Source organism: Nocardiopsis sp. CNS-639, from assembly GCF_000381685.1.
Lineage (GTDB): Bacteria > Actinomycetota > Actinomycetes > Streptosporangiales > Streptosporangiaceae > Nocardiopsis > Nocardiopsis dassonvillei.
In genome coordinates this window covers 441518-556860 of the sequence record NZ_KB906855.1, presented here as the reverse complement: position 1 = coordinate 556860, position 115343 = coordinate 441518, and the positions used below count along the sequence as shown (strand labels likewise).

Sequence of the window (115343 nt, the reverse complement as noted above, 5' to 3'; positions counted from 1 at the left end):
CCCTGTGGATCTGCGAGAGCGTGCCCATCCCGATCGGCGGCCTGATCGGGGTCGCCGCGATCGTCCTGCTGGGCGTGGCGCCCCCCGACGAGGTCCTGGCGCCCTTCGGGTCCACGACCGTGTTCACCTTCATCGGCGTGTTCGTCCTCGCGCAGGCCATGCTCAAACACGGGGTGGCGCGGCGCCTGGCCTTCTTCGTACTCGCCCTGCCCGGCGTGGGCTCCTCGACCACCCGGATCATCCTGGCCTTCGGCACCATCACCTGCGTGGTCTCCAGCTTCATCTCCAACACCGCCACGGTGGCCATGCTCATGCCCACGGCGCTGGGCATCCTGGCGGTCATCGCCCGCCTGATGCAGGACCGCGGGGCGGTGCGCCCCGGCTTCGACCCCAGACGGCTGCGGGTGGGCGCCGCCCTGATGCTGATGCTCGCCTACGGGGCGAGCGTGGGCGGCCTGCTCACCCCGGTCGGGGCCCCGCCCAACCTCATCGGCCGCGCCCTCATCGAGGAGGCCACCGGCGAGCGCATCCCGTTCACGCAGTGGGTGCTGACGGCCCTGCCCCTGGTCGCGGGCATGTTCGCCGTGCTGGCCGTGGTGCTGCTGCTGATCAACCGCCCCGAGATCCGCCGCATCGAGGGCGTGACCGAGTACATCCGCGAGCAGCGCGCCGCCCAGGGGCCGATGGGCCGGGCCGAGAGGAACACGGTCCTCGCCTTCGGCACCACCGTCGTCCTGTGGCTCACCCCGGCCCTCGTCGGACTGTTCACCGGCACCGACGCCGCCCTGTACGCGCTGGTCGACGACCGCCTCAACGACGGCATCGTCGCGGTCCTGGGCGCCTGCCTGCTCTTCGTGCTGCCCGTCGACTGGAAGCGGCGCGAGATGACCCTGAGCTGGAGCGACGCCGCTCGGATCGACTGGGGCACCATCCTGCTCTTCGGCACCGGCATCATCTTCGGCGCCCTGCTCTCCTCCACCGGGCTCGCGACCACGATCGGCCGGGCGGCCTCCTCGGGGCTGGGGATCACCAGCGCCCTGGCCATCACCGCGTTCGGCGTGGTCCTGGCGGTCGTCATCTCCGAGACCACCAGCAACACCTCCTCGGCGGCCGTGGTCGTGCCGATCGTCATCCCCCTGGCGGTGGCGGCGGGGGTCGATCCGTTCGTGCCCGCCCTCGCGGCGACGTTCGCGGCCTCCTTCGGGTTCATGCTGCCCGTCTCCACGCCGCAGAACGCCATCGTCTACGGCTCGGGCTGCGTGCCGATCACCCGGATGATCCGCTCCGGGATCTGCTTCGACGTCGTCGGCGCCGCCCTGATCATCGTGCTCGTCCCGGTCATGGTCGCGCTCACCGGCATCGGGGCCTGACCCGCCCCCGCGCGGCGGCGGGCCGCCCGGGCCGGTGTTCCGGGCGGCCCGCCGCTCCGCGTGGGCCCGCGGGTCACGGCGGGGCCTCCTCGTCGCGGAGTCACGGCCGCCCGAGCGTGCTCTCCCGGGGCACCAGGGCGAACCCCGGGCGCACGCGGCGCGACCCGGCCGTGCCCTCCGCGCCGCCCTCCAGCCGGGCCAGCAGCGCGTCCACCGCGGCCCGCGCGATGGCCTGCTTGTGCGGCGCGATGGTGGTCAGGGCCGCCGTGCAGTAGCGGCCCTCCTCTATGTCGTCGAAGCCCACGACCGCGACGTCCTCGGGCACCCGCAGGCCGCGTTCGGTGAGCGTGCGCATGGCGCCGATCGCGATGAGGTCGTTGTAGCAGAAGACGGCGTCGGGCGCGGTCCCCGAGTCCAGGAGGCGGGCCATCGCCTGGGCGCCGTCCCGGCGCGTGTAGCCGTCGGTGCCGGCCACCAGGGCGTCGTCCGCCGCCGCCCCCGCCGCGGTGACGGTCTCGCGCCATCCGCGCAGGCGCAGGTGGGCGGGCTGGCGCGAGCGGCCGTGGCGGGCGCCGATGAAGGCGATGCGGCGGCGGCCCAGGTCGAGCAGGTGCCGGGTGGCGGTGCGGGCGGCGGCCACGTTGTCGATGGCGATGTGGTCGTAGGGCGCCTCGTACTCGCGCTCGCCCAGCAGGACCAGGGGGGCGTCGTGCCCGCGCGCGAGCAGGTCCTCGTTCTCCAGCTCGATCGGGCTCAGGATCAGCCCGTCGATCAGCCGGGCGCGGAAGCCCTGCGCGAACAGCACCTCCTGGTCCCTGCGGCCGTAGGTGTGGTCGAGGAGGACGATGAGGTCGAGTCCGGCGGCGTAGTTGATCACGGCGTCGGCGAGTTCGGCGAAGTAGGGGTTGCCCAGCTCGGGCAGGGCCAGCGCGATGATGCCGGTGCGGCCCTTGCGCAGGTGGCGCGCGGTCAGGTTGGGCCGGTAGCCGAGTTCGTCGATGACCTGCTGCACGCGCTGGCGGGTGGCGGGTGTGACGTGGCGGTAGCCGTTGACCACGTTGGACACCGTCTTGACCGAGACGCCCGCGTGTTCCGCGACGTCCTTCAGGCTGATGGCCACAGCGCCTCCTCCGCACATGGTGCACACGTGCACGACCGTGCGCGTCCCCGCCGCCCCGGCGGCGTTCCCGCGCCGCCCGCCGGCCTCCCGCCGCCGCCGTCCCGACGACCGTCCGCCTGCACGCGCGTCCGTGCGTTCTCCGGCGATTTTTCTATCGTTATACAGCACGTGACGGCCCTCCGTGCGACGCTTCCGCCCGGGAACTCTCCCGATCGAGCGCTCCGGAGCCGCTCCGGTCAGGGTTCTTTCGGTCGGGTTTCCGTGTCCGGGCAGGCCGGTATGACCGGGGTCTCATCGTGTGGAGGCCGGTTTTCTCACGTTGTAAAAGACGCGACGGCGCCGCGCACGGCACCTCCGCCCCGGACCACGGGACGCGGCGGGCACGGGGAGGCCCCGGGCAGCGGCCGCGGTCCAGTACCGCGTCCGCGGCCGTCCAGCGGGACGTCCAGCGGTGCGTCGAGTCCGCCCTCCCATCCTCACGGTGACGGCCGCATCCGTGCGGAATCCGCTGGAAGGGAGCTTCGGATGGGGAACTCGGAATGGGCCCGCGCGCCGATCGGGATGGACGCGGGGCGGTGGACCACCTGGGGCGGGTGCCGCCGGGTGCTGGCCGTGGCGTGCACGGTCGCCGACGCGCAGCGTTTGATGGACCCGGTGGCGACCGTGGCCTCCGACCCGCGCGTACAGGTGGTCTTCACGGTCGCGCCCGACCAGGTGTTCGGGGCCGGGCTCGCCACCTGGCTGGCGCGGGCCGGGGTCGTGGTGGTGCCCTGGCAGCAGGCGGTCAACACCCGCTTCGACCTCGCTCTGGCGGCCAGCACCAGCCGCGTCCTGGACCGGATCCACGCGCCCGTGGTGCTGTTCTCGCACGGCGTCGGCTTCAACAAGCTCACCCCCGCCCACCTGGGCGGACAGGGCTTGCTCGCCCGCGCCACCTACGGCCTGGGACGCGAGGGCCTGGTCCGGGACGGCCGCCTGGTCGCGGAGCGGATCGCGCTCGCCCACGACGACGAGGCCCTGCGCCTGGCCTCCGCGTGCCCCGAGGCGGTCGGCGGCGCCCGCGTCGTGGGGGACGCCGCCGCGGACCGGATCCTGGCCTCGTTGGAGCGGCGCCCGTGGTGCCGGTCCCAGCTCGGTCTGGGTCCCGACGACGTGTGGGTGGTGGCGGCCTCCACCTGGGGGCCCTCGTCGCTGCTGGGGTCCCGGCGAACCCTGCTCGGACGCCTGGTCGTGGACGCGGTGTCCGCGTCCTGCCGGGTCGGTCTGCTCGTGCACCCGAACGTGTGGGCCGCCCACGGCGACTGGCAGGTGCACCAGTGGCTGGGCCCGCTCATCGCCCAGGGGCTGGAGGTGGTGCCGGTCGACGCCGAATGGGCCAGTGCCCTGGCCGCCGCCGACGCGGTGGTGGGGGACCACGGTTCCACGACCGTCTACGCCACCCTGACCGGACGGCCCGTGCTGGTGGCCGACGACGGGCGGGCGGACGTGGACACGGCCTCGCCCATGGGGCAGGTTCTGCGCACCCTTCCGGCCGTGCGCGGGGACGCCCCGCTCGTGGGCCGGGCCCTGCGCTCCGTGGAGGCCGCCGAGCGGGAGGCGCTGCGCGCCGTGGCCGCGCGGATCACCTCCCACCCCGGCCGCTTCGCCCAGCGCACGCGCGCGGTGCTCTACGAGGTCCTGGGGTTGGACGAACCCGACATCCTGCCCGCCGCGCGCCCGCTGCGTCCGCTGGGCTGGGACATGCGCGGGTGGGCGGCGTGACCCCGGAGGCCTCCCCGGTACGGGCCCGGCACACGGCGGCCGCCGATCCCGGGGAGCACGCGTTCACCGCCGTCCCGTCCCGGGGGCGCCTTCCCGTGGGAACGAGGACTTGCGCTCCGCGCCGGGAACACGTCCTCGTGGTGCCGGGCGCCCCCGACCCGCTCCGGGGGCACCTCCCCGCCGGGCTGGACGCCCCTCTCGTCGCCGACCCGTGCCACCCGGCCGAGCGGCCGGACATCGCCGACGTCCTCCTGTGCCGCTGCGGGCGCGCGTCCCCCTCGCCGCGGGAGACGGGGCTCGCGCTGCTGCGCGCCCACCCGGGCTGCCTGGTGGCCGCTGTGCACGGCCCCGACGGCCGCGGCGTCCTGGCCACCCCCTGGAGGCTCGTCCTCGTCACACCGGTCGCCCCCGCCGGAGGCGCCGCTCGCGGCGCGGACCGGTGGGGGACGGTCGCGGCCGCGGCCCTCGTGTACGCGTGGCTGGTCAGCGGTCGCGACCTGGCAGCGCTCCCCGACACCGTGCTCAGGTCCGCACGGAACCCGTCCGTCCCCCCAGCACCCGACACCGGCGGAGACGGCGCCCCCGCCCCGGAACCCGCCCCCGTCCCGGGAGGGCCGCCCGTCCACGAGGTGTGCGTGCGCGCCGAACCCCGGTGACGGGGTCATCCCAACGCCTCCAGGCGTTCCTCCACATGCAGTCTGGCCGGGTCCGTCGGCAGCAGCAGCTCCACCGCCCGCTCGTAGGCCTCGCGGGCCCGGCCCGGCTCCCCGCGGCGTTCGGCGAGTCCTCCGATCGCCTCCAGGGCCTTGCCCTGGCCGGAGGCCGAGCCGCGCTCGCGCATCACCTCCAGTGCCCGGTCCAGTTCCGCCGAGGCGGACGCGAACTCCTCCATGGCGGCGAGGACGGTGCCCAGGACGATCCTGGTCCGGGCCTGGTTGTAGGCGTCCCCGTCCAGGAGGGGGAGGGCGCGCTCCAGGGCCAGGCGGGCCGGGCCGAGGTCCCCGAGGGCGTGGCGGGCCCGGCCGAGCATGAACAGGCTGATGGCCAGGTTGTGGGTGACCCCGGTCCGCTCGTCCGTCGCCACCGCCAGGGCGAGGTGGTCGGCGGCCTGCCCGGGGAGGTGGTTCTGGAAGGCCACGATGCCCCGGCGCTGCTGGGTCTGGGCCAGGCGTTCCAGGTCCTGGTGACGCCGCCAGACCCGTTCGGCGGCGTCCAGGTCGGCCATCGCCTCCTCGACGCCGGCGAGGTGGCTGTGCACCAGCGCGCGGTTGTTCAGCAGCCGCGCGACCGTCGTCTCCTCCAGGTCGGCCGAGGGCTCCCCGAGCACGGGCGCGGCGGCACGCAGCCACAACCGCGCCTGACCGTGGTGCAGGAACAGCGACCACAGGCCGTCCAGCAGGCGCGGCACGTGCTCGTGCGCTCCCAGCCGCGGCGCCAGTTCGGCCAGGGCGGCGAGGTTGTCGCGCTCCCGGTTGAGCCAGGCCGTGGCCTGCGCGGCGTCGGTGAAGGGTGAGCCCGGCACCGCCCGGTTGCCCGCGTAGGGCCGCAGCACGGCGTCGGCCGACACCGCCAGGTCGGCGAACCCGGACACCAGCCGCGTCAGCGACCGGTGGCGGGCGCCGGAGTCCTCCTCGGCCTCGGCCTTCTCCGCGGCGTGCAGGCGCAGCAGGTCGTGGAAGGAGAAGCGTTCGGCGCTGTGCTCGGTCAGCAGGTGGTGGCGGGTGAGGGCGGCCAGCCCCGCCTCGCACTCGGCCGCCGGGCGGCCGGTGAGGTGGGCGGCCAGCTCACCGGTGACGTCGGGGCCCGGGTGCCAGGCCAGACGCCGGTAGAGCAGGGCGGGAAAGACCGGGAGGGAGGCGTAGGACAGGTCGAAGGCGTTGCGCACGGACACGTCCATACCCATTTCCCTGCTCGCGGTGTCCAGGTGGTCGAGCCGACGGGGGGCGGAGCGCAGGCGCCGCTCGGTGTCCCGCCAGGTCCGGCTGCGGGTGCCGTGGTCGACGGCGACCGTGCACACGGCCACCGGCAGCGCCGAACACAGGGTGACGACGCCGTGCATGGCCTTCCGGTCGGCCTCTCCGGCGGGGGACCGGCCGCTGAGTTCGGAGAGCAGGGCCACCCCCTCGGCCCCCGTCATCGGATGCAGGTCCACGAACTGCCCGCCGTCCAGGCGCAGCCCGGCCAACCGCAGACGCGTGGTGACCACCACCGTGCCGCGGTCGCCCCCGGGCAGCAGGGCGCGGACCTGGGCGGCGGAGAGGGCGTCGTCCAACAGCAGCGACACGGGCGCGTGCGCGGTGGCCGACCTCCACCAGGCCGCGCGTGTGGCGAGGTCCGCCGGTGCCGTCCCGATCTGCACGCCCACGGCGCGGAGCAGCACGTCCAGCACGTCGTGGGGGTCGGCGGGCTGTCCGGGGGAGAAGCCGTGCAGGTCCACGAACAGCTGCCCGCCGCCGCCCAGTTCCGGGTGCGCGCGCAGGAACTCCGCCGCCAGCGCGGACTTGCCCACCCCCGCCGAGCCCGTGATCACCACCAGTGCGTGGCGGCCCCGGGCGTGGGCGCGAGACACGGCCGCCTCCAGCGCCCGCATCGGGTGGGGCCGGTCCACGAAGACGGCGGGCGCGGCGGGGAGTTGGCGGGGGACGCGGTCGGCCGCGGATGCCAGGTGCAGGTTCACGTCCCCGCGGAGCGAGCCGACCTGGACGGCGGTTCCGCTGATGTCGCCGCGCACGGTGTTGGTCCGGGCGCTTGGGTCGTTGGTCGGGGAGGTGTGACCGGGGGAGTCCACGTGGTCTCCTAAAACACCTGTGGCAAATGGTGTGCAAGAGGTACAAGGTACAGGCCGAGTTCAGGTATTTCTTTTTGGCGCTGATTTATTTTCCCTGGCAAGTGGCTCTCCGAAACCGTCGTGTGCTCGGATCCTGATTGTAGCCGTGCATTTGCACGTGCGCATGCCCGGTACCTCGAAGGATGCGGGTGTGTGGTCAGCGGAAACGCGGTCCAGAAAAAGGAAAAGGGCCCAACGCCAACAGCGTCAGGCCCTACCACTCAAGCTGGCCTAAAGGTCAGCCAAGCACCACCATTGGGGTAAGCGGGGCCTCCCAAATGTAAGCCCAGGTGTGCGGAGCCACGGCAAGGAGGGAACTCAGGAGGAGTACGCTTATTACCTTCATCGCCATCTTTCGCGTCGGGTCCCTGCGTCGCGCTCGAAGCAGTGTCAGGGGTCGGTCGTGGCGCGATGAAAAGAGGGACGCCCCAGCTGCTACTGGGGCGTCCCGTCTTTTACCGCAAAGAGCACATGTCAGTCACATGACTCCAGGCTGGTGTCAGCCTGGCTAAGTGTACCGATTGCACTCTGGGATTTGGGCCAGGTAGAAGCCTGTTTTTATCGCTTCGGTAAGGTGTCCAGCAGTGACCGCACGACCTGTGCCTCGGGTGAACCGAGTTCGGTGAAGATCGCCTCGGACCGGATCAGGCTCGTGCGTCCTTCGCGCACTTCGCCGTGCGAGCTCAGGTGCTGGCCCAGGGCACGTAGAGCCTCCGCTCGTTCCTTGCGCAGACCGTGTTGCTCGGCCGTTGAGGCCGCCTTCCGCAGGTACGTGCCCACGAGACCGCTGTCTCCGTCCGTTGCTTCGATGCGGGCCAGTCCCAACAGGCTGTCAACGGCCGCCAGAGGACTGAGGAACTCGCCCATGGCCAGGCCGCGGCGGAAGTAGGATCGGGCCTGAGCCAGCTGTCCCGTGGCGGTCTGGGCGGTCCCCATGGTCGTCAGGACCGTGCCCGTCGTCCACGGGTCGCGGAAGGTCTCGAGGATTTCCAGGGCTTTCCGGAGGCACGGCACGGCTTGCTCCGGTCGCCCTCTCTGGAGGGACAGTTCGCCCATGTTCGTCAGCGCGAACGCCTCCTTGCGCCTGTCACCGCGTTGGCGAGCCGTGGTCAGGACCATCTCGCACAGCGCCCAGGCCTGGCGGTGGTACCCCAGTTGCTGAAAGGCACCCGCCAGGTTGATCCGCACCTCCATGAGCAACTGCGGGTCCCGCGAGCGTTCCAGTACCGCGGCGGCGTCGCTGAGGTCGGCGATCGCCTCGTGGGAAGCGCTTACCGAAAGGTGGCACAGCCCGCGCACACGCAGGCAGAACACTATGCCGGGGCGGTGTCCGCGCGCCTCGAACGTCTCCAGGGCCCGTTCGACGAGGGCCCGACCTCCGGCGTAGTCGTTGCCCACAAAGGAGATCATCGCCCGCTGGGCCACGGCCCACGCCTGTCCCAGGACGTCCCCCGCCTCGGACCACCGCTCATGGGCCGAACGGCTGTGTTCTCCGGCGCGGTCCACCTCTCCCACGCGCAGAAGGGCGCGGGCCAGGTCGAAGTGGGCCCTGGCCCGCTCACGGTCCTCCCCCTGCTCGCTCGCCCACTCCACCATGGCGGTGTGCAGGGTGACCGCCTCGGACCAGGGACCGTGCGCGTCCATGTGGTCGCACACCACCCGCGCCAGTCGCAGGGCGGTGCGGCCCGCGCCGTGCCGGTCCGCCTCCGACAGCATGGTGAGCACGGTCGCCAGCTCGCGCCGGAACCACGCCATGGCCCTCTCCTCCGGCCATCGCTCCCCGATGGGAAGCGGCTCGTGGTCGTCGCGCCCGGGACGATGCGGGTGCAGGGCCCGGTCGGCCAGGCTCGTCAGCGACAGGTAGGCCGCGTGCATCCTCTGTTTCGCCGCATGGGCCCGCTCCGGGGACAGACCGTCGCGCGCGCGGTGGCGGGCGTGAACCTGGAGCAGGGCGTGCATCTCGAAGCGGTCGGGTTCGGGCTCGTTCAGCAGGTGGGCGCTCACCAGGTCCATGAGGGCCTGCCGTGAGGCGTGCTCGTCGGGGCCGACCAGCGCCGCCGCCACCCGCCCGTCCATACCGCGGGTGGGGTGCAGGCCGAGCAGGAGGAAGGCGTCACGGGCCCTCGGGTCCATGGCGTCCACGGACACGTCGAAGATGCGTGAGAGGTCCCGACCCCCCACCCGGAAGGCGCTCAGTCCCGGGAAGGACGGTGAGGGCAGCCGGTGCAGCAGGTCGCGCGGCGACCACGACGGATGGAACTGGGCCAGGTTCGCCACCAGCCCTACGGCTATCGGCAGCCTGTCGCACCGGTCGATGATCTCGGCGAGGGTGTCGGCCTCCTCCTCGCCCCACGGCCGGTCGAGGGCGGCGGTGAACATCTCGGCGCACTCCTCGTCGGAGGGGAGTCCGAGCGGCAGGTGGTCGGCGCCCTCCACCTCCGGGAGGAAGAAGCGGCTGGTGATCACGACCGCGCACCGGGTCCCGCTGGGGAGCAGCGGAAGGACCTGTTCGGCGCTTGCGGCGTCCTCCAGGAGGAGCAGCAGGCGCATCGACCGCGTGTGCTCGCGCCACAGAGCGACGCGTTCGGCCAGGCTCAGCACGGTTGGCGGCACCGGCACGCGCAGCAGGCGCATGAGTTCGGTGAGGGCCTCCTCCGCGCTCAGCGGAGCGGCCCGCTCGTCGTGCCCGCGCAGGTCCACCGACAGCCGCGCGTCGGGGTAGAGGTCCTTGACGCGGTGGGCCACGTGCAGGCTCAACTGGCTCTTGCCCACCCCCGCCATCCCGCAGACGACCCACAGGTGCGCGAAACCGGACTCCGTCTCCCGCAGCCGCGAGCAGAGCAGGCGCGTCTGCGCGGTGCGTCCCCGGAAGTGCCGGGGCTCGCGCGCCAGGTTGTCCACGATCGTGCGCGGCCTCCCGGCCGCGGGCGGCGGGGCCTGCGACCCGCCGACCCCGTCCGTCCCACCGTCCCCGTCCGTCCCACCGTTCCCGACCGGACCGGCGGTGGCCCGCAGCAGCAGTTCGAACCGCCGCCGCAGCGCCGGGGAGGGGTCCACGCCCAGCTCCTCCGACAGCCGCTCCCGCAACCGCTGGTAGGCCGCGAGGGCGTCGGCCGTCCGGCCCAGGGCGTGCAGCCCGTGCAGGAGGTGGCCGTGCAGGGACTCGTTGACGGGGTAGGTGACCAGGGCCGAACCCAGGGCCTCCACCGCCTCCGCGTGGTCGCCCTCGGCGATGGCCAGCGAGGCCCACACCGCCAGTGCGTCCTGGTGGGAGCGTTCCATGGACACGCGCAGCTGTTCGACCCAGCGTCCGCCCACACCGGGCAGCGCGGGCCCCTTCCACAGCGCCAGCGCCTCCTCCAGGGCCGCGCGCGCCTCGGCGGAGCGGCCCGCCTGGTGCAGGGCGCGGGCGCGTGAGCGCAGGCTCCGGAAGCGCTCCCAGTCCAGAGCCTGGGCGGGGAGGCGCAGCAGGTAGCCCTCGGCGGTGTGGGTCAGGATGCCGCGGTCCAGCCCGGCCGCCTCGATCTTGCCCCGCAGGCGTGTGACGTAGGTGTGCAGTGTGCTGCGGTAGCCCTCGGGGGGAGAGCCGTTCCAGAGCCGGTCGGCCAGCTCCCGAAGGGGTAGCCGTCCCGGGCCCGTCAGTGCCAGGGCGGCGAGGAGCGCGCGTTCCTTGCCCGTGGTCGGGGTGACGCGGCGTCCGTCGCTGCTCAGATGGATGGAGCCCAGAACACAGAGTCTCACCGGCGGATCCTTGGGAAGTGCCCCCGTTTATTGCTCTCGCCTATATGTGTGCCCTGCTGGGATTGTTGAAACTTCTTTTGGTCCCTTTGTAATGGTGCTCGATATTCTGCACGTGCATTTTCTGGTGAAAGTACTTCGCGGCAATATCGAATGTTGTCGGAGGTGGCCTGTGTGGTTTATGTGTGCCCGGATGGCGGTGGGTGTTCCTGTCCCTTCCTCCGGAAGACATGCTGGTGAGGGGGCTGGCGTGCGTCGTGGAATTGCTTCGCGAAGCTCGTTTTCGGGGGCCCGCGTGTGTGGCGGAACCGCGAGCGGGAGGATGGTCGGGCGTGTGCCTCCGTTGCGCGCTTCGCTGAACCACCGCCCGCCCGTGCGGCTCCCCGGCCCCATCCTTCCCGTGCGGCGCGTCGGTGTCGCGCCACTGTTTCCGGGAGTGCCGATTCGACGGCCGGACGCGTTCCGCGCCTTCCCCGCGCTCTCCCTTCCACGGGTGCCGTTCTCCGTTCGGCGCACGGGACGCCGGAGCGGTGGGCGGACCACGGCCGTGTCCCGCCCGCGCGGGGGCCGGTGTGGCCGTCCCCACCCCGGCTGGAGCGGGGGGCGTACCGGGACGGGTCCGGCGGCGGCTACGGTGCTGTTGGGCACAGGACGAGCGCCGCGCCGCTCCGTGTGGCCCTTTTCTTTGTCGGTAGCTTCTTGCGGCCCCGCTCCGGGGCATCCTCCGGGAGGAACTGGTGAACAGCGGCAACCCCCCTGCACGGGACATGCGCCTGATCGTGACCGGAGGAGGAACAGGCGGGCACACCTATCCGGCCCTCACCGCCGTCCGCGCGCTGCGTGACCGGCTGGCGGCGGCCGGGGTCGCCCTGAGCGTGCTGTGGGTGGGCACGGCGGACAGCCTGGAGTCCCGGGTCGCCGCCGCCAACGGCATCCCCTTCGAGTCGGTCGCGACCGGCAAGATCCGGCGCTCGAAGAACCCCCTCAAACTCGCCTCCCGGGCCAACATCAAGGACATGAGCAACGTCCCCCGGGGCGTCGCGCAGGCCCGCGCGCTGGTCTCGGACTTCGCCCCCGACGTGGTGCTGGCCACCGGCGGCTACGTGGCCGTGCCCGTGGGCCTGGCCGCGAAGATGTGCCGCCGTCCCCTCGTGGTGCACGAGCAGACGGTCCGGCTGGGCCTGGCCAACAAGGTCCTCGCCCGCGTCGCGGCCCGCGTGGCGGTGTCCTCCCCGTCCACGACCGAGCTGCTCCCCGACTCCGCGCGCGACAGCGCGGTCATCACCGGCAACCCGGTGCGCCCCGAGGTGCTGACCGGGCAGGCCGACCGGGCGCCCAAGGCGCTCGGGTTCACCGGCTACGACTCCTCGCTGCCCACCGTCTACGTCACGGGCGGGGCGCAGGGCGCCGTGCAGATCAACGGCATGATCCGCGACATCCTGCCCTGGCTGCTCGCGCGCGCCAACGTCGTGCACCAGTGCGGACCGGCGAACCTGGAGGAGGCGCGCCGCAGCGCGGCCCAGCTTCCGCCCGGCCTCGCCGAGCGTTACCACCTGACGGACTTCGTCGGCCCCGAACTCCCCGACGTGCTGGCGCTGGCCGACGTGGTGGTCTCCCGCAGCGGCGCGGGGACGATCGCGGAGCTGACCGCGCTGGGCAAGGCCGCCGTGTTCGTTCCGCTGGCCTCGTCGGCGGGGGACGAGCAGCGCCACAACGCCCGCCACCTCCAGGAGTCGGGCGCGGCGGTGGCCCTGCTGGACCAGGTCAACGCCCAGGGGCTCCAGGCGGCGGTGGAACCGCTGCTGGCCGACCCGCGGCGGCGCGCGCAGATCGCGGAGCGGGCCCGCGAGCACGGGCGTCCCGACGCCGCCGACCGGTTGGTGGACGTCCTGCTGGCCGCGGCCCGGGGTTAGCGGGCGCGGTGAACCGCTGCGTTCAGATCCAGCCGTGTTCGGCGGCGATGTGCGCGGCCTCGTGCCGGTTGGCGGCGTCGAGCTTGGCGACGGCGGCCGCGAGGTAGTTGCGCACCGTCCCCCGCGAGAGCGAGACGCGCCGGGCGATCTCCTCCACGGGCGCTCCGTCGCGGGCCAGGGCCAGCACGTCGGCCTCGCGCGGGCTGAGCGGGGAGTCGCCCGCGCTGATCGCCTCGGCCGCGAGTTCGGGATCGACGTAGCGGCCTCCGGCCGCGACCTTGCGCACGACCTCGGCGAAGGTGCGCGAGGACACGGTCTTGGGCAGGAAGCCGCTCACGCCCGCCGCGAGCGCCGACTTCAGGTAGCCGGGGCGGCCGTGGGAGGTGACGATGACGCACCGGCATCCGGGCAGCTCGGTGGCGAGTCTGCGGGCGATCTCGATGCCGTCGGGGCCGGGCAGTTGCAGGTCGAGCAGGGCCACGTCCGGGCGGAGTTTGAGGGCCATGGCCAGCGCCTCGTCGCCGGAGGCCGCCTGGGCGACGACCTCGAAGTCCTCCTCCAGGTCGAGCAGTCCGGCGATGGCGTCGCGGATGAGGTGTTCGTCGTCGGCGACGAGGATGCGTGTCATCTGGGGACGTCCTTCGGAAGCGGGAGCACGGCGTCGAGCAGGAACCAGTCTCCGTCACGGCGCGCCGTGACGTGCCCGCCGAGCGCGTGCAGGCGCTCGGACATCGCGCGCAGCCCGGTGCCCTCGCCGTCCCGCGCGGACCGTGGGGGACCGGCTCCGTCGTTGGCGACGGTCAGGTGCACCTCCCCGTCCTCGTTCGCGGTCGCGAGGGTGACCTGGGTGGCCGAGGCGTGGCGCAGCAGGTTGGTGACGCCCTCGCGCACGACCCACGCCAGGGGCTCCGCGCACCGCTCGGGGACGGGATCCCCGGTCACCGTGCAGCGGATACCGGCGGACCTGAGCAGAGAACGGGCGCCTGAGACCTCGTCCTCCCAGGTCGTGCGCAGCTCGCCGCGCACGACGCGGCGGACCTCGGTGCCCGCCTCCTCGGCCAGTCCGCGGATCGCGGAGATCTCCGTCGCGGCCCGTTCGCCGTGGCCGCGCTGGACGAGTTCGGAGGCCAGTGAGCTCTTGACCGCGATGGCGGCCAGGGTGCGGCCGAACACGTCGTGCAGGTCGCGGGAGATGCGCAGGCGTTCGTTGGCCAGGGCGAGCGCGGCGCGGTCCTCGTGGGCCGCCTGGAGTTCGAGCAGCACCCGCAGCATCCACGCGCTGGACCAGCACAACCACAGGACGGCGCTGATCATCAGCGCCCCGACCAGCAGGACCACGACGTCCCCGACTCCCACGAGCGCGGTGTTCAGCACCAGCGCCGCCGCGTGGAGCAGCAGCGCCCGGCGGGCGTGGAGGGCCGGTGCGAGGCTCGCGGCCGCCGAGGCGATCGCCGCCGCGACCGTCATGTCCATCGCGGGAAGGGGAAGCATCAGGGACACGGCGACGAACGCCGCCAGGGCCAGCGCCCACCCGACGACGGCGGTGACGGGGAACCCCCGCGCGTGCCCGACGACGGTGTCGATGCTCCACTTGGTGACGAGGACGTTCCCGCCGACCAGGAGCAGGCACAGCACGGCCGCCGCGACCAGCGCGGTCGGGGGCGCTCCGGTGAGCCGGTCGGCCTCCACCGCGCTCCGGAGGAGGGTTCCGACCGGAGTCGCGACGGCCAGGTAGGCGGACCAGCGCACGTAGGTCTCGAACCTGCGCGCGCCGACCAGCGGCGGATTGCTCATGGACGTGATTCTCCCGTCACACCCGCGCCGGTCGCGGGTCGGAGGGGGTCAGGGCCGGTCCCGTCCCGCGCGTGCGCCACCACACCACCGCCGCGACGGCCGCGACGCCGACGCAGAGCACGGCCACGGCGGCGGACCCGGTGCCCGCCGAACGGTCGAGCGCCGGGTTCGGATCGGCGTGCAGGACCGTGAGGACCAGGGCGGCGAGTGTGTTGTGCAGGGCGTGGACCGCGACCGCGATCTCGATGCCGCCGGTGCGCCAGGTGACGACGGCCAGGCTGACGGAGAGCGTGAGGCACCAGAGGTTGAACCACGGATCGGTCGAGAGGTGGACGGCGGTGAACGCCAGAGCGGAGACGAGGACGCCGAGGAACAGCGCCGTACGCGGGCCGCGCCCCCAGCTTCCGGCGACGCGGAACACGAGCCCGCGGAAACCGTACTCCTCACCCGCCGCCTGGAGGGGCGTCAACAGGAGGTTGACGGCGAGGACCGTGAGGAGTGTGGCGGTGGACCAGTGGACCTCGCGCAGGGGCATGACGGCGGGGCCGATGAACGAGAGGAACAGCCAGAGGGGGCCGATGAACAGGAGCGCCCGGCCGAGCAGGTCGAAGCGGAAGCTCGACAGCACCGAGTGCAGCGAAGGGCCGCGCACCCCGTAGAGCCACCGTTGGAGCAGCATGCTCCACGGGATGAGCAGGGCGATCGACACCAGGTTCGCGGCGAGGAAGAGCGGTGTGTAGTCGGTGCCGCCGAAGGTCGGGTTGGTGTTGCCCATCAGGCTGTCGGCGAAGGCGGCGGCCACGGCCAGAACGATGTTGGAGGCGAACAGCCCGGCCACCAGGAGCGCGATCGCGAGGACTCCCCGGCCGATCCGGCGCCTGTCCCCGGCGAGTACCCGGTGGTACTCCACGCCCGGCGGGACGGGACGCGGGCCGCGGCGGCGCGGGTGCGGCGCGGCCGGGCCGGAGGGCGTGCGCGCGGGCGCCTGCGCCCCGCCCGCGCCCGGGGGCGCGGAGAAGGGGACCTCCGTCTGAGGGAGGGGAGCCCGGGAGGAGGAGCTGTCGTTGCTGTGCATGGTTCGACGCTAGTACGGAGTGTGATCGCCGCAGGGTGCAGCGGAGCACGAGTTCCCTCTGCGTTCCGCACGGGCCGGGCATGACAGATGTCATGTGCTGACGGGGCCCGCCCGGTCCGGGCGCGCACCGGTCGCATGTCGGCGGGGGCGTCTAGCATCGGCCCCATGACCACTCTGTCCCAGCTGCGCAAGGCCGCGCTCGCCCTCCCGGAGGTCGAGGAGGGCACCCGCTCCGGCATGGTCGCGTTCTCGGTGCGCGGCAGGGCCTTCGCCTCGGTGACCGGGGACGGCCGGGTGCTGCTCCGCCTTCCGGACACCGAGACCGAGGCCGCGGTGGCCGCGCACCCGACCGGGGAGCGGTGGGTGCGGGCGGGCACGCCCGTCGGCTTCGGCGTGCCCCTGTCCGACGTGAACGGCCAGGACCTCAACGCCCTGGTCCGGCGGGCCTGGCTGTCCCGTGCGCCCCAGCGGCTGGCGGCGTCGGCCGAGGCCGCCGCGTCCGCGGTCCCGGGTGAGGTGGGGGACCTGCCCAGGGCCATCGGCGCACCGGCGACCCGGGCGCTCGCGGGGGCCGGACTGACCACCCTGGAACAGGTCGCCGCGCTCACCGAGGCCGAGCTGGGCGCGCTGCACGGGGTCGGGCCCAAGGCGGTGCGGATCCTGCGCGAGGCCCTGACCGAACGCGGGCTGTCCCCGCGCTGAGCGGGCCGGATGCCGGTCGGCGCCGGACGGGAGGGCGCGGGCCCCGGCACGGCCGGTGTTCCGGCGGGCCGGGGCGGGCGGTCCGCGTTCCCGTACGAGCCGGGTGCGGTGAGGCGTTCGCGGGTCCTGGCCGACCCTGGCCCCGCGGGACCGGGGGCGGCGGGTGCCGGTCGGCGCGCCCTCTGACGTGGTGGGGCGCTTCGGCGGGCCGGACCGCCTACGGATCAGGCCGCTCCGCCGGACCGGTCCGGCAGCCCGGCGGCGCGTCGCAGGCGCGCGAACTCCCCGATGAGCGGCCCCAGCTGCCAGTGCGCGTTGCGACCGCTGGGGTTGGGCAGCAGCCACACCCGGGCGCCGCCGATCTCCGCGTCCTGGGGACCCACCGCCGCGCGGCGCTCGGCGAAGGCCTCCCGGTAGGCCGTCACGCCCAGGACGGCCAGCCACCGGGGCCGCCACCGCAGGACCTTCTCCCGCAGTCTGCGCCCGCCCTCCACGTACTCCTCCCGGTCCAGCTCGTCCGCCTGGGCCGTGGCCCGCTCGACGACGTTGGTGATGCCCAGGCCCAGGGACAGCAGTTCGTCCTCCTCATCCGGCCTGAGCTGGCGCGGGGTGAAGCCGGACCCGTGCAGGGAGGGCCAGAAGCGCGTACCCGGCTTGGCGAAGTGGTGCCCGACCGCGCCCGAGGTCAGGCCGGGGTTGATCCCGCAGAAGAGCACGCTCAGGTCCTCGGCGATCACGTCCGGGACCAGCCTGTTCCGGGCCGCCTCCAACTCCGCCTTGCTCGGGCCGGGCCTGCGCGGTGCGGAGCGTGCGCGCGCACGCGCGGCCCCGGCCTTCGCTCCGCCCTTCGCCGCGCCCTCGGCTCGTCCACTCGCGGAATCCATGTGCCACCCTTCCGTGTGCGCTGTAGGTGACGCGGGCGACCGCGTCGCTGTCGCGGTCACCTGCCCGGGACCACTGTGCCCCAAGCACCGGAAGGGGTGAGCGCCCTCCCCGGGAACGGCGCTAGGCCTCCACCGCGGGCAGCAGGCGCAGCACCAGCGGGGCCGAACGCGGCTCGGGCAGTTCGGCGCCGTCGAGGACGACCAGACCGGCCCCAGGAGGCACGGGAGCCTTCGACCCCTCCCCGGGAGGGACCCGGCGGAACCGGAACTCGGGTTCGCCGACCTCCTCGCGCATCGCCGCCTCGTCCTCGGGTCCGGGCTGCCGCGCGGTCGAGCGGCTGGTCCGCCCCACCGCCTCCGGGGGGCCCGGGGCGGCGCCACCCCCTTGCGGCCTGGGCGGTGGCGTCCCGGGCACCAGCCACAGCGTCTCGCCGGGCGTGCACAGCCCGGCGAGCAGGCCGGGCAGGGTGTCTTCGGGGCCGGTGAGCCGCAGCGACGCGCTGCGGCCCTCGACCAGCCGTCCCAGGGCGGTGGCCTGCCCGTCCGAGAGCGCGACCGCCTCCAGCAGTTCCGCGGCCTCCTCCACCGGTGTCGCCGCCGAGGTGCCGCGCCGCAGCGGCCACCGGGGGAAGACCGGCCGGGGCCAGACGTAGGGCAGACCGCCGGGCGTGCCGGGGAACAGCGGTGCGTAGTGCGCCGGGTCCTTGTACACCAGGGCCGAGCGGTGCGACAGGTGCAGCGCGTCGTTGCCCAGCCACGGCGGGAGCATGTCGCGCTCCCACAGTTCCTCCTCCTCGGGGACGCGGTCCCCGGTGAAGGCCAGCAACGAGGGCAGCACCGAGTCGGCGTACCCGCGGCGGCGCCACTCGCGGCACACCGCCACCCCGTAACCCACCAGCGCGGGCACGAAGCCGCGCCACATCGCCACGGCGGGGTGGCGTTTCCACCCGTACTCGGGCCACACCAGGGCCCGCAGCACCTGCATGGTCTCCACCCGCTGCTTGCCCAGTCTGCGGTCGTCCAGCGCCCGCGCGCACTCGGCGAACCCTGGGTGGGGCAGGAAGGTCTGCATCGTCCCCCCGTCCGGCCCGCGGCGTTCTCGCCGGTCAGGCCTCTCGTGCGGTCCGCTACCCGTCCGCCGCCGGTGCTACCCCTGTCGCCGGTTCACCCCTCCTCGGTCAGTGCCCCTGCACCCTGCGTCCACCGGTCCGACCGGCGTCGGTGTCGCCTTCCCACCGGTCCGGTCGTGCCCGCCGGTCCGGCCGCACCCGTGCGGTGTCGCCCGTCCACCGCGCCGTTCCGGCCCCTCATCCCCGTGCGGTGTCGCCCGTCCACCGGTCCGGTCGCGCCCGTGCGGTGCCACCCCTCCACCGCCGCGCTCCGGCCGCCCCACCACTCCATGCGGTGCCCGACCGGCGTTCTCACCCACCTCTCACCTTCACCCCTGACCACGCGCCTACCAGGGGTTGCCGTTCCGGCTCTCAGGAACCTCTCAGGAAGTTCTCCGCCTCTTCGCAGGGGCGTCGGGTTGTGTCCTTCCCGTCGTCACCACCACCAGGACAGGAGGCACCGTGGTAGCACTACGCCACCCCGGTCCCGCCGGGAACGCCGGGCACGCCGCGAAGGCCGCACCGGCCGGTACTCCGACCGGGCCCGCCACCGGGGACCGGCTGAGGGCGCCGAGCAGGCTCCACGCCTTCAACCGCTACGAACTCAAGTACCTCGTCCCCGCCGACCAGGCCCGGGACGTACGCGCCGAACTCACCGCGCGCATGCGGGCCGACCGCAACGCCGGGCCCGACGGCTACGGCGTGTGGAGCCTGTACTACGACACCGACCGGCTGCGCTTCTACCACGAGAAGATCGAGGGCCTGAGGTTCCGCCGCAAGCTGCGCGTGCGTCGCTACGGCGAGGTCGGTCCGGCCGCCGAGGACACCCCCGTCTCCGTCGAGATCAAGCAGCGCGTCAACCGCGTCACCCAGAAGCGCCGCGTCCTGCTGCCCTACCACCTGGCCCGCGACCTGTGCGACCGGCGCGTGCGCGTGGAGCACCCCGGCGCCGACCAGGCCTTCGTGGACGAGGTCCTCGACCTCGTGCACCGCCTGGACCTGCGCCCGACCGCGATGACCGGGTACCGGCGCGAACCCTACGTCGGCACCGGCTCCGACCTGGGACTGCGGGTGACGCTGGACCACCGGGTGCGCGGGCGCGACCGCGACTTCGACCTGCGCGCCGAGGCCGAGAGCCGCTACATCATCAGCCCGCACCTGGCGGTCATGGAGGTCAAGGCCAACGAGCGCGCCCCCTACTGGGTCACCGACATGGCCGCCCGCTTCGGCCTCCAGGTGCAGCGCGTCTCCAAGTACTGCCAGAGCGTGGAGGCCCACGGCCTGGCCCCGCGCTCGGTCTTCCACCTGCCCGAGGAGGACGTCGTGGCGGAGGCGCGTCCGCTCGGTTCCGTGGTCGAAGAGCCTCCACCCGTCCCCGTGGCCGGGGGCGCGTCCTCCGGCCCCCGTTCCTGAACCCCGGTTCCCACCCGCTTCGTAAAGGCACACCCGCACCATGAACCTCGATTTCGGCGTCACCGACCTGTCCGGCACGTTCAGCGTCATGGACGTGGTCCTGTCCCTGACCCTGGCGTTCGTCACCAGCCTCGTGGTGGCCTGGACCTACCGCGCCACCCACCGCAACATCAGCTACTCGCAGAGCTACGTCCACACGCTGATCGTCCTGGGCATGCTCATCGCCCTGATCATGCTGGTGGTGGGCTCCAACATCGCCCGCGCCTTCGCCCTGGTCGGCGCGCTGTCGGTGGTGCGCTTCCGCAACGCCGTCAAGGAGACCCGCGACGTCGGGTTCATCTTCCTGGTGATGGGCGTGGGCATGGCCTGCGGCACGCGCTTCTACACGCTGGCGGTCATCGCCACCGTGGTCATCTGCGCGGTCGTGCTGCTCATGCACCGCTTCAACTGGTTCGCGCTCAACGTGCAGCGCCAGGTGGTCAAGGTCCAGGTCCCCGCGGACGGCGACGACTACGGACCCGTGATCGACGACGTGCTCATCCGCTTCACCGACGAGTACGAACTGATCAGCACCGAGACCGTGCGCGGCGGCTCCCTCCTGGAGACGGCCTACACCGCACGGCTGAAGAAGGGCGTCAAGCCCGGCGACGTCGTCCAGCGCCTGCGGGAGGTCAACGCGGGGCAGAAGGCGACCGTCCTGACCGGCTACGACCAGACGGACCTGTGACATGCGCGGACTCGATGATGAGGAGGGCGGCGGCGACACCGCCGCCGGGCGGCGCCAGCGCGGGCCCGCGCGTCTGCGGCACCGCCTTCCGGTGCGCCTGCGACAGCACTGGAGGAGCACCGCCGTCGTGTGCGCCGCGCTGCTCGCCCTGGTCCTGGTCTTCGGAGAGGCGCGGGTGCGCCCCTACGTCACCTCCGAGTTGGTCTCGCAGGACGCCGTCACCCAGGACATCGAGGGCGAGGGCGACCTGTTCGACGGCGGAGAGCACACGATCGAGGTGAGCTTCGACCAGACCGAGTACGCCGACATGATGAGCACCTTCCGCGAGGAGGGCGAGAAGGAGTACATCCGGGCCGACGCCACCATCGACGGCACCACCGTCGAGGACGTCGGACTCCGCCTCAAGGGCAACTCGACCCTGATGAGCCTGCGCGGCGACTCCGGGGCAGGGGCGGCGCCCGGCCAAGGGGGTCGGCAGCGGGAGGGGACCGGTACGGACACCGGCGCCGAGGGCGCCGGCGGTGCCGCTGACGGGACGACCGGCGCGGCGGCCGACACCGGGGGCGAACAGGGAACCGGTCCGGGCGGCGGGGGAGCGGCCGGGCCGGGCTCGGTCACCCTGTCCGAGGACGAGCCGGAGAACCTCCCCTGGCTGATCAGCTTCGAGGAGTTCGTCTCCGGCCGGGCCTACCAGGGGCACACCGAGATCGCCCTGCGCCCGGCGACGGCGACCTCCGACACCGCGCTCAACGAGGCCCTGGCCCTGGAGCTGACGGCGGCGGCCGGGCAGACCAGGCAGGACTACACGTTCACCTCGTTCGCGGTCAACGGCGGCGAGGAGGTGCCGCGCCTGCTGCTGGACGCGCCCGACGCCGCCTGGGCCGACGGGTACGGGGACGGCGTGCTCTACAAGGGCCGCGCCGGAGGCTCCTTCGACTACCTGGGCGGGGACGCCACCGACTACGAGGAGGCCTTCGACCAGGTCAACGGCGAGGGCGCCCACGACCTCCAGCCGGTGATGGACCTGCTGCGGTTCGTGGCCGAGTCCGACGACGAGGAGTTCGCCCGCGAGCTGGACGAGCACCTGGACACCGAGTCCTTCGCCCGCTACCTCGCGCTCCAGAGCCTGATGTCCAACAGCGACGGCATGGACGGCCCGGGCAACAACTACTACCTGTGGTACGACACCGCCCAGGAGCGGTTCACCGTCCTGTCCTGGGATCTGAACCTGTCCTTCGGCGGTATGGGCGGCATGGTCGGCGGTGGGGGAGCGATGCCGGAGGGGGCGCAGCTCCCCGGCGGGGGCACACCCCCCGAGGGGACGGAACCGCCGGAGGGCATGGAGGCGCCCGGGGGGATGCCCGCGCCAGGAGAAGGGGAGGCGGTCGGGGGCGGCATGTCCATGGGCGGCAGCGGGGCGCTCAAGGAGCGCTTCCTCGCCGACGAGGGCTTCCACCGCCTCTACGAGGAGGTCTACGCCGACCTCTACCAGGACCTCGTCGGGAGCGGCACCGCCACCGAACTCCTGGAGTCGGCCGTCTCCCGGGCCGGGGCCGCTGGCGACGCGGGGGCCGACGCCGCGGGCGAGCAGCTCGCCGAGCGGATCGCCGCCGTCTCCCCGGCAATCGAGTGAGGCGGGCCCCGCGGGCCTCCCGCGCGCGAAGCCCGCGGGTCCCTCCGCGCCAGCCGAGATTGAAGACGGCCCGTGCCTACGATCCAGGCGTCATGCGGCGCACCATGGAAGTCATGCAAGGTCTGCGTGATGAAGCTCTGGGCTTTGGCCACCGCTCGTGCTCATAGCCGGAATGACCACGTCCGAGCCGGCCACCGGCACCTCTTACACACGCCCCGGTGCTTGCTGTGCTGTGTCCAGTACGGGAACCGCGTTTCCCGGGGCGTCCAGCCACGCCTGCTGACCGTGTGGTGTGACCGTCACACCGAACCGTGTGTGCGAGGGCTTGCCCGCATCCACCCACCATCGGTGGGACGACTCCAGTTCCGTGAACAGCCTTCGTGGTCCGTGCTGGCGCACGGCATACCCGGCACTCTCAGGTTCGACGCGCCATGACGCCCACGACCGCGAACCCGGGTCCATCAGGCAGACCGTGTACCGCTCAGAGGCGGGATCGTCGTGGTCGTAGACCAGAGTCGACGTCATTCCCGGAACACGCAGGCCTATCGCGAAGCTGGCGTCGAAGTCACCCACGGGCTCATAGGGGTGCAACCGCGTACTCGCTTCACTGACGTCGTGTTCGGCCCGTACCCGGTCCTCGACGGAGCCGTGCGGGGGGCGTTGGGCCCGCGTCCACATGAACGCGGCATCGCCGTCGAAGCGGCCCACCGCCACCCCGCGGTCGACCTTGAGCCGCAGCAGTGCCCCGCTGTGGAAGGCCGCGCCGAACGGAACAACCACAATCCCGCCTGGTCGGGTCTGTTCCACCCAGGCATAGGGGACGGTGCCGACGGCCGCGGTCGCCACAACCCGATCGAACGGGGCCCGCGGCGGGTACCCCTTCTCTCCGAAGGCACCCGCCTGCTCGTGTCAGCCATGAACGCTCAGATCCACAACTATGCCGCGTCCGGCGAAGAACTCCCCGAAGGTCTTCGCTGCCAGGGCCGCGGACCGGGAGGCGGGAGTGTGGCCCGAGGGGTTGCGCAGGTGCACCAGGCCCTCGCGGTGGCCCACGACCAGCACCAGGTGCCCACCCCTGCCGGGTGCGGCCAGGCGCGGTCGCCGGATCTCCTTGTGGACCGAGGCGATGACCATACGCCCCCGGTCGAGTTCGTCGAGCACGTCCGCCACCCCCATGCCGGTGCGCACCCGCGCCTCCAGCCCGTGGGTTCGGCGTACGTGGTCGACGAAGGGAGCGTAGACCAGCCCGTGAATGCTGCCGTCGGCGCGTTCGACGTAGCCGCCCGCGGCGCGCACTTGGCGCACCAGGTGCATCAGCGGCGGCGCCCACCCGTCCCGGTGGATCAGGACCATGCGCAGGCACACTGTTCCGCAGGCGTGTCCGCACCAGCGGCCGTACTCGGCCCGGTCGGCCGCTCCGGAGGAGGCCCACCGCGGGTCCCGGCCGGAGTCGTGTCCGCGGTAGGCGATCGCCTCGATCAACTCTGCGGAGGCGTACTGGGTGAGGGGCTCCACGTCCTCGTGCAGTGTGTCCCGTCCCTGGCATGCCAGACACCCCACTGTGCGCCCCGCTTCCTTCGGTGACCACGACGGGGTCGAGCGTAACGAATCGCTGGGCCAAGGCGGGGCTGACTAGAAGTATCGCCAACCCGCGATCGTAGGCGGCACGCAGCCCACGAGCGATCGAGCTCTTGCCCGACCCCGAGTTGCCGCGGACCACCAGCAGACGGGTGCGGGGGCTTCCCGTGGAGGTCATGGCCGCGACCTTACCGATCACCCGCCGCAGGCGGACCACCTTCATCGGAACAGGGATCAGGAAAAAGCCGCACGCCCGATGGTGCCCGTGGTTGCACAGCCTCGTGCCTGGAACCGGCCGACGGGCGCACGGTGCCAATGCGCAACGAGCAGTCATCCGAATATACGTATGATGCGTTCAGCGATCTGGCGTACCGTACCGGGCGGGTTGTGCGGGCTCGCTGCTCCGGACGGGCCCAGCTGGAAGAACCACCCCAGTGCGACCAGGCGACGAAAGCCACGGACCCGTGCACCCTCGCCTTGGGCCAGGGGGATGTGAGCTAGGAGCAGATCCGTATCCAGGGAACCGTCGATACGGGAGATGTGCTCGACGAGCTCGCCGATTTCGAAGGCCCGGTCCGTGCGCCCGGAGTCCTCCCAGTCGACCAGCCGCACACACCTGGTGTCCTGGTCCCACAGCAGATTCGCGTGGTTGCCGTCGGCCAGCCCCAGGACGGGCGGGTAAGGATTGGCCAGGAGCTCGTCGGGTTCGGTGGTGGCCAGCCACTCTGTTGCCTGAACGCGGGCCTCCCGGACCAACGCATCGTTTCCGAGGTCGGGGCAAGCATCGGCCAGAGCACGGACCTTGGCCACGGCCGTGGCCGGCCCCCAAGCTGCGGGCGCGATCGTCTCCACCACCGCGGTCGGGATCTGGTGCAGCCGCGCTAGAGCTGCGGTGAGCGCGATGACCTGCTCGTCTGTGGCGCGCTGCCCGCGCAGGACACGACCAGGCAATCGGCTCATCACGATGGTGGGCGGATCACCGGCCAGGTCCGCCGTCACCGGACGGGGAGCCAGACCGGGCGCGTAGCGGTTCAGGACCGTCAACGCGGCCCACTCCCGATAGGGCTCCCCCCGTCTCCAACCGGTGTAGCGCTTGGTCACCAGGTCGCCGTTGAACTCCAGGTGGTGGGTACTGAAGCCGGTGGCCACTGCGTGTCTCGTTCCGGGTGTGATGGAGGCTCTGACATGTCCTGAGTTTGGTGGAGCCGTGTTTCCGGATTCTCAGGTCACGGTGCTCGGTTTTTCGTTCTCGAACTCTAATAGCTGCGCAACGGCCCCGGATCGGTCCTTCCCGGGCGCCGACCGTGTCCCCGGGGGGCTCCCCCCGGGGACACGGGAGGGGTCAGACCCCGAACGCGGCGGGGTAGCCGATGGTGCCGGTCGGGACGGGGCGGTCACCGTCCAGGGCCATGGCCATCATGGCCTCGTCGGGAACCTCGAAGGGCGCCCGGATACCGAAGCGGGAGGCCGGGGTGAAGCCGAACCGCGGGTAGTAGTCGGCGTGGCCCAGGACGAGGACGAGGTTCTCCCCCATGGCCCGGGCGGCGCCCAGGCCAGCGCGGATCGCGGCCGAACCGGCCCCGGTGCGCTGGGCGGAGGGCGCCACCGCGCACGGGGCCAGGGCGAGGGCGGGTTCGCCGTCGACGTGGCAGCGGCTGAGCAGCGCGTACCCGACCGGAGTGCTCTCAGGGGTCGTGGCGACCATCGACAGGCCCTCGATCCACGCCCCGGGGTCGGCGCGCAGGGCGTCGACGATGTCGGCCTCGGCTTCGGTGGGGAAGGCCGCCAGGAGGATGTCGCGGATGGCGGGGATGTCGTCGGCGGTCTCGGTGCGGGTGGTCCAGGTGGTCATGGTTCCGTTCTCGGTGTCGTCGTGGGGTCGGAGCGGGTGGGCGGCGTCGGCGCCCCGGCGGGTGTCGTCGGTGTCCTTCACCGCTGGCGATCCCGGAACCGGTAGGTGGCGCGCAGGTGCCGGGTGATGTCCTTCCTGGCGGCCTCGCGGTCGGCGCGCAGCCTCGCGTCGGTGCGGGAGGCGGCGTAGGCGTTCTCCCGGAGCAGCTGGTGGTAGCTGTCCAACCTGCGGTGGGGGATCTCTCCCGTCTCGACGGCGGCCAGCACCGCGCAGCCCGGTTCGCTCGTGTGGGAGCAGTCGGTGAACCGGCACTCCTGCGCGAGGTGCTCGATCTCGGCGAAGGTCTGTTCCAGGCCTCCCCGGGCGTCGTGCAGGCCGATCGCCCGCAGGCCGGGAGTGTCCAACAGCACGCCCCCGCCGGGCAGCGGGAGCAGCTCCCGCCGGGAAGTGGTGTGCCGTCCCTTGCCGTCCGCCTCCCGGACGGCGCCGGTGGCCAGCAGGTCCTGGCCCAGCAGCCGGTTGCCCAGGGTGGACTTGCCCGCCCCGGAGGGGCCGAGCAGCACGACGGTGCCGTTGAGGGCGGCGGTCAGGACGTCCAAGCCCTGCCCCGTCTCGGCACTGGTGACCAGCACGTCCACACCGGCGGCCACCTGTGACACCTGTTCCTGCGCCGAGGGCAGGTCCGCGCACGCGTCGGCCTTGGTCAGGACCACGACCGGTTGGGCGCCGCTCTCCCACGCCAGGGCGAGCATGCGTTCGGTGCGGCCGTGCTTGAGCGGTGCGGCCAGGGAGACCGTCACCACGACGGTGTCGACGTTGGCGGCCAGGAGCTGGCCGTGCGAGGTCCGTGAGGCCGAGGCGCGCACCAGGGTGGTGCGTCGCTCCAGGACCTCGTGCAGGAGCGGTGCGGCGCCGGTGAGGGGGCGCAGGGCCGCCCAGTCGCCGGTGCACGGCGCCGTCAGCGGATCGCTCCGGTCCGCGGCGCCGGGGATGTCCGCGCGGACGGTTCCGGTGTCGGTGACGGCTTCGCACGAGCCGCGGTCGGCCCGGACGACGCGGGCCGGGATCAGCCCGTCGGCGCGATGGGGGGTGAAGGCGCGCTCGCGCGCCTGGTCCCAGCCGTAGTCCGCCAGGGAGTACGGCTGAGCATGATGCGAAAGGGATTGAGACAACGTAGAGACCCTAGAAAAGGGGCCCCGATGAGCACGGAGTACTGCCTCCTGGGAGCTGTCAGGGCTCCGACAGGGGGATCAGCGTCAGGTCAGACCGGGGCCCGGGACGTGAGGATGGTCCGACGGGCGCCGCGCAGGGCAGCGGCCTTCACCGCAGACATCAACTCACCTCCCACTTCTGGTCCCGCAGCCGACCGGGTTGTCTCTGCGCCGACGATGGTAGCACGGAGGCGGGAAGCCCTCGGCCCCGCCGAGGATGCGGTGGGGTCCGGGCGCTTCGGTCAGACCGGTGAGCATGCCGGTCAGCGGCCCGCCGATCCCCTCCCGGCCGGCCCGCGTCCGGGGCAGCGGCAGGAGGCGGCGGGGAAGCTCGGCGCCCGTGCACACGACGGGGCCGCCCCCGTTCCACGCGGTCAGCTCGAACGGGCGGGAGGTGTCGGTGACGAGACCATCCCGTCGGCCGGGCCTTGGACGAATCGTTCCGAGGGGTCAGCCCAGCGGCAGCACCACGGTGAAGACGCAGCCCCCTCCCGGCGGCGACTCGACGGTGACGTAGCCGTCGTGGGCGGCCACGAAGGCCGCGCTGATGGCCAGGCCCAGCCCCGTCCCGGCCCGCTCGCGGGGCCCGTCCGCCCGGTAGAACCGGTCGAACACCCGGGGCAGCTCCCCGGCGGGGATGCCGGGTCCCTCGTCGCGTACCGCTATGACCGCCACCTCCGCCACCCCCGGCGGTAGCGCGCCCGCGCGGGCCGGTCCCGGAGGCGGCGGGTCCTGGGTCCGGTTCACCGACACCCGCACCGGCGTGCCCTCGGGCGTGTGGGTCAGGGCGTTGCCGACGAGGTTCTCCAGCACCTGGCGGATCCGGTCGCCGTCGCCCACCGCCCGCACGGGCCCCTCGGCCTCCAGCGCCACGGGCGTGCGCGGGGCCCGGGCCCGGGCGCTGAGCACCACCCGTTCCGCGATGGCGACCAGTTCCATGTCGGAGTGCTCCAGCCGCGGCGCCTCGTCCAGGCGTGAGAGCGTCAGCAGGTCGTCCACCATGCTCCCCATCCGCCCGGCCTCGTCCTCGATCCGCGACATCCACCGGTCCGCCCGGGCGTCCTCGGCGACCAGCCCCCGACCCCTGCCCTGCCGGTACAGCTCGGCGAACCCCCGGATCGAGGACAGCGGCGTGCGCAGCTCGTGGGAGGCGTCCGCGACGAAGCGCCGCGTCGTCTCGACCGCGCGGTCCCGCTCGCCCAGGGCCCGGGTCAGCTCACCGAGCATCGTGTTGAGGGAGGCACCCAGCCGACCCGTCTCGGTGGCCGGGTCCTGGAGCGGGATCCGCCGGTCCAGGTCGCCCCCGGCGATGGCCCGCGCCGTGGACTCGATCTCCCGCAGCGGCCGCAGCTGGAACCGCACGATCGCCGCGGTACCGAACCCCACGGCCGCCAGCACCACCAGTCCCGTCACGGCCTCGATGAGCACGAGCCGGTCGAGCGTGCCCTCGATCCCGTCCAGGGACTGGGCGGTCATGAGGACGCCGCCGTCCTCCCGGGCCGTGGTCAGCACCCGCCAGTCGCCCTCGCCCCCGGTTCCGGGCAGCGTGAACGGCTCCCCGGACCGCGCCCGCAACTCCTCGGCCGGTACCGCCGACACGTCCGGCAGACCGTCGTCGGAGCCGGTCTGTCCCACGCTGTCCACCACGTCGCCGTCGGCGTCGATCACCAGCGTGCGCAGGTCGGTGGGCAGCGGAGGCGGCTGCGCCCCGACAGGCGGCTCCACCCGCTCGGCCGCGTACCGGGGCGCGGGCAGGGTCCGCAGCCGGTGGTCGACCTCCTCGGTCAGCGAACGCTGGAGCAGCAGGGTGGCGACCGCGCCGAAGGCGGCCAGGCACACGGCGGCCAGGCACAGCACCGCCAGGGGGATCCGGCCGCCCAGGCCCCGTGGCCAGCGGAGCCCGCGGCGGCCGCTCACCCGTTCCCCCCGGCCGCCAGGCGCAGGCTGTAGCCCACGCCCCGCACGGTGTGGATCAGGGCGGGGCGGCCCGCGTCGACCTTGCGGCGCAGGTAGCTGACGTAGGTCTCCACGACGCGGATGTCGTCGCTCTCCCCGCCCCACACCCGGTCCAGGATCTGCGCCTTGCTGACGACCTTGCCCGCGTTGAGCATGAGGTAGCGCAGGAGCGCGAACTCGGTGGGCGAGAGCCGTACCGGCGCTCCCGCGCGGCGCACCTGGTGCCCCTCCTCGTCCAGTTCCAGGTCGGCGTAGCGCAGGGGCTCGGCGCCCTCGGAGCCGCGGCGGCCCGACCTGCGCAGGATCGCGTTCAGCCGCAGCACGACCTCCTCCAGGCTGAAGGGCTTGGTGACGTAGTCGTCGGCGCCGGCCCGCAGGCCCGCCACCCGGTCCTGGACCGTGTCGCGCGCGGTCAGGAACAGCACCGGCAGGCCGGGCACGACCCCGCGCAGGTCACCGGCCAGGTCCAGGCCGCTGCGGCCGGGCAGGGTCACGTCCAGGACGGCGATGTCGGGGGTGAACCCGTCCAGCGCGCCCAGGGCGGCCTCCGCGTCGGGCGCGCCGCGCGTGGCGAAGCCGCTCAGCTCCAGGGAGGCGGTGAGCAGTTCGAGGATGTTGGGCTCGTCCTCGACGATGAGGGCCCGGGCCGCCGGAGCGGCGGTGCCGGAGGGCGCGTGGGGCATGCGGGAGTCCTGAAGGTTCGTGGTGCGTACGAACACGAAAGGTTACGGGCCGTGGGCAAGAGTTCGGTGAGAACCCTCCGGCATCAGGAGACACCGCCGTGCGGGTCACTGGAACGGTTGACGCACCGCGACGCGCGGTATACCGCTGGTACACGTTCGGGACCGGGAGGGTTGGTCGTATGGGTGGTGTCCACGGGTTTTCCGCAGGTCGGGTCCGCGCAACCCGGCCGGGGGATTCGCCTGGGTCCACGGCCGGACCCAGGCCGCCCGTGCCTCCAGGCCCCGGGGCCGTCAGCGGATCGACCGCGCCCACAGCCGACCCCGGGGAACCCGTACCCGGGCCCGCGTCCCAGGCCGCGTCCCCCGGGCCCACACCCCTCGTATCCGAGGCTCGGCCTGACGCACCCACCCGGGCCCGCCGCCTCCGGGCGGGCGCCGCGTGATCGTCATCGGCCTGTCCTCGGGAACCTCGGCCGACGGCATCGACGTCGCCGCCGCCCGCTTCGCCCTGGACGGGGACCTCGTCCTCCTGACCCCGCTGGGGCACCGCACCGAGCCCTATCCCGGCGCCCTGCGGGAGGAGATCCGCAGTGTCCTCCCCCCGGCCCGCACGACCATGGAGGCCGTCTGCCGGCTCGACACCCGCATCGGCCGGGCGTTCGCCGACGCGGCGCTGCGCGCGGTCGGTGAACTCGCCGGGGGACGGGCCGACCTGGTGGCCTCGCACGGCCAGACCCTGTTCCACTGGGCCGATCAACGGGCCGACGGCGCCACGGTCCACGGCACCCTCCAACTGGGCCAGCCCGCCTGGATCGCCGAGGCCACCGGCCTGCCCGTGGTCTCGGACCTGCGCACGGCCGACGTGGCCGCGGGCGGTCAGGGCGCGCCGCTGGCCAGCCTGCTCGACGCCCTCCTGCTCGGAGCGCGCCCCGAACCCACCGCCGCCCTCAACCTCGGCGGCATCGCCAACGTCACCGTCCTGCGGGGCGGGGAGGCGCCGCTGGCCTTCGACACCGGCCCCGGCAACGCCCTGCTCGACGCCGCCGCGCGCCGGGTGAGCGGCGGCCGCGCCGACTTCGACGCCGACGGGGCCCTCGCCCGCTCCGGCCGCCCCGACCCCGCCCTGCTCAAGCACCTGCTCGCCGAGCCCTACTACCGCCTGCCCCCGCCCAGGACCACCGGGCTGGAGCTGTTCGGTCCCGGCTACCTCGACGCGGCGCTGCGCGCCACCGGCACGCCCGACGACGCGGACCTGATGGCCACCCTGGTCGAACTCACCGCCGCCACCGTCGCCGACGCGCTGCGCCCCCACGGCGTGGTCGAGGTGCTCGCCTCGGGCGGCGGCACCCGCAACCCGGTCCTCATGGAACGCCTCGCCGACCGGCTCCGACCGGCGAGGCTGGCCGCGTTCGACGCCCTGGGGCTGGACAGCGACGCCAAGGAGGCCTACCTGTTCGCGCTGATCGGCTTCCTCACCTGGCACGGGCTCCCCGGTTCCGTGCCCTCCTGCACCGGAGCCCGCCGTGCGCCGGTGGCCGGGCGCCTCACGCCGGGCGCCTCACCGCTCCGGCTCCCCGAACCCGCGGCCACCGTCCCCGCGCGCCTGCGCGTGGAGGCACGGGACCGGCGGGCCCCCGCCCCCCATCACCCGGAGTAGCGCAGTGCAGACAATCGACCTCGTGGTCATCGCGGTGTACCTGCTGGGATCGGCCTGGCTCGGCCTCAGGCTCTCCGGCCGACAGCGCGATATCAAGGACTACTTCATCGGCAACCGGCAGCTGCCCTGGTGGGCGGTGTGCCTGTCGGTGGTGGCCACCGAGACCAGCGCCCTGACCGTGATCAGCATCCCCGGCGTGGCCTACCTGGGCAACGTCACGTTCCTTCAGGTGGCGGTCGGCTACCTGATCGGGCGGGTGGTCGTGGCCTTCGTGCTGCTGCCTCGCTACTACCGGGGCGAGATGACCACGGCCTACGCCTACCTCGGCATCCGCTTCGGCCGCGGCATGCAGGGCACGGCCTCGGTCGCGTTCCTGTTCACGCGGCTGCTCGCGGACGGGGTGCGGCTGTTCGCGGCGGCCATCCCCGTCAAGATCATCCTGGACTCCTACGGGGTGGACCTGTCCTACTTCGCGATCATCGCCCTGCTGGGCGTGGTCACGGTCCTGTACACCTTCGTCGGCGGCATCCGGGCCGTGGTCTGGGTGGACGTCCTGCAGATGGCGGTGTACGCGGTCGGCGGCGTCGTCGCCCTGGCGGTCATCGCGGGCGGCCTCGACGTGAACTTCCTGGCGGTGGCCGCCGACGCGGGCAAGACCCAGTTCCTCGACTTCACCTCGAACCCGGTCTCGGCCCCCTACGCGACGGTCACCGCGGTCCTGGGCGGCGCCCTGCTCTCCACCGCCTCCCACGGCGCCGACCAGATCATCGTGCAGCGGCTGCTGGGCTGCCGCAGCCTGCGCGACGCCCAGAAGGCGGTGATCGGCAGCGCCGTCGTGGTGTTCTTCCAGTTCGCCCTGTTCCTGGCCGTGGGCCTGGCGCTGTACGCCTACTACGAGGGCGCCTCGGTGGAGGAGCTGGGCCTGGCCAACTCCGACGAGCTCTTCCCGACGTTCATCGTGGAGGGGCTGCCGGCCGGCCTGTCGGGCCTGCTGCTGGCGGGGATCCTGGCCGCGGCGATGAGCACTTTGTCGTCCTCACTGTCGGCGCTGTCCTCCTCGACCATGGCCGACCTGTACGAGCGGTTCAGCAGGCGCACGCTCACCGACGCCCAGGGCCTGCGGCTGGGCAGGCTGTTCACCCTCGGCTGGGGGCTGGTCTTCATCGGGGCGGCGGCGATGTTCACCGGCACCGACAACCCGGTCGTGGAGCTGGGCCTGTCCGTGGCCAGCCTGACCTACGGCGGCCTGCTGGGCGCGTTCTTCCTGGGACTGTGGGTGCGCCGGGCCCGCCAGCTCGACGCGATCGTCTCCTTCGCGGTCGCGGTGGCCACCATGGTCTGGCTGTTCCTCTTCCAGCCCGACCTGGTCGGCTTCACCTGGTACACGGCGATCGGCACGACCATCGTGCTGGGCCTGGGCTACCTGCTGTCGCTGCGCCACCGCGACGCCGCGCCCCGCCCCGGGGAGGCGCCGGGGGAGCCCTCCGACGCCGGAACCGGGGAGGGTTCCGGCGCCGCGACCGGCCGGGCGCCCCGCGCGGAGGGCGAGCCCACCCCGGCGGACGAGGGGGAGCGGCCCTGACCCCCGCGGCGCGGGCGGATCAGGAGACGCGTTCGACGATCCACGAGACCAGCGCGTCGTGGCCGTGCCCGCTGACGTGGTCGTGCAACCCGTCCTCGGCGACCGCGGCACCGCACAGCGGGCACCCCGGGGGCTCCTCGACGGGGGTCTCCTCCACGGGCGCGCCCCGGTCGGCCGGATCGACGCCCTGGCCGCGCAGGTCGGCGTAGACGGTGTCGCGGGTCACGCCGTAGGCGTCGGCCAGCCTGGTGACGTTGCGGTGGCCGCGCCGCCAGCTCTGGGCCACGGACTCGGCGCGCACCCGGGCGGCGAAGCGCCGGATGTCCAGGGGGCTGCGGGGGGCGTCGTCGGGTTGTGCCATGCGCGCAGACTACGGCGGGTCACCGACACCGCCGTCCGGCGTGCCCGCCTCCGCGCACACGAGAGGGGCCGGTTCGGGACGACCCCCGGACCGGCCCCCGCGCACGCCGGGCTCACCCCGCGTCGACGGTCTCCTCGCGCCGCGCCTCGCGCGAACGCGCACGGGCGCGGATCCGCAGGAAGGCGACCAGGGCCACGGCGGCCACGAGGACCGCGTAGATCCCGATCGTGATCGGCCCCGCGAAGAGCACCCCCACGTCGCCCTGGCCGATGGCCAGGGCGCGGCGCAGCTCCGTCTCGGCCAGCGGACCGAGGATGACCGCGATGAGGACCGGCGCCACCGGGATCTCGTAGCGCCGCATCATGAACCCGAGCAGCCCCAGGACGATCAGCAGCCACAGGTCGGTGATGGAGTAGGACGCGGCGTACACGCCCAGCGCCGCGAAGCCGGTGATGCCCGCGTACAGGTAGCGCCGCGGGATCAGCAGCAGCTTGGCCCACAGCGGCGCGAAGGGCAGGTTGAGGATGAGCAGCATGACGCTGCCGACGAACAGGCTGGCCAGCAGCGCCCACACCAGGTCGGCGTTGCGCTCGAACAGCAGCGGACCGGGCTGCATCCCGTACTGCTGGAAGGCGGCCAGCATGATCGCGGCCGTGGCCGAGGTCGGCAGTCCCAGGCCCAGCAGCGCGCCCATCGCGGTTCCGGCGGTGGCGCTGGCGGCCGACTCGGGCGCGGCCACGCCCTCGATGGCGCCGTCGCCGAACTCGTCGGGCCGCTTGCCCCGGCGCGCCCGGAGCTGGGCGAGCTTGCGCTCGGTGCCGTAGGCCAGGAAGGTCGGGATCTCCGAGCCGCCCGCCGGGATCGCGCCGAAGGGCAGGCCGAAGCCCAGCCCGCGGATCCACGCCGGAACGGCGCGGCGCAGGTCGCGCCCGCTCAGCCAGGGAGTGCCGGTGCCGGTGATGAGCTTGTTGCCCGCGCCCCCGCCCCGGTGCACGCGCGAGACCACGTGCAGCACCTCGCCCAGCGCGAGCAGGCCCACGGTCACCGTGACCACGCTGATCCCCTCGAACAGGGAGGGGACGCCCAGGGTGAAGCGGGCCGCGCCGCTCTGGGCGTCGATGCCCACCATCGCGATGGCCAGGCCGATGGAGAGCGCGATGAGCCCGCGCACCATGGACTGGGCCACCACCGCCGAGGTGGCGACGAAGGCCAGGACCGCCAGCGCCAGGTACTCGGCCGGGCCGAAGCGCAGGGCGACGTCGATGATCACCTTGGAGAAGAAGGCCACCACCGTCGTGGCCACCACCGCGCCGGTGAACGCGCCGATGGCCGACGTGGCCAGGGCCTGGGAGGCCCGGCCCTTGAGCGCCATCCTGTGCCCCTCGATCGCGGTGGCGATCGCGGAGCTGTTGCCGGGCGTGTTCATCAGGATCGACGTGGTCGAGTCGCCGAACAGGCCGCCGTAGTACACGGCGGTGAACATGATGAAGGCCCCGGTGGGGTCCAGCTTGAACGTGACGGGCAGCAGCAGGGCGACGGCCATGGCCGAGCCCAGGCCGGGCAGCACGCCCACGGCGGTGCCCAGCAGGACGCCCACGAACGCCCACAGCAGGTTCTCGGGGGAGAGCGCGGCGGCGAACCCGCCGCCGAGCAGACTCAGCGTCTCCACTTACAGCACCCCTCCCAGGATTCCGGCGGGCAGGTTGAGGCCGAGCCCGCCGACGAAGGCGAGCTGGACCACGGACGAGTAGGCCAGCGCGACGGCGGCCTCGAACAGCGGGCGCCTGCCGCCGAAGGCCCAGGTCACGCCGTAGAACAGCAGCGCGCCGGACAGCAGCCAGCCCACCGGCTGCAACAGCAGGGCGAAGAGCGCCACCGAGCCGAGCACGGTGCCCACGGCGCGCCAGTCGCTGTGGGCGGCGGGGGCGCTCGCGGACGGGCCGCGCCCCTCGACCAGGTCGCCGACCACGCCCGCGTCGCCGCCGGGGTGGTCGGTCCCCTCCGGTTCGGGCGCCGCGGGGCGCAGGGCCACCTGGACGACCAGGGCCGCGCCGAGGACGAGCATCAGCACCGCGACGATCGCGGGGAAGAGCTGGGGGCCGGGGGAGGCCGAGTTGTCGGGCACGTGCATGGTGAGCGTCTGCACGCCCACGAACACGCCGATGCCGATGGTGAGCAGGCCGACGAAGATCTCGCTGCGCCCCCTCCACCAGGTGGGCCGCTCCTCCCGCGGCCGCGCGCCGGGCCCGCCCGGGGCGGTGGGTGTCGTGCTGTGCTGGCTCATGAAAGCCCCAGGTCCTCGGTGACGTCGGTGATGCGTTCGATCTCGGCCGCGAGGAACTCCTCGAACTCGGGGCCGCTCTGGAAGGTGTCGTCCCAGCGGTTGCGCTGGAGGGTGTCGCGCCACTCGTCGGTGCGCACCATCTCCTCCACGATCGCGGTGAGCTCCGCCCGCTCGGCCTCGGTGATGCCGGGCGGGGCCATGAACCCGCGCCAGTTGGGCAGCACCGCGTCCACGCCCTGTTCGGGCAGGGTCGGGGCGTCGATGCCCTCGACGCGCTCGTGGGCCGAGACCCCCAGGACGCGGATGTTGCCCGCCTCCACCTGGTCGCTGAACTCGTTGTAGCCCGACACGCCCACGTCGAGGCTGCCCGAGAGCAGCGAGGTGAGCGCCTGTGCGCCGCCCGCGAAGGGGATGTAGTTGACGGCCTGGGGTTCGACGCCCTGCGACTGGGCGGCCAGCCCCGCCAGGAGGTGGTCGGTGCCGCCCAGGGAACCGCCGCCGACCGCGACCGCGCCCGGGTCCTCCCGCCAGGCCTCGACGAGGTCGCCCATGTCCTCCATCGGGGAGTCGGCGGGGACCACGAAGACCTCGTAGTCGTCGGCGACGCGGGCGATGGGCACCACGTCCTCCAGGGTCTGGGCCGAGTCGTTGACGATGATGCCGCCGATCATGACGGTGCCCGTGGTCATCAGGGTCGTGGCGCTGCCCTCGCGGCGCACCGTCTGCGCCAGGCCGATGGTCCCTCCCGCGCCGGGGAGGTTGAGGACCTGGGTGTTGTCGACGATGTCGTTCACGCGCAGGGAGTGCTGCGCCTCGCGCGCCACCAGGTCCCAGCCGCCGCCGGGGTCGGCGGGGACGACGATGTCGATCCTGGCGCGGGCCTCCGACGCGTTCGTGTCGGACAGCGCGGCGTTCGTCGCGGCGGCGCCCACCAGGAGCGCGGTGGCCACGGCCCCCGACGCGCGGAGGATCCGCTGTCTGTTCATCCTTCACTCCCTTTCGGCCCACTGGTCCACCAGGTGGTCCAGCGGGACCGTTTCGTGGTCTGGGAAATCATGCGAGCCCCCGTGATCACTGTCAATGCCGATTCGAAACCTTTTGTTAACGAGTGTGTTGCGACGCACAGTCCCCTGTTGCTCCTCCCTTCTGCCCAGGCCAGTCCGTTTTCTGTCGGTGGAGGCGCTCTTCGGGGAGGGGCTGGCCGTGTGCCGCGGGGTTGCGCTACGCTGACGGCGCGATTCCACTTGGCGGTCCTTGTGAACCACCTGGTGGACCAAATGGAAGGGGGAGGGATGCCTGACGGCGACTCCGGCGGCACCGTGCGCAGCGTCGCGCGCGCCCTGGACCTGCTCGACCTGTTCGACGAGAGGAACCAGCGCTACTCCACACGGGAACTGGTGGAGCGCACCGGCCTGGCCAAGACCACGGTCCTGCGGCTGGTCGCGACCCTGGAACAGCGCGGGCTGTTGTGGACGGCTCCCGACGGCAAGGTCGGTGTCGGCCCCAGCCTGCTGCGCTGGTCGCGCCTGGCCCACGCCGTCTGGCAGGTGCCCGAGGCCGTCCGATCCGTCATGCGCGAACTCGTCGCCGACACCGCCGAGACCGTCAACCTCTACGTCCGCGCCGACGCCACCCGCGTGTGCGTGGCCAAGGAGGAGGGCCCCCAACGGCTGCGCCACGTCGTCAACGTCGGCGACGAGATGGTCCTGTGGGGCGGGGGCGCCAGCAAGGTGCTGCTCATCGGCGCGGGGGAGTCCCTGCTGCTGCGCGTGGCCGCCGCCTCCCCCCACGGCCCCGGGCACGTCAGCCGCCTGCGCGAGGAGGTGGAGCTGGCCCGCGTCCGGGGGTTCGCCGTCAGCCACGGCGAGCGTGAGCGGGGCGCCTCCGGTGTGGCCGCGCCCGTCTACGGCCCCGCCGACGGGGCGCCGGTCGCCGCGCTGGCCGTGGGCGGACCCACCGCCCGCTTCACCGACGCCGCCGTGGAGGGCTTCACCACGGCGGTGGTCGACGCCGCCCGCCGCATCACCGACATCGGGCTCGACCCCTCGGGAGGGACCGTGGGACCCGGAACACAGGAGAGACGTTGACCGACACCGACACAGGCTCCGGCTCCGAGACCGGGGAGAGGACCCTGCCGCTCGCGGGGGTGCGCGTCCTGGACATGACCAACGTCCTGGCCGGACCCTACGCCGGGTACCAGCTGGCGCTCATGGGCGCCGACGTGGTCAAGGTCGAGGTTCCCGGCTCCGGGGACCTGGCACGCCAGCTCGGCGCCTCGGCGGAGCTGAACGGACGCGGACTGGGCGCGTCGTTCCTGGCGCAGAACGCGGGCAAGCGCTCCCTGACCCTGGACCTGAAGACCCCCGGCGGCCGGGAGACCATGACCCGCCTGGTGCGCCGCTCCGACGTGCTCTTGGAGAACTTCCGACCGGGCGTGCTGGAGCGCCTGGGCTTCGGCTGGAAGGACCTGAGCGCGATCAACCCCGGCCTGGTCTACTGCGCGGTGTCCGGGTTCGGCTCCGACGGCCCCCTGAGCGGGCGCCCGGCCTACGACCAGATCATCCAGGGCCTGTCGGGGATGATGAGCACCACCGGCACGCCCGGCACCGGCCCCCTGCGCGCGGGCTTCCCCATCGCCGACGTCCTGGGCGGCCTCGCCGCCGCCTTCGCGATCAGCACCGCCCTGGTCAGGAGGGAGCGCACCGGCCGGGGGAGCAGCGTGGACGTGTCCATGCTGGAGACCGCGATCACCGCGATGGGCTGGGGCGTGTCCAACTACCTGTCCGCGGGTGTGGAACCGGTCCCCATCGGCAACGAGAACGCCACGGCGGCCCCCTCGGGCACCTTCGCCACCGCCGACGGCGCACTCAACATCGCCGCCAACAAGCAGGAGCAGTTCGAGGCGCTGTGCGCGGTCGTGGGCGCGCCCGAACTGGCGCGCGACCCCCGCTTCGCCCAGCGCGAGGACCGCAAGACCCACCGCGAGGCCCTCCGCGAGGCCCTGGAGGAGCACCTGGGTGCCCGGACCGCCCTGGAGTGGGAGCGCGAGCTGGCCCGGGTCGGGGTCCCCGCCGCCCGCGTGCTGACCGTGGCCCAGGCGCTGGAACTGGACCAGGTGGCCCACCGCGGGCTGGTGCACACGCTGCCCTTCCCCGGCGGGGAGGACCGCGAGCTGCGCGTGCTCGGCAGCGGCGTCCGCGTGGACGGCGCGCCCCTGGGCCCGCGCACGGCGCCGCCCCTGCTGGGCGAGCACACCGGGCAGGTGCTGCGCGAGGCGGGGTTCAGCGACCAGGAGATCGACGCACTGCGCGAGGAGGGAGCGGTATGAGCACGACCGACACGCCGTCCATGACCCACGAGGAGATCGGCCACTGGTGGCGGACCGGGCTGATCCGGATCGCCCCCGGCGAGATCGAACCGGGCGGCTACCCGGTGCAGGAGCTGATCGGGCGGGTCTCCTTCGTGGACACGGTCTGGCTCATGCTGCGCGGCGAGCTGCCCGACCCGCGCCGTTCCCGCCTGTTGGAGGCCGCCCTGGTCGCCGCCGTGGACCACGGTCCCCAGGCGCCCTCCATCGCCGCCGCCCGGATGGCGGCCAGCTGCGGGGTGGGCCTGAACAACGCCGTCGCCACCGGCGTCAACCTGCTCGGGGACGTGCACGGCGGCGCGGGCCAGCAGTGTGTCGCCCTCCTGGAGGAGATGGCCGGGCGCGTCGCCGACGGGACCCCGGTGGCGCGGGTGGCCGAGGAGGTGGTCGCCGAGTACCGCGGGCGCGGCGCGTACGTGCCCGGCTTCGGCCACCGCTTCCACCCGCGTGACCCGCGCCGCGACCCGCTGCTGGGCCTGGTGCGCGAGGCGGTCGAGGACGGCCTCGTCCCCGCCGGACCGCTGGAGGCCGCCCTGGCGTTGGAGGAGGCGCTGGCCAAGGGGCGCGGACGCCCCGTGCCGATGAACATCGACGCCGCCACCGCCGTCGTCTACGCCTCGCTGGGCTTCCCCTCGGAGCTGGCCCGGGGGCTGTTCGTCCTCTCCCGCTCCGTGGGCATCCTCGCCCACGCCTGGGAGGAGCACCAGAGCGGGTCGCGCATCAAGGGACCCCTGCCCAGGGCGGTGCTGGCGGGCTACAACGGCCCCGCGACCCGCCACCTCGCCGCCGACGACCCGCGGCTCTCTGCGGACCCCGGTCGGGACTGACCGCGGAGAGTCCCCCGAACGGCGGGCGCCGGGTACCTCCGTCCGGTCCGGTGCCCGCTCCTCCGCGTGACCCGGCGGGACGGTCCGGGCCCGCGGTCGTTACGCTGCCATCGCCCCAGCCCGGGCACGGACTCGGACGGGAAGGGGTTCCGCCTCCGCTGGCGGCACCGGGAGGCGGCGCCGTTCGCGCGGGTCGGCTCCCCGCCGCCCCGTCAACCTGTGTGGACCACCATGACGGGGCAGGGGGCGCGGTGCAGTACCCCGTGGGCCGCCGAACCCAGGGCCAGGCGGGCCATTCCGTACTCGCCGCCCGCCCCGACCACGAGCAGCCGCGCCGCTCGCGCCGCGTCCGTCAGCGCCGCGACGGGGCGGCCGTCCACCACCTCGGTGTGCACCTCCACCTCCGGGTACCGGGCACGGAGGGGCTCGACCGCGCGCTCCAGGGCGGGTTCACCGCCTGGGCCGCTCTCCCGGGCCCGGGGAGAGGACGCGACCACGGGGGGAAGGAACGGCAGCGCCGACTCCCGGACCCGCACGACGCGCAGCGGCCCGCCCCCGGTGGAGGCGGCCTCGAACGCCTCGGCCACGGCCCGCTCCGCGTAGGCCGACCCGTCGTCCCCCACCACCACCTCGGCGCTGGCGTCGGCCGTGGGCTGCGGCCCCACCACGACGACCGGCACCGACGCCTGTGCGGCCACGCGGTAGGCCACCGACCCCACCCTCAGCCCCGAGAACCCGCCGCGCCCCCTGTGCCCGACGACCACCAGGGCCGTCCCGTCCCGCCCCGCGCGCGCCAGCAGTGCCCGGCCGGGGGAGTCCATCACCACCTCCCGGTCCACGGCCGTACCGGGGGCCGCGGCCGACGCGCGTTCCTCGGCCAGGTCCAGGACGGAGCGCGCGCTCGCGCGGATCTCCTCCTCGGGCCAGACGAAGGCCGCGTCCGGCGACGGCGCGGGGAAGGCCGTGAGCGTCCGCAGGCGGCAGTGCCGCCGGGCGGCCTCCGCCGCGGCCCACTCCACCGCCCGCAGGCTCTCATCGGAACCGTCCACTCCGACCAGGACCGACCGCTCCATGACAACCTCCACTGGTCTCGTCACCACCGCGTCACCCACCATCATCACCAGGGCGGGTGCCCGGAGCGGCGGCTTCCGGTTTCCGGGCGAGTCCCGCCCGGTCCGCCCCGGTCCGCTCCCCGGGGCCGGGGCGGGCGTGCCGCACACGGCCGCGGGGCGGGCCTCCAAGGGCCCGCCCCGCGGTGTCGCGCGTGGTGTCACGCTGTGTTGTCCGAAGCCGTCGTCCTCCGGGCCCGGCGCCTGTCGCGCCGCACCGGGTCCGCCGCCCGGGTCAGATGCGGGGCCTGCGCCTCCGGGTCAGGGAGTTGATCCACCGCAGGGCCTGCCCGCCGGGGCTCCGTCGGCCCGGGGGCGTTCGGCGTGCCGGACCCCGTAGCGGATCCGCGCCGCCGCGCCCCAGCGGACTTCCGCCGCGTCCCAGCGGACTTCCGCCGCGTCCCAGCGGGCTGCCGCCCCGGGACCGGGTCGCGGACCGGGCGAACCGCTGGGCCATCGCCAGGGGGTCGCTGCCGCGTCCACCCGTTCGCCCACCCGCACGCGGGCGCCTGCCCGGTGCCGGGCGGGCCAGTCCGGTGCGCCGCATCAGCTGGTTCTTCGCCGTCCTCAGGGGGTTCCTCATGGCAGTTTCCTCCTCGTCTGTCGGTCCCGTGTCCCGGTCGGCCACCCCGCCGCCGGGCGGATGATGACGAACGGAGCACGTTCCTCGTTCCTGTCTGTTGCGCTACCCCCAAGTGTGATATTGATGCGTCTTTCCTCGATCGGGCTGGCGGAGTGACCCCGGCGGGGAAGCCCGTCGGCGTGTCTCCCGGGAGGGTCAGCGCAGGTCAAAGGGGTTCTTGAACCTTCGGAGGGCTCACGCGCCCTCGGACGGATCTCGTCTCATTTCGCGCGGCAGTACCGGTGTCAGGGCGGCCGCCGCGAGCTGCACGGCCGCGAGCAGGCCGAAGACCGGGCCGTACGCCTGCCCTTCGGGTGCGTGCCCCGAGACGGCCGTCGTCATCAGCGCGGCCAGGCCCAGGGCGCCGCCCGTCTGCTTGGCCGCGTTCATCAGGCCCGAGACGGCCCCAGCGTCCCCGGGGGCGGCGCCCGAGGTCACGACGGCGGTCAGCGGAGTGGTGAACAGGCCGCCGCCCACGGACATGAGGACCGCGGGCCCCAGCACCGCCGCGGCGTAGGTCTGCTCGGTCACCGCCGCGGCCTGCCAGGTGAAGCCCGCCGCGGCGGTGAGGCAGCCGACCCCGATCAGCGTTCGCGCCCGCACGAACCCCATCAGCCACGGGGTGACCAGCCAGCCCACGGCCATGGTGACCAGGGTGTGCGGCAGGAAGCCCAGGCCGGTCAGCAGCGGCCCGAAGCCCAGCTCGTCCTGCATGTAGAAGGTGAGGAAGTACCACATGGGCACCTGGAAGCAGACTCCGGCCAGGAACACCATGGCGTTGCCCGCCCAGACCGCGCGGCGGCGCAGGAGCCCCGGCGGCAGGAGGGGAGCGGGCGCACGGGACTCCACCGCGGCGAACAGCGCCAGGGCGAGGACGCCCGCGGCCAGCACCGCCACCGTGGCCGGGTCCCCCCAGCCGTGCTCCGCCGTGCGGGTGAGGCCGTAGGTGAGCGCGACCGTCCCGCCGGTCGCGGTCACCGCCCCGGGCAGGTCGATCCGTCCGCCGCGGCCCTCTCCCGGGTTCCGGCCACGCGGGTTCCGGCCAGGTGAACCCGTGCTGTGAGGGGCACGGTCGCGGCGCTCCCGGTCACGCTGACCCGTGTTGGCCGGGTCGCGGTCGTGGCGTTCCCGGCCCAGGAGATAGGGGGTCATGGCCAGCGCCGCGATGCCGACGGGCACGTTGACCAGCAGGACCGAGCGCCAGGACAGCGCCTCGGTCAGCGCGCCGCCGAGGAGGTTGCCGACCGCGCCGCCCGCCACGCTCACCGCGGTCCAGGCGGCCAGCGCACGCACGCGGGCCCGCCCCTCGGGGAAGGAGGCAGTCAGGATGGTCAGGGTCGCGGGGGCCAGTACCGCCGCGCCCACTCCCTGGAGCGCGCGGGCGGTGACCAGCAGGACGGGGGAGGGGGCCGCCCCGCCCAGCAGGCTGGCCGCGCAGAACAGCGCGAGCCCGGCGGCGAACACCCGCCGGTGTCCGTACAGGTCGGCCAGCCGCCCGCCCAGCAGCAGGAGGCCGCCGAAGGCCAGGGTGTAGGCGTGGGCGACCCAGGGCAGCCCCGTCGCGGAGAACCCCAGGGAGGAGCGGATCGAGGGCAGGGCGACGTTGACCACCGACACGTCGAGCACCACCATGAGCTGCGCGGCGCACACCAGGGCGAGCAGCAGGCGCGCGGTCGTCTCCCCCGTGTGGGTTCGGGGCACGTGACACCTCGTTCCAGCAAAGCAATGTGGTTACATTGATTTGAACGGTAGTGCCGACGTGGCAACAAAGCAATGTGCATACATCGAGAAGGGGGTCGGATGAACGCACCGACGCGCGGGCCGGGAGCCGAGCACGAACAGCGCCGCCTCCAGATCGCCGACGCGGTCCTCGCCGTGGCGGCCGAACACGGTATGGCGGCCGTGTCCCAGACCAGCGTGGCGGCCCGCGCCGGGGTCTCACCCGGCCGAGTCCAGCACTACTTCCCCGCCAAGCACCAGATGATCGAGGCCGCCTTCGACCGGGGCAACGCCCTGAGCTCCGCGCGCATCGCCGCCAAGGCGGGCCCGGGCGGCGACCCGCGCCGCCTCCTGACGACCGTGCTCACCGAGCTGATCCCCTACGACGACGCCACGCGCGCCCACATGCGCGTCCGCCAGGCCTTCACCGCGCTCGCCCTGTCCGACGAGGCCATCGCCCGGCGCATGCGCGAGGAGTACGCGCGCTTCCACGGCCGGGTCGCGGACCTGCTGCGCCGCGGACAGGACGGGGGAACGGTGCCCCGCACCCTGGACCCCGCCGAGCGCGCGGTCGCGCTCGTCGCCCTGGCCGAGGGGCTGGCCTACTACGTGCTCGTGGACGTCCACCCGGCCGGGGCGGCCCGGGAGCGGGTGCTCGCAGAGATCGCCGCCCTCCACGTGCCCGGCCCCGGCGTGGAGGGCTGACCGGCCCCCGGCCGCCGTCGTTCCGGCCGCGAGCGCGAACACGGGTTCCGGCACTGACGCGTGGTCGGGAAGGAGGCCGGTCCGCACGGCCGGGTCGAGGCCGAGGTCCCTCGTGGCGGTCTCGTCGGCCGGACCCGCGGCGCCAGCTGACGTCGGCTTCACCCTGCCCGACCGCGGGAAGGCCCCACGTGTCCGACGACCAGCACTCCCGAGGGGCGTACCCGCATGGCAACCAGTGCCCAGCAGTTGATCGAGGCGGCACGCCCGGCACCGCCGACCGGCCCGTTCGACTGGGAACAGGTCGAGCACCGGATCGGGGCGTCCGTGCCGCAGGACCACCGTGACCTCCTCGACGCGGGGGGCGGCGGACTCTGGCTGGGCTTCCTGAGGCTCCACGTTCCGGCACCCGGCCCCGGCCTCAGGCACGTCGACCTCGAACGGTCGGGGCTGGAGTCCCAACAGCTCCAGGACCTGTTCGAGGACGGGGTCGTGGAACCGCCCGACGACCTCGCCACTGATTCCAGGCTGCTGCCCTGGGCCTCGACGGGAGCGGGGGTCACGCTCTACTGGCAGGTCTCACCAGGGACGGCGGCCGACGCGTACCCGATCCGGATCTCGGACCGGAACGGTGAGGTGTGGGAGAGGTACGACCTGTCCACCACCGACCTTCTCCTGGGAATCGTCCGGGGTGAGGTGCGCGGTGAGCTGCTCCACGAGTCGTGGACAGAACGCGACGTGCTCTTCAGGTCCTACGCGCGGGAAGCGGCGCACGGCGGGTGACGCGCCCTGTGCCGCGGTTGCCCCACCCCGTTAGGGACGCGGCCCCGCGGCACACCGCGCTCCGGACAGCCACCGGAAAACCCGTCGCGCTCCGGCGGCCTTCCCCGTAACGTGCTCCTCGCCGCCCCCCGGCCCCTGCCCCTCCACGGCATGCCCGGCTTCCGAGAGGACCCCCCATGTGCGCCACCACCGCGCCCCCCGTCGCCTGTGACCTCGACGACCGGGGGCGGGCGTGACCGCGGGCACGGACCGTCTCCAGCCCCCGGTGACGCGGTGGGTGCTTCCCGCCCTGGTCCGGTACTCCTTCTCCGTGGCACCGGGTGCGGCCGCCCTGACCACGGTGCTGGCCGTCCTCGCCGGTGCGGCCCCGGTCGGCACCACCATCGGGGTGGGCGCACTGGTGGACGGGCTCACCTCGGCCGCCGGCCAGGGGCTGGACGGCCAGGCGGCGCGGGAATGCTACCGATGGGTCGCCCTCATCGCCGTGCTCTTCCTCCTCGCCCACGTCACCGAGTCGGCGCGCACGGCCCTGGGACGGGCCCTGGGCCGCCGGGTCACCGGCCGACTGAGGGAGCGCGTGATGGCGGCCGCCTCGGAACCGGCGACCATCGGCCACCTGGAGGATCCGGCCTACCAGGGCAGACTCGGGCGTGCGCGGGGCGAGGGGACCATCGACATGCCGCCGGGGGAAGCGGTCTTCGGCCTGTCGACCAAGGCCTCGTCGTGGGTGACCGCCGTCGGCTCCGCGGCCCTGCTCACCCAGGTCACCTGGGGACTGGGACTCGTCGTTTTCGCGGTCTTCGCGGTGCTCCACCTCCGGCTGGTCCGCAACTACCGGACCGCCGTCGTCGAGACCGTGAACCAGACGCGGAAGCTGCGCCGCACCTCCTACCTGCGGGACGTGCCGACCACGCCGGACGCGGCCCGGGAGGTGCGCCTCTTCGGGCTCACGGCCTTCTTCCGCGACGCCTACCACGCCGAGTGGCGCGTGAACATGACCGAGGTCTGGCGGCGACGGCGTGAGCACCGCCTGTTCGTCGTCGTGGTCGTCGTGGTCACCGGAGTCACGGTCGCCTCGGTCTTCTACTACCTGGCGCACCGGGCCGCCACCGGAGGCACGACGGTGGGCGACCTGGCGCTGGGCGGCCTGGCCCTGCGGGCCCTCCTCCAGGTGCTCCGGGCGGACGAGGACGACCTGCGCACCAGCTTCGGCTCCAAGGCGGCCGCCGAGGCGTTCGCCCTTCCGGAGGCCGACCCGCCCGGCGGGTCCGACCCCGCGCCCTGGACGGAGCCCGTAGCGACCGTCTCCTGTGAGGGTCTGCGCTTCCGCTACGGAGGCGCCGCCGACGAGGTGCTGCACGGCATCGACCTCGACGTCCCCGAGGGGCAGTCGCTCGCCATCGTGGGCCTCAACGGGGCCGGAAAGACGACGCTGGCCCGGCTCCTCGCCGGTCTGGACGCTCCCAGCGGGGGCCGCCTGCGGGTTGGCGGAACCGCGATCGAGGACGCCGACCGCCGGAGCTGGCAGCGCCAGGTGGTCGCCGTGTTCCAGGACTTCGGCCGCTACGAGCTGACCGTGCGGGACAACATCGCCTTCGGCTCCCTGGCCCACGCCGACGATGAGGAGGGCCTGCGGGAAGTGGCGCGTCAGGCCGGGCTGCTGGAATTCGTCGAGGGGCTTCCCAAGGGCTGGGACACGGTGATGTCCAGCGGGTACGAGGGCGGGGTCGACGCGTCGGGCGGCGAGTGGCAGCGCGTCGCCATCGCCCGGGCGCTGTTCGGCCTGCGGCACGGCGCACGGCTCCTGATCATGGACGAGCCGGCCGCGAGCCTGGACGCCCGCGCCGAGGCCCGGCTCTACGACACGTTCCACGAGCTCACCGCGGGGGCCACGACCGTCGCGATCTCCCACCGGTTCGCGACCGTGCGCAGGGCGGAGCGGGTGGTCGTGCTCGATCAGGGCCGCATCGTCGAGGACGGCACGCACGAGGACCTGATGAGCGCCGACGGCCGGTACGCCGAGCTGTTCCGCCTACAGGCGAAGCGTTTCGAGGAGGCATCGTCGTGATCAGCGCCCTGCGCTTCGTCCTCACGACCGGACCCCGCGTCGACGGGTTGCGTTCCCTGGCCGTGGTGGCGATCGCGATTCTCGAACAGGCCACCGGGATCGGCCTCGCCGTGGCGATCGGGCTGTTCAGCGAGGCGGCGAGCGGGGGCTCGACCAGCGGCCTGGTGGTGCTCGCGCTGTGCGTGGCGGTCTTCGTCATGCTCACCCAGGGCACCTTCGTCGCCGGTTACTTCACCCGCCTCCGGCTCCAGGAGCAGATCCAGAGCGACGTCGACCGCCGGTTCGTCGACGCGGTCGGCACGACGCCGACGCTGGAGGTCCACGAGCGTTCGAGCCGCTCCGACAGGGCGGCGGTGGTGCGCGGGGCGCGGGGCGAGATCGGCCCGGGCTTCGACCGGCTGACGTGGCTGGCCGGAGCCGCGCTGGCCCTGGTCGCCTCGGCCGCCCTGATGGCCTCGGTCGTCCCCGTCCTGGCCCTGCTGCCGCTCTTCGCCCTCCCCGCCGTGCTGGCCACCCGAGCGGCGGACAGGAGGCGCGGCCGGGCCGAGGAGCGCGCCACGCCCAGGACCAGGCTGGCCGGTCACCTGTTCACGCTCGCCACGGCGGCCGCGCCCGGTCGCGAGACCCGCCTCTTCGGGCTGGCGGGCGAGTTGCGGCGCAGGCACCGCCGGGAGTGGGACTCCGCGGGCCGCGACATCGCCCGGACCGACGGACTGTCCCGGGTCCCGGTCGCACTGGCCTGGCTGCTCTTCGCGCTGGCGTACGCGACCGCCGTCGCCCTGATGGTGCGGGCCGGACTGGTCGGCGACGCCCCGCTGGGCCTCATCGTCGCGGCCGTCGCGGTCAGCAGCCAGATCACCGGTCAGGTGCAGAGCCTGCTGAACCTGTCCTTCTGGACGCTGGAGTCGCTCCGCGCGACCCGGGCCTTCCTCGACGTGGTGCGGGACGGCGACGAGGAGCGGGCGGCCCTCGTGCCGACCGCGCCGGTGGCGGTGCCCGCCCGGCTGGAGAGCGGCATCAGGGTGGAGGGTCTGGGCTTCCGGTACTGGAACCGCGATCGGCCCGCGCTGAGCGACATCGACCTCGAACTCCCGGCCGGGGCCGTGGTGGCGCTGGTGGGGGAGAACGGCGCGGGCAAGTCGACGCTGGTCAAGATGCTCAGCGGCCTCTACCGGCCGGGCCGGGGGCGCGTCCTGGTGGACGGGACCGATCTCGCGCGGTTCGCCCCGGACCAGTGGCGCGCCCGGATCACGGCGGCCTTCCAGGACCCGGTGCACATCGAGATGTCCCTGCGGGACGCGGTCGGGCTGGGGCGGATCGAGGACCGCGACGATTCGGAGCGGATCCTCCGGGCACTGCGGACGGTCGGCGGGGACGGGCTCCTCGCCTCGCTTCCCGGGGGCCTGGACACCCGGCTCGGGCGCGGGTCGTGGGACGGGGAGGGGCTGTCCGGCGGCCAGTGGCAGACGGTCGCCAACGCCCGTGCGGCGATGCGGCGGGCGCCGCTGCTGCGAATCATGGACGAGCCCACCGCCAGCCTCGACGCGCGCGCCGAGGAGTGGCTGTTCCAGCAGTACGCCGACCTGGGCCGCCAGGAGGGCGGCGTGACCGTGCTCGTCACGCACCGCTTCACGACCGCCCGGGCGGCCGACCTCATCGTGGTGATGGACGGCGGCCGGGTCGTGGAGACCGGCACCCACGACACGCTGAGCCGGGCCGACGGGCTCTACGCCGAACTGTTCCGCCTCCAGGCCCGGTACTTCGTCTGACCGGGGCGGCGGGGCCCGGACCGACGTGCTCCCCCTCCCGGCGGAAAGGGGCGTCGACCGTCCGGGGTGGGACGGGCTCGCCCGGGCGGACCCGTCCCGCGACAGCGGTTCCCTGCCGGTGCCAGGGAACCCTCGTCTCCGCTTGAGCGACGGGCTGTCACCTCATCACGGGGTCAGTGTCGGAACCCGGCGTCGCGGGCGGCACGAGCACCGCGTGCCCGGGGCCGACGGGGCGCCGAACTGTCCGAGGCCCGGGCCATAATCCCGGCGTCCGCCCACCACCGTGGGGGCGAGGCGAGAACCCGTCCCGAGGAGAGCCCGATGACGTCACCGACACCCCGCCCGCGCCGCGGAACCCGCCGGTGAGCGGCCGTGCGGACCTGTGGCCGCTGATCCACCGGGAGCGGGCGGCGCTGGCCGACGACCTGTCGGAGCTGACCGAGGAACAGTGGGCGACGCCGTCGCTGTGCGCGGGCCTGACCGTGCGCGAGGTGCTCGCGCACCTGACGTCGTCCGCGAGCCTCAACGGGCTGCGATGGCTGGCCGGGGTCATCCGCTGCCGGTTCGACTTCGACGCCCAGGTGGCGATGCGCCTGGCGGAGCAGATGGGGACCTCCGGCGCCGACACCCTCGCGCGCTTCCGGGGGATCGTGGAGAGCACGACCTCACCGCCCCTGCCCAAGCCCGCCATCCTGGGGGAGGCGATCGTGCACGGTGAGGACATCAGGCGGCCCCTGGGCATCGTCAGCGCCCGTCCGATCGCCGCGCTGACCCTCGTGGCGGACTACTACCGCGGCTCGGACCAGGTCGTCGTCGCCAGGAGCCGGATCCAGGGGTTGCACCTCCAGGCCACCGACGGTCCGTTCGCCTCCGGCGCCGGGCCGCTCGTCCGCGGGAGCACGCTCGCCCTGATCATGGCGATGACCGGCCGCTCCGCGCACCTGGACGAACTCACCGGCGACGGTGTGGACATCCTGCGCGAACGCGCGGAGGGCTGACCCGCCACGGCCGGGGGACGGGGGACCGCGTCCGCGCTGGCCGGGCGTTCGCACGGCGAACGTCCGCGGCCTCCTCTCCAGGCGGACCGGACCGGCCATGAGGTGGGAGCGGTCTCGGTGTCCGTTCCGCGAAGGCCACCGCCGTGCGGGTCGCTCCGCGACACGGTGTGTCCCGACTCGACATGCAAGTGATTACTTGCCTATCATGGTGGCCGTGGCAGACGACCTCTTCAAAGCCCTGGCCGACCCGACTCGTCGCACCATCCTCGACGAGCTCACGGAGAAGTCCGGCCAGACACTGTTCGAGATCTGCTCGCGGTTGGCCATGAAGCACCAGCTCGGCATCTCGCGCCAGGCGGTCTCCCAGCACCTCGCCGTGCTGGAGGCCGCCGGGCTCGTCGAGACCAGGCGCGAGGGCCGCTACAAGTTCCACGACCTCAACACGGCCCCGCTGCGGCGGATCGCCGAGCGATGGCTTGCGCCAGACACATCCGGACCGGAGGAGAGTAACCCGTGAAGATCCATCTGACCAGCATCTTCGTCAGCGACCAGGCCAAGGCCGAGCACTTCTACACCGAGATCCTCGGCTTCGTGAAGAAGCACGACGTCCCGGTGGGGGAGAAGGACCGGTGGCTGACCGTCGTCTCTCCCGACGAGCCCGAGGGCACCGAACTGCTCCTGGAGCCCGCCGGCCACCCGGCCGTCGGCGCCTACCGCGACGCCCTGGTCAAGGACGGCATCCCGCTCGCCCAGTTCGCCGTCGCCGACGTGCGGGCGGAGTACCAGCGCCTGAGCGGCCTCGGCGTCCGCTTCACGCAGGAACCCCTGGAGATGGGCCCGGTCACCACCGCCGTCTTCGACGACACCTGCGGCAACCTGATCCAGATCGCGACCGAGCCTCGGTAGGCGGTCGCCCGAGCCCGGATGCGGGGTCCGGGCGCCTCGTCGGCCGGATCCCGCCCGCGCCCGGTCGCACGCACGCGTACGGGCGGCCGTGGCCGCCGCGCCCGGGCGGGCGGATTCACCCCCTGGCGGCACGGGTAGGGGACCGGCGCACAACCGCTACTTCGTCCCGGGGGACACTCATGGCACACCTGACCGAACTGCACGGAACCGCGATGGGGGAGTTCGACCGGCGGGTCCGCGAGGTCAAGCTGACGGACTGGGCGCTGCCCACGCCGTGCGCCGACTGGGACGTGCACGACCTGGTCAACCACCTGACCACCGAGCAGCTGTGGGTGCCGCTCCTGCTGGGCGGCGCCCGGGTCGAGGAGGTCGGCGACCGCCTCGACGGCGACAACCTGGGCGAGGAGCCCATCACCACCTGGGAGGTCGCCTCCCGCGAGGCCCGCACCGCCTGGCTGGCGCCGTCCTCCCTGGAGAGCACGGTGCACCTGTCCTTCGGCGACGCGCCCGCCGAGCTCTACCTGTGGCAGATGACCTTCGACCTGACGGTGCACGCCTGGGACCTGGCGCGCGCCCTGGGCACCGACGAACGCCTCGACCCCGACCTGGTCAAGGAGGTCCACGCCTGGCTCAGCGACCAGGACCTCGGGCCGGGGCCGATGTTCGGCGCCCCCGTCGAGGTCGGGCCCGACGCCAGCCCCCAGGACCGCCTGATCGCCCGCACCGGCAGGACCCCCTGACCCTCCGCGCGGCCCCGGCCGGGTCCCGGACCCGACCGGGGCCGATCCGCGCCCGGCCCGCCCCGCACACGCGGGCGCCGGGTGTTTAGCCCCTCCCCTGCGGGTTACGCGCCACAGTGGCGGCTCCCCGGACGCCCGCTTCCCGGCCCCGCGCGCCGTGTCGGCTTCCGGGAGCCCCATGCCTGTCACAGACTGTGACGAGTCCCTGGCGCGGTGCGCCGGGCGGGCCGCGTGGACGGCGGCGCGCAGGACACCGACCCACACACGAGGAAGGGCACTGCCGGTGGAGGCCACGATCACACTGCACGTCGACGGGGAGAAACGCGAACTCACCGTCGACACACGCACCACCCTGCTGGACGCGCTGCGCGACCGGCTGGGCGTCACCTCGCCCAAGAAGGGCTGCGACCACGGCCAGTGCGGGGCCTGCACGGTCCTGCTGGAGGGCCGCCGCGTCGTGTCCTGCCTGACCTTCGCGGTCGCGCACGACGGCGCCAGCGTCACCACCGCCGCCGGACTCGCCGAGGAGGGACAGCTGCACCCCGTCGCCCGCGCCTTCGTCGACAACGACGGCTTCCAGTGCGGCTACTGCACGCCCGGCCAGGTCTGCTCGGCCGTGGGCATGCTGGAGGAGGCCGCCGCCGACTGGCCCAGCCACGTCACCGAGGACCTCCGAGCGCCGGTCAGCCTCGACGACGACGAGATCCGCGAGCGCATGAGCGGCAACCTGTGCCGCTGCGGCGCCTACGTCAACATCGTCGCCGCGATCCGGGAGGCCGCGCAGTGAAACCCTTCCACTACACCCGCCCCGCCGGGGCCGCCGAGGCCGTCACCGCGGTCGCGGGCGACCCCGGGGCCTCCTACATCGGCGGGGGCACCAACCTGGTCGACCACATGAAGCTCGGCATCGCCGAGCCCACCTCCCTCGTGGACGTGCGCGACCTGCTCAGCCACCGGATCGAGGAACTGCCCGACGGCGGCCTGCGCGTGGGCGCCGCCGTGCCCAACAGCGACCTGGCCGCCCACCCCGGCATCCGCCGCGCCTACCCCGTGCTCTCCCAGGCCCTGCTGGCGGGCGCCTCCGGCCAGCTGCGCAACGCCGCCACCACGGGCGGCAACCTCCTCCAGCGCACCCGGTGCGTGTACTTCCAGAACACCGCCATGCCCTGCAACAAGCGCGAACCCGGCACGGGCTGCTCGGCGATCGAGGGCTACGGCCGCTACAACGCCGTCCTGGGCGCCTCCGAGCACTGCGTGGCCACCCACCCCTCCGACATGGCGGTCGCCCTGACCGCCCTGGGCGCCCGGGTCCACGTGCTGGGCCCCGCCGGGGAGCGCACCGTGGACATGCCCGGCCTGCACCGCCTCCCGGGGGACGAACCCCAGCGCGACACCGTCCTGGAACACGGCGACCTCATCACCGCCGTCGACCTGCCCCACCTGCCCCTGGCCGCCCGCTCCGCCTACCGCAAGGTCCGCGACCGCGCCTCCTACGCCTTCGCCCTGGTGTCGGTGGCCGCGGCGCTGCGCGTGGTGGACGGCACCGTCGAGGACGTGCGCGTGGCCTTCGGCGGCCTGGCGCACGCGCCCTGGCGCGCCAGCCGCGCCGAGGAGGCGCTGCGCGGCGGACCGGCCACCGAGGAGGCCTTCCGCGAGGCCGCCCGGGCCGAACTCGCCGACGCCGCCACCGGCCCGGACAACGCCTTCAAGGTCCCCATGGCCGTCAACACCCTGACCGCGACCCTGCGCGACCTGACCGCCGAGGAGGCACGATGACCGGGACGCTGGACGCGCGGGCCATGGGCCAGCCGCTGACCCGCCTGGAGGGCGCCGACAAGGTCACCGGACGGGCGCCCTACGCCTACGAGCACCCGCTCGCCGACCCCCTGTACCTGCACCCGGTGCTGTCCACCGTCGCGCGCGGGCGCGTCACCGCGGTCGACGCCTCCGCAGCCGAGGCCCTGGCCGGTGTGCGCGCCGTCCTGACCCCGGACAACGCCGAACGCCTCGCCGACACCGAGGACCGCGAGTTCGCGGTGCTCCAGTCCCGCGAGGTGTCCTTCCACGGCCAGTTCGTCGCCGCGGTCGTGGCCGACACCCCCGAGACCGCCCGCCAGGCGGCCGGACTCGTGAAGGTGGACTACGAGCGCTCCGCGCACGACGTGGTGCTCACCGCCGACCACCGGGACCTCTACCGGCCCGTGGGCGAGGACGACGAGGGCCCCGCCTCCGACACCGAGCAGGGCGACCCCGACGCGGCCCTGGCCGCCGCCGAGGTCGTGGTCGACCAGACCTACAGCACGCCCACCGAGCACAACAACCCCATGGAGCCGCACACCACCACGGCCCTGTGGGAGGAGGCCACCGGCGACCTCACCCTCTACGACTCCACCCAGGGCGTGCACGTGGTCCGCGCGTCCGTGGCCGGGGTGTTCGGGCTCGACCCCGAACGGGTCCGGGTGGTCGCGCCCCACGTGGGCGGCGGCTTCGGCTCCAAGGGGGAGGCGCACGCGCACGACGTCCTGGCCGCGATGGCCGCCCGCGCCCTGCCCGGGCGGCCGGTCAAGTTCGCGCTGACCCGCCAGCAGATGTTCTGCCTGGTGGGCTACCGCACACCCACCATCCAGCGGGTGCGCCTGGGCGCCGACCGCGACGGGCGCCTGTCCGCGGTCGTCCACGACTCCGTGGAGCAGACCGCCAGGATCAAGGAGTTCACCGAGAACAGCGCGATGTGCTCGCGGTGGATGTACGCCGCGCCCCACCGCCGCACCACTCACCGGATCGCGCCCCTGGACGTGCCGGTCAACTTCTGGATGCGCGCCCCCGGCGAGGCCCCGGGGATGTACGCGGCCGAGGCCGCCATGGACGAACTCGCCCAGGCCTGCGGCGTCGATCCCGTCGAGCTGCGTGTGCGCAACGAGCCCGAGACCGACCCCCAGAGCGGTTCCCCGTGGTCGGACCGGCGCCTGGTGCGGTGCCTGCGCGAGGGCGCCGAGCGCTTCGGCTGGCACGAGCGCGACCCCCGGCCCGGGGTTCGCCGGGAGGGGGACTGGCTGGTGGGCACCGGCGTGGCCTCGGCGAGCTACCCGCACCTGTTCAACCCCGGTTCGGTGGCCCGCGTCCGCTACGGCCGGGACGGCCGTTACGAGGTGTCCATCGGCGCGGTGGACATCGGCACCGGGGCCTGGACCGCGCTCACCCAGATCGCCGCCGACGCGCTGGGCCTGCCCGCCTCCGACATCCGGCTGCGCATCGGCGACACCGCCTTCCCGTCGGCCTCGGTCGCGGGCGGATCCAGCGGGACCAGCTCCTGGGGGACGGCCATCGTGACCGCCGCCCGGGCCTTCCGCGACCGGCACGGGGACTCCCCGGCCCCGGGCGCGGAGGCCGAGGGCAGCGGGGCGGAGGACACCGTGGACGAGTCGTACTCGGTCTACTCCTTCGGGGCGCACTTCGCCGAGGCGCGGGTGAACGCGGACACGGGCGAGGTCCGGGTGCCACGCATGTACGGCCTGTTCTCCATCGGCCGGGTGGTCAACCCGCGCACGGCGCGCTCGCAGTTCCTCGGCGGGATGGTCATGGGCCTGTCTATGGCGCTGCACGAGGAGAGCTTCCGGGACCCGCGGTACGGCCACATCGCCAACGGCGACTTCGCCGAGTACCACGTCCCCACCAACGCCGACGTGGGCGACCTGCGGGCGGAGTGGCTGGACGAGGAGGACCCCCGCGCCACCCCCATGGGGTCGCGGGGCGCGGGCGAGATCGGCATCGTGGGGTCCGCCGCGGCGGTGGCCAACGCCGTCCACCACGCCACGGGGATCAGGGTGCGGGACCTGCCGGTCACGGCGGACAAGCTCCTGCGGTGACGGCCGGTCGTGGTGCGCCCGCGCGGGCGCACCACGACCGGGCACGCCCCGGCAGGGCCGCCAGGGTCGGGAGGCGCGGTTCACGGGAGGGGTCCGTCCGCGTCGTCCTCCTCCGGCTCGCGGACGCGGCGGGCGAGAGCCCTTCGCGCCTCGTCCGGGGCCAAGGCCCGCGGGGGAGCGACCGGGCCGAGCGGGTATCCGGCGAGGCCGTCCGTGCCGGGCCCGCCGATCCCGACGACGGTGGCCGCGGGCCCCTCGGCGCGGTGGGCGCCGACCGTCGGAGGGGCCAGCCGCAGCGCCCGCCCCCGGTGGGCGCGAGCGCTACGGCAGGAGCTGCCCCGTCCGGGGAGCGGGCAGCAGCGAGGGGCACACCCCGGTGTCCACACCGGGCGACCACAGCACCGACACCGGCTCCGGGTCGTCGAGGCGCACACCCGCCGCCCGGAGCAGGTCGCCCTCGTAGGCCCAGGAGTGCGCGCGGAACAGCGGCCAGCGCGGATGCGCCACCCGGATCCACCACGTGCGCCCCGCGCGCCTGGTGTGCAAGCCCCAGCGCGCGGTCACGAAGCGCTCCAGCGGGGACTCGTGCTCCACCCGCTCCCCGACGGTCGCCCGCCACCGTCCCCGGGCCCCGCCCAGGGGCAGGCGGCGGCGTACCGCGCCCACGTGCACGCCGTCGCCGCCCGCGTACAGGGACACGTCCGACCACATGTAGGGCACGCCCACCAGGGCTCGGGCGGCCAGGACGTTGTGCGCGGAGTCGGCGTCCATGGACAGGAAGACCACGCCCCGGCGGCCGTACCCGTCCACCGAGTACAGGCGCACGTTGACCTCGCCGAACCCGCCTACGGGAACCCCGGCGGCCGTGGTGTAGGGAACGCGGAAGGGCACGAGTCCGACGTAGGTGGTCCCGTCCAGCACGTCGGGTCGGGTGTGCTCGGGCAGCAGCGGCGCCACCCGTTCGGGCGGGACGGCCCAGTGCACGAAGAGGGCGTTGCGCCACCCCTGGTACAGCGGCGCGGGCCCCGGCAGGGGAGGCGGGTCCAAGGGCGGCAGGGGCCGCCGGTCCGTGCTCACTCGCCTTCTCTGCAACGCTTCCCCCACTGGTCGGGTACGGGCGGCGGCATCCGTGTTCCGGGCGAGCCTACGCCTGTGCGGTCCGTGCCGGGACGCGGCCCCGTCCGTGTGTGTCCGGGAGAGCGGCCTCCTGCGCCGTCCGTGCCGCGGGGCCGGGATGCGGCTCCGTCGTACGGCGTGCGGGGTGTGGGCGGGCCCGGCTCCGCCTACGGCGCCGGGGCGCGGCCACGCCTGCGGGCTGCGGTCCCTCGACCGCCGCCCGGGCCGGGGACGCCGGGGTCGCGCCCGCGCGGCCGGGACCTCGTCTCCTTCCCACCCGCGCCGCTCCGTCCGACCGGGGCACGGCCCCCACCGCGGACACCCCCGGACACGGGACCGCCCGCCCCGCGCGGAGCGGGACGGGCGGGCAGGCGGTTCCGGTTATTCGAGGGTGTCCTTGAGCTTGTCCACGAAGCCCTCGCCCTTGGTGGCCTTGGACGGGCCCTTGACCGAGCCCTCGCCGCTGGGGCCGCCGTCGGTCCCGTACAGCGCGGGGTCCGGGGGCGGCGCGGAGGCCGGGCCGCCGAGCGGCTGGGGCTGGTCGAGGTAGCGCAGCTCGTGGCGGCCGTCCGGCGCGGGCCGGTGCGACCAGCCGCCGTTGGCGGCCGCCGTGCCGTCCGACAGGCCCCAGATCGTGTTGGCGTGCTCCTGGTTCTCCTCGTCGAAGAGCGCGTTGGGCGCGATCTCGCCCTCCATGCCGTCCTCCTGGAGCTCCTCGATCGCGGCCAGCCACATGTTCTGGTGGACGGTGTCGCGTGCCAGGTTGAACTGGAGCATGGCCTTGACGCCGGGGTCGTCGGTCATGTTGTACAGGCGCGCGGTCTGGAGCCTGCCCTGGGCCTCGGCCGCGGCGTTGGCGCGGAAGTCGGCCAGCAGGTTGCCGCTGGCCACGATGTACTTGCCGTTCCAGGGCGTGCCGCCGGAGTCGGCCGGTACGGCGCCGCCGCCGGCGACGATGGCCTGCTGCGGGTTCATCCCGCCCACGACCGCGGCCACGGCCGGGTCCTTGACGGCCTTGGCCACCGTGGTGGCCGGAGCGCCCTCCAACAGGCGCGCCACCATCGTGGCGAGCATCTCGACGTGGCCGATCTCCTCGGTGGCCACGTCCATGATCAGGTCCTTGTACTTGCCCTCGACGCGGCAGTTCCACCCCTGGAACAGGTACTGCATGGTGACGGTCATCTCGCCGTAGGCGCCGCCGATGAGCTCCTGGAGCTTGGCCGCGTAGAGCGCGTCGGGAGCCTCGGGCTTGGCCTCGAACTGCAGGTGTTTGGTGTGCCGGAACATGTTCACCTCATCACTGGGGGATGTGGCCGTCGCACTGCGTGCTTCCGACTCCGGCTACCCGGGGCCTCCGTCCGGTAACGGTGATTGGAGGGGATTTGGCCTTTCCGTGTACCCGCCCGTGTACCCGCGCCTGCCGCCCCCGGCCGCTCGGCCGACGCCCCTTCCTGCGGCGGCCCGCCCGCGTCCGCCCGGCCGGGCTCGTCCGGGTTTGCCGTACGAGGAAAGGGTTGTTAGCTGTTGGTTCGGGAAGCGACTCGAACGCATATGAGGGCACAGGAGCGATCACTTGCTGCTGTTGAAAGCGGTGTGTGGTGTGCCCTCACCCCGGTAGAGGGCCCGCCGATGAAAGTCTGTCCGAGGAGTTCGCCGATTCTCCGGACAAGCACCCTCGGCCCTGGCTACGGTCGTCTCGAACACAGAGACGAAACCGGCAGGATTGGGAGGTGGGAAGGGATGTTAGGTACCGGCATGCGGCGGTTGCGGTCGATCGCCGACCCGTTCCTGGCTCCTGCTCCGACCGGGGTGAGCGTGCGTGATCGACTCAAGGGCCTCACGCCATGGGACGAGGCGGTGCTGCGGGCCGTGGGCGCGCACCTGGGATCGCTCGCCTCCACGGACCTGGCCGCCCGGTGCGCGGACGGCACCGGCCACGACAAGGACTCCTGGGCGGCTCGTAAACGGGAGTTGACCCCTGAGTCCTCGTCTCGGTGGGCGGGGGCGATCACCAGGGCCTCCAACGAGCAGTGGGCGCTGGCCCGCCGCAGCCAACTCGCCCACCTGCACCGCCTCCAGGCGGGGATCGACACCCTGCGCCACCGGTTGTCCCAACCCCTCAAAACCCCGGGCACCCGGGGCGCGCCGGGCGGGTACGCCTGTCGCCAGGAGTGGCACGCCAAGTCCCGACGCCTGGCCGCCCTTGAGGACCGTCACGCGGCACAGGTGGCGGACTGGGAGGCGGGGCGGGTGCCTGTGGTGCGCGGTGGCAAACGGTTGTTGAACACCCGTCACCACCTGGACCGGGCTGGACTCTCTCAGGCCCAGTGGCGGGCCCGGTGGGAGGCCGCCCGCTTCCTCCTCCAAGCTGATGGCGAGTCCGGCAAACGCCACGGCAACGAAACCATCCGCATCACCCCTGAGGGGCAGGTCAGTATCCGGTTGCCCGCCCCGCTGGCGCACCTGGCCAACGCGCCCCGTGGTCGGTATGTGCTCTCGGGCCGGGTGGCCTTCGCTCACCGGGGTGCGGAGTGGGCTGATCGGGTCGAGGCTGATGGGGCGGTGGCCTACCGCCTCCACCTGGATACCGGCCGGGGCCGGTGGTACGTGACCGCGTCCTGGACCCCACAGGCGGTGCCTGCCCTGCCTATGCAAGCGGCGCTGGCCCACGGGGTGGTGGGGGTGGACGCCAACGCCGACCACCTGGCCGCCTGGCGACTCGACGTGCACGGCAACCCAATCGGGAACCCGCACCGCTTTGAGTTCGACCTGTCCGGCAGCGCCTCCCACCGGGACGCCCAGGTACGCCATGCCCTGTCCCGGCTGCTGCGCTGGGCCACCGCACACGGTGTGCGGGTCATCGCCGTGGAGGACCTGGACTTCGCCCGCGAGAAGACCCGGGAAAAGCACGGACGCCGTAAGAAGTTCCGGCAGCTGATCAGCGGTTTTCCCACCGCACGGCTGCGGTCCCGGCTGGTGTCGATGGCCCACGCCCTGGGGGTGTCGGTCATCGCCGTGGACCCCGCGTACACCTCCCGGTGGGGCGCCCAACACTGGCAACAACCCCTGACCACCACAACCAGGAAGGTCTCCCGGCACGATGCGGCCAGCATCGCGGTCGGGCGGCGCGCCCAGGGCCACCCGGTCCGGCGACGGACGGCACCGCCCCCACACCACCGGAGTGATGGTGTGGGGCATCGGATCATCCAGGCCGCATTGGGTAGTTCCGGGCGTGAGGAACTCCGCCGCCCCGTCAAGGAGCGTGCACGCGATGCACGTCGCCGGGCGGGGACAGCGAGAACGCGGAGAACCAGCGCGTCCAACACCGTTGGGGACGTGCCAGTGGCACAGGTGTGGGTCCAAGACCCACTCCTGGACACTGTTGAGGAACGGTAGATGCCGGTCCGCAAAGCACAACAGAAGGAAGAGGTGGACATGCTGGAGGCTTTATCTCCCCCCTGGCCGCTGGGGTGGAGCGTCGCGATCTTCGTCCTGGTGGCCGCGGTGACCGTGGTGGCCAGTGTTCGGATGACCTCCCTCGGCGACGTCCTGGCCGACCGCACCGGCTGGGGCGAGGCGGTCTTCGGTGCGGTCTTCTTCGGACTGGCCACGTCCCTGTCGGGGATCGTGATGACCGCGGTCAGCGCCGTCGGCGACCAGCCCGGACTGGCCTACAGCAACGCGGTCGGGGGCATCGCCGCGCAGACGCTGGCGCTGGCGGTGGCCGACTTCTTCTACCGGCGCGCCAACCTGGAGCACGCCGCCGCCTCCTCGGCGAACCTGCTCTTCTGCTGCCTGCTCATCGGCCTGCTGTCCGTGGTCGTGCTCACCGCGCTGGGCCCGGACGTGACGCTCCTGGGGGTGCACCCGGCCTCGGTCGGGATGATCGCCTTCTACATGGGCGGGCTCTGGCTGATCAGGCAGGAGAACGAGCAGCCCATGTGGCGGGCCGTGCGCACCCGGGAGACCGTGGTGGACGTCCCCGACGACGACGGCACCGACGAGGAGGACGGCACCGGCACGGGCGTGCTGTGGGTGCGCTTCCTCGCGGTGGGCGCCGTGGTGGCCGTGGGCGGATGGGCGCTCGCCGAGGCGGCGGGCGTGATCGTGGATTCCACCGGGCTCAGCGCGGGGTTCGTCGGCGCCGTGGCCATGGGCGCGGTGAACGCCATCCCCGAGACGGTCGCGGCGGTCGCCGCGGTCCGGCGGGGCGCGATGACCCTGGCGGTGTCCGCCATCATCGGCGGCAACAGCCTGGACGCGCTCAACGTGGCCGTGGGCGACGTCTTCTACCGCGGGGGTTCGCTGTACCACGCCGCCAGCGCCGACGAACTCTTCCTCACCGTCGGCGCGCTGCTGATGACCGTGGTCCTGCTCGCCGGGCTCATCATCCGCCAGACGAAGGGCTGGGGCCGGATCGGATTCGAGGGCGTGCTGCTGATCGTGCTCTACCTGGGAATCCTCGGCGTGCTCACGTTCTGACGCCGTCCGCGCCCCCGGCGCGGGCTCCGTTCCGAGCGGGACGCCTCCGGTACTGGTAGCGGTGTCCCTTCTGGACGGGGCGGCTCCTGCGTCGCGGGGCGCGGTACCCCTCCTCAACGGATCCGCTCCTGGGGGCGGGGCGCGGTAGCCCCCAGCGGATCCGTTCCTGCGGCGCGGGCCGGGGGCCTCCTCCTTCAGCCCACCCGGTGCAGCCGGACCCCGTCCAGGCGCCCGTCCTCGGCCACCAGCGTCATGTACGTGTGGTGGGGCTGCCTGCGCCGGTCGGTGGGGGAACCCGGGTTGAGCAGGCGCAGACCGGAGGGGGCCGTGGTGTCCCACGGGATGTGGGAGTGCCCGAACACCAGCACGTCGCAGTCGGGGAAGCGCTCCTGGCAGCGCTTCTCGCGCCCGCGCGCGTCGCCGGTCTCGTGCACGACCGCGAAGCGCACCCCGCCGAGCGTGGCGCGGGCGACCTCGGGCAGCCGCTCGCGCAGGTCCGCGCCGTCGTTGTTGCCGTGGACGCCGACCAGGAGTTCGGCCCGCGCGTCGAGGCGTTCCAGACTGGCCAGGTCGCACCAGTCCCCGGCGTGGATCACCGCGTCGGCCCGGTCGACCTCGCGCCACACCTGTTCGGGCAGGTCGCGGGCGCGGCGCGGGATGTGGGTGTCGGACACGATCAGTACACGCATGCGCGCAAGCGTAGGCGACGCGGGCGTCGGCCGGGCGCCTTCGCGCGCGGGTCGCTGTGCCGCTCGTGCCCGCCCGCTCACCCGCGCGGACGCGCTCCGGTCACTCGTCGGCGCCGAGGGAGTTGTACCCCTTGGCCCGCTCCTGACCCGACAGCGCGTGGATGGAGTCCATGATCCGGTCGGTGATCTCCCGGCGCGCCTTGCCCGGGGCGAGGTGGTCGTAGCCGGTGGAGAAGTCCAGCGGTTCGCCGAAGCGGATGCTGTAGGGGCGCGGGCGCGGCATGGAGGCGCCGACCGGCTGCACGTCCTGGGTTCCGGCCACGGCCACCGGCACGACCGGGGCCTTGGACTCCATCGCCAGCAGGGCCACGCCGGTGCGGCCCCGGTACAGGCGCCCGTCCCGTGAGCGGGTGCCCTCGGGGTAGATCACGCAGGCCTCGCCCTCGTTCAGGCGCTCCAGCATCATCTCCAGGGACAGCATGGCCCCGCGCGCGTCGCGGCGCTGCACCGGCATGGCGCCCAGGGAGGAGAACACGGTCCTGGTCACGCGCCCCTTGATACCGGTCCCCTCGAAGTAGTCGGACTTGGCCAGGAAGCGCACCCGGCGCTGGGTGACCGACAGCGGGATGATCACGCTGTCGATGAAGGACAGGTGGTTGCTGGCCAGCAGGACCGCTCCGTCGGCGGGGACGTTCTCACGGCCCTCGACGGTCGGACGGCACAGGGTACGGGCGAGTACCGATACCGTCTGCCGCAAAGCACCGTAGAACACGTGTTCTCCCTCACCAATGGTCGGATGACGGAGTCCAATGTAAGGCCGACCCGTGGGTAACAACGGGTCGGCCACGAGGAGAGTGTTCCAGGTCACCACGCCGGGAGGGTGGGCGGAACAGGCCCGTGACGTGCGGGTTCCTGTGGGTTCAGTCGGCGCGGCGCCACTCGGCGTTGGCCCCGCACACCACCAGGCACGGCCGCTCGCCGGGGACGCGCCCCGCCAGCCAGGCGGCGAAGGGCACGGCCGCGGCCGGTTCGGTGGCGATGCGGAACTCCTCCCAGAGCCGGTCCTGGGCCCGCAGGATCTCGGCGTCGCTCACCAGGGCCCGGGTCACCGGGTGGGCGCTCAGCACCTCGAAGGGGACCCGTCCCAGGGTGGCCGCGCCCAGCGCGGAGGAGGCCACCGAGTCCACGGGGGTCTGCACGGGGTGCCCGGCGGCCATCGCGGCGTGCATGCTCGCGCAGCCCTCGGGTTCGGCGCCCACGACCTCGCGCCCCTCCGCGCCCAGGCGCACCCCGGCCACCAGCCCGCCGCCGCCCACCGCGACGACGATGGTGTCGCACTCGGGCGCGTCGGCGGCGATCTCCAGTCCGATCGTGCCCTGACCGGCCACGACGAGGGCGTCGTCGAAGGCGTGCAGGTAGCGCACGCCCTCGGCCTCGGCGCGGGCGCGGGCCGCCTCGGCTGCCACCGCGTAGTGCTCTCCCACCCTGACGATCTCGGCGCCGGTGGCGGCCAGCGGCGCCGCTTTGGCCTCCGGGATCGACTCGGGGACGTAGACCGTCGCGCGCACCCCCAGCAGGCGGGCGGCGGTGGCCACCCCCAGGCCGTGGTTGCCGCCGGAGGCGGTGATCACCCGGTCGGTGGCCTCCCCGCCCAGTAGGGCGTTGAGGGCGCCGCGCAGCTTGAACGCCCCGGTGCGCTGGAGGTGCTCCAGCTTGAGCGTCAGCGGACGCCCGTCCACCTCGGCGTGCATGACCGGGGTGCGGCGGGCGTAGGGGGCGATGCGTTCGGCGGCGGCACGGACGTCGGTGGCCGTGGGCGCGGCGTGCGCGGTCGTGGTGCTCATACAGCCCACTGTGCCCCTACCGGCCATTAACTTAAAGTTGGGTCTGCTAAAGATCGTTAAGCGAAACTTTGTACCTGGCTTTGTGTGAAAGGAGGACCGCCGTGCTGGACGCCAACCGGGTGCGGGTGCTCGTGGAGATCGCGCACGCGGGCTCGATCGCCGCGGCCGCCGAGCGCCTGTCCTTCACCCCGCCCGCCCTGTCCCAGCAGCTCACCAAACTGGAGCGCGAGGTCGGCTGCACCCTGGTCGAACGCGGCCGCACCGGGGCCACCCTCACCGAGGCGGGCCGGGTCCTGCTCGAACACGGCGAACGGGTGCTGGGGGAGCTGCGCGACGCCGAGGCCGCCGTGCGCGCCGTGGCGGGCGAGCCGCCCGACCGCCTGTCCCTGGGGGCCTTCGCCAGCGCGGGCAAGGTCCTGTTGCCCGCCACCCTGGCCGCCTTCGGGCGCCAGCACCCCCAGGTGCGGCTGTCGCTGTCCGACATCGAGCCCCCGGGCGGGTACGGACTGGTCGCCTCCGGGGACCTGGACCTGCTCCTGACCCACCGCTACCCGGGCGTGCCCCTGCCGCGCTCCGGGGGCCTGCACCGCGAACGCGTCCTGGTGGACCCGCTGCTGGCGGTCGTGCCCGAGGGCCACGCCCTGGCCGACCGCGACGTCGCGCTGGCCGACCTGGCGGGGGAGGAATGGATCTGCGGGGCCCCGGGCATCTACAACCGGATCAGCCTGGACACCGCCGCCGCTGCCGCCGGGGTGAGCCTGAACGTGGCCTACGAGACCCGCGACTACGAGGTGGCCCTGGCCCTGGTCGAGGCCGGGGTGGGGGTGGCCCTGGTCCCGCTGAGCATCCTGCGCTCGGACCGCCGGGGCGGCTGGGTCAGCCGTCCGCTGCGCGGCACCCGCCTGGCCCGCGAGATCTACGCCGTGCACCGGCGCCGCCCGCCCGAGCCCGTCCCGGCCATGGTCGAACTCCTGCGCGGCGTCGCGTCCCGGGCGCTGGGCGGAGCCGGGGAGGCGGGCGGGACTCACAGCGGAGGCGAACCCGGCGGGCTGGGTGCGTTCCAGCGGTAGAGCAGCGCCAGCAGCCGCACGGTGAAGCACAGCACCGCGCCCACCACGGCGATCCAGCCCCAGGTCAGGCCCGCCCAGTACGCGACGGCGACCAGGCCCGCGCCCAGCAGGGCGGGGACGGCGTACAGGCGCGAGTTGGCGCTCAGCACGGTCGGCACCCGGTTCAGCAGGACGTCGCGGATCGTGCCGCCGCCCACCCCGGTGACGACGCCGAGCAGGGTGGCCTGGAGGGGGCCGAAACCCAGCTCCAGGGCCTTGGTCGCCCCGATCACCGCGAACAGGCTCAGCCCGGCCGCGTCGAAGACGAGGATGGGCCGGTTCAGGTGGGTGAGCTGCCTGCTGAGGAAGAACGCGGCGGTCGCGCCCAGCAGCGCCGTGCAGATGTAGCGCCAGTCCTGGAAGGTCGCCGGGGTCACGCCGAGCAGCAGGTCGCGGATGACGCCGCCGCCCAGGGCGGTCACCACGCCCAGGGCCAGGACGCCGACGATGTCCAGGCGCGCGGTGCGGATGCCGGTCAGCGCCCCGTCGACGGCGAAGGCGAGGATGCCGACGAGGTCCAAGGCGAGGATCAGGGTCTGCGTGGACATGCGCGTGCGCCGGGGACGGCGGTTCCTTCCGGACGGGGCGGCGCCCAAAGGGCCGATCGGCTATTCCACCACGTCCGGGACGCGTGTGACGCGCGTGGGTGCTGTGACGCGCCGTACAGAGGTTCCGCGTGCGGGCACGCGCTCTCCCGCCCTGGGGGCGGCGCGTGTGGACACCAGCGGTCCGCGCGTCGGCGCCCCGGTCCCGGCCCGGGGCGGGTGCCCGCGCCCGGGCTCCGGGCGGAGGGACACCCCGTCGGCGCGGTGGCGCGTGTGGCCCCGAGGCCCGTCGGGCTCCCCGCCGTCACGCCGTCCCCGGTCCGGACCGGACCGGACCGCGCGAACCCGGAGAATGACGGCGTGTCGGGACTTCCCCGGAACACGGGCAGGCGACACCATCGGGGGTGACCGGGACCCGGGCGGAACGAGGACACATGCAACACATGGACGCGATCGTCATCGGAATGGGGCCGGGCGGTGAGACCGTCGCGAGTCGGCTGCTCGCCGCCGGCAAGCGCGTGGCGGTGGTCGAGCGCGAACTCATCGGCGGCGAGTGCGGCTACTGGGCCTGCATCCCCACCAAGGTGCTGCTGCGCCCGCCGGAGGTGCGCCAGGAGGCCGACGGCGCCGCCGGGGTCTCCCGCCCGGACCTGCGCTGGCCCGAGCTGCGCGACTACCGGGACCAGATGATCCGCCACCTGGACGACTCCGCGCAGGTCCAGGGGTACCGGGACCAGGGCGCCCTGGTGCTGCGCGGCGAGGGGCGCGTCATCGGCCGCGACCCGTGGCGGGTGGCGGTGGGCGACACCGAACTCACCGCCGACCACGTCGTCGTGGCCACCGGTTCGGAGGCGGTGCGCCCGCCGATCGAGGGGCTGGACGACCTGGACCCCTCCGTGGTGTGGACCAACCGCGAGGCCACCACCCTCACCGACGTGCCCGGCCGGGCCGTCGTGGTCGGCGGCAGCGCCGTGGGGGTGGAGCTGGGCCAGTTCCTGGCCCGGATGGGCTCCCAGGTCACCCTGGTCCAGCGCGGCCCGCGCCTGGTGAACCGCGAGGAACCCCGCCTGTGCGAGCTGATCAGCGACCAGTTCGACCGCGACGGCGTCACCGTGCACCTGAACACCCAGGTCTCCGCGGTGGCCCGGGACGGGGACGGGATCCGCGCGACCCTGGACAACGGCGAGCAGGTGGAGGCGGACGTGATCGTGCTCGCCACCGGCCGCCGCCCCCGCGGCGGCGGCCTGGGGCTGGAGGAGATCGGGGTGGAGCTGGACCGCGCCGGCCTGCGCGTGGACGAGCGCTGCCGAGCCGCGCCCGGGCTGTGGGGGGTCGGCGACGCCACCGGCCGGGCCCTGTTCACGCACGTGGCCAAGTACCAGGGGCGCGTGGTCGCCGACAACATCCTGGGTAAGGACCGGGCCGCCGACTACACCGGCGTGCCGCGCGTGATCTTCTCCTACCCCGAGATCGCCGGGGTGGGGCTCACCGAGGCCGAGGCGCGGGAACAGGGGATCGACACGGCCACCGCCGAGGCCGACCTGCCCCAGACCCTGGCCCGGCCCTGGACCTACGACACCGACCCGCGCGGCACCCTGGGACTGGTCGCCGACCGCCGCCGCGGGGTGCTGGTGGGCGCGTGGGCGTTCTCCCCGATGGCCTCGGAGTGGATCCACACCGCGGCGCTGGCGATCCGCACCGGCCTGCCGGTCGCGGCGCTGCTGGACTCGATCCCGCAGTTCCCCACGTACAACGAGGCCTACCTCATCGCTTTGGAGAACCTCGAAATGTGAGGTGGCGGCACCGGCGTCCGGCGGGGAGGCCGGACGCCGTCCGGTGCCCGCGGCCCCGGGACGCGGACGCCCCGGGGGGGAGACCAGGGGTATCGGGGACGCGGAGGCGCCGACCTCTCCGGAGGCGGAGCGCACCGGGGCGCGGGCCCGCCCGGCGGGGAAGGTCAGGCCCTCCCCGCCAGGGCGGCCTCCTCCTCGGCCTCCACACCCCGGTTCCACTCGGCCTTGCTCGACTGCCAGCCGTCCTCGTCGCGTCCCAGGCGCCAGTAGCCCGACACCGACAGCTGCTCCTTGGGCAGGCCGTGCTCGACGCGCAGCAGACGGCGCAGGTCGCGGACGAAGGCGGCCTCGCCGTGCACGAACGCGTGGACACGGCCCGCGGGGAAGTCGAGGGCGCGCACGGCGGGGACCAGGACCGAGCCCACGGCCTCGTCCCCCCGGTGCAGCCAGTGCACCTGGACGCCCGGGCCGCCCTCCAGCTTCAGCTCGTCCTCGGGGCCGCCGACCTCGACGAACACGTGGGCGGTGGCGTCCGGGGCCAGCGCCTCCACGGCGGTGGCGATGGCGGGCAGGGCGCTCTCGTCCCCGGCCAGCAGGTGCCAGTCGGCGCCGGGGTCGGGGGAGTAGGCGCCGCCGGGGCCCATCAGGCGCAGCCGGTCGCCCGGCCTGGCGCCCGCCGCCCACACCCCGGCCAGTCCGGTGCCGCCGTGGTGGACGAAGTCGAGGGTGAGCCGCCGGGCCTCGGCGTCCCAGTCGCGCACGGTGTAGGTACGGGTGACCGGCCACTCCTCGCGGGGGCGCTCGGCGCGCACGCGCTCCAGGTCGAAGGGCTCGGGGTCGCCGGGCGCGGGCGGGGGGAAGAGCAGCTTGACGTAGCTGTCGGTGTGCCCGTCGGTGGAGAACGCGTCCAGGCCCTCCCCGCCCAGGACGACCCTGACCATGTGCGGGGTGATCTGCTCGACCGCCTCGACCCTTCCGGTGTGGACGGTCCTGGCCCGTCCCTGCCGCTGTGCCACGGCGCCCTCTTTCTTCCGGGGTGAGTTAGGTAAACCTAAGTAGGACTTACCGTAAGGCACGGGGACGCACCAGGGCAAAACCTGAGCCCCGGTGGAACCCGAATCAGGACCGATCGTCGCGCTACGCCCCGCCGGGCGGCTGCGGCAGCCCGCCCCGGGGTGGGACCGGCTCGTGCGTGCGGGGTGGTCAGATCGGGGCCGGAGCCCGCGCCTGCGGCCCCGGGCCCGCCTCCGCCGCGGGCGGTCGGCCACGCCGAGTCGGACCGCGCCCGCCGGGGACGAGCCCGCTACCAGGGCCACCGCCGACACCGACAGCGACGCCGGTAGCGGGATCGCCGTGGGAGAGACCCCGTTGCCACGGCGCAGTGCGGGCGTGCGCCCTCAGGCGGCGTCGGGGCGGTCCTTCCCCGGAGCGCGGCCGACCACGGTGAACGCCGCGTGCAGCCGCCGGTCGTCCTCCGGCGCCCCCGCCCGCAGGGCCGCCAGCCAGGCCGCCGCGCCCGCCGTGCACCCGGCCGTGGCGACCTCCGCCCCCGACGCGGACAACGCCAGCTTGCGGGTGAGCGCCGAGCGCACCGGCTCGGACCGCGAGAGCACCCCGCCGGCCAGCACCACCGGCAGTCTCTCCCCGGGCGAGCGCACCTGGTGCACCGAGTGCGCCAGGTGTCCCGCGGCGGCCTCCACGATCACCTCGGCCGCCGGATCGCCCTGCGCGTGGGCCTCGCTGACCAGGGGCGCCAGCGCGGCCAGCGTGACCGGGGCGGCCGTGGTCAGGACCCGGGCGAAGTTGCGGGCGTGCTCCTCGGGCAGGTGGTTCCCTCCCTCCGAGGGGCGCTGGCCCGGGATGACCTGCTTGGCCACCGCGCGCGCCAGCGGACTCAGCTCCCCGCTCCGGGACAGCTGCCGAGCCGTCTCCCTGGCAGCCTGGTGCCCGATCCAGAACCCCGACCCCTCGTCGCCGATGAGCCACCCCATGCCGTCCGCCGAACGGGTCCGCCTGCGCTCCTCGACCCGGGTGGCGATCGCCCCGGTCCCCGCGATCAGCACCGTGCCGTCGGGCCCCGGGGTGCCCGAGGCGAAGGCCACCTCGTCGTCGCCGGTGAACGCCGTGTTCTCCGGCACCAGTCCCGCCCCGGCCAGGGCCCGCTCCAGGTGCGCGCGCACCGCGTCGTCGCGCAGCGCGGACACCCCCGCCAGACCGACCACGCCGAAGGCCACGGCCCCGCGTGCCCGCGGCCCGGCCGCGTCGAGCGCTCCCGCCACCGCCTCGGCCAGCCGCTCGGCGGCTCGTTCCGCGCCGTGGGAGTTGGGGTTGGCGCCCCCGGCCCGGGCCTCGCCCAGCCGCTCTCCGGAGAGGGTGGCCACCAGCGCCCGGGTGGCGGTGCCCCCGGCGTCCACCCCCAGGACGAGTCTGCTCCGGTCGCCCGGCTGGTCGGATCGGGCACGGGAAGAAGAGGAGATCGTACGTTTCACAGGGGAGAGGTGCCCCGTGGCACCGCGTATTACTCGTCACGGCGGCCCGGTCCGCGCGGCGGACGGGGGAGAGGCGGTCTGCCGCAGCGGCCGAGCACGGGGGAACAGGCGTCCGCGCCGCGCGCGGGAGGTGCGCGGCACGAGGGGAAACCCACTGGCGCCCTCCCCGTGGCGGCTGAGAGGCTCGGTGCCATGACAGGAGCGCCACAGCACGACCCCTCCCGCCGAGACGACGCCCCCGCGTGGACCGTGCGCGAGGGCACGGAAAAGGATCACTCCGAGGCCGTCAGGGTCTTCTGCGAGGCCCTCAACCTCTCAGCCCGGGAGATCCTGGACAACGAACGCGACCACCCCACCGCCGAGCACGACCGCACCCTGCTCGCCGTGGACGGCGACCGGGTCGTCGGCACCGCCCTGGCCAACGGCTTCGAGATGACCATGCCCGGCGGACCCCGCCGCGTCGCGGGAGTGAGCGGAGTGGGGGTGTGGCCCACCTATCGCCGCCGCGGCGTCCTCAGCGCGCTCATGCGCCGCCAGCTCGCCGACGTCCGGGGCCGGGGCGAGAAACTCTCCGTACTGTGGGCCTCCGAGGGCGGTATCTACGCCCGTTTCGGCTACGGCCTGGCCTTCCGCGAGACCGGCGCGACCCTCCAGCGAGCCCACGCCCGCCTGCGCCCCGACGCCCCCCGCGACCCCTCCCTCACCCTCGAACTGGCCGAGACCGCCGAGGTCCGCCAGGAGGTGGAGCGGGTGTACCGCGAGGCGCTGCCCCAGCGCGCGGGCCAGCTCGCCCGAGACGAGCACTGGTGGAGCCTGATGCTCCAGGACAAGGAGGCCGGCGGGCCCGGACGGCTGCGCGCGGCCCTGGTGCGCGGCCCCGACGGCCCCCTCGGGTACGCGCTGTACCGCATCGTCAACCGCTGGGAGGACGGTCTGCCCTCGGGGCGGGTGGTGGTGCGCGAGCTGGCCTCCGTCTCCACCGCCGCCCGGGTCGCCCTCTACGAACACCTCCTGGACCGCGACCTGACCAGCGAGGCGGTCTTCGAGAAACTGCCCGAGGACGACCCCCTCACCGTCCTGCTGGCCGACCCCCGGCGCCTGGTCCGGCGGGACTTCGACGCCCTGTGGGTGCGCCTGGTGGACCTGCCCGGCGCCCTGTCCGACCGCCCCTACGCCGCCCCGGTGGACACGGTGCTGGAGGTCGCCGACCGGTACGCCCCCTGGAACGCCGGGCGCTGGCGCCTGGAGGCGGACACCGGCGGCGCCCGCGTGAGCCCGACCGACGCCGCCCCCGACCTCGGCCTGGACGCCTCCCACCTGGGCGCGGCCTACCTGGGCAGGCGCACGCTGACCGCCTTCGCGGACGCGGGTCTGCTCACCGAGCACGTCCCCGGCGCGGCGGCCCGCCTGGACACCGCCCTGCACGCGCCGCGCGCGCCCTTCTGCGGTACCGACTTCTGAGGGCCCGGCCCCGCGTACCGACCTCGCGTACCGGTCACGGTGCGCGGGGCACGCGGTCCCGTGCGTCCGTCATCACGCGGGCGACGGGCGGCTCCATGCGGCGGAGGCCCCTGGGACCCCAGGGGCATCCAGCGGCACCAAGTACCCCGCGACCCCAGGGACTTCCAGCGGCCCCGAGCATCGCCGGGATTCCAGGGATGCTCGGGGCCTCCAGCGGCACCAGGTGCCCCGAGACCCCCAGTGGCACCAGGCACCCCCGGGGCCACCGGGACCCGCTGGTAGCATGACGGCCATGGAGCTCATCGAGGTCGACAGACTCTAGCCACCGAACCGCCGGTGGCCTTCATCCGCGAGGGCGCGTACCGCGCCCCGGTGAACGACCTCGACCTCGTCGGGGGCGGTCCGTCCGCGTACGCCCCGCGGCGTCGCTGACCCGCCCCTCGACCGGGTCCATTCCGGCGCGTTCGTGACGCCGACCACCCAGCGCGCCCCCGTGCGCGTGGTGACGTCCGCCCGCCTTCGAGAGCGGAGACGACCGGCACCCCGTCCGCGTGCGCGTGGCGACGGCCAAGGAGCAGTTGACGCGTTGACGACTTCCGCCCCGTCCTCATGCGCGCGGTGACGCCGATCCGCCCGCCTCTTCGGCCCGTCACGGGTCGAACACGCACCCGCCCGGCACCACTCTGCCGGCGTTCGCGTGTTCCCCCGCCATCGACCCCGCCCCGCGGCCCGACCACGGAGTCGTCCGCCGCCGGGGACAAGGAGAGCTCCAAGCATGTCCACCAAGTCCGCCGTCACACTCACCGACCTCACCTTCGCCTGGCCGGACGGCACGGTCGCGATCGACCACGTGAGCGGCACGCTCACGACCGGGCGCACCGGGCTCGTCGGCCGCAACGGCGCGGGCAAGTCCACCCTGCTGCGCCTGATCGCCGGTCTCCTACGCCCCACCTCTGGACGCGTCGACGCGGTCGGCGACGTCGGCTACCTCCCGCAGACCCTGACCCTGGGCACGGAGGCGACGGTCGCCGAACTGCTCGGCATCGACGCCACCCTCGCCGCGCTCCGCGCGATCGAGGCGGGCGACGCCGACGAACGCCACTTCGACGCGGTCGGCGACGACTGGGACATCGAGGCGCGCGCCGACGAGGCCCTGCACGAGATCGGGTTCACCGCCGCCGACCTCGACCGCCGCGTCGCGCAGGTCTCCGGAGGTGAGGCGGTACTCATCGCCGTCACCGGTATGCGCCTGAGGCGCACCCCGATCACCCTGCTCGACGAGCCCACCAACAACCTCGACCGGCCCACGCGGGCCAGGCTCGCCGCGTTCGTCGACACCTGGCCCGGCACCCTCGTCGTCGTCAGCCACGACCTCGAACTGCTCGAACACATGGACAGCACCGCCGAACTCCACGCCGGGAGCCTCGACGTGTTCGGCGGCCCCTACAGCGCCTGGAAGGAGCACCTCGAACAGGAGCAGGCAGCCGCCGTCCAGGCGGCCCGGTCCGCGCAGCAGGCCCTCAAGGTCGAGAAGCGCCAGCGCGTGGAGGCCGAGACCAAGCTCGCCCGCCGCGAGCGCACGGCCAGGAAGACGCAGAAGGACGGCGGCATCCCCAAGATCCTCGCGGGCAACCGGGCCAGCAAGGCGCAGGCCTCGGCCGGGGCGATGCGCTCGACCCTCGACGACAAGGTCCAGGCCGCGCAGGCCGCGGTCGACGCCGCCGACGCGCGCGTACGCGAGGACGAGCACATCCGCCTCACGCTGCCCGATCCGGACGTGCCGCGCGGCCGCCGCCTGGCGGAGTTCCACGCCGAGGGGCGCACCGTCGTCGTCCAGGGGCCCGAACGCGTCGCCCTGGTCGGCCCCAACGGCGCCGGGAAGTCGACCCTGCTCCAACAGCTCGTCCACGGCGGCGATCCGGTTCCGGGCCGCGCGCACGGCACGCTCCTCACCGACCGTGTGGGGTACCTGCCCCAGCGCCTGGACGGCCTGGACGACGCCGCGAGCGCGCTGGAGAACGTGCGGGCGGTCGCCCCCGGCACGCCGCCGGGCGAGGTCCGCAACCAGCTCGCCCGCCTGCTGCTGCGCGGGGACGGTGTGGACCGCCCCGTCGCCACGCTCTCCGGCGGCGAGCGGTTCCGCGTCTGCCTCGCCACGCTGCTCCTGGCGGAGCCGCCCGCGCAGCTGCTCGTCCTGGACGAGCCGACGAACAACCTCGACACCTCCAGCGTCGAGCAGCTCGCCGAGGCCCTCGACGCCTACCGCGGCGCGCTCCTGGTCGTCAGCCACGACCACGGGTTCCTGCGCAGGATCGGGATCGACACCGTCCTGGAGATCGACCGGAAGGGCGGCCTGCGCCAGCGCGCCGGACTGGGGGACTGACGCCGACCGGTGCCCGCCGGTGAGGGAACCGGCGGGCACCGGGCCGGGGCCCGGTCCCCAGTACACACCAGGGCCTCCATCACACCCGGCACGAGACAGACCGCACGACCGAACGCGAACATGTGGTGCGGTCGGTGTCGCAGCGCTTTCGTGAAGTCCCTGAAGTTCGCGACCTCCTAGAACGAACATGAGTACGGCAGATAGGGAGAACACGTCGGATACACGGGGGGACTGGAAGAAGTCGTCCTACAGCGGCAGCTCCGGCGGCGACTGCGTGGAGGCCCGAGATGGCAAGAGGTGTGCGGTACGTGATACCGCCCATCGATCCTTGGGTGCGCTGGAAGTTTCCGCAGGCGAGTGGAACGCTGTCCTTGCCTCCCTGAAGAAGCGCTGAGACGGTGCTGTCCCCGCTGGCCGAATCGGCGGGGACGCCGACTCGGTCAGCACGCACGAACACCTTTGTTGTCACGCGCCACGGTGAACCTCCGCCCGCTCCACGCCTTCACGCCGATCAACAGGACGCCCCGAGGAGGTTCGGATCCTCTTCCACCGTTCGCGCGCCCTCAGGACCCCTCCTTCACACCAGTGGTCGAGGTGAGGCGCTCGACCAACGCCACCAGCCCGGAACCATCGCCGAGGTCGCTCAGGACTGCGTCGGCCCCGGCGTCGAGAAGGTCCTCGCGGGTGCTCGCCCCGGTCGCCACCGCGATCACCGGGGACCCGGCGTGATGAGCCCCGCGGACGTCGTGCGGTGTGTCGCCGACGACCACCGTCCTTTCGGGTACGAAGACGATACCGAGCCTGGCCCCGGTGCGTTCCCGAGCGGCCGTCACCAGATGCGCGCGGTCGCTGCTGTGGTCTCCGTACCCGCCGGTGTCCAACTCCAGATGCTCGGTCAGGCCGAACGCCTGGAGTTTGGCGCGGGCGATGACTTCGATGTTGCCGGTGACCAGACTCTGCACGGCACCGGCGCGGTGGAGCAGGGCGATGGCCCCACGACCACCGGGCAGAGCCCGGCCTTGTGAGTGCATCCGATCCCGCAACACCAACGCAGCGTCCCCGAGAGCCCGGTAGAAGGCCGCGATGGTCGTCTCGTTGGCCTCACGGTCGTTGAGGGTGAGGGTGTCGGTGATGATGGCCTGCTCGGTACGTCCGGCCATCGACGCGATCTTGCGTGGGCGCTCGCCGGTCACCCGTTCGAACGCGTGGGCGTAGATGTCCCTGCTCACTCCGCTGATGGTGAGGAGGGTGTGGTCGATGTCCCAGAGGATGAGGGGAGTGGTAGAAGGAGGCAGCACGGACGCATCGTCGCATGCCTTGTCGCGGCCTGCCCCAGCGATCGTTCCTCGTTGATCTGCGTCGCTTGGGCTCAGGAAGGCCATAGGCGAGGGTGCCCCAGTTCTTGTAGCCGATGGGTCGTAGTCGAACACGCACCGCCCTGAAATAGGTGCAGCTTTCCCAATACATTTTCTGGGCGTGAATAGGAGTTTCATTCCGGGGTGAGGTGGGCGCCTCGCGTGCGGGGTATCGGATCAGATCTGTCCACTTGGACCCGTGTTCCCCTTGATGTGCTTCTGCACCATTCGACTTCTTGCTCTAGGTCACGCTACCGTCACAAGAAGTCGAGCTCCGCTTGGGAGTCCCATGCCCGCCCGCTCAAGCCCTCGAAGTCGAAGAATCGGGACACCGGTCGCAATCGGGCCTTCTTTCGCAAAAGGGACGCACCCCGCGAAAGCTGCGAACCCGGCCCGTGGTTCGCGTGGAAGGCGGGCGACAGAAAATCAACTTCGACGTTGGGAACACAGATGGACCCTTCGCACACCACCAGCACTGTGAAAGATGACCCGATCCAAGACGACCTGAAACGCATCTCACAGGCAAGCCCGCAGTGCTCCTTCATCGACTCCCGCCCCAAGGCACCGGAGGCGACGAGCGCCCTCTACATCCGGCAGTTCTCCACCACGACCGCGAAGGATGGACCCAGGGACCACACGGTCACGGGTGTGCACATCGTGCTCGCCAAGGGCCACCAGAACCAGCTCTGGGAGGCGTTCCACGTCGACCGGAGCACGCAGACGATCGACCCGAAGAACCCCAAGGTCGCCGTCGGTTCCCTGCGCATCTACTGCGACACCCTCGAAGTGCACGGGGCGTTCTCACTGCCGGAGGCGAACGTGGACATTTTCGCCCGCCGCCTCATCTGGGCCGACCAGGACGCCAGCATCAACACCTCTCCCCTTCCCTGGTCATTGCAGAGGGCACCTGATGCCATCGAGGGTGTCGATGGAGCCAAGGGGGTTCCGGCCAAGGACGGGGCTGACGGGAGGAGCGCCGGATCGATCCGGGTCTTTGTTCAGCATGTGGACTCGTCCGCCCCCTCAAAGACCCGTTTGATCGCCTGTGGGGGAGTCGGTCAAGATGGTGGTTGCGGCGAGCACGTAAAACTGTGGGACAGCACAGACATCTGGCTTGAGGGGCTGTGGCCAGACGGAAAGGCAAAAGTTAACTTCGTCCAATATGGCGGGCCTCCAGCCGCCTATTTTCAAAGTTTCCTCGCAAGGAGCAATGACAAAACATATCCCGAGTGGATCTGGGGGAAGAAGGACCATCTACCCCCGGGAAAGCCCGGAAGCGGAGGAAATGGTGGAACCCTGACCACCAACTTTTCCGGTAGCTCTGAACAGCTACTTTCAAACCAAGGTGGGAGTGCCGGAAGGCGGTATGACCCTACCGGTCGGACGAAGGATTCTCAATGGACGGTGAGTTACGCATTCTACAGGATCGACTTGTTCCCTGGCATCGTTTTTGATAAAGGCATCCCCGCAGCGGAATGGCGTAGCACGGACATCCGTGTACTGAGCGGCCCCGGGGCGGAGGAGGGCAGCAGCCCGGCACCGGTGGTCCATGACATCCCCAACGCCTGGGTACACCCGCTCGGGCTGCAGGCGACGTTGGACTACGTGCGCGATCTGTCCCTGGCAGGTGCCCAGGAGCAGTTGCGGGACATGCTGCCGGACTACAGGAAGGCTCTCTCCCAACCCCGCCCGGACACCGGCGCCTGGGACGGGGTCGAATCGGAGTGGGAGGCCGCGCACACCGAGATCGCCACCCTGCTGCTCCGCGACGCGGCCCATCTCGACTACTTCGGCAACCCGGCCGGGTACAGCCCCCTGCTCTCGCTGTCCGGGTCGATCCAGCTGTACAGGGACGAAGCCAAGCGGGCCCTGCGGATGATGCTGATCAGCAAGCGGATCACCACCGCGGAGCGCAGCGCACGCGAAGCATCCACCATCCTCGGCACCACGATCGAGACCGTGAACGCCGACACCAAAGCAGCGGCGGACCAGGTCACCGAGGGCGGGCAGGAGATCCACCGCCTCACCCACTCGATCGACACCGTGAGCAAGGAGCTCACCGGCCTGGCCACCGAACTGACCCGGTTGCGCGACAAACTGCTGGCCCAAGCCCAAGCGGACGCGGAGCGGAAGGCCAGGATCAGGTCCTTCCTCAAGATCGCGGGCGCGTTGCTCCAGGTGATCCCTGTGGGCCAGCCGGTCCTGGGTGCACTGGGGTCACTCACTGCGGTCGGGTCGGACTTCGCGGGGGATGACTGGGAGAGCGCCCCCGCCACGATCTCCAAGATCGGCCCTGTCCTCACACAGAGCGGAAAGGCCCTGAACGAGGCGCGGAAGGCGACCGAGGCAAAGGACAAGGAGAACAAGACGCCGCGGGACTGGAGCAGGATCGGTGAGTCCCTGGGCTCTGCCTGCTCCTTGACCTCGGAGGGCCTCAAGGCGCTCCAGGTGCCCAGGACCGAGGTGGAAGCGGCGCTGGCCAAGCTTCAGGCCGAAAGCCGCGAGTGGAAGGACCTGTCCGAGAAGATCCGGAAGGTCAACGAGAAGAAGGCGGCCCTGTTCGCCGACCTCCAGGCCGTGATGCGGTCGGTGGGTGAGGGATACAGCCGTTTGGCGGCCAACGCCGGCACGGTCGTGCGCCTCAAAAGGGAGCGGAACCAGCAGATGGCCTCGCTCGATCCGGAGGCGGTGGCGGCCGTGCAGGACATGGGGCGGCGCTCCCGGCGCACCCTCCAGGAATACCTGTACCTGGTGGTCAAGTCCTACGAGGCCGCGGTACTCAAACAGCTCAACGTCGACTGGCAGCTGCCGGACGTGACCGACAAGATCGACTCCCTGGTGGGCCCGGCCGAGGAATGGGACGCGGCCAAACTGAACGCGCACGCCGAAGCGCTCGACACCGTCTTTCAGAACACCCTGGCAGACATCCGAAAGCATCTGTTGAAGAACTACGTGAAGACGGCCGTGAGCGAGAAGCCGCTCACACTCCTGGCGACACAGTCCCCGCGGCAGTTCGAGGCGCTGAACTCGAAGACGCGCCGCGTCGTCATCGATCCGCTGGCGGCCACTCTGATCGAGCCCGGAAAACAGCTCGCTCGGCTGCGCAACGTCACACTGGAGCACATCGCCCTGGACCGGAAGTGGTCGGATCTGCCTGCGGACTTCTATGTGCGACTTGAGCTCGTTCCCGCAGGGAAGGGCATCATGCGCCGGGGCAGCGGACTGTACGCCATCACCTCCGAAGCCCCCACTCGCTGGGGATGGACCTGCTCTCCACGACAAGAGGGCGGAGCAGCCAGGATCAAAGCGGATACCACGAGCCCGGACAACGACGACATCCTCGATATCATCCTCGGCCAGGGGTCCAAGGAGATCAGGCAGAAGCTCTCGCTCGTGCCGGCGTGGTCGGACCTGACCCTGTCGGTGGATTTCCCTTCGGACCTGCGGGCTTCGCAGCGTCCGAAGGTCACCGAGCTCCGTTTCACCGTCGAGATCGACAGCGGAGCCGCTCCGGAGGACCAGAAGGTCCTGACCGTCCGCCCGGAGGGTGGCGTGGGCGACGAGGTGATCACCTGCTCCGCCCCTGACAAGGCTGGTCGAGGCGACGGTAACGGCCTGATGGTGCGGATCTACGACCAGGACACGACGGTCGGACTCCAGGCCCCTGCGGGGTCCGGGAACACGGTGTTCCAAGGGTGGGAAACCACCGAGGAAGAGGGGGAGCCCGGAGCGACGTCCGTTCAGATCGAACTCACGAACCATGTGACGGCGTGGCCGTGCTGGGGCCCCGCGCCGGAAGGGCTGGCCCAGGTACCGGCACAGGCCCGACCCGGCCCAACTGAGACGCGGCAGGTGATCCGAATGCAGCCGGACGCCGCCAGCGCGGCCATCGGGCTGGTTCCCCGTTGGGGGGAGGCCACCGTGCTCGAACACGGCCAGGGATGGGACCTGGTGAACTACCGGGGCATCACCGGCTGGATCGCCACCACCTGAAAAGCGGCGGCTTGATGGTGTCGGGCGGGGACACCGCACCTACGGGGTTCCCGCCCGACACGTCTTGCCGCCAGCGCCTGCTCCGAGCTATCTCACAGCCCGAAAACATGAACACTGCTAGCTCAGGGCATGGACTTCCCCGAACTGGTGTGTCCTGCGTTCTTCGGAGCCGGATTTCCGGACGCCGGGGCCGCGTGACCCTTGAAGGAGGGCATCGTGGGAGGTCGTGGACACCCGGCCTTGGTCCGGTCCCGGAAGGCAGCGGGGCTCGTCATGGCACGATCATGCGGCAGGGCCTCCCGCAACGCCACCCGCGTCCAAGTACACGGTCGAACCGGATGGGATGAGCTTTCGGGAAAGGGGCTCCACGTCTCAGGAGACCACCACGACACCCCCCGCTCCGGGAAGTCGTGGTCAGCGGCGGGCGGGTCGCGGCCGAGGTCCTGACAGACCCCGGCCGCGACCGAGCACGGGAGGGGAGGCGCCACCGCCGGGTACGACGGGCGCCCGCGGTCGACGGCCCCTACTCCACGGGGACCTCGAAGGTCCCGAAGTCCGCCGCGTGGAGCGTCACGGCGTCCGTCTCCGTCGGCGGCGCCGGGAAGTAGACGAAGACGCGTTCGGTGTGACCGGTCTCCAGCGGCTGTATCGGCCACTGCGGGGTGGACAGGTACTGGGCGCGCTCCAGGTCCTCGGTCGGCCGGGGGCCCACGCGCACCGCCCGGTAGTGCACGTCCTCGTTCCCGTCGGCGGTGAGGCTGAACGCGGTGAACCGCCCGCCCGGGTAGTCCCGGGAGTTGAGCGGGCGCAGCACCGGCGGGACCGTGCCGCCGGTGTCCATGTGGCGGATGTCGAAGACCCCGACGAGGTAGGCGCCGTCCCGGTAGAGCGGACGCACACCGAGTTCGTACTCGGCGTTGCCCTGGACCAGGCCCGCCTCGGCCGTCTCGATCACCTCGCCGTCCTCGGCGCGGAAGGGCGCCGGGGGAGCCGCGGCGCCGGTCGGGCCGTCGGGCGACCCGGTCTGCTGCTCGGCGCCGGTCCGGGCGTCGCCGGGTTGCCTGATCTTGTAGGAGATCTCCACACGGCGGTTGGTCGCCCGTGCCTCCTCGTCGTCGGCGCCGCCCTCCTCGACGAGGGGTTCCTCGGCGCCCCGCCCTTCGGTCTCGTACTCGTACTCGGTGCCCAGACCCTCTTCGAGGACATCCAGGACGGCCTGGGCGCGGCGCTCGGACAGGTCCTGGTTGTAGTCGTCACCGCCCCTGCCGTCGGTGTGGCCGACGACGCGGATGGGCGGCCGCGACGGGTCGGCGTTCTCCCGGGTCTCCTGTACGACCTCGGCCAGCACGTCCTCGGCTTCGGGGGTGAGGGTGGCCTCGTCGAAGTCGAACAGTACGTCGGCGTGCAGGCCGATGGTCTCCTCGTCGGTGGTCGAGGTCCGGGTCCGGGAGGAGTCCTCGATGATGCTGTACAGGTCGCGGGCGTAGTCTTCGGGCTCGGAGGTCATCTCCGCCTCGCGCAGGGGGACGGCCACCGTGTCGCCGGGGCTGATGTCGGACGGGTCGATGCTGTCGCCGGGCGGTTCCGCCGGGGGCCCGCCGTCGATGACCGGGATACCGGTGAACTCGCCGAACGAGCCGTTCACGACCAGGGTGATCCGTTCGGTGTCCTCGGGCAGCGGGGGAAAGTGCACCTGGTACTCGTAGTCGGCGTCCATCACCCAGTGCGGGACCACCTCGCTGCCGATGGTGGTCTCCCCCGACTCGTCGCGGACCGGCCGGTAGAAGGCCTGGCCCAGCGGATCGACGAGGCTGAAGGCGCTGTGCTGGCGGTCGAGTGCCCCGGTGCCGAAGGGGGCGGGCAGGATCAGGTCCTCCCTGTCCTCCTCCTGGTCGTTGAGGGGGGTCACCGTGAACCGCAGGACGCTCCGGTCCTCCCAGCGTTCGACGTGGTGCACCGAGATCCGCGTCCGGAACAGGTTGGACCCGATCCGCCCCTCCCGTACGTAGGGACCCTCCGGGTAGTCCGCGGCGTCCTGCCGTCCTTCGCTGTCCGGTTCGGGGCGGGGCTCCTCCGGGGAGCCCGGCAGGGTGCAGCCCGAGACCAACAACGTCACGCACGTGAGTACGGCCAGCCATGATCGCAGGGCCATGGGTTCCTTCCTCAGGGGGTGGTCTGCGCGGTGTTGGATGCCCGGCGCGTACGGTCGGTTTCCACCTGCCTACGCCCGTACCGGCCCCGCTCCGGACTATCCGGCGTCGCGGGTCCACCGCCCCATGGCGGGCCACTCCCTGTCGGGATCGTGCACGGGAGTGAACCCGCACCGGAGGAAGAACTCCACCCTGCCCTCGGCGCCCTCGCCCTCCTCGGGCAGCAGGAACACCCACTCGACCCCGGCCGCGCGGGCCCGGTCCACGAACCCTTCCAACAGGCCCCTGCCGACCCCGCGCCGTCTCCACCCCGGGTCCACCACCACCGCCAGCACGTATCCGTGCGGCGGCGGTGCCGGGCTCCCCGACCCCTCGTAGACGCCGTCCAGCACGCCCTCCACCCACCCCACCACCGCACCGTCCCCGTCCGCCTCCGCGACGAGCACCACCATGTCCTCGGGCAGCAGCGAGGCCGGGTAGCCCTTCTCGTCCAGGTGCGGTGAGGCGCGACCGATCAGGGCGGCGATGCCCGGGCCGTCCCCGGGGCGGGCGGAGCGCACGATCATGCCAGAAAGGTAGTCGCCGGACGCGGTCGGCCACCAGCGCGCGCACCGGGAGCGCCGGGTCCCACGGGGAACGCTCCCCGCGGCCGCACGTCCGGTGCCGGACCCACCCGGAACTCCGCACAGCCGTATGGACGGCGCCCGGTCCCCACGCACCGCGAAGCACCGCGAAAAGGAGTGGCACGCCTCCCGGTGGAGTCCGTACGTTGTGGCTCTGGCCCTCCGGACCCCGTGCGCCGTGCGTCGGAACCGAGCCCACGGGCGTACTACCTGGGCCTGGGCCATGTGTCCGGAACGTGCCAGTATCGCCCTGAACATGAAGTGGACCCCGGGCTCGTCCCGCCCTCGCCGCGAGTGCGCCGATCCCCGGTTCCGAAGAGTGGAGGACCGCACACGTGAATGCCGGAGGGGACGCCACCCCGACCGAATGGACCGTACGGGGAACCGACCGCGACGAGTACTCCGAGGTGATGCGCGTCGTCGGCGAGGCGCTGCTGTCCTCGGACCCGCCCGAGGACCGCGAGCCCTTCCTGCGCCCCCTCCTGGACGCCGAGGGCTACGACCGCGTCCTGGTCGCCGTGGACGGGGACGAGATCGTGGGCGCGGTCAACGACTTCGCCTTCGAGATGGCCCTGCCCGGCGGCCCGCGCCCGGTGGCCGGGGTGACCGGCGTGGGCGTGTGGCCCACGTACCGCCGCCGCGGCGTGCTCAGCGCGCTCATGCGCCGCCAGCTCGCCGACATCCACGCGCGCGGGGAGCGCTACGCCGCTCTGTGGGCCTCCGAGGGCGCCATCTACGGCCGGTTCGGCTACGGCCCGGCGGTCACCGAGATGGAGACCGCCGTCCGCCAGCCCCACGCGCGCCTGCGCGCCGACGCGCCCCGCGACCCCGCTCTGCGGGTCCGCCTGGCCGACCCCGGGCAGGTGCGCCCGGACCTGGAACGGGTCCACCGCGAGGTCGCCGCCGTGCAGGTCGGCCAGTTCCAGCGCGCCGCCCACTGGTGGGACCGGGTCCTGCGCGACCAGGCCCAGTTCCGCGAAGGCCGCGGCCCGCTGCGGGCCGCGGTGGTCAGCGGCCCCGACGGGCCGCTGGGCTACGCGCTCTACCGCACCCGCAACAGGTGGGAGCGCGACGGCTCGCGCGGAGAGGTGTACGTCAAGGAGATCACCGCCACGACCCCGGCCGCCTGGACCGCCCTGTACGACCACCTGTTCAACCGCGACCTGGTCACCGAGATCACCTTCGACTTCCTGGCCGTGGACGACCCGCTGCACCGCCTGCTCGTGGACAGCGGCCGGGCGGCGCCCACGCTCTACACCTCCCTGTGGGTGCGGCTGGTGGACGTGCCCGGGGCCCTGTCCGAACGTTCCTACGCCGCGCCGGTGGAGGCGGTCCTGGAGGTCGCCGACCGGTTCGCTCCCTGGAACGCCGGGCGCTGGCACGTCAAGGCCGACACCGGAGGCGCCCGCGTGGAGGCCACGGACGCGGCCCCCGACGTCAGCCTGGACGTGTCGCACCTGGGCGCCGCCCACCTGGGCCAGACCTCCCTGGACGGTTACCTGCGCGCGGGCCTGATCACCGAGCACACCCCGGGCGCGGTGGAGCGCCTGGACGCGGCCCTGCACCGCTCCCGCGCGCCCTTCTGCGGTCTGATCTTCTGACCCCGCGGGCCGCCGATCTCCCGGAGCGCCAGCGCCCCCGGAGATCGGCGACCCCGCGCCGGTGCCGTCCTCCGCGTTCCGGCGGCCCCGGCACGTCGCGGCCCCGGGTTCTCCCGGCTGTTTCGAGGACCGGCCGCACCCGGCGGTCCGGCCCCGCCCGGCGGCGGGGCCGGACCCGTGCCCTCAGCCCTTCAGGGCCTTGACCAGCCGGTCCACGTCGGACTCGTCGTTGTACAGGTGGAACGCCGCGCGCATCCGCCCGTTGCGGGCCGCCGTGACGATCCCCGCCTCGGCCACGCGCTCCACCGCGCCCTCGGGCACCGGGACCGACACGATCGCCGACCCGGCGGGCTCCATGTCCACGGCCTCGCGGAAGCGGTCTCCCAGGGCGGCGTTGTGCTCGCGGATGACCTCCACGCCCACCTCCTCCACCAGGGACAGGGTCTCCTCCAGCCCGACCCACGCCCCCCACACCGGCGCCAGGTCCAGGCGCCGCGCGCCCTCGGCCAGCCGCAGCGGGCCGCCGTAGAGCGACTTCCAGGGCTCGTGCGCCCCGTACCAGTTCGCGGCCAGCGGGGAGAGTGCGGCCAGCGCCTCCTCGGTGCCGGTGAGCAGGGCCGAACCGCGCGGGCCCAGCAGCCACTTGTACGTCGCGCACACCGTGTAGTCGACCCGGTCCACGGGCAGGGGCAGCCACCCCGCGGCCTGGGTGGTGTCCAGCAGCAGCCGCGCCCCGTGGTCGGCGCAGGCCGCGATCAGGTCCTCCACGGGGGCGATCGCGCCGTCGGCGGACTGCACGGCCGAGACGGCCACCAGGTCGGTGTCCGGTCCCACCCGCGACGCCAGGTCGGCCAGGGGCACCTCGCGCACGCTGATCCCCGCGTCCGCCCTGGCCATGAAGGGGTGGACGACCGAGCTGAACTCGTCGGCCGCCGTCAGCACCCGCGCGCCCGGGGCCAGGCTGGCGGCGACGGTGCCCACGAACTGGGAGGCGTGGCTGCCGATGGCCACGTGGGAGGCGGGCACCCCGGTCAGGCGCGCGTAGGCGGAGCGGGCGCGCTCGATGCCCGCGTCTGCCCCACCCGGCTGGAACCGGCCCGCGGCCACGTCGCGGGTGTGCTGCTCCAGGGCCCGTAGCGCCCGCCGGGGCGTCAGGCCGTGCGTGGCGGTGTTGAGGTAGGTGCTCTCGGCAGCGAACTCCTGCTGCGCGGCCCGCAGGCGGGCCCGTCCGGCTTCGTCCATGCCCCGATGCTCACAGCGCGGCGGGGACCGCTCAAGGTCCATTCCGGCCGGGAAAGGACTGCCTTTGGCGGCGGGGGCCGAAGCGCCGGGCACGGGGCGGACCCCCTTCCAGCCCCCGGCGCCTCAGATGCGGAACTTGGCCTCGGCCTCGGTGGAGCCCGCCATGAGCTTGTTGAGCAGGCGCACGAGTTCCTGACGCTCGTCGGGTTCCAGGGCCTCGGCCCAGGCGCTCTCGCGCCGGTTGTGCGCCCGGAAACCGCCGAGGATCGCCCGGTACCCGGCCTCGGTGAGGCTGAGCTGGAGGGCGCGCCGGTCGTGGGCGGCGCGCTCGCGCACGATGAGCCCGTCGCGTTCGAGGGTGTTGAGCAGCGCGGACAGCGCGGCCCGGCTCATCCCCGAGATCTCGGCGGTGGTCTTGGCCTCCATGGGCCCGGCCAGCCACAGCGCGAAGATCACCCGGAACCCGGGCCAGGTGAGCCCGCGCGGGCGGTGCACGGACGACTCCAGGTCGTAGACGACCATGCTCGTCGCCCGGCTCAGGGTCAGGACCATCCGCATGGCGTCGGCGTTCACGGAGGGCAGTTCCTGCTCGGCCTTCCGCACCGCGTAGTCCACGAAGGACCAGAAGGTGAGTTCGGGGGCGGTGTCGTGGGTCACGTCGGTCAGCCTAGTGCCTGATCTCCCGCCGGGACCGGTCGCGGCCGGTCCCGCGCGTCCGCGCCGGTCGGGGAGCGCCCGCCTCCGCTCCCGGCACACGGCGGGCGGCCCGGCGCACGCGTCGGCACCGGTCGGAGCCGCCGCGCAGCTGAGTCCGCCCCGCCCGGGCCGCGCTCGCGAACCGCCAGGTGGGAGGTCGGCGGACACACCCGCCCCCGTCGTATCATGTGATCTGTATCACTCAGTAGCGGGCTCTGGGCCTCTTGGTCCTGTGGCGCGGAGCACGTTATGGTCAGGATCATCAAACCTTTGATCAATTGGGCGGCGGCAGCCGTCCGGAGCGAGTGAAGGGCCCCGACCATGGCAGCCAAGCCGTTCGCCTCATCCGCCGACACCGAGGCCAAGGAGCAGACCCTGGAGGTCCTGGCCGACGGCGTCTACGCCCTCACCGCCGAGGGCGACCCGAACGTGGGCGCCATCGAGGGCGAGGACTTCCTCGTGGCCTTCGAGGCCCTGGCCACGCCCGCCGCCGCGGGGGAGTGGCTCGCCAAGCTGCGCGAGCACACCGACAAGCCGATCCGCTACCTGGTGCTCTCGCACTACCACGCGGTCCGCGTCCTGGGCGCCAGCGCCTTCGACGCCGAGATCATCCTGACCCACGAGAAGACCCACGAACTCATCCGCGAGCGCGGCAAGGAGGACTGGGCCAGCGAGTTCGCCCGCATGCCGCGCCTGGCCAAGGACGCCGACTCCGTGCCCGGGCTGACCTGGCCCACCCAGACCTTCGCCGACCGCACCACCATCGACCTGGGCGGCGACCGGGGCGAGCTGGTCCTCCAGTACTTCGGCCGCGGCCACACCGAGGGCGACATCGTCGCCTGGCTGCCCAAGCAGAGGATCCTCTTCGCCGGGGACCTCGTCGAGGCCCAGGCCGCCCTCTACACCGGCGACGCCTTCCACCACGACTGGGCCGGGGCCACCCTGGACGGCGTCAAGGCCCTGGAGGCCGAGATGCTCGTCGGCGGGCGCGGCGCGGTCAGCCGAGGCCGCGAGGAGGTCGACGCCGCCATCGAGCAGACCCGCGGGTTCCTCGACGTCATGATCCGCGAGGTCGGCGCCGTCCACGGACGCGGCGGCACCCTCAAGGAGGCCTTCGAGGCCACCCACGCCGCCCTCGTCGGCGACTACGGCCACTGGCCCATCTTCGAGCACTGCCTGCCCTTCGACGTCTCCCGCCTGTGGGACGAGTTCTCCGGCATCGAGCGCCCGGTCATCTGGACCGCCGAGCGCGACCGCGAGGTCTGGGACCAGCTCCAGGGCTGACCCGCCGCCCCGCCCACCGATTCCCGACCCCTTCCACGCCCGTACGGGGCGTCCACGCCGAACGGAGCCACCAGATGCGACCCCCCGCTCCACGCACTCCCGCGGACACCGCCGCCGATCCCGTCCTGGTGCTCGGCGCGGGCCCGGTCGGCCAGACCGCGGCCCTGCTGCTGGCCCGGCGGGGCGTCCCCGTACTGCTCATGGACGCACGGCCCGAACGCGACGCCGTCGGCTCCAAGGCCATCTGCCAGCAGCGCGACGTGCTCGACGTCTGGGACTGGCTGGGCGCCGGACAGGTCGCGGAGGAGGGGCTGACCTGGGACACCGCCCGCACCTTCTACCGCGACAGCGAGCTGTTCAGCGTCCGCCTCCCCGACCCCGGCGCCTCGCCCCTGCCGCCGTTCGTCAACATCTCCCAGTCCCGCACCGAACAGGTCCTCGACGAGCGCCTGGCCGCCGCCGGGGTGCGCACCCTGTGGAACCACCGGGTCACCGGCCTCTCCCAGGACGAGCGCGGCGTCACCGTCGAGTGCCGCACCCCCGATGGGCCCGTCCGCCTGCGCGGCTCCCACGCCCTGTCCTGCCTCGGCGCCCACGGCGGGGTGGTCCGCGAGGCCCTGGGCCTGTCCTTCGACGGCACCACCTTCGACGACCGCTTCCTCATCTGCGACATCCGCGCCGACCTGGCCGGATGGGAGCGCGAACGCCGCTTCTACTTCGACCCCGAGTGGAACCCCGGGCGCCAGGTGCTCATCCACCCCTGCCCCGGCTCGGTGTACCGCATCGACTGGCAGGTGCCCTCCGACTTCGACCTCGACGCCGAGGAGGCCAGCGGCCGACTGGAGGCCCGCATCCGCCAGATCATCGGCGAGCGGCCCTACGAGATCGTCTGGCACTCGGTCTACCGGTTCCACACCCGCGTGGCCGAACGCATGCGCGCGGGCCGCGTCCTGCTGCTCGGAGACAACGCCCACCTGGTCGCCCCCTTCGGCGCCCGCGGCCTCAACTCCGGGGTCCAGGACGCCGAGAACGCCGCCTGGAAGCTCGCCTACGTCCTGGCCGGATGGGCGGGCGAGGAACTCCTGGAGAGCTACCACGCCGAGCGCCACGCCGCCGCCCTGGAGAACGCCGACGTCACCAGCGCCACCATGCGCTTCCTCGTCCCCCGGGACGAGGAGGAGCACCGCACCCGCCTGGCCGTGCTCGAAGCGGCCCTCACCGAGGAGGCGGCACGCGCCCGGGTCGACTCCGGTCGCCTGGCCGAACCCTTCTGGTACACCGACTCGTCCCTGACCACCCCCTGCCCCGAACGGCCCTTCGGCGGCAGGCCCCCGCGCGGCCAGGCGCCCGCCCCCTGCCCCGGGGTGGTCCTGCCCGACGCCCCCGTGGACCTGCCCGGCGACGGCGCCCCCGCGCGCCTGCGCCCCCTGCTGCGCGAGGGCCTGACCCTGCTGGTGGGCGCCGCCCCCGAGGGCGCCGACCCCGACGCGTTCCTGGAGGGCGTGCGCGCCGCCGCGCGCGGGGCCACCCCGGCGCCCGTCACCGCCCTGTACCTGGACCGGATCGACACCACCGGCGCGCTGACCAGGGCGCTGGTACCCGAGCCGGGGCAGGTGTGGCTGGTGCGCCCCGACGCCCACGTCGCCGCCGTCGTCGCGGGCGCCGACCCCGAGGCCGTGCGCGCGGCCGTGCGCACCGCGCTGGGGCTGGCCCCGGTCCCGACGGTGCCCGCCCCGACGGACGGCGCGTCCGACACGAACGCGGCCAGCGGGGCGGACGCGCGATCCGACGCGAACGCGCCGCGCGGCGCGAGCGGCGAGCCCATCGCGGCCACCGCGACCGACCGGCCCGCCGCCGCGGACCGCCCCGGAGGCGCCGCCCCCGACCCGCGCGGCGACGAGCCCGCCCCGACAGCCTGACCCGGACCCACTCCACACGGAAGGGAGAACACCGCCATGGCCTACTACCGCCAGGTCGGCGAGGTGCCCCGCACCCGCCACACCCAGCACCGCACCCCCGAGGGCGGGCTGTACTACGAGGAGCTGATGGGGGAGGAGGGCTTCTCCGCCGACTCCTCGCTGCTCTACCACCGCGCCATCCCCTCGGCCATCGTCGACGCCGCCGAGTGGGAGGTCCCCGACCAGTCCCGCACACGCAACGCCCCGATGGTGCCGCGCCACCTCAAGCTGCACGAGCTGTTCTCCGACCAGGAGTGGAAGGCCGCCGACGTCGTCGAGTCGCGCCGCCTGGTCCTGGGCAACGACGACGTGCGCATCTCCTACGTGGTCGCCGGGGCGCCCTCGGAGCTGTACCGCAACGGCATCGGCGACGAGTGCGTGTACGTGGAGTCGGGCACCGCCCGCGTGGAGACCGTCTTCGGCCTGCTGGAGGTCGGCCAGGGCGACTACGTCGTCCTGCCGCGCGCCACCACCCACCGCTGGGTGCCCACCGGCGACCAGCCCCTGCGCGCCTACGTGGTGGAGGCCAACAGCCACATCGCCCCGCCCAAGCGCTACCTGTCCCGCTACGGGCAGTTCCTGGAGCACGCCCCCTACTGCGAACGCGACCTGCGCGGCCCCTCCGAGCCGCTGCTGGCCGAGGGCGAGAACGTCGACGTGCTCATCAAGCACCGCGGCGACGGGCCCGGGGGCATCTCCGGCACCCGCTACACCTACCCCACCCACCCCTTCGACGTCGTGGGCTGGGACGGGTGCCTGTACCCCTACGTCTTCAACGTCGCCGACTTCCAGCCCATCACCGGCCGCGTGCACCAGCCGCCGCCCGTGCACCAGGTGTTCGAGGGCCACAACTTCGTCATCTGCAACTTCGTGCCGCGCAAGGTGGACTACCACCCCGGCGCCATCCCGGTGCCCTACTACCACTCCAACGTGGACTCCGACGAGGTCATGTTCTACTGCGGCGGCGACTACGAGGCCCGCAAGGGATCGGGGATCGGCCAGGGCTCCATCTCCCTGCACCCCGGCGGCCACTCCCACGGCCCCCAGCCCGGCGCCTACGAGCGCAGCATCGGCGCCGAGGCCTTCGACGAACTCGCCGTCATGGTCGACACCTTCCGCCCGCTGGACCTGGGCGAGGGCGGCCTGGCCAGCGACGACGGAGTCTACGCCTGGACCTGGGCCGGGGGACGGAGGGAGCGGCGGTGAGCGCCGAGCTGTACCGCGGCCTGTTCGACGACGCCGCCCTCTTCCCGCCCGGCAACGCCCCCATGGGCGGGGCGCTGCCCGCCCACCGCGCCCACCGGGCCGGGCAGCGCGCCGAGTACGTCGGCCCGTTCCTGGTCTCCGACGCGCGCGTGGGCGAGCTGCGCGCCGTCCTGGCGCGTGAGGAGCCGGGGCACGGCCCGCTCGCGGTCGTGGTCACCGTCCCCGGCGGCGCCGAGGGCGTCGGCCCCGCCGTCGCGGCCGCGACCGCCGACCCCGTGCTGCGCCTGGCCGGGGTGGAGGCCGCAGCCGCGCCCGGAACGGCCGCCGAGGTCGCCGCGCGGCTGACCGAGCACCTGCCCGAGGGGGCCGAGGGGTTCGTGGAGGTCTCCCGCCAGGGGGACGTGCCCGCCGAGCTGCGGTCGCTGGCGGGCACCGGCCACAGCGCCAAGTTCCGCACCGGGGGGCTCACCGTCGAGGCCCATCCCGCGGAGGAGGAGCTGGCCGAGTTCCTGTACGCGGCCGTGGAGCTGGGCGTGCCCTTCAAGTGCACGGCCGGGCTCCACCACGCCGTCCGCCACACCACCGCCGAGGGCTTCGAGCAGCACGGTTTCCTCAACGTGCTGCTGGCCACGGCCGCCCTGCTCGACGGGGCCTCCGAGCGGGAGGCCGCCCTCGTGCTGGCCGACCGCGACGGTCCGCGCCTGGCGGCCCTGGCCGCCAAGCTCACCGACGAGGAGGCGCGGGCGGTGCGCGGCCGGTTCCGCTCCTTCGGCACGTGCAGCGTCACCGAACCCCTGGAGGACCTGGTCGTGCTCGGGGCGCTGCCCGCCTCCCGCGCCCGCTGAAGCCTCCGGTCCCGGGGCGTGCCCGCCTCAGGACCCGGTCCGCTCCGAGTCAGCTCCGAAAGGCCGTCCGCTCCGAGAGCCCGGCCGCTCGCAGAACCCGTCCATGTGAAGAGCCCCCCGCTTCGAGAAACCGTCCACTCCAAGAAAGCGAACGCCATGCCCGACAGCTGGCTCGACCTCGCCCCGGACGCGCAGTTCGGCCTGGCCACCCTGCCCTACGGCGTGTTCGGCACCGCCGACGACCCCGCGCCCCGCACGGGCGTGGCCGTCGGTGACCACGTCCTGGACCTGGGGGCCGCGGCCCGCGCCCTGGACGCGCCCTTCGCCGACACCGTCGACCGGCCCAGCCTGGACGCCCTGCTGGCCGCCGGACGGCCGGTGTGGGACCAGGTGCGCGCCGCGCTCACCGACTGGTTCACCGACCCCGCGCGCGCCGAGGCCGTGCGCCCGCACCTGGTGGACCGGGCGTCCGTGCGCATGCGTCTGCCCTTCACCGTCGCCGACTACGTGGACTTCTACGCCTCCGAGCACCACGCCAGCAACGTCGGCCGCATGTTCCGCCCCGACCAGGAGCCCCTCACCCCCAACTGGAAGCACCTGCCCATCGGCTACCACGGGCGTTCGGGCACCATCGTGGTCTCGGGGACCGACATCGTGCGCCCCACCGGCCAGCGCAAGCCGCCGACCGAGCCCGCTCCCGTCTTCGGGCCCTCGGTCCGCCTGGACATCGAGGCCGAGGTGGGCTTCGTCGTCGGGACCGGAACCGAGATGGGCGAGCGCGTGGGGGTGGACGACTTCGCCGACCACGTGTTCGGGGTGTTCCTGCTCAACGACTGGTCCTCCCGTGACCTCCAGGCCTGGGAGTACGTGCCGCTGGGGCCGTTCCTGGGAAAGTCGTTCGCCACGTCGGTGTCGCCGTGGATCGTGCCGCTGGCCGCGCTGGAGTCCGCGCGCGTGGAGCAGCCCGCCCAGGACCCCGAGCCGCTGCCCTACCTTCGCGGCGAGGACGGACCCTGGGGACTGGACCTGCGCCTGGAGGTGCGTCTGAACGGGCACCTGGTCTCCACGCCGCCGTTCTCGCAGATGTACTGGACGGCGGCCCAGCAGCTCGCGCACATGACCGTCAACGGGGCGTCCCTGCGCACCGGGGACGTGTACGCCTCCGGTACGGTCAGCGGCCCCGAGCGCGGGCAGCGGGGGTGCTTCCTGGAGCTGACCTGGAGCGGGAAGGAACCGCTGAGCCTGCCGGACGGCACCGAACGCACCTTCCTGGAGGACGGCGACGAGGTGACCATCACCGCCACCGCCCCGGGCCCGGACGGAACCACCGTGCACTTCGGTGAGGTGACCGGCAGGATCCTCCCCGCCCGCTGAGGTCTCGGAACGGCCCCGCGCACCCTTCGGAGGGCGCGCGGGGCCGTTCTGCACACGAACAGGTAGACATCCAAGGCCTGCCCAGCACTCGTTGTACCGTGACCGCATGAGCACCGGTTTCCGTCCCAACGAGGATGGCGGACAACTCATCGAGCGCCTGAAGAGGCCGGGGGAGTCGACCAGTGAACTGACCCGGCGTGGCTTACGCGCTCTGGCCGGAGAAGAAGACCGGCGCAGAGCCTATGAGGACATGATCCGCATCGCCGAGTCCGGCGAGAACCTCGCCGATGAGCCGGACGAGTGGGAGTACACGGCCGACGGGCGGGTTCGAGTCATCGGCACGGACACCACCGCCAACGTGCGCGGGGAGGAGACCCGCTGACCCGAGGGGCCGTGGTGTCCTCGACACGACCCCTGACCAGGAACGCGAACACCCGCCGTCCCCGTTCATCCGGACGGCGGGTGTTCTGTGCCTCAGGCGTCTTGCCTGCGGGACGCCCGGTCAGCGGTGGGGCCCGCTCACCCCGTTGCCGGGCCCTGCTTCTCCACGGGCAGCCACAGGTGGCCCGAACCGAGGTCGGGCTCCTCCTGGTGCTCGACGGCCACCATCGCCGGGCCGGGGGCGGTGCGGTAGGCGGGGTGGGCCGGGAACCACTCGGTGTAGACCGCGCGCCACAGCGCTTGCAGCCCGTGGGGGAAGGCCGCCCGCTCGAAGGGGAACACCGCCCAGGTGCCCGCGGGAACCTCCAGGCGCTCCATCCCCTCGGGGGCGGGGGCGGGCGCGGCGGTGGCCGCGGCGACGTAGTAGTCCACCTCCTCACCGTCCGGCAGGGCGAGCGTCACCGACAGCGCGCCGCGGGGCTCCTGGTCGCTGAGCGCGTCGAGCCGCTCCCAGGTGGCGTCGTCGACCGCTTCGGTGAAGGCGACCATGTCGGGGTTGGGGCCCTCGTCGATCTGGGGGATCCGCCTTCCCGGCCCGACCAGGGCGAAGGCGTCCTTGTCGAGGACGCGGTAGCGCATCGCGGTGCTCCCTTCGATGGTGAGGTGGAAGGCCAGGCGGGGCTGGGAGACCAGCGCGGCCCCGGTGCGCCGGGCCTGGCCGGGGGTGACGCCGTGCACGGCGCGGAAGGCCCGGGTGAACGCCTCGGCCGAGGAGTACCCGTGGTCGACGGCGATGTCGAGCAGCGTTCTGCGGCCCTCCAGCACCTCGGCTCCGGCCAGGGTGAGGCGGCGTCGGCGCACGTACTCCGACAGCGGCATCCCCGCCAGCGCGGCGAACATCCGGCGCAGGTGGTGCTCGGAGGTCAGCGCGGTGCGCGCCATCGCCGACACGTCCACCGGGCGGCCGGGGTCCTCCTCGACGTGCTCCAGGGCCTTGTTCAACCGGTCCAGCACCACTTCCCCCTTCGTTCACCGGTGACGTTAACGAGCGCGGACGGTGCGGTTCCCGACAGTTGCCGTGCGCCTGCGATCAATCCGGGACCCACCACGCCGGTGTCCGCCACGCCGGTGTCCGCCAAGCTGGGGCCCACCGAGTCGGGGCCCAGGCGGTGTGTCGCCCGGGCCCCGGCACACGGCGGGAGCGTCAGCGCCTCATGAGGGCGAAGACCCCCCAGCCGAGGTACTCACGTGTGCCGCGCGCGTAGCGGACGGGCTCGGTGGAGAGCTCCTCACGCACCTCGGGGGCCAGCTCGTCGTCCGGGTTCCGGTCGAGCCAGCGGCGCATACTGAGCCACTGCGCCGCGGCGTACCGGTCCCAGCTGTCCTGGTCGGACAGCGTCATCTCCACGACGTCGTACCCCAGATCCTGGAACCGCCCGATCAGGTCCGCAAGCTCCAGGAAGTCGGCGATGGCGGTGGCGTTGCAGTCCCGGGCGGTCTCCTCGTCCGGAGGAGCGGCCCGCCAGTACGGCTCGCCGATCAGCATCATGCCCCCGGGGCGGAGGCTGCGTTGGAGCAGCTCGACCGTCCCGGCGACACCGCCGCCGATCCAGGTGGCGCCGACACAGGCGGCCAGATCGACCGGTTCGTCCGCGACATGGCCCGCGGCGTCACCGTGGACGAACTCGACCCGGTCCGCGACGCCCAGTTCGGCGGCGCGGGCCCGGGCCTGCTCGGTGAAGAGCGTGCTGATGTCCACCCCGGTGCCCGTGAAGCCCAGGTCGCGCGCCCAGGTGCACAGCATCTCGCCCGAGCCGCTGGCCAGGTCGAGCACCCGTGTCCCGGGGGCGAGGCGGAGCGATTCGCCCAGGGCGGCGAACTTGTCCGCGGTCAGCGGGTTGTGGATCCGGTGGCCGCTCTCGCGGATGGTGAAGATACGGGGAAGGTTCATGACCAGATTCCTTTCCGTCATCTGTTTGTTGGGCGTGGATACCCCGTCCTTCAGAGCCTGGAGAACACGCCCTCTCCTTTCCGTGACTTTGTGTTGGATTCGGCTCACACGGCCGCAGGGCGGTCGCTACGGTGTGTGCCATGACCAGGAAGAGCGTGAAGCGGGCGTTTCGGTACCGTTTCTACCCGAGTGATGCGCAGGCGGCTGAGCTGTCGCGCACGTTCGGGTGCGTGCGCCTGGTCTACAACCGCGCCTTGGCCGAACGCAGCGCAGCGTGGCAGCAGCGTCAGGAGCGGATGGGCTACTCCCGGACCTCGGCGATGCTCACCGCCTGGAAGAAGACGCAGGAGCTGTCCTTCCTCACCGAGGTCTCCTGCGTCCCGCTCCAGCAGACGCTGCGCCACCTGCACACCGCCTTTCGCAACTTCTTCGACCGGCGCGCGAAGTATCCGCGGTTCAAGTCCAAGAAGACCTCCCGGGCCTCGGCGGAGTACACCCGGTCCGCCTTCCGCTACCGCGACGGACAGTTGACCCTGGCCAAGATGGCCGAACCCCTGGACATCGTGTGGTCGAGGCCCCTGCCCGAAGGAGCACGCCCGTCGACGGTGACCGTGTCGCGGGACGCGGCCGGACGCTGGTTCGTCTCGCTCCTGTGCGAGGACACCATCGCGCAGATCCCGGCCACTCGCGACGCGGTCGGTGTCGACGCCGGAATCACCTCCGTGGTGACCTTGTCGACCGGGGAGAAGGTGGCCAACCCCCGCCACGAGCGACGCGACCGGGCCAGGCTGGCCAAGGCGCAGCGGGCGCTGGCCCGCAAGGCCAGGGGCAGCGCCAACCGGGACAGGGCGCGCCGCAAGGTCGCGCGGGTGCACGCCCGCATCACCGACCGGCGTCGGGACTTTTTGCACAAGCTCTCCACTCGACTCGTCCGCGAGAACCAAGCGGTCGTGATCGAGGATTTGTCGGTGCGCAACCTGGTCAAGAACCGTCGGCTGTCCCGGGCGATCTCCGATGTGGCCTGGCGTGAGCTGCGCACGATGCTGGAGTACAAGTGCGCCTGGTACGGGCGGGACCTGGTCGTGGTGGACCGGTTCTTCCCCTCCTCCCGGCTGTGTTCGACGCCCGGCTGCGGGTACCTCAATGCGTCGTTGCCGCTGCGTGTACGGACGTGGACGTGCCCCAGCTGTGGGGTGGCTCATGACCGTGATGTGAACGCGGCGCTCAATCTCGTAGCCGCCGGGCTGGCGGTTGTTGCCTGTGGAGCTGGTGTGAGACCTCAACGGGAGTCCTCCCGGACGGGGCGACCGGCAATGAAGCAGGAAGGCCACGGGGCGACCCGTGACGAGGCTTTGGCCTCGAACCACCGGTAGGTGGTTCCGGAATCTCCTGTCTTCAGGCAGGAGAGGAAGTCAAGCCTTGGAGTTCGGGGACTGCTCGATGGCGCGGCGCAGGCGTGCGCCCTGCCTGCCCTGCCGCTTCGTCTCGGCGTGCAGCCGCGCGTCGGTGCGGGCGGCCGCGTGGGCGTTCTCGCGTCGCAGCCGGTGGTAGCTGTCCAGGCGCCGCCGGGGAAGTCGGCCGTCCTCGACGGCGGACAGCACGGCGCACCCCGGCTCACCGGTGTGGGCGCAGTCCGCGAAGCGGCGGTCCCGCGCCGGTTCGGAGATATCGGCGAAGGTCTGCTCCGGGCCCTCGTCGGCGGCGTGCGGGCCGCGCTCGGCCCGCACCACGCGGCCCGGGAGCAGACCGTCAGCCCGTGACGGGGCCAGGGAGCGCTCACGCTCCGCGTCCCGGACGTAGTCGGCCAGGGTCAGGACGCGTGTGGGAGGAGGGAGAGCGGGTGAAGGTGAAGCGGATCGGCGAAACAATGTGGAGACCCTTGAAAGGGGGCCCCGCCGGACGGCAGGCGTGCCGGTACTACTCCCGCAGGGGAGGACGGCAGGCGAAGGTCAGGACGAGGCCCGGGAAGTGAGGATGGTCCGGGCACCGCGCACAGCGGTGGTCTCCACAGCGACCATGCGACTCACCTCCTTGGATCTCCGGGCGAACTCGTTCTCGCCGGCCGAACACTACACCCGCAGTGGAATCGACGCAAAGCGGGCGGCACGTCGGAGACCCGACCCGTCGTGTCCAACGGCCTTCCGCCGGGGCCGTCGCAGGCTCCACCCGGCACCGGGCGTCTCCAGCGACGGCACGGGCCCGGCGGGCGGTCGCGGTCCCGGCTCCGACGGCCTCGGCGCGTCCGCCGTCCGGGCGCGGTTCCCGGGGGAACCGCCTCAGGTGTTCCCGCGCACCGCGGGGAAGACGGTCTGTAGGAGGTGCAGGACGGAGGAGGTCAGCATGACGTGCAGGTCGGCGCGGCTGAGCGCACCGCGCACCAGCCACTCCCGGGAGGCCGCCTTCAGCATGCTGCCGTAGGCCCGGATCATGGCCCGGAGTTCGTCCCGCCCCTCGACGACGTCGGACATCATGGCGGCCTGGAGGATGTGGTCGGTGGCCACCTCGTCGGCCTCCAACAGGATCTTCTCGGTGTCGCGGTCCTGGCCGATGGCCTCGGAGCCGATCGCCGACAGCCACATCTCCTTGTTGCGTTCGACCACGTCCAGCCACCGGTCCACGCAGATCGAGACCCGCTCCTCGACGGTGGTCCGGGGCAGGTTCTCGGCGACCGAGGCCGGAACGATCAGCATCCGCCGCACGACTTCGAGGTAGAGCTGACGTTTGCCGCCGAAGTAGTGGTTGACCAGCCCCCGGGCGACCCCCGCCTCGCGGGCGATCTCGGACACCGACACGGCCGAGTAGGTGCGCTCGCCGAACAGGGCGCGGGCCACGGCCAGGATCTCCGAACGCCTCTGGTCGGGTTCGAGACGGCGCCGCTGCACGGTCGGTTGCACGAACGTTCACCCCTCCACCTGGTCCGCGGGACGCTGACGACAGCCGCAAAAGTACCACCGGTACCCGCACGCCCGTCGTTCGTCACGACGCGGGACGCGCCGCACCCCCTGATCGGGACCCCTTCCCCGCCACGCTGTCGAACAAACGCCAACGAGGCATCGTCAAGGGCGCGCCGGGACATCGAGAGTATCCCTGTCGACAGGGATGTCTCACTATTGACACATAGGCAATAACTTGCGGACAATGGCCGTTGTCCCCGCCTGCACCGAGAAAGGCACGACATGCCGCGAGTCCTGACCGACGAACAGAGGGACCTGGTCGACGCGATCACCAGGTTCTGCGAGCGCGAGTGCGGAACGAAGGAGCAGCGCGACGCGCTGACCGACCACGGCCAGGAACCGCACCACCAGGGTCTGTACGCCAAGATGGCCGATCTGGGCTGGCTGGGGATCTCGCTCCCGGAGGAGTACGGCGGGAGCGGACTCGGGATGACGGAGCTGTTCCTCTTCCTGGAGGAGACCGCCTACGGTCGTGCGCCGATCAGCGGTTTCGGGACCACGATCATCGCCGCGGCGGCCTACACGGAGTTCGGGACCGAGGAGCAGAAGCGCACGGTCCTGGAGGGCGTCGTCCAGGGCGGGGTCGAGGCCGTCTCCATGTCCGAGCCCGGCGCCGGGTCCGACGTGGGAGCCCTGACCTGCCGCGCCCTGCGCACCGAGGGCGGGTACGTCGTCAACGGCCAGAAGACCTGGTGTTCCAACGCGCACATCGCCGACCACATCCTGCTCACCGCGCGCACCTCGCAGGAGGGCTCCAAACACGAGGGCCTGACCCAGTTCCTGGTGCCCACCGGCGTCGCGGGCCTGAAGATCAGCGGCATCGACACCATGGGCGGCCGTGAGGTCAACGACCTCTACTTCACCGACTGCTTCCTCCCGGACTCGGCCGTGGTCGGCGTGCCGGGGCAGGGGTGGAAACAGCTCATGGCCGGCCTGAACCTGGAGCGGATGATCCTCGCCGCCCTCATGCTGGGCACCGCCCGCCGGGCCTTCGACGACACCCTGGACTACGTGCGCCAGCGGGAGCAGTTCGGTCGGCCCATCGGCTCCTTCCAGGTGCTCAAGCACCGCATCGCCGACATGGCCACCGAACTGGAGTGCGCCCGGCTCCTGGTCGACGACGTCGCGGCCGCCATCGACGCCGCCCCCGACCGGATCTTCGCCCGTGAGGCGTCGATGGCCAAGCTCAAGTGCACGGAACTGGCCAAGCACGTGACCCTGGAGGGCATGCAGATGCTCGGTGGCTACGGCTACGCCACCGAGTACGGGATGGAGTCCCTGCTCCGGTCGACGGTGGTCTCCACCGTCTACGGGGGCACGAGCGAGATCCAGCGGGACATCATCGGCAAGACCTACGGACTCTGAGGTGCGAAGATGCTGACGACCCGGTTCTGCGAGACCTTCGGGGTGCGACACCCCGTCGTCCAGGGGGGCATGCAATGGGTGGGCCGGGCCGAGCTGGTCGCGGCCGTGGCCGAGGCGGGCGCGCTCGGGTTCCTGACCGCGCTGACACAGCCGACCCCGGAGGCGTTGGCCGCCGAGATCCGGCGGTGCCGGGAGATGACCGACAAGCCTTTCGGCGTCAACCTCACGATCCTCCCCTCCATCAACCCCCCGCCCTACGACGAGTACCGCAGGGTGATCATCGAGAGCGGGATCGGCGTGGTGGAGACGGCCGGCTTCAACCCGGCCGAGCACATCCCGGAGTTCCACGAGGCCGGGGTCAAGGTGCTGCACAAGTGCACCAGTGTGCGGCACGCGCTCAAGGCCGAGAAGGTCGGCGCCGACGCGGTGAGCATCGACGGGTTCGAGTGCGCGGGACACCCGGGTGAGGACGACGTCCCCGGCCTCGTCCTCATCCCCGCGGCGGTCCGGCGGCTGTCGATCCCCGTGATCGCCTCGGGCGGGTTCGCGGACGGGCGCGGTCTGGTCGCCGCCCTCGCGCTGGGCGCCGACGGCGTCAACATGGGCAGCAGGTTCCTGTGCACGGTCGAGTCGCCGGTGCACCACCGGGTCAAGGAGAGGATCGTCGCCGGCACCGAGAGGGACACCGAGCTGATCTTCCGGTCGCTGAACAACACGGCGCGGGTGGCGAGCAACACGGTCAGCCGGAAGGTGGTGGAGATCCTCGACGGTGGTGGCGCGTTCCCCGATGTCCGGGAGCTGGTCGCCGGCGCACGGGGACGCAAGGTGTTCGAGGAGGGCGACCTGGAGGCCGGGATCTGGAGCGTCGGTCTGACCCAGGGGCTCATCGACGACATCCCGACGGTGCGCGAGGCCGTCGACCGGATCGTCGCCGAGGCCGAGGAGCTGATAGCGCGCGGTCTCCCCGCCCTTCGCGTCGACGACGCGGCCGCCCACGCGGACCGGGAGCGCGGGGCCGCGCGCGTGTGACCGCCCCGCGACCCGGGGGTCGGGCGCCCGCGACGGGTGCCCGACCCCCTTCCCCTGCCCGCGACCTCCGCGGTCCGGGCCCCGGTCCCACGCACCGGCCGGGCCACGACGCGGGGTTCGGTGCCAAAGGGCGCCGGACCCCGCCACCGCGTGTGCGCCCCGCCCCTCCGGCAGGGGAGGGGCGGGGCGCGGTCCGGCGCGGGTCCCAGGAGAACCCGCCTAGGTTCTGTTTTTTGACCCAGCCTCAGCTTGTGGGGGTTTGGTTCGGGCGCCCACAGGGTTCTGGAGGTGCCGTAGGCGCCGAAGGTTCCTGTCCTCCGGGCGCCCGAACACAAGAAGGACTGCGCCGTAGGCGTCCGTTGAGGGTGGTGGCGGGCGACGGGTGGGACGAAGCGGAGCGGAGGTCCAAAAGAACACTGCCTAGTACATCGAGTCGATGACGTCGGCGTAGCGGTCCACGATCACCCTGCGCTTCAGGCTCAGCTTCGGCGTCAGCTCCCCCGACTCGGCGGTCCACGGGCCGGCCAGGACCCGGTACTTCTTGACCTGCTCGGCCTGTGACAGGGACGCGTTCGTGCTCTCGACCAGCTCGTCGAGCGCTTTGAGCACGACGGTGTGCCCTGCCAACCCGTCCGGGGTCGCGACGTCGATCCCCTGCGCGCGTGCCCAGAGCGGGGCCGACTCCTCGTCGAGGACGATCAGGGCGGTGACGTAGGGACGGGAGTCGCCGATCGCGACCGCGTACGCGACGAGGGGGTGCGCCCGCAGGGAGGACTCGATCCTGGTGGGGGCGATGTTCTTGCCCCCGGACGTGATGATGAGTTCCTTCTTGCGGTCGGTGATGGAGATGATGCCCCGCTCGTTCACCGTGCCGATGTCGCCGGTGGCCAGCCACCCGTCCCCGTCCGTGGCGGGGACGATCCCGCCGTGCTCGTCCAGGTACCCCGGGAAGACCACCGGACCGCGCACGAGGAGTTCCCCGTCGTCGGCGACGGCGACCTCGATGCCGGGGCCGGGCCGGCCGACCGCTCCCAGCTCGAACCCCTCGGAGGTGCTGACGGTCGCGGACCCGGTGGTCTCGCTGAGCCCCCACACCTCGTACACGGTCAGGCCGACGCCGGCCAGGAACTCCAGGACCGACGTGGGGATGGGCGCCGCACCGCTGAAGCTGCGGTGGCACTCGTCGAGGCCGATGGCGGCCCGGATCGGTTTCAGGACCTCCCCGTCCAGGCGCTGCGCCCGCTCGGCCAGGTCGGCGGGCACCTCTTCGCCCCGGGAGCGGAGACGGAAGACCTGTGCCGCGGCCTCCCTGGCGGGTGTCACCGCGGCGGCGGCCTCCTCGGGCAGCCGGTCGAGCTGCATCCTCAGACCGGCCGCCAGTTTCTCCCACACCCGCGGGACGCCGAAGAACCCGTTCGGCCGCACCGTGCGCAGGGCCGCGGGGAGCTGGGCCGGGTCCCCGCAGATGGTGACGTGTCCGGCGTTGCAGATCGGCATGTAGACGCCGAGCACACGTTCGGCGATGTGCGCCAGCGGCAGGTAGGCCACCGTTCTCGGGTGCTCCGGCGCCGTGACGAGGTGCTCCTGCATGAGGGACTCGTGGATGACGTTGCGGTGGGACAGCACGACCCCCTTGGGGTCGCCCGTGGTGCCCGACGTGTAGACGAGGGTCAGCGGTTGGTCCTCGGTGACGGCGTCGGTCAGCTCCTCGAACTCGGGGCTGCCCGCTTCGGGGACGGTGTCGCCCCGCAGTCCGGAGTAGCCGACGAACCGCCCGTCCCCGGGCCGGACCGCGTCGGGGTCCAGCACCACCACGGCGCGCAGGTGCGGAGCCTCGTCCAGGACCGGTTGCCAGCGCCGCACCTGCTCCGGGCCCTCCAGGACGACCATGGTGGCCGCGCTGTGCCGGACGATGTAGCGGATCTGCTCGGCGCTCAGGGTGTCGTACGCGGAGCACGCCAGAGCGCCGAGGTGGATCGCGGCCAGGTCGACGACCCAGTGCTCGGGCCTCTTGGACATGGCGATCAGCACCCGGTCGCCGGGCCGGATCCCGAGGAGGGCGAAGGCCCGGCTGAGTGCCGCGACCTCGTCGCGCAGCCGCGACCAGGTCCACGTCGTCGCGTCGGGGCCGATGCCGTCGGTGAGGGCGGGGTGGTCGGGAAAGAGGCGGGCGTTGCGGCGCAGCAAGCGGGGGATCGTCTGTCCCTCGACGGCCTGCCGTACCTGTTCCTCGATCGTCACAGGGGGGAGTCCCTTCGTCTCGAACCGCCAGGATCGGTGTGAGTGAGACCACACTGTAACTTTGTTGTCTATGTGTCAATAGCAGGAGGCAAACTTCCTCGGCAGAGTCTCGCGGTGGCTTTGTGGCCCTATTGTCATCCAGTGTCCGCGCGGGAAAGCGCTATTGACAAAAAGTCAACAAGGGCGATCATGAAGGAAGCCGAGCGCGCAACGCACCGTCGCACCACACCGGGGCCGGGCCCCGCGCTCCCCGGCAGAAGGGACGGCACACACGTGACCACCGAGGCCTACATCTACGACGCGATCCGGACACCGAGGGGCCGTGGGAAGAAGGGCTCGCTGCACCAGGTCAAGCCCCTGTCGCTGGTGACCGGTCTCATCGATGAGCTGCGGCGGCGCCACCCCGACCTCGATCCCTGGTGGCTGGACGACATCGTGCTCGGCGTGGTCTCCCCCGTGGGGGACCAGGGCATGGACATCGCCAGGACCGCGGCCCTGGCCTGCGGACTGCCCGACCACGTCGCGGGGGTCCAACTCAACCGTTTCTGCGCCTCCGGGCTCGAAGCGGTGAACACCGCCGCGCAGAAGGTCCGCTCCGGCTGGGAGCGCCTGGTGCTCGCGGGCGGTGTGGAATCCATGTCACGGGTGCCGATGGGCAGCGACGGCGGCCCGATGAGCGACGACCCCGAGACGAACTACGACACCTACTTCGTCCCCCAGGGCATCGGCGCCGACCTCATCGCGACCGTCGAGGGCTTCTCCCGCGACGACGTGGACGCCTACGCCGTGCGCTCCCAGCAGTTGGCCGCCCGCGCCTGGTCCGGCGGCCGCTTCGCCAAGTCGGTGGTCCCGGTCCGGGACCGCAACGGGGTGCCGGTGCTGGCCCACGACGAGCACATGCGCAGCGGGACCACGGTCTCCGACCTCGGCGCCCTGACGCCCTCCTTCGCCGCTCTCGGCGACATGGCGGGCTTCGACGCCGTGGCGCTGCAGAAGTACCACTGGGTGGAGCGTATCGACCACGTGCACACACCGGGCAACTCCTCGGGGATCGTGGACGGCGCGGCACTGGTCCTGATCGGCTCCGAGGAGGCGGGCTCGGCCCTGGGGCTCACCCCCCGCGCCCGGGTCGTGTCCGCCGCGCTCAGCGGGGCGGACCCGACCATCATGCTGACCGGGCCCGCCCCGGCCACGCGCAAGGCGCTCGACCTGGCCGGGCTGACGGTGGACGACATCGACCTGTTCGAGATCAACGAGGCCTTCGCCTCCGTGGTGCTCAGGTACGTCCGGGACCTCGGGCTGCCCTGGGAGAAGGTCAACGTCAACGGCGGGGCGATCGCCATGGGGCACCCGCTCGGCGCGACCGGGGCCATGCTGGTCGGCACGGTCGTCGACGAGTTGGAACGCCGCAACGCCCGGCGCGCCGTGGTCAGCCTGTGCGCGGGCGGCGGCATGGGCATCGCCACGGTGATCGAACGCGTCTGAGCCCCCACCCCCGACGAGGCCGAAAGGAAACACCGCAGAGATGCCCGACACGAACATGTTCACCTGGGACCAGGGGGCCGACGGCGTCGTCGTCCTGACGATGGACGACCCCGACCGCCCGGTCAACATCATGAACCGGACGTACGTGGACGCGATGCAGGCCACGGTCGACCGTTTGGAGGCGCAGGCCGGGACCGTCACCGGTGTCGTGCTCACCTCCGCCAAGACGAGCTTCTTCGCCGGCGGTGACGTCGACGCGATGAGCCGGGCCCGGCCGCAGGACGCCGAGGACCTCACCGACCTGTGCGCGACCCTGAAGTCCCAACTGCGCCGCCTGGAGACGTTCGGCGGGCCGGTGGTCGCGGCGATCAACGGCACGGCGCTGGGCGGCGGGTTCGAGATCGCGCTCGCCTGCCACCACCGGATCGCCCTGGACACCCCGGACAGCCGCATCGGCCTGCCGGAGGTGACCCTGGGCCTGCTCCCGGGGGCCGGGGGCGTCACCCGGACGGTCCGGCTGCTGGGCCTGGAGAGGGCGTTGACGGACGTCCTGCTCCGCGGGCAGCGGTACCGCCCCGCGCAGGCGTTGGCCAAGGGCCTGGTGCACGAGGTGGTCGACACCCGTGAGGAGCTCATGGCCCGGGCCAGGGAGTGGATCCTGTCCCATCCCGGGTCGGCGCAGCCCTGGGACCGGGAGGGCTACCGCATGCCGGGCGGCTCCCCCTCCCACCCCGGGGTCCGGATGTCCCTGCCCGTCCTTCCCGCGACCCTGAGGAAGCAGCTCAGGGGCGCGAACGCACCGGCGCCCCGCAACATCCTCGCCGCCGCCGTCGAGGGCGCGCAGGTGGACCTGGAGACCGCGCAGAGGATCGAGACCGGATACCTCGTCGAGCTGATGGTCGGCCAGGTCTCGAAGAACATGATGCAGGCGTTCTTCTACGACATGCAGCACATCAACGGCGGGGGCAACCGCCCGTCCGGGCACGCCCCCTACGAACCCGTGAAGGTCGCGGTGCTGGGCGCGGGCATGATGGGCGCGGGGATCGCCTACTCGTGCGCCCGCGCCGGGCTGGAGGTCGTGCTCAAGGACGTGGACACCGCCGCCGCCGAACGCGGCAAGGGGTACTCGGAGAAACTGCTCGCCAGGGCCGTCGACCGCGGCCGGATGGGCGCGGACGAGGCCGGGGCGGTCCTGGCGCGCATCCTGCCGACCGTCGAGGTCGCGGACCTGGCCGACTGCGACCTGGTGATCGAGGCGGTCTTCGAGGACCCCTCCCTCAAGCACAAGGTGTTCCAGGAGGTCGAGGCCGTGGTCGCCCCCGGGACCCTCCTGGCGTCCAACACCTCGACCCTGCCGATCACCGCGTTGGCCGAGGGCGTGAGCCGGCCGGAGGACTTCATCGGCCTGCACTTCTTCTCGCCCGTGGACAGGATGCCGCTGCTGGAGATCGTCGTCGGGGAGCACACCGGCGAGCACACCCTGGCCAGGGCCGTCGACGTCGCCCGGCGGATCGGCAAGACCCCGATCGTGGTCAACGACGGCCGGGGCTTCTACACCAGCCGTGTCATCGGCAGGTTCGTCGACGAGGCGGTCGCGATGCTCGGCGAGGGGATCAACCCCGCGTCCATCGAGCAGGCGGGGGCCCAGGCCGGCTATCCGACCCCGCCGCTGCGGCTCCTGGACGAGCTGACCCTGACCCTGCCCCGCAAGATCAGGGAGGAGACCCGCGCCGCGGTCCTGGCCGAGGGAGGGGAGTGGACGGCGCACGGCGCGGAGGCGGTGGTCGACCGGATGATCGACGAGTTCGGGCGTGGGGGACGCTCGTCCGGAGCGGGCTTCTACGAGTACGAGGACGGTGCGCGCACGCGGCTCTGGCCGGGCCTGTACGAGCACTTCGCCGTCGCCGGCCGGGAGATCCCGTTCGAGGACATGCGGGAGCGCATGCTGTTCTCCGAAGCGCTGGACACCGTCCGCTGTCTGGACGAGGGGGTGCTGCGGTCGGTGCCCGACGCCAACGTCGGATCCCTGTTGGGCATCGGGTTCCCGCCCTGGACCGGGGGCACCCTGCAGTACATCAACGGCTACCCGGGAGGGCTGCCCGGGTTCGTCGCCCGGGCGGAGCGGCTCGCCGCGGCCTACGGTGACCGGTTCGACCCGCCCGAGTCGCTCGTGGCCAGGGCACGGGCGGGCGAACGCTACGCGTGACCCGCGCCGGGCGGGTCCTGTCCGGGCCCGCCCGGCGGCCTGTGCGCCCGGGGCGTCGCCCGGGGGGGTTCGAGCATGGGGACCAGGAACTGTTCGGCCACCGCACGCAGTTCCGCGTCGTCGTCCAGGTCGATGAGGTGGCTGGGGATGATCAGGAAGGAGGCGGAGACACGGACCATGAGCTCGGCGACACGCTCGACCTCCACCTCCGCGGAGATGGTGCCCGCCTGTTGTTCGAGGCGCAGTTGTCCGGCGACGAAGGCGCGCACGGTGGCCAGGGTGCGTCCGCCGTCACCGATCATCGAGGGCGCCAGGACGTCCGGTTCGTCCTCCAGGAGACCGCCGATCAACGGGTTCCCGCGGATGGCCCGCAGCGAGCTCACGAAGCCGCACACCACGCGCTCGGAGACCGTCGCGGCCTGTTCGATGTCGACGAGGAACCGGTCGAAGTAGCGGCGGAACTCCCGGCGCACCACGCTTTCGACCAGGTCGTCCTTGGTGGCGAAACGGCGGTAGACCGTGATCCTGGACAGGCCAGCCCGACGGCCCACGTCCTCCATGGTGGAGCGTCGGATGCCCAGACGGCAGAACTGCTCGTAGGCGGCGTCGAGCAGACGTGTCGTGACCGTGTCGTGGTCCTCGGCGCGGCTGAGCGCATCGGCGTAGGCCCGCTCCAGGAGCGATTCCGATTCTGTGGGCGCCATGAGAACAGAGGGTACCGGTTCCACGCTCGTCTCCCTTGTCCTCGGAGTCGTCGGGGCGGCGGGCGGACACGCCTCGGACCGCCGCCGCGGCCCCGGTGGTCCGGGCGGCAGCCCGGTCCGGCGCCGACGCCCCGAAGAATATGTTCCGATTTTCTTGGCCTACGTATCTGGCTTTCCATATCCACTTGTGTTTCGCTGATGATACGCAGAAGCAAACTACGTATCAGCGTATCACTTTGTTCTCTGTCCTGAGAGGAGTTCGGTCATGGGGCAGCTCAGTAGGCGTCGGGCCCTGATCGCCGCGGGTGCGTTCGGCGCACTGGTGGCGGCGGCACCGGCGCAGGCACGCGCGATGGTCGGCTGGTCGTGGTCGCCCGGGGACTCGGTGGCCGGCTCCGGCACCGGTCTCGACCCGTTCGAGGTCTGGGACGGGGCCGCGGACCCGCTCCTGAGGTCCCTCCTGGACCGCGGCGCCGTCCCCGGGGTCAACGACCTGCTGTGGAACTGGGAGAGGAACGAGCAACCGCTGCCGCAGGGCCTGCCCTCGGACCTGCGGGACTTCATGGAGGAGGCCAGGAGGATGCCCTCCTGGGCCGACCGGGACAAGCTCGAACTCGCGGCCCGGTTCAACACGACCCACGGCCTCTACCTCAACCTCTGCAACGGGCCCGGCGGGGGCATGCTGGCCTGCGCCATCCCCAAGGAGGCGCGTTCGGTCTACTACTCCGCCGGAGGCGCGGACATGGAGGACCGGGTGGCCAAGACGAGCATCTTCGGGTTCTCGGTCGGCTCGCTGGACGCCTTCCGCCCCGAGGGCACCTGCGTGGTCGAGTGCGTGAAGACCCGACTGGTGCACGCGGCGGTACGGCACCTGCTGCCCCAGTCCGAGCACTGGCGGGAGTCGTCGGACGAGACCATCCCGATCAACCAGGAGGCCATGCTCGTTACCTGGCACACGCTGCCGACCTTCACCATGCGCAAGATGCAGGAGTGGGAGGTCTCGATCTCCGACGACGAGGCGGAGGCCTACCTGCACGTGTGGCAGGTCGCCGCGGCCCTCCTGGGCATCTCCGAGGAGTACATCCCCGCCACCTGGGAGGCGGCCTACGCGCAGTCGGACCTGATCATGGCGCGCAACATGGGACCCACCCGCGAAGGGGTCGTCCTCGCCGACACCCTGCTCTCCCAACTGGCCGAGCAGACCAGCCCCGGCAGCATCAGCCGTCCGCTGTGCAACGCGCTCGCCCGGTTCCTGGTCGAGGACCAGACGGCCGACTGGATCGAGATCCCCGACGAACGCAGGTGGGACTACCTCATCCCCAGGCTCTGGCCCGCCCTGGTGCGGTTCCGCGAGGGGGCGATCGGCCGCCCCGCGGTGCCCGCGCTCGCGTGGACCCTGGAGGAGGCGATACGCCGCTACATCCTCTTCTACCTCACCAAGGGCGAGGAAACGAAGATCACCATCCCCACGGGCAACCGCCCCGACTACTGACCCGACACCCTCGCGTTCGCGCACGGGCATCCGGCACCCCCGCCCCGTGCGCTCCCCCCACCCCCCACTCTCGGGTCGCCCCCGGACCGGACGACCCGGCGAAGGAGTCCAGGACATGAAAGAGCCGAGCAGACGTACGATCATCGCGGCCGGAGGGCTCCTGGGAGCCCTCGGCGCCGTGGGCATGATGTCCCCCGCCCGCGCGCGGGAGCTGACCGACTGGACCTGGTCGGCCACGAACTCCGTGGCCGGCTCCGGGAGCGGGGTCGACCCCCACCTGATCTGGGACGCGAAGGCCGACCCGGTGGTCTCCGCCCTCCTGGAGGACGGAATCGTCCCGCAGGTCAACACACTGCTCCGGCGGTGGACCCGCAACGACCAGCCCCTGCCCGCCGGCCTGCCCTCCGCCCTGCGGGAGTTCATGGAGGAGGCCCGCGAGCTGCCCTCCTGGACCGACCAGGACAAGCTGGCGACCGCGGTGGAGTTCAACGAGAAGCGCGGACTCTACCTCGGCGTCCTCTACGGGCTGGCGAGCGGCATGATGTCCACGGTCATCCCCCAGGAGGCCCTGGCCGTCTACTACTCCAAGGGCGGCGCGGACATGAAGACCCGCATCGCCAAGACCGCCAAACTCGGCTACGACATCGGGGCGACCAACGCCTACCAGCCCGACGGCGAGATGATCGTGACCGCGGTCAAGACCCGGCTGGTCCACGCCGCGGTGCGCCACCTGCTCCCGCAGTCCCCGCACTGGGCCGAGATCGCCCCGGAGGAGATCCCGATCAGCCAGGCGGACATCATGGTCACCTGGCACAGCCTGCCCACCACGGTGATGCGCAAGCTGACGGAGTGGGAGGTGCCGATCCCGGACGACGAGTCCGAGGCGTTCCTGCACTCCTGGCAGGTCGGCGCGCACATGCTCGGGGTCGACGACCAGTACATCCCCGCTACGTGGAACGCGGCCGACGCCCAGGCCACGCAGGTCCTGGACCCGATCCTCGCCCCGACCCGCGAGGGCGTCGACCTCGCCGACATCCTCCTCGGCCTCGGCGAGCAGATCGACCTCGGCATCATCACCCGTCCGGTCCTCGGCTCGTTCACCCGGTTCATGCTCGGCAACGAGATCGCCGGGTGGCTGGAGATCCCCAGGGAGCCGTTCTGGGACCGGGCGCTCAAGACCTTCTGGGGGCCCTTCGTCGCGGTCCGCGAGGGCGCGCTCGACAGGTTCCCCGGTACGAGCAGCCTCTACTGGACCTTCGACGAGTTCCTCCGCAGGGCGGCACTGCTCTTCCTCTCCGAGGCCAAACCGATCAGCATCGAGATCCCCACGCACAACCGGCCCGAGTGAGCACGGGCTCCGGCGGCACCACGGCCGGGAACGGGGCGCGGGCGGCGCTGCGGCGTCCCCGCGCCCCCACGGTCGCGGTGCCGGCCCGGCCGGCGGGAGGCCGCGGCACACCGGCGACGCACACCGCGCAAGGAACGGGATCGACTCGATGAGCAGAACCGGAGGGTCCGACGTGTCGGAGCCCGGAGCACACGTCGTCGGCAGACGGCGTTTCCTCGGATACGTACTGGCCGGGACCACCCTGGTCACCGCGGCCGACCTCCTCCTCCCGGCCGGCGCCGCGGCGCAGGAGGGGGCGAGCACGGCCGACCTGACGGACGTCGTCGACCTCAACGACGTGATGACGCTGGCCGCCCGACCGACCTCCTCCCTGATCAGGGTCGAGGTCCACGACGACGGCACCGTCTCCTTCGCCCTGCCCCGGGCCGAGGTCGGACAGGGCATCACCACCTCGACCGCCATGCTGATCGCCGAGGAGATGGACCTCCCGGTGGACCGGGTGCGGGTCACCCTGGCCGACGCCCGACCGGAACTGGTGTTCAACCAGCTCACCGGGGGCTCCAACACGACGATCTCGACCTACACCCCCATCCGTGTGGCCGCCGCCGTCGCGCGCAGGCGCCTGCTGGAGGCGGCTGCGGCCGACCTGGGCACCGGCGTCGACGACCTGACCGTGCGGGACGGGGTGATCACCGACGGGTCGGGGCGGAGCAGGGACTTCGGGGCCCTGGCGGCCAGGGCCGCGAGCGCGAGCACCGAACGGGTCGACGTACGGCTCAAGACGTCGCGGGACTTTAGCGTCATCGGCCGACCCCACGGGCGCACCGACGCGCTGGACGCCGTCACCGGGCGCAAGAAGTTCGCCATGGACCTCGACGTCCCGGACGCCCTGCCGACCATGGTGTGCCGGGCACCGACCATCAACGGCACGGTCCGGTCGGTGGCCAACCTCGACGAGGTCGCGCGGATGCCGGGCGTCACCGACGTCGCCCGCATCTCCACCGGGGTCGCCGTGCGCGCCGCGACCTTCGGACAGTGCATCGACGCCGTGCGCGCCCTGGAGGTGTCCTGGGCCCCGGGTACCGCCGAGGGATTGTCCGACGAGGACGTGCTCCGGGAACTGGGGCGGGCCGAGGCCCCCATGCCCCCGAGGCCGCCGTTCAGCTCGACGGTGGACGAGAGGTTCACCTTCCACTTCCGCGGCAACAGCGCCCTGGAGCCCAACTGCGCCATCGCCGACGTGCGCCCCACGCGCGCCGAGATCTGGTCGGGACTCAAGTCGCCGATCACGGCCCAGGGCGCGATCGCCCACAAGCTCGGTCTCCCCCCGGGAGCGGTCACCGTGCACGTCACCCAGAGCGGCGGCTCCTTCGGCCGCAAGCTGTTCTTCGACGCCGCCCTGGAGGCGGCCGAGGCGTCGCAGCGGTTCGGCAAGCCGGTCAAGCTCATGTGGCACCGAGCCGACGACACCCGCCAGGGGCGCACACAGCCCATGGCCACCTCCCGTGTGCGCGTCTCCCGCATCGGCGACAGGGTGCTCCGCTACGACCAGAGGCACACCGGCGTCTCCACCGACCTGGGTCACGGATTCGGGGACGTCGTCACCGCCATGGCCGCGCAGATCCCCGGGCTCGACGGCACGTTCGCCCAGGTGTTCTTCCAGCTCTCCCAGGCCACCTCCTACGACTTCGGATCGGGCAGCCGACTGCTCAACGAGACCAACCGGGGCTTCAACACCGGCAGCATGCGCAACGTCTACTCGCCGAACGTGGTCTGCGCGCGGGAACTCGTGGTCGACCGCCTGGCGCGGGAGATGGGCCGCGACCCCTACGAGTTCCGGCGCGACCACCTCGACGACGACCGCTCCCGCGCCGTCCTGGACAAGGTCGCCGAAGTGGGGGAGTGGGGCAGGCAGATGCCCGCGGACACCGCGCAGGGCATCGCCTTCATGCACGAGTACAAGGCCGACTGCGCCGTGCTGGTCGAGCTGGACTGCCGTCGTGAGACCGTGGAACGGCCGATCCGCAACGGCGTGGCGGGTCCGCGCGTGACCAAGGTGGTGCTCGCCGTGGACGTCGGCCTGGCCGTCAACCCGCTCGGGCTCGAAGCCCAGATGCAGGGCGGCGTCATGGACGGGATCGCGCTCGCCCTCACCTCCGGCCTGCATCTGAGGGACGGCCACTTCCTCGAAGCGAGCTGGGACAACGACTTCTACACCCGGCAGTGGAACGTGCCGCCGGAGTTCGAGGTCATCGTGATGCCGGGAACCGGGGAGCCCGGAGGGGCGGGGGAACTCGCCGTCGCACCGGCCCAGGCCGCCGTCGCGTGCGCCTACGCCCGCGCCACCGGGACCATGCCCACCACTTTCCCCATCAACCACGGTGTGCTGTCCTTCGAACCCGTACCGACCGTGCCGCCGATCCCCGCCCCGCCCGCCGACGGCCTCGACCACGCCGACTGAAGTGAGGACCCCCATGCCCGAGCACACTTTCCGCCTCAACGGCGAACAGGTCACCGTCGAGGTCGAGGGCGACGTGCGCCTCCTGTGGGTCCTGCGCGACCTCCTCGGCGTCACCGGACCCAAGTACGGGTGCGGTGTCAGCGTCTGCCGGGCCTGTCTCAGCCATGTCAACGGCAAGGCGTTCACACCGTGCACGGTCCCGGTCGAGAACCTGCGGGAGACCGACGAGATCACCACGATCGAAGGTCTCCCCGACACCGTCGGGGCGGAACTGCACCCCATGCAGGAGGCATGGCTGGAACACGACGTCTCCCAGTGCGGCTACTGCCAGCCGGGACAGATCATGGCCGCCGTGGCGTTGGTCCGGCGGGTCTCGGAGGAGGGCCGCGCGATCACCGAGGACGACCTCGACGGGATCCGCAACATCTGCCGGTGCGGCACCTACACGCGGATCCGCGAGGCGATCAGGACCGGCGCCGCGCGCATGTGAGGCCCGTTCCCGTCCGCTGGCGCGTGCCGTGGTCGCCGCGGGCGGGAACGGGCACCACGTCCCAGGACGTCGGCCGGTGCGGGCCCGCGGACCGCACCGGCCGACGCACGGCCCTGGCTGGACTGGCACCACCAGGGGTGAGGGCCGCACTGTCACCGGTCGTCGTTTCGCGCGGTCGTGAGGTCGCGCGGGGCCCTTCACCCCGACTCAGACGTCGTGGAGGGCGGGTTCGTCCGGCTGGTTGAGGAGGGTGGCGATGTGTTCTTTGGGGTAGCGGCGTGCTCCGCCGGGGGTGCGGAAGGGTTTGAGGACGTTGTCCCATTCGCCTCGGTGGAGGCTGCGGGGGCGGATGTTGAAGAGTTGGGCGACTTCGCTGGGTGTGAGGACGTCGGGGCGGCCGTCGAGGAGGTAGCTGTAGTCGGGCATGAGGGGCTTTCCGTGTCCGGTGTTCTTGTTCTGTGTGTGGTGGGTGGGGTGGCCCCGCCTCCCCGGGGAAGGAGGAGGCGGGGCTTCGGGCTGGTGCCGAGGGCGCCAGCCCTGGTCCGTGCGGTTACGCGGGACGCAGCGGAGACCGAAGGGCGACCAGGGGCGCGTGGGTCACCAGGGGAAGACGGCGCGGACGGTGATCGCGCCGCAGGAGTGCTGCTTCCAGTCCCAGTAGGAGCACAGGGCCTCGACCAGGCGCAGTCCGTTGCCGCTGGGACGCATGGGTTCGGGGTCGGGCACGGCCGGGAAGCTGGGTTCGTCGCCGGGGCGGGGGCCGTTGTCGGTGACGCAGAGTTCCAGGTGGCGGAGGGTGCGTTCGATCTCCACGCGGATAGTGCCGCCGGGGAGCCCGGAGGCCGAGTGACGCAGGGTGTTCGTGACCAGCTCGGACACGGTGATGCTGACGGGTTCGGCCAGGCTGGGGCGGGAGCGGGTGGCTTGGGCGGCCCAGCGGCGGGCGATCTTGACGTGGCCGAGTTCGGGGCCGAGCAGAATGCCTGATTTGGTGGCGGTTCCGCACAGTCGGCGTGGAAGCGGGATGGGCGGAACGGTAGACTTTTGCATGTTTCACCTCGGGGGTTTCGGGGTGGAGCGCTTCGCCTCGGAGGCCGCCTTCGACTTCGGTCTCCGGGGCTTTTTGCTGCCATCACGTTGTTTGTGTGTCCTGGTCGCCACTTCGTGTGGCCCAGTGCGGCATCCAGGAACCACCATGCCTGACCAGGCAATAGACGCTCCAGGGGTGGTCGGATATTGAATGCGAAGTTCTACAAGGTCTTCCTATCCGTGGCCATTCGTGTTTTCATGTGGTCATGCCACCTAAGATGACCCCTGCCGAGCGAGCTGCGGTTAAGCAATTTGGTAATGAACTCAGGCGTTTGAGGGATTTGGCTGACATGTCCCAAAATGACCTTGGTATCCAGACTGGCACATCAAAGCAGCAGGTAGGGGCTGTGGAGAGGGGAGAGCGGAAACCCTCGAAGAGGTTCGCTGAACTCGCTGACTCGGCTCTGGAGTGCCACGGAATCCTACGAAACCTGTGGCCTGGAGCACGTCAAGCTCAGCCGTGGTGGTTGCAAGAGTTCGTGGAGCTTGAAGAGAAGGCGCAGGCGATCTACGAGTTCCATCCGCAAGCCGTCCCTGGCCTGCTCCAAACGAAAAGCTACGCATGTGCTCTGGTCGAGGCGGCTTTCCCGCCCCTGTTGCAGGCAGAGAAGGACCAGGTCATCTCTGCTCGGTTTCAAAGGCAGGAGATCCTTGAGCGGGAGGCTCCACCACTAACCCTGTTCATCATTGACGAGGCGGCGCTCCGACGGTCCGTAGGCGGCGAAGCAGTGATGAAGGAGCAGTTGAGGAGGTTGCTCGAAGCAGCCGCTAAGCCTCGCGTGCAGATCCAGGTGCTTCCCTTGGACCGAGGAGCCCATAGCGCGATGAACGGGCCGCTGGTCATACTGAACATGGCGCATGCGGAGTCTCTTGTGTACGCCGAGACACCTGGATCAGGGCAGGTGATTACAGACCCCGGGGTCGTGGCAAACTGCGTTGAGCAGTTTGGAGACCTGCGTGGCGTCTCGCTGTCGCCGGTCGAGAGCTTGCGTTTTATCGCATCGCTAGGAGGAGAAGGCACGTGACCCACGAGTGGCACAAGTCCAGCTACAGCGGCAACACCGGGCACTGCGTTGAGGTCCGAGAGGGTGTCTTCACAGACGTGCGCGACACTCAGAACAGGGACCAGGGGCATCTGACGTTCGCGCGTCAGGAGTGGGCTGCTGTTCTCGCTGTCACGAAGGGGTGAACCGTGAGGCCTGACTGGCACAAGAGCACCTACAGCACTGCTGCGGAGAACTGCGTGGAGGTGCGCGAGGGTGCAGTCACCGGCATCCGCGACACCCAGAACCGGGATCTCGGCCATCTGGCAGTGCCTGTGCTGGAGTGGGCCGCCGTTCTCGCTGTCACGAAGGGAAGGAACTTGTCGTGAACACAGTGGATGGCTACCGCAAGTCCTCTTACAGCGGTCACTCAGGTGAGTGCGTGGAGGTCAAGGAGAGTCCGGCGATGGTGTTCGTCCGTGACACCCAGAACCGGGAGCTGGGCCACCTCGCCGTGTCTGCACTGGAGTGGGCTGCGTTGATGGGCGCAGTGCGCGACCGGTAGGGGAAGCCCTGTCTTCACGGCGATCCCTCGGAACCCTCCACGCGAGCTTGAAAGGTCCGTGATGGGAACAACCAAGAACGCTTCCTGGCGCAAGTCCAGCTACAGCGCCAACGGAGGCAACTGCGTGGAGGTGCGTGAGGGCGCCTCCACAGACGTGCGTGACACTCAGCATCGAGACCAGGGGCATCTGACGTTCGCGCGTCAGGAGTGGGCTGCTGTTCTCGCCGTGACGAAGGGGTGAACCGTGAGGTCTGACTGGCACAAGGCCAGCTACAGCGATGGCCGTGGCGGTAACTGTGTGGAGGTGGCTGAAGGCGACAAGGTCCTGGTGAGGGACACGGAGAACCGTAACCTCGGGCATATCGAACTTACGCCGGACGCATGGACCGCGTTGGTGAAGGCCCTCTAGAGCGCATCGCAGAGACGGCTCCCTGCCATCCCCTGGCAGGGAGCCATTTTTGTGCTCAGTGGCAGCGTTCTGGTTGATAAGGACGCCGTTCACGGAGTAGCTGAAGTGTGCGGAAGTTTCTGGAGAAGTCGAATCCTACGGCTGCCGGATACGTGACAGACTGCCAGGAACGATGGAGTGCTTCGTAGCCCGGCGTTCTCACCGGCCCAAGGCATCTACTTCATCACCTCGGATTGAGGAGCAGATAGTGAAGGAATGGCACAAGTCGTCCTACAGTGATGGTAGTGGCGGTAACTGCGTTGAGGTTGCGGAGGGCCCGGTCACCGGTATCCGCGACACCCAGCACCGGGAGCTGGGCCACCTGTCGGCCCCGGCTCCTGAGTGGACGGCGCTCCTGGCCGCGGTGCGCGGCCGGTAGCGGAAACGCTGTCTTCGCGAGGGTTCTTCGGAAGCCCCATGTGAGTATGAAAGGTCTGTGATGAACCGCGAGAACACTCCTTGGCACAAGAGCACCTACAGTTCGGGGTCGCAGAACTGCGTCGAGGTCAGCGAAGGTGCTGAGGCCCTGGTCCGCGACACCCAGAAACGACACCAAGGGCATCTGACATTCACTCCACAGGAATGGGCTGCTGTTCTTGCTGTCACGAAGGGGTGAACCGTGAGGTCTGAATGGCACAAGAGCACCTACAGCTCCACTGGCGGGAATTGTGTGGAGGCCCGTGAGGGTGCTGTCGGTGCGGAGGTCCGTGACAATCAGCATCGGGACCAGGGATGTCTGACGTTCGCGCGTCAGGAGTGGGCCGCCGTTCTCGCGGTGACGAAGGGGTGAACCGTGAGGTCTGACTGGCACAAGGCCAGCTACAGCGATGGCCGTGGCGGTAACTGTGTGGAGGTCGCGGAGGGCCCGGTCACCGGTATCCGCGACACCCAGCACCGGGAGCTGGGCCACCTGTCGGCCCCGGCGCCCGAGTGGACCGCCCTGCTCGCAGCGGTGCGCGTCCAGTAGCGGCACAGTGCGAACCGGCCCCGCCCAGGCGTAGTGGGCGGGGCCGGTCTCATCTGTTCGCTGGGCGCGGGCACCCCGTTCCACAGGACCAGGCAGGCGGGGAGCCTCCCGCGACTCCGTCGACGCGGGAGGCCCTCACCTGCCTCAGACCCGGATCAGGGCTGGTCGCCGGTGTAGCGGTAGATGTTGTTGTTGGCGTTGACGCCCCAGACGGTTCCGTCGGCGGCGGCGCTGATCTCG

99 protein-coding genes and 1 pseudogene (1 of these 100 cut by a window edge) are annotated in these 115343 nt (G+C 72.5%); 58 read left to right on the top strand and 42 right to left on the bottom strand.

What is annotated here, in order from left to right:
* Window positions 1-1370: the 3' portion of a DASS family sodium-coupled anion symporter gene (locus G011_RS0105100; protein WP_019607549.1), read on the top strand. The gene continues 271 nt to the left of window position 1, outside the view; only the last 1370 of its 1641 coding nucleotides appear in the window; its start codon lies off the left edge, out of view; it ends in the stop codon at window positions 1368-1370.
* Window positions 1371-1470: 100 nt separating this feature from the next.
* On the opposite strand, the gene G011_RS0105095 is transcribed toward G011_RS0105100, so the two are convergent.
* Window positions 1471-2490, bottom strand: a complete 1020-nt coding sequence (locus G011_RS0105095; protein WP_019607548.1) for a LacI family DNA-binding transcriptional regulator — start codon at window positions 2488-2490, stop codon at window positions 1471-1473.
* Between the two features lie 525 nt (window positions 2491-3015).
* On the opposite strand from G011_RS0105095, the gene G011_RS0105090 reads away from it, so the two are divergent.
* Window positions 3016-4251: a hypothetical protein gene (locus G011_RS0105090; protein WP_019607547.1), complete on the top strand. Its 1236-nt coding sequence runs from the start codon at window positions 3016-3018 to the stop codon at window positions 4249-4251.
* 95 nt (window positions 4252-4346) lie between these two features.
* A complete protein-coding gene (locus tag G011_RS0105085; protein WP_231391378.1) occupies window positions 4347-4907 on the top strand; it encodes a hypothetical protein in 561 nt (186 codons plus the stop codon).
* 5 nt (window positions 4908-4912) lie between these two features.
* On the opposite strand, the gene G011_RS0105080 is transcribed toward G011_RS0105085, so the two are convergent.
* Together G011_RS0105080 and G011_RS0105075 are read right to left on the bottom strand one after the other, a co-directional pair.
* Entirely contained in the window at window positions 4913-7039 is a 2127-nt protein-coding gene (locus G011_RS0105080) for an NB-ARC domain-containing protein (RefSeq protein WP_019607545.1), read from the bottom strand.
* Window positions 7040-7636: 597 nt separating this feature from the next.
* Window positions 7637-10819 carry a BTAD domain-containing putative transcriptional regulator gene (locus tag G011_RS0105075; RefSeq protein WP_019607544.1) on the bottom strand — a complete coding sequence of 1061 codons (3183 nt, stop codon included), beginning with the start codon at window positions 10817-10819 and terminating at the stop codon, window positions 7637-7639.
* A 764-nt stretch (window positions 10820-11583) separates the two neighbouring features.
* On the opposite strand from G011_RS0105075, the gene G011_RS0105070 reads away from it, so the two are divergent.
* The gene (locus G011_RS0105070) at window positions 11584-12729 is read left to right on the top strand and encodes a UDP-N-acetylglucosamine--N-acetylmuramyl-(pentapeptide) pyrophosphoryl-undecaprenol N-acetylglucosamine transferase (RefSeq protein ID WP_019607543.1); all 1146 of its coding nucleotides are present in this window, start codon (window positions 11584-11586) and stop codon (window positions 12727-12729) included.
* A 22-nt stretch (window positions 12730-12751) separates the two neighbouring features.
* Here G011_RS0105070 and G011_RS0105065 read toward each other — a convergent pair whose 3' ends face one another.
* From G011_RS0105065 to G011_RS0105055, 3 genes are read right to left on the bottom strand one after another with little or no spacing between them, the layout of a single operon-like run.
* Window positions 12752-13357, bottom strand: coding sequence for a DNA-binding response regulator (locus G011_RS0105065; protein WP_019607542.1), 606 nt, complete (start codon window positions 13355-13357; stop codon window positions 12752-12754).
* Window positions 13354-14523, bottom strand: coding sequence for a sensor histidine kinase (locus tag G011_RS0105060; RefSeq protein ID WP_019607541.1), 1170 nt, complete (start codon window positions 14521-14523; stop codon window positions 13354-13356). The genes G011_RS0105065 and G011_RS0105060 overlap by 4 nt, the downstream gene beginning before the upstream one ends.
* A 16-nt stretch (window positions 14524-14539) precedes the next feature.
* Window positions 14540-15598 carry a CPBP family intramembrane glutamic endopeptidase gene (locus tag G011_RS0105055; RefSeq protein ID WP_019607540.1) on the bottom strand — a complete coding sequence of 353 codons (1059 nt, stop codon included), beginning with the start codon at window positions 15596-15598 and terminating at the stop codon, window positions 14540-14542.
* 165 nt (window positions 15599-15763) lie between these two features.
* Here G011_RS0105055 and G011_RS0105050 point away from each other — a divergent pair, with 165 nt between their 5' ends.
* A complete protein-coding gene (locus G011_RS0105050) occupies window positions 15764-16300 on the top strand; it encodes a hypothetical protein (RefSeq protein ID WP_019607539.1) in 537 nt (178 codons plus the stop codon).
* Between the two features lie 224 nt (window positions 16301-16524).
* Here the strand turns inward: G011_RS0105050 and mug are convergent, their stop codons facing one another.
* Window positions 16525-17070 (bottom strand): G/U mismatch-specific DNA glycosylase, encoded by a 546-nt coding sequence (mug, locus tag G011_RS0105045; RefSeq protein ID WP_013152847.1) that lies wholly within the window; start codon window positions 17068-17070, stop codon window positions 16525-16527.
* Window positions 17071-17305: 235 nt separating this feature from the next.
* Window positions 17306-18256, bottom strand: a complete 951-nt coding sequence (locus tag G011_RS0105040; protein WP_019607538.1) for an MSMEG_6728 family protein — start codon at window positions 18254-18256, stop codon at window positions 17306-17308.
* Window positions 18257-18755: 499 nt separating this feature from the next.
* On the opposite strand from G011_RS0105040, the gene G011_RS0105035 reads away from it, so the two are divergent.
* Genes G011_RS0105035 through G011_RS0105025 form a run of 3 tightly spaced genes read left to right on the top strand, consistent with a single transcriptional unit; the run spans window position 18756 to window position 22066 of the window.
* Window positions 18756-19706: a polyphosphate polymerase domain-containing protein gene (locus G011_RS0105035; RefSeq protein ID WP_019607537.1), complete on the top strand. Its 951-nt coding sequence runs from the start codon at window positions 18756-18758 to the stop codon at window positions 19704-19706.
* A 40-nt stretch (window positions 19707-19746) separates the two neighbouring features.
* Entirely contained in the window at window positions 19747-20433 is a 687-nt protein-coding gene (locus G011_RS0105030; protein ID WP_019607536.1) for a DUF4956 domain-containing protein, read from the top strand.
* 1 nt (window position 20434) lies between these two features.
* On the top strand, window positions 20435-22066 hold the full coding sequence (locus G011_RS0105025) for a CotH kinase family protein (protein ID WP_019607535.1): 1632 nt from the start codon (window positions 20435-20437) through the stop codon (window positions 22064-22066).
* A gap of 204 nt (window positions 22067-22270) precedes the next feature.
* On the opposite strand, the pseudogene G011_RS31620 reads toward G011_RS0105025, so the two are convergent.
* The 7 genes and pseudogenes from G011_RS31620 to G011_RS0104990 form a co-directional block, all read right to left on the bottom strand.
* Window positions 22271-22942: pseudogene (locus tag G011_RS31620) on the bottom strand (protein-L-isoaspartate(D-aspartate) O-methyltransferase); the annotation flags it as partial.
* A 33-nt stretch (window positions 22943-22975) separates the two neighbouring features.
* A complete protein-coding gene (locus G011_RS31615) occupies window positions 22976-23581 on the bottom strand; it encodes a C39 family peptidase (protein WP_231391376.1) in 606 nt (201 codons plus the stop codon).
* A gap of 393 nt (window positions 23582-23974) precedes the next feature.
* Entirely contained in the window at window positions 23975-24793 is an 819-nt protein-coding gene (locus G011_RS30940) for an aminoglycoside phosphotransferase family protein (RefSeq protein WP_019607532.1), read from the bottom strand.
* A gap of 193 nt (window positions 24794-24986) precedes the next feature.
* Entirely contained in the window at window positions 24987-25496 is a 510-nt protein-coding gene (locus G011_RS0105005) for a GNAT family N-acetyltransferase (protein ID WP_026338031.1), read from the bottom strand.
* Between the two features lie 77 nt (window positions 25497-25573).
* Window positions 25574-26668: a ribosome small subunit-dependent GTPase A gene (gene rsgA / locus G011_RS0105000; protein WP_019607530.1), complete on the bottom strand. Its 1095-nt coding sequence runs from the start codon at window positions 26666-26668 to the stop codon at window positions 25574-25576.
* 489 nt (window positions 26669-27157) lie between these two features.
* Window positions 27158-28624: a cell wall metabolism sensor histidine kinase WalK gene (locus tag G011_RS0104995; RefSeq protein ID WP_019607529.1), complete on the bottom strand. Its 1467-nt coding sequence runs from the start codon at window positions 28622-28624 to the stop codon at window positions 27158-27160.
* Window positions 28621-29346 carry a response regulator transcription factor gene (locus tag G011_RS0104990; protein WP_019607528.1) on the bottom strand — a complete coding sequence of 242 codons (726 nt, stop codon included), beginning with the start codon at window positions 29344-29346 and terminating at the stop codon, window positions 28621-28623. The genes G011_RS0104995 and G011_RS0104990 overlap by 4 nt, the downstream gene beginning before the upstream one ends.
* Before the next feature lie 439 nt (window positions 29347-29785).
* On the opposite strand from G011_RS0104990, the gene G011_RS0104985 reads away from it, so the two are divergent.
* Window positions 29786-31003: an anhydro-N-acetylmuramic acid kinase gene (locus G011_RS0104985; protein ID WP_019607527.1), complete on the top strand. Its 1218-nt coding sequence runs from the start codon at window positions 29786-29788 to the stop codon at window positions 31001-31003.
* Window positions 31004-31007: 4 nt separating this feature from the next.
* Window positions 31008-32585 carry a sodium:solute symporter gene (locus tag G011_RS0104980; RefSeq protein ID WP_019607526.1) on the top strand — a complete coding sequence of 526 codons (1578 nt, stop codon included), beginning with the start codon at window positions 31008-31010 and terminating at the stop codon, window positions 32583-32585.
* A gap of 19 nt (window positions 32586-32604) precedes the next feature.
* On the opposite strand, the gene G011_RS0104975 is transcribed toward G011_RS0104980, so the two are convergent.
* From G011_RS0104975 to G011_RS0104960, 4 genes are all read right to left on the bottom strand, one after another.
* Window positions 32605-32946: a hypothetical protein gene (locus G011_RS0104975; RefSeq protein ID WP_019607525.1), complete on the bottom strand. Its 342-nt coding sequence runs from the start codon at window positions 32944-32946 to the stop codon at window positions 32605-32607.
* Between the two features lie 112 nt (window positions 32947-33058).
* Complete coding sequence (locus G011_RS0104970; RefSeq protein ID WP_019607524.1) at window positions 33059-34615, bottom strand: tripartite tricarboxylate transporter permease; 1557 nt, start codon at window positions 34613-34615, stop codon at window positions 33059-33061.
* Window positions 34616-35230, bottom strand: coding sequence for a tripartite tricarboxylate transporter TctB family protein (locus G011_RS0104965; RefSeq protein ID WP_019607523.1), 615 nt, complete (start codon window positions 35228-35230; stop codon window positions 34616-34618).
* On the bottom strand, window positions 35227-36216 hold the full coding sequence (locus G011_RS0104960; RefSeq protein ID WP_019607522.1) for a tripartite tricarboxylate transporter substrate binding protein: 990 nt from the start codon (window positions 36214-36216) through the stop codon (window positions 35227-35229). Before G011_RS0104960 ends, G011_RS0104965 begins: the two co-directional genes overlap by 4 nt.
* A gap of 306 nt (window positions 36217-36522) precedes the next feature.
* On the opposite strand from G011_RS0104960, the gene G011_RS0104955 reads away from it, so the two are divergent.
* Genes G011_RS0104955 through G011_RS0104945 form a run of 3 tightly spaced genes read left to right on the top strand, consistent with a single transcriptional unit; the run spans window position 36523 to window position 39424 of the window.
* Window positions 36523-37317, top strand: a complete 795-nt coding sequence (locus G011_RS0104955; RefSeq protein WP_019607521.1) for an IclR family transcriptional regulator — start codon at window positions 36523-36525, stop codon at window positions 37315-37317.
* Entirely contained in the window at window positions 37314-38558 is a 1245-nt protein-coding gene (locus G011_RS0104950; protein WP_019607520.1) for a CaiB/BaiF CoA-transferase family protein, read from the top strand. Before G011_RS0104955 ends, G011_RS0104950 begins: the two co-directional genes overlap by 4 nt.
* Window positions 38555-39424 (top strand): citryl-CoA lyase, encoded by an 870-nt coding sequence (locus G011_RS0104945; RefSeq protein ID WP_019607519.1) that lies wholly within the window; start codon window positions 38555-38557, stop codon window positions 39422-39424. The genes G011_RS0104950 and G011_RS0104945 overlap by 4 nt, the downstream gene beginning before the upstream one ends.
* Window positions 39425-39636: 212 nt before the next feature.
* Here the strand turns inward: G011_RS0104945 and G011_RS0104940 are convergent, their stop codons facing one another.
* Window positions 39637-40497 carry a universal stress protein gene (locus G011_RS0104940; protein ID WP_019607518.1) on the bottom strand — a complete coding sequence of 287 codons (861 nt, stop codon included), beginning with the start codon at window positions 40495-40497 and terminating at the stop codon, window positions 39637-39639.
* Between the two features lie 853 nt (window positions 40498-41350).
* Window positions 41351-42856 carry an MFS transporter gene (locus G011_RS0104935; RefSeq protein WP_019607517.1) on the bottom strand — a complete coding sequence of 502 codons (1506 nt, stop codon included), beginning with the start codon at window positions 42854-42856 and terminating at the stop codon, window positions 41351-41353.
* A 99-nt stretch (window positions 42857-42955) separates the two neighbouring features.
* Between G011_RS0104935 and G011_RS0104930 the strand changes: the two genes are divergently transcribed.
* The 11 genes from G011_RS0104930 to G011_RS0104880 all read left to right on the top strand — a co-directional run bounded on the left by G011_RS0104930 (window position 42956) and on the right by G011_RS0104880 (window position 54706).
* A complete protein-coding gene (locus tag G011_RS0104930) occupies window positions 42956-43579 on the top strand; it encodes a TetR/AcrR family transcriptional regulator (RefSeq protein WP_019607516.1) in 624 nt (207 codons plus the stop codon).
* A 225-nt stretch (window positions 43580-43804) separates the two neighbouring features.
* Entirely contained in the window at window positions 43805-44359 is a 555-nt protein-coding gene (locus G011_RS0104925) for a hypothetical protein (RefSeq protein ID WP_026338030.1), read from the top strand.
* A gap of 232 nt (window positions 44360-44591) precedes the next feature.
* Window positions 44592-46427: an ABC transporter ATP-binding protein gene (locus G011_RS32845; protein WP_019607514.1), complete on the top strand. Its 1836-nt coding sequence runs from the start codon at window positions 44592-44594 to the stop codon at window positions 46425-46427.
* On the top strand, window positions 46424-48196 hold the full coding sequence (locus G011_RS0104915) for an ATP-binding cassette domain-containing protein (RefSeq protein ID WP_019607513.1): 1773 nt from the start codon (window positions 46424-46426) through the stop codon (window positions 48194-48196). Before G011_RS32845 ends, G011_RS0104915 begins: the two co-directional genes overlap by 4 nt.
* A 362-nt stretch (window positions 48197-48558) precedes the next feature.
* Window positions 48559-49194 (top strand): maleylpyruvate isomerase family mycothiol-dependent enzyme, encoded by a 636-nt coding sequence (locus G011_RS0104910; RefSeq protein ID WP_019607512.1) that lies wholly within the window; start codon window positions 48559-48561, stop codon window positions 49192-49194.
* A gap of 205 nt (window positions 49195-49399) precedes the next feature.
* Window positions 49400-49711: a helix-turn-helix transcriptional regulator gene (locus G011_RS0104905; RefSeq protein ID WP_013152876.1), complete on the top strand. Its 312-nt coding sequence runs from the start codon at window positions 49400-49402 to the stop codon at window positions 49709-49711.
* The gene (locus G011_RS0104900) at window positions 49708-50100 is read left to right on the top strand and encodes a VOC family protein (protein WP_019607511.1); all 393 of its coding nucleotides are present in this window, start codon (window positions 49708-49710) and stop codon (window positions 50098-50100) included. Before G011_RS0104905 ends, G011_RS0104900 begins: the two co-directional genes overlap by 4 nt.
* 179 nt (window positions 50101-50279) lie before the next feature.
* Complete coding sequence (locus G011_RS0104895; RefSeq protein WP_013152878.1) at window positions 50280-50840, top strand: TIGR03086 family metal-binding protein; 561 nt, start codon at window positions 50280-50282, stop codon at window positions 50838-50840.
* 283 nt (window positions 50841-51123) lie between these two features.
* Window positions 51124-51627, top strand: coding sequence for a 2Fe-2S iron-sulfur cluster-binding protein (locus G011_RS0104890; protein ID WP_019607510.1), 504 nt, complete (start codon window positions 51124-51126; stop codon window positions 51625-51627).
* Window positions 51624-52616, top strand: a complete 993-nt coding sequence (locus G011_RS0104885; protein WP_019607509.1) for a xanthine dehydrogenase family protein subunit M — start codon at window positions 51624-51626, stop codon at window positions 52614-52616. Before G011_RS0104890 ends, G011_RS0104885 begins: the two co-directional genes overlap by 4 nt.
* On the top strand, window positions 52613-54706 hold the full coding sequence (locus tag G011_RS0104880; RefSeq protein WP_019607508.1) for a xanthine dehydrogenase family protein molybdopterin-binding subunit: 2094 nt from the start codon (window positions 52613-52615) through the stop codon (window positions 54704-54706). The genes G011_RS0104885 and G011_RS0104880 overlap by 4 nt, the downstream gene beginning before the upstream one ends.
* Window positions 54707-55027: 321 nt before the next feature.
* Here G011_RS0104880 and G011_RS0104875 read toward each other — a convergent pair whose 3' ends face one another.
* Both G011_RS0104875 and G011_RS0104870 read right to left on the bottom strand, forming a co-directional pair.
* Entirely contained in the window at window positions 55028-55783 is a 756-nt protein-coding gene (locus G011_RS0104875; protein ID WP_019607507.1) for a DUF2071 domain-containing protein, read from the bottom strand.
* A gap of 420 nt (window positions 55784-56203) precedes the next feature.
* Entirely contained in the window at window positions 56204-57109 is a 906-nt protein-coding gene (locus tag G011_RS0104870; RefSeq protein WP_013152883.1) for a manganese catalase family protein, read from the bottom strand.
* Between the two features lie 453 nt (window positions 57110-57562).
* Between G011_RS0104870 and G011_RS0104865 the strand changes: the two genes are divergently transcribed.
* The gene (locus G011_RS0104865) at window positions 57563-59218 is read left to right on the top strand and encodes an IS200/IS605 family accessory protein TnpB-related protein (RefSeq protein WP_019607506.1); all 1656 of its coding nucleotides are present in this window, start codon (window positions 57563-57565) and stop codon (window positions 59216-59218) included.
* Window positions 59219-60304: a sodium:calcium antiporter gene (locus G011_RS0104860; protein ID WP_196808486.1), complete on the top strand. Its 1086-nt coding sequence runs from the start codon at window positions 59219-59221 to the stop codon at window positions 60302-60304.
* A gap of 194 nt (window positions 60305-60498) precedes the next feature.
* Here G011_RS0104860 and G011_RS0104855 read toward each other — a convergent pair whose 3' ends face one another.
* The 3 genes from G011_RS0104855 to G011_RS0104845 all read right to left on the bottom strand — a co-directional run bounded on the left by G011_RS0104855 (window position 60499) and on the right by G011_RS0104845 (window position 62837).
* Window positions 60499-60993 (bottom strand): metallophosphoesterase, encoded by a 495-nt coding sequence (locus G011_RS0104855; RefSeq protein WP_013152885.1) that lies wholly within the window; start codon window positions 60991-60993, stop codon window positions 60499-60501.
* A 100-nt stretch (window positions 60994-61093) separates the two neighbouring features.
* Window positions 61094-61765 (bottom strand): 1-acyl-sn-glycerol-3-phosphate acyltransferase, encoded by a 672-nt coding sequence (locus tag G011_RS0104850; protein WP_019607504.1) that lies wholly within the window; start codon window positions 61763-61765, stop codon window positions 61094-61096.
* A gap of 148 nt (window positions 61766-61913) precedes the next feature.
* Window positions 61914-62837 (bottom strand): serine/threonine dehydratase, encoded by a 924-nt coding sequence (locus G011_RS0104845; protein ID WP_019607503.1) that lies wholly within the window; start codon window positions 62835-62837, stop codon window positions 61914-61916.
* A 101-nt stretch (window positions 62838-62938) separates the two neighbouring features.
* Between G011_RS0104845 and G011_RS0104840 the strand changes: the two genes are divergently transcribed.
* Window positions 62939-63907: a LysR substrate-binding domain-containing protein gene (locus G011_RS0104840; RefSeq protein WP_019607502.1), complete on the top strand. Its 969-nt coding sequence runs from the start codon at window positions 62939-62941 to the stop codon at window positions 63905-63907.
* Here G011_RS0104840 and G011_RS0104835 read toward each other — a convergent pair.
* Entirely contained in the window at window positions 63862-64494 is a 633-nt protein-coding gene (locus tag G011_RS0104835; RefSeq protein WP_019607501.1) for a trimeric intracellular cation channel family protein, read from the bottom strand. The genes G011_RS0104840 and G011_RS0104835 overlap by 46 nt on opposite strands.
* A 431-nt stretch (window positions 64495-64925) precedes the next feature.
* On the opposite strand from G011_RS0104835, the gene G011_RS0104830 reads away from it, so the two are divergent.
* Entirely contained in the window at window positions 64926-66284 is a 1359-nt protein-coding gene (locus G011_RS0104830) for an NAD(P)/FAD-dependent oxidoreductase (protein ID WP_026338025.1), read from the top strand.
* 164 nt (window positions 66285-66448) lie between these two features.
* Here G011_RS0104830 and G011_RS0104825 read toward each other — a convergent pair whose 3' ends face one another.
* Both G011_RS0104825 and G011_RS0104820 read right to left on the bottom strand, forming a co-directional pair.
* Window positions 66449-67300 carry a siderophore-interacting protein gene (locus G011_RS0104825; RefSeq protein ID WP_019607499.1) on the bottom strand — a complete coding sequence of 284 codons (852 nt, stop codon included), beginning with the start codon at window positions 67298-67300 and terminating at the stop codon, window positions 66449-66451.
* A 381-nt stretch (window positions 67301-67681) separates the two neighbouring features.
* Window positions 67682-68698 (bottom strand): N-acetylglucosamine kinase, encoded by a 1017-nt coding sequence (locus tag G011_RS0104820; protein ID WP_019607498.1) that lies wholly within the window; start codon window positions 68696-68698, stop codon window positions 67682-67684.
* A 267-nt stretch (window positions 68699-68965) separates the two neighbouring features.
* Here G011_RS0104820 and G011_RS0104815 point away from each other — a divergent pair, with 267 nt between their 5' ends.
* From G011_RS0104815 to G011_RS30935, 3 genes are all read left to right on the top strand, one after another.
* Complete coding sequence (locus tag G011_RS0104815; RefSeq protein ID WP_026338024.1) at window positions 68966-70234, top strand: GNAT family N-acetyltransferase; 1269 nt, start codon at window positions 68966-68968, stop codon at window positions 70232-70234.
* Between the two features lie 775 nt (window positions 70235-71009).
* Window positions 71010-72617 (top strand): ABC-F family ATP-binding cassette domain-containing protein, encoded by a 1608-nt coding sequence (locus tag G011_RS0104805; RefSeq protein WP_019607495.1) that lies wholly within the window; start codon window positions 71010-71012, stop codon window positions 72615-72617.
* Window positions 72618-72804: 187 nt separating this feature from the next.
* On the top strand, window positions 72805-73011 hold the full coding sequence (locus G011_RS30935; RefSeq protein WP_081642922.1) for a DUF397 domain-containing protein: 207 nt from the start codon (window positions 72805-72807) through the stop codon (window positions 73009-73011).
* A gap of 169 nt (window positions 73012-73180) precedes the next feature.
* Here the strand turns inward: G011_RS30935 and G011_RS29525 are convergent, their stop codons facing one another.
* The gene (locus G011_RS29525) at window positions 73181-73915 is read right to left on the bottom strand and encodes an HAD family hydrolase (RefSeq protein ID WP_019607494.1); all 735 of its coding nucleotides are present in this window, start codon (window positions 73913-73915) and stop codon (window positions 73181-73183) included.
* Window positions 73916-74422: 507 nt separating this feature from the next.
* On the opposite strand from G011_RS29525, the gene G011_RS0104785 reads away from it, so the two are divergent.
* Window positions 74423-77965, top strand: a complete 3543-nt coding sequence (locus G011_RS0104785; RefSeq protein ID WP_155979713.1) for a hypothetical protein — start codon at window positions 74423-74425, stop codon at window positions 77963-77965.
* A 523-nt stretch (window positions 77966-78488) separates the two neighbouring features.
* On the opposite strand, the gene G011_RS32840 is transcribed toward G011_RS0104785, so the two are convergent.
* Window positions 78489-80117 carry an OmpA family protein gene (locus G011_RS32840; RefSeq protein WP_019607490.1) on the bottom strand — a complete coding sequence of 543 codons (1629 nt, stop codon included), beginning with the start codon at window positions 80115-80117 and terminating at the stop codon, window positions 78489-78491.
* Window positions 80118-80213: 96 nt separating this feature from the next.
* Window positions 80214-80681: a GNAT family N-acetyltransferase gene (locus G011_RS0104775; protein ID WP_019607489.1), complete on the bottom strand. Its 468-nt coding sequence runs from the start codon at window positions 80679-80681 to the stop codon at window positions 80214-80216.
* A gap of 392 nt (window positions 80682-81073) precedes the next feature.
* Between G011_RS0104775 and G011_RS0104770 the strand changes: the two genes are divergently transcribed.
* Window positions 81074-82339 carry a GNAT family N-acetyltransferase gene (locus G011_RS0104770; RefSeq protein ID WP_019607488.1) on the top strand — a complete coding sequence of 422 codons (1266 nt, stop codon included), beginning with the start codon at window positions 81074-81076 and terminating at the stop codon, window positions 82337-82339.
* Between the two features lie 183 nt (window positions 82340-82522).
* Here G011_RS0104770 and G011_RS0104765 read toward each other — a convergent pair whose 3' ends face one another.
* Both G011_RS0104765 and G011_RS0104760 read right to left on the bottom strand, forming a co-directional pair.
* A complete protein-coding gene (locus tag G011_RS0104765; RefSeq protein ID WP_019607487.1) occupies window positions 82523-83581 on the bottom strand; it encodes an aminotransferase class V-fold PLP-dependent enzyme in 1059 nt (352 codons plus the stop codon).
* Between the two features lie 123 nt (window positions 83582-83704).
* Window positions 83705-84238: a MarR family winged helix-turn-helix transcriptional regulator gene (locus G011_RS0104760; protein WP_019607486.1), complete on the bottom strand. Its 534-nt coding sequence runs from the start codon at window positions 84236-84238 to the stop codon at window positions 83705-83707.
* Window positions 84239-84598: 360 nt separating this feature from the next.
* On the opposite strand from G011_RS0104760, the gene G011_RS0104755 reads away from it, so the two are divergent.
* The 6 genes from G011_RS0104755 to G011_RS31610 all read left to right on the top strand — a co-directional run bounded on the left by G011_RS0104755 (window position 84599) and on the right by G011_RS31610 (window position 91326).
* Window positions 84599-85561 carry an MBL fold metallo-hydrolase gene (locus tag G011_RS0104755; RefSeq protein ID WP_019607485.1) on the top strand — a complete coding sequence of 321 codons (963 nt, stop codon included), beginning with the start codon at window positions 84599-84601 and terminating at the stop codon, window positions 85559-85561.
* Between the two features lie 74 nt (window positions 85562-85635).
* Window positions 85636-87480, top strand: coding sequence for an FAD-dependent monooxygenase (locus G011_RS0104750; RefSeq protein ID WP_019607484.1), 1845 nt, complete (start codon window positions 85636-85638; stop codon window positions 87478-87480).
* Window positions 87481-87516: 36 nt separating this feature from the next.
* Window positions 87517-88725, top strand: a complete 1209-nt coding sequence (locus G011_RS0104745; RefSeq protein WP_019607483.1) for a homogentisate 1,2-dioxygenase — start codon at window positions 87517-87519, stop codon at window positions 88723-88725.
* Window positions 88722-89570: a hypothetical protein gene (locus G011_RS0104740; protein WP_019607482.1), complete on the top strand. Its 849-nt coding sequence runs from the start codon at window positions 88722-88724 to the stop codon at window positions 89568-89570. Before G011_RS0104745 ends, G011_RS0104740 begins: the two co-directional genes overlap by 4 nt.
* 156 nt (window positions 89571-89726) lie before the next feature.
* Window positions 89727-90944: a fumarylacetoacetase gene (gene fahA / locus G011_RS0104735; RefSeq protein ID WP_019607481.1), complete on the top strand. Its 1218-nt coding sequence runs from the start codon at window positions 89727-89729 to the stop codon at window positions 90942-90944.
* A gap of 106 nt (window positions 90945-91050) precedes the next feature.
* Entirely contained in the window at window positions 91051-91326 is a 276-nt protein-coding gene (locus G011_RS31610) for a hypothetical protein (RefSeq protein ID WP_155979712.1), read from the top strand.
* Window positions 91327-91463: 137 nt separating this feature from the next.
* On the opposite strand, the gene G011_RS0104725 is transcribed toward G011_RS31610, so the two are convergent.
* Together G011_RS0104725 and G011_RS0104720 are read right to left on the bottom strand one after the other, a co-directional pair.
* On the bottom strand, window positions 91464-92339 hold the full coding sequence (locus tag G011_RS0104725) for a helix-turn-helix domain-containing protein (RefSeq protein ID WP_026338023.1): 876 nt from the start codon (window positions 92337-92339) through the stop codon (window positions 91464-91466).
* A 190-nt stretch (window positions 92340-92529) separates the two neighbouring features.
* A complete protein-coding gene (locus G011_RS0104720; protein ID WP_019607478.1) occupies window positions 92530-93276 on the bottom strand; it encodes a cyclopropane-fatty-acyl-phospholipid synthase family protein in 747 nt (248 codons plus the stop codon).
* A 140-nt stretch (window positions 93277-93416) separates the two neighbouring features.
* On the opposite strand from G011_RS0104720, the gene G011_RS0104715 reads away from it, so the two are divergent.
* Window positions 93417-94649, top strand: a complete 1233-nt coding sequence (locus G011_RS0104715; protein WP_026338022.1) for an RNA-guided endonuclease TnpB family protein — start codon at window positions 93417-93419, stop codon at window positions 94647-94649.
* A 39-nt stretch (window positions 94650-94688) separates the two neighbouring features.
* On the opposite strand, the gene G011_RS0104710 is transcribed toward G011_RS0104715, so the two are convergent.
* Window positions 94689-95006, bottom strand: coding sequence for a hypothetical protein (locus G011_RS0104710; RefSeq protein ID WP_019607476.1), 318 nt, complete (start codon window positions 95004-95006; stop codon window positions 94689-94691).
* Between the two features lie 546 nt (window positions 95007-95552).
* Window positions 95553-96170, bottom strand: a complete 618-nt coding sequence (locus G011_RS0104705; protein WP_019607475.1) for a TetR/AcrR family transcriptional regulator — start codon at window positions 96168-96170, stop codon at window positions 95553-95555.
* Between the two features lie 282 nt (window positions 96171-96452).
* On the opposite strand from G011_RS0104705, the gene G011_RS0104700 reads away from it, so the two are divergent.
* Window positions 96453-97595, top strand: a complete 1143-nt coding sequence (locus G011_RS0104700; protein WP_019607474.1) for an acyl-CoA dehydrogenase family protein — start codon at window positions 96453-96455, stop codon at window positions 97593-97595.
* A 9-nt stretch (window positions 97596-97604) separates the two neighbouring features.
* A complete protein-coding gene (locus G011_RS0104695; RefSeq protein WP_019607473.1) occupies window positions 97605-98624 on the top strand; it encodes a nitronate monooxygenase family protein in 1020 nt (339 codons plus the stop codon).
* Window positions 98625-99044: 420 nt separating this feature from the next.
* On the opposite strand, the gene G011_RS0104690 is transcribed toward G011_RS0104695, so the two are convergent.
* On the bottom strand, window positions 99045-100865 hold the full coding sequence (locus G011_RS0104690; RefSeq protein ID WP_019607472.1) for a long-chain fatty acid--CoA ligase: 1821 nt from the start codon (window positions 100863-100865) through the stop codon (window positions 99045-99047).
* A gap of 273 nt (window positions 100866-101138) precedes the next feature.
* On the opposite strand from G011_RS0104690, the gene G011_RS0104685 reads away from it, so the two are divergent.
* Both G011_RS0104685 and G011_RS0104680 read left to right on the top strand, forming a co-directional pair.
* Window positions 101139-102350: an acetyl-CoA C-acetyltransferase gene (locus G011_RS0104685; RefSeq protein WP_019607471.1), complete on the top strand. Its 1212-nt coding sequence runs from the start codon at window positions 101139-101141 to the stop codon at window positions 102348-102350.
* Window positions 102351-102390: 40 nt separating this feature from the next.
* A complete protein-coding gene (locus G011_RS0104680) occupies window positions 102391-104556 on the top strand; it encodes a 3-hydroxyacyl-CoA dehydrogenase NAD-binding domain-containing protein (RefSeq protein WP_019607470.1) in 2166 nt (721 codons plus the stop codon).
* On the opposite strand, the gene G011_RS29520 is transcribed toward G011_RS0104680, so the two are convergent.
* A complete protein-coding gene (locus G011_RS29520; RefSeq protein ID WP_019607469.1) occupies window positions 104547-105260 on the bottom strand; it encodes a TetR/AcrR family transcriptional regulator in 714 nt (237 codons plus the stop codon). The genes G011_RS0104680 and G011_RS29520 overlap by 10 nt on opposite strands.
* 265 nt (window positions 105261-105525) lie before the next feature.
* On the opposite strand from G011_RS29520, the gene G011_RS0104670 reads away from it, so the two are divergent.
* The 4 genes from G011_RS0104670 to G011_RS0104655 all read left to right on the top strand — a co-directional run bounded on the left by G011_RS0104670 (window position 105526) and on the right by G011_RS0104655 (window position 111051).
* Entirely contained in the window at window positions 105526-106752 is a 1227-nt protein-coding gene (locus G011_RS0104670) for an oxygenase MpaB family protein (protein ID WP_019607468.1), read from the top strand.
* A 115-nt stretch (window positions 106753-106867) separates the two neighbouring features.
* Window positions 106868-108100 (top strand): oxygenase MpaB family protein, encoded by a 1233-nt coding sequence (locus G011_RS0104665; protein ID WP_019607467.1) that lies wholly within the window; start codon window positions 106868-106870, stop codon window positions 108098-108100.
* Window positions 108101-108248: 148 nt separating this feature from the next.
* Window positions 108249-110561, top strand: a complete 2313-nt coding sequence (locus G011_RS0104660; protein WP_019607466.1) for a molybdopterin cofactor-binding domain-containing protein — start codon at window positions 108249-108251, stop codon at window positions 110559-110561.
* 13 nt (window positions 110562-110574) lie between these two features.
* Entirely contained in the window at window positions 110575-111051 is a 477-nt protein-coding gene (locus G011_RS0104655) for a (2Fe-2S)-binding protein (protein WP_019607465.1), read from the top strand.
* A 207-nt stretch (window positions 111052-111258) separates the two neighbouring features.
* Here G011_RS0104655 and G011_RS0104650 read toward each other — a convergent pair whose 3' ends face one another.
* Window positions 111259-111477 (bottom strand): helix-turn-helix domain-containing protein, encoded by a 219-nt coding sequence (locus G011_RS0104650; RefSeq protein WP_019607464.1) that lies wholly within the window; start codon window positions 111475-111477, stop codon window positions 111259-111261.
* 171 nt (window positions 111478-111648) lie between these two features.
* On the bottom strand, window positions 111649-112101 hold the full coding sequence (locus tag G011_RS0104645; protein WP_019607463.1) for an ATP-binding protein: 453 nt from the start codon (window positions 112099-112101) through the stop codon (window positions 111649-111651).
* Window positions 112102-112346: 245 nt separating this feature from the next.
* Between G011_RS0104645 and G011_RS0104640 the strand changes: the two genes are divergently transcribed.
* From G011_RS0104640 to G011_RS30700, 10 genes are all read left to right on the top strand, one after another.
* A complete protein-coding gene (locus tag G011_RS0104640; RefSeq protein ID WP_155979711.1) occupies window positions 112347-113165 on the top strand; it encodes a helix-turn-helix transcriptional regulator in 819 nt (272 codons plus the stop codon).
* Window positions 113162-113329, top strand: a complete 168-nt coding sequence (locus G011_RS30715) for a DUF397 domain-containing protein (RefSeq protein ID WP_019607461.1) — start codon at window positions 113162-113164, stop codon at window positions 113327-113329. The genes G011_RS0104640 and G011_RS30715 overlap by 4 nt, the downstream gene beginning before the upstream one ends.
* 3 nt (window positions 113330-113332) lie before the next feature.
* A complete protein-coding gene (locus tag G011_RS0104630; protein ID WP_019607460.1) occupies window positions 113333-113512 on the top strand; it encodes a DUF397 domain-containing protein in 180 nt (59 codons plus the stop codon).
* On the top strand, window positions 113509-113688 hold the full coding sequence (locus G011_RS0104625; RefSeq protein ID WP_019607459.1) for a DUF397 domain-containing protein: 180 nt from the start codon (window positions 113509-113511) through the stop codon (window positions 113686-113688). Before G011_RS0104630 ends, G011_RS0104625 begins: the two co-directional genes overlap by 4 nt.
* A gap of 61 nt (window positions 113689-113749) precedes the next feature.
* Window positions 113750-113929, top strand: a complete 180-nt coding sequence (locus G011_RS30925) for a DUF397 domain-containing protein (protein ID WP_026338020.1) — start codon at window positions 113750-113752, stop codon at window positions 113927-113929.
* 3 nt (window positions 113930-113932) lie between these two features.
* Complete coding sequence (locus G011_RS30710) at window positions 113933-114097, top strand: DUF397 domain-containing protein (RefSeq protein WP_064972183.1); 165 nt, start codon at window positions 113933-113935, stop codon at window positions 114095-114097.
* A 247-nt stretch (window positions 114098-114344) separates the two neighbouring features.
* A complete protein-coding gene (locus G011_RS30705) occupies window positions 114345-114515 on the top strand; it encodes a DUF397 domain-containing protein (protein ID WP_019607457.1) in 171 nt (56 codons plus the stop codon).
* Between the two features lie 60 nt (window positions 114516-114575).
* A complete protein-coding gene (locus G011_RS30920) occupies window positions 114576-114752 on the top strand; it encodes a DUF397 domain-containing protein (RefSeq protein WP_081642926.1) in 177 nt (58 codons plus the stop codon).
* A 3-nt stretch (window positions 114753-114755) separates the two neighbouring features.
* Entirely contained in the window at window positions 114756-114926 is a 171-nt protein-coding gene (locus G011_RS30915; RefSeq protein ID WP_081642918.1) for a DUF397 domain-containing protein, read from the top strand.
* A gap of 3 nt (window positions 114927-114929) precedes the next feature.
* Complete coding sequence (locus tag G011_RS30700) at window positions 114930-115103, top strand: DUF397 domain-containing protein (RefSeq protein ID WP_064972182.1); 174 nt, start codon at window positions 114930-114932, stop codon at window positions 115101-115103.
* The last annotated feature ends 240 nt before the right edge of the window (window positions 115104-115343 follow it).

Coding starts and splice junctions, on each gene's coding strand:
- G011_RS0105090 (WP_019607547.1), top strand. CDS start 3,016: ATGGGGAACTCGGAATGGGCCCGCGCGCCGATCGGGATGGACGCGGGG.
- G011_RS0105070 (WP_019607543.1), top strand. CDS start 11,584: ATGCGCCTGATCGTGACCGGAGGAGGAACAGGCGGGCACACCTATCCG.
- G011_RS0105065 (WP_019607542.1), bottom strand. CDS start 13,357: ATGACACGCATCCTCGTCGCCGACGACGAACACCTCATCCGCGACGCC.
- G011_RS0105060 (WP_019607541.1), bottom strand. CDS start 14,523: ATGAGCAATCCGCCGCTGGTCGGCGCGCGCAGGTTCGAGACCTACGTG.
- G011_RS0105055 (WP_019607540.1), bottom strand. CDS start 15,598: ATGCACAGCAACGACAGCTCCTCCTCCCGGGCTCCCCTCCCTCAGACG.
- G011_RS0105050 (WP_019607539.1), top strand. CDS start 15,764: ATGACCACTCTGTCCCAGCTGCGCAAGGCCGCGCTCGCCCTCCCGGAG.
- G011_RS0105040 (WP_019607538.1), bottom strand. CDS start 18,256: ATGCAGACCTTCCTGCCCCACCCAGGGTTCGCCGAGTGCGCGCGGGCG.
- G011_RS0105030 (WP_019607536.1), top strand. CDS start 19,747: ATGAACCTCGATTTCGGCGTCACCGACCTGTCCGGCACGTTCAGCGTC.
- G011_RS0105025 (WP_019607535.1), top strand. CDS start 20,435: ATGCGCGGACTCGATGATGAGGAGGGCGGCGGCGACACCGCCGCCGGG.
- G011_RS0105005 (WP_026338031.1), bottom strand. CDS start 25,496: ATGACCACCTGGACCACCCGCACCGAGACCGCCGACGACATCCCCGCC.
- G011_RS0104990 (WP_019607528.1), bottom strand. CDS start 29,346: ATGCCCCACGCGCCCTCCGGCACCGCCGCTCCGGCGGCCCGGGCCCTC.
- G011_RS0104975 (WP_019607525.1), bottom strand. CDS start 32,946: ATGGCACAACCCGACGACGCCCCCCGCAGCCCCCTGGACATCCGGCGC.
- G011_RS0104965 (WP_019607523.1), bottom strand. CDS start 35,230: ATGAGCCAGCACAGCACGACACCCACCGCCCCGGGCGGGCCCGGCGCG.
- G011_RS0104960 (WP_019607522.1), bottom strand. CDS start 36,216: ATGAACAGACAGCGGATCCTCCGCGCGTCGGGGGCCGTGGCCACCGCG.
- G011_RS0104955 (WP_019607521.1), top strand. CDS start 36,523: ATGCCTGACGGCGACTCCGGCGGCACCGTGCGCAGCGTCGCGCGCGCC.
- G011_RS0104945 (WP_019607519.1), top strand. CDS start 38,555: ATGAGCACGACCGACACGCCGTCCATGACCCACGAGGAGATCGGCCAC.
- G011_RS0104940 (WP_019607518.1), bottom strand. CDS start 40,497: ATGGAGCGGTCGGTCCTGGTCGGAGTGGACGGTTCCGATGAGAGCCTG.
- G011_RS0104930 (WP_019607516.1), top strand. CDS start 42,956: ATGAACGCACCGACGCGCGGGCCGGGAGCCGAGCACGAACAGCGCCGC.
- G011_RS0104925 (WP_026338030.1), top strand. CDS start 43,805: ATGGCAACCAGTGCCCAGCAGTTGATCGAGGCGGCACGCCCGGCACCG.
- G011_RS0104905 (WP_013152876.1), top strand. CDS start 49,400: ATGGTGGCCGTGGCAGACGACCTCTTCAAAGCCCTGGCCGACCCGACT.
- G011_RS0104895 (WP_013152878.1), top strand. CDS start 50,280: ATGGCACACCTGACCGAACTGCACGGAACCGCGATGGGGGAGTTCGAC.
- G011_RS0104880 (WP_019607508.1), top strand. CDS start 52,613: ATGACCGGGACGCTGGACGCGCGGGCCATGGGCCAGCCGCTGACCCGC.
- G011_RS0104870 (WP_013152883.1), bottom strand. CDS start 57,109: ATGTTCCGGCACACCAAACACCTGCAGTTCGAGGCCAAGCCCGAGGCT.
- G011_RS0104865 (WP_019607506.1), top strand. CDS start 57,563: ATGTTAGGTACCGGCATGCGGCGGTTGCGGTCGATCGCCGACCCGTTC.
- G011_RS0104860 (WP_196808486.1), top strand. CDS start 59,219: ATGCCGGTCCGCAAAGCACAACAGAAGGAAGAGGTGGACATGCTGGAG.
- G011_RS0104855 (WP_013152885.1), bottom strand. CDS start 60,993: ATGCGTGTACTGATCGTGTCCGACACCCACATCCCGCGCCGCGCCCGC.
- G011_RS0104845 (WP_019607503.1), bottom strand. CDS start 62,837: ATGAGCACCACGACCGCGCACGCCGCGCCCACGGCCACCGACGTCCGT.
- G011_RS0104835 (WP_019607501.1), bottom strand. CDS start 64,494: ATGTCCACGCAGACCCTGATCCTCGCCTTGGACCTCGTCGGCATCCTC.
- G011_RS0104830 (WP_026338025.1), top strand. CDS start 64,926: ATGCAACACATGGACGCGATCGTCATCGGAATGGGGCCGGGCGGTGAG.
- G011_RS0104815 (WP_026338024.1), top strand. CDS start 68,966: ATGACAGGAGCGCCACAGCACGACCCCTCCCGCCGAGACGACGCCCCC.
- G011_RS0104805 (WP_019607495.1), top strand. CDS start 71,010: ATGTCCACCAAGTCCGCCGTCACACTCACCGACCTCACCTTCGCCTGG.
- G011_RS30935 (WP_081642922.1), top strand. CDS start 72,805: ATGAGTACGGCAGATAGGGAGAACACGTCGGATACACGGGGGGACTGG.
- G011_RS0104785 (WP_155979713.1), top strand. CDS start 74,423: ATGGACCCTTCGCACACCACCAGCACTGTGAAAGATGACCCGATCCAA.
- G011_RS32840 (WP_019607490.1), bottom strand. CDS start 80,117: ATGGCCCTGCGATCATGGCTGGCCGTACTCACGTGCGTGACGTTGTTG.
- G011_RS0104775 (WP_019607489.1), bottom strand. CDS start 80,681: ATGATCGTGCGCTCCGCCCGCCCCGGGGACGGCCCGGGCATCGCCGCC.
- G011_RS0104765 (WP_019607487.1), bottom strand. CDS start 83,581: ATGGACGAAGCCGGACGGGCCCGCCTGCGGGCCGCGCAGCAGGAGTTC.
- G011_RS0104755 (WP_019607485.1), top strand. CDS start 84,599: ATGGCAGCCAAGCCGTTCGCCTCATCCGCCGACACCGAGGCCAAGGAG.
- G011_RS0104750 (WP_019607484.1), top strand. CDS start 85,636: ATGCGACCCCCCGCTCCACGCACTCCCGCGGACACCGCCGCCGATCCC.
- G011_RS0104745 (WP_019607483.1), top strand. CDS start 87,517: ATGGCCTACTACCGCCAGGTCGGCGAGGTGCCCCGCACCCGCCACACC.
- fahA (WP_019607481.1), top strand. CDS start 89,727: ATGCCCGACAGCTGGCTCGACCTCGCCCCGGACGCGCAGTTCGGCCTG.
- G011_RS31610 (WP_155979712.1), top strand. CDS start 91,051: ATGAGCACCGGTTTCCGTCCCAACGAGGATGGCGGACAACTCATCGAG.
- G011_RS0104720 (WP_019607478.1), bottom strand. CDS start 93,276: ATGAACCTTCCCCGTATCTTCACCATCCGCGAGAGCGGCCACCGGATC.
- G011_RS0104715 (WP_026338022.1), top strand. CDS start 93,417: ATGACCAGGAAGAGCGTGAAGCGGGCGTTTCGGTACCGTTTCTACCCG.
- G011_RS0104700 (WP_019607474.1), top strand. CDS start 96,453: ATGCCGCGAGTCCTGACCGACGAACAGAGGGACCTGGTCGACGCGATC.
- G011_RS0104695 (WP_019607473.1), top strand. CDS start 97,605: ATGCTGACGACCCGGTTCTGCGAGACCTTCGGGGTGCGACACCCCGTC.
- G011_RS0104680 (WP_019607470.1), top strand. CDS start 102,391: ATGCCCGACACGAACATGTTCACCTGGGACCAGGGGGCCGACGGCGTC.
- G011_RS29520 (WP_019607469.1), bottom strand. CDS start 105,260: ATGGCGCCCACAGAATCGGAATCGCTCCTGGAGCGGGCCTACGCCGAT.
- G011_RS0104670 (WP_019607468.1), top strand. CDS start 105,526: ATGGGGCAGCTCAGTAGGCGTCGGGCCCTGATCGCCGCGGGTGCGTTC.
- G011_RS0104665 (WP_019607467.1), top strand. CDS start 106,868: ATGAAAGAGCCGAGCAGACGTACGATCATCGCGGCCGGAGGGCTCCTG.
- G011_RS0104660 (WP_019607466.1), top strand. CDS start 108,249: ATGAGCAGAACCGGAGGGTCCGACGTGTCGGAGCCCGGAGCACACGTC.
- G011_RS0104655 (WP_019607465.1), top strand. CDS start 110,575: ATGCCCGAGCACACTTTCCGCCTCAACGGCGAACAGGTCACCGTCGAG.
- G011_RS0104650 (WP_019607464.1), bottom strand. CDS start 111,477: ATGCCCGACTACAGCTACCTCCTCGACGGCCGCCCCGACGTCCTCACA.
- G011_RS0104645 (WP_019607463.1), bottom strand. CDS start 112,101: ATGCAAAAGTCTACCGTTCCGCCCATCCCGCTTCCACGCCGACTGTGC.
- G011_RS0104640 (WP_155979711.1), top strand. CDS start 112,347: ATGCCACCTAAGATGACCCCTGCCGAGCGAGCTGCGGTTAAGCAATTT.
- G011_RS30925 (WP_026338020.1), top strand. CDS start 113,750: ATGGGAACAACCAAGAACGCTTCCTGGCGCAAGTCCAGCTACAGCGCC.
- G011_RS30920 (WP_081642926.1), top strand. CDS start 114,576: ATGAACCGCGAGAACACTCCTTGGCACAAGAGCACCTACAGTTCGGGG.